We start from the raw sequence: 89,997 nt of genomic DNA, 5'->3' as shown, positions 1-89,997 counted from the left end.
GCCCGCTCGCTGCATATCTGGCGGATAAGCGGTAACAGTCGGGCGTCATCGTCTTTGCTGTAGCGGTCTGCCCGGTGCTGGCGTTTCTCCAGCAACCGGTCATACAGATTCGAACGCGATACACAGAGCACTTCTGCTATTCGGATGAGGGGATATCGTCCGGTGGCAGCAATGGCATGCGCGATATCAACTTTTTTGCCTGGGCTATCTCAAGCGCGTCGCGAAGGATTTCGGCTTCCATCGTTTTGCGTCCCAGCATCTGTTCAGGCTGTTTGACTTTTTTCTCCAGCGCTTTGAGCGTCGGAGACGCTGACAACCTCATCGCCTGCGGCGATCGCAGACTTACCACCTTCGTTCATGAGCCGTTTCCACTTAAAAAGAAGACTGGGAGTGATGCCATATTGCCGGGCAACGAGTGAGACGGTCTATCCGGGTTGCATGGCGGGCGCAACAAAGCGGGCTTTCTCTTCGGGAGTATAACGACGGCGCTTTTGCTCGCCAGTGATCACTTCGATTCTTTACACAGGACACTCCTTAAACATAGCTCAATGCCTATGTCTTACTGGTGAAGTGTCCGGTTTAAACGGGGGCTATAACAATTATATGGACGATTTTTTAACTTCTAAGCGCAAAGCACTCACAATTGCGAGTTTTTTTAAAAATAAACTTCCGTCCCAGCCTAAAAGGCAGTATCTCAAAATGCTGCTCAATAAACCGTATTTATGGAATACATGTTTATCCCACTGTAAGAATAATTTTCTGGCTTCTTGCAGCATACCAACACACCAATGAGCCAGCACAGACCATTAATGCACCTGTCCAGAAGGGGAGCCCTAGCGACTCATCTAAAAGCAGAGAGGCAAAAAGCGAAGATAATACGGGAGTGAAATAGGACGCGGTAGCAAGGAAAGTGACGTTACCGTGAAGTATCCCCGTATTCCAGGCAGCATAACCCAATCCCATAGCGGCAGAAACCAGAACCAGGTCTGTCACCACACCTGCAGTGAAGTGAAAGGGAGGTGTCGATGTCAGCGAAAACTGGATCCACAGTGTTACGGCTGTCAGCATGAAAAAAAGCGTTATGCCGTTGCTTCCGTTTGCGACCTTCTTTGTCATAACGCAGTAGATACTCCATATGAGGGCGCCGCTTAGTGCCATTCCATAACTCAGGGGATTGGACGCAACGTTAGCAGCCATAACGTGAAATGTCAGGCCATGTTCTCCTCCCAGAACTTTTCCTACGCCAGCCAAGCAGATGAACATGCCTGGGAGCATTAAAATATTCGGTTTTTTGCCGCTGGTCAGCACGGCCAGAAGCAGAGTAAAGCTTGGCCACAAATAATTCACCATGCTGACCTCAATGGCCTGAGATCCTGAGTTAGCAAAGCCTACAGAAAGGGAAAGACATATTTCGTAGCTCACGAAAAGGATACAGCCCCAGAACAAGTACCGTCGAGGAAAAGAAAATATGTGAGGAAATCCGACCGTAAATAACAGTAAAACGGAGCTGAGACTGTAAATCATCGCGGATCCCCCAATAGCTCCAAGTCCCTCTGTCACATTTCGCAGAAAACCAACGATGGTGCTCCAGAGAATAATTGCTAATAAACCTATTGCTGTAGCTTTTTTTACTTGCATCGGGATAAAAAATCCTTATAAGAATGATTTCTGAAGGCATGATCGTATCATATGCAGCGGTTAGAATCAGGCAGGACAAACTCGCTATAATTAATGATCTTTGCCATTAGAATACTCCACCAACATGATGAATACGGTTCATTCCGGCCTTTAACCGGTCGTCACGAGGGCTGCTCTAATCAGGAGATTGTCTATCAAAAATTCAAAGAAATTATGGCTGCAGGAAGATGATATCAGGCACCGATACAACTTCTCACTTTCTCGTAACTGGATGCAGTTTTAAAGGGTCTATCCACTTACTTAAAATGTTCTCTGAAGATGTCAGGTCGGTAACGACCATGTCCATATCTGTCAGTGAGAACATTTTGTACAGGGCACTGCTACCGTATTTTTGGCTTTCTGCCAGCATGATGCATTTGCGAGATGCGCTAATGATTGCATCATAATAAGACGTTCTGAATTCATCATGATGAAACACGCCTTTATCACCCCATGATTCCGGCGCAATAAATGCCTTTTCAAAATTGAGGCTTTTTAAGGTTTCAAGTGCAACTCGTTGATGAAAGGTATTGTCATGGCGACTTAACTTTCCACCAATAAAGAATAGCGCAGCGCTGCTGTGGGCCATCACATGCTGTGCAATAGAAAAGTCATTTGTGACAATCGTCATTTCATCGCTGTAGGGGAAAAATGTGGCCAGCTCTAAGGTCAGTTTCCCGCCATCGATATAAACCACCTTACTGTCGCCAAGGTAGCTGAGCGCAGCACGAACAAGAGCGTTGGATCCAACGGCTTCGGGCAGTTTACGCACAGGCGCTTCATCGCGTGACCTGACCCCACCGCGGGTGGACATGATAATGCCACGTGCGCTAAGTTGCTCAATATCCCGCCGAATGGTCATCACCGTGACATTCAGCATATCCGACAGCTCACGGAGACTGACAAAATGTTTGGTGGATACCATTTCAAGTATCCGTTGATGACGTTCAGCGGGAATCATAACGCTCCTCATTAGACAGGAATAATGCCAAGAACAACTGCAGCGAACAGCGCACAGACACTCATGATCCAAATTTTCACCATGGAGTGGCGAATATGTTCACCGACATGAAGATTTAGCAGACCTAACCCCAGATGGGTTGCCGGTATAACAGGGCTTAACAGCAAACCAATTTGTTCAGTTATCAACATGGCGATAGTGACGTGTAGTGGAGAGACGTCAAAACTTTGCCCAAGGCCTACGGCGAGAGGAAGAAGAGCAAAATAAAATGCATCTGAACCAATCAGAACAACAATCGGCACGCTAAACGCCGCCAGAATAATATAAAGATAAGGCCCTAAGCTTGAGGGGAGCACCGCAGCAAGTTCATTTACCAGAACCTTAATAATTCCCGTATTCTGTAAGATGCCAACGAATACACCAATGGTTAAGAAAATTACAATTACCGGGAAAATGGTCAGCGCATAATCTTTTATTTTCTGCTGTGCTTTTTTGGCGTCAGGATAATTAATCATTACCGCCAATGAGAAAGCGATCATGAATAGGAAATTACCGGCAACTAAGCCTGAGACCAGAATAACAATGGTGGCGATGACCAGTACAAAGTTCGCTCGTAACAACCACGGATTATGGTCTCCTTTGCTGGTCAGCATCTCCTGACGCATCACCAGAAAGGCTTCCTTGCTGATCCCTGAGCCGCTTCTATTCTCAACTCTGGCCATATACCAGCAGAGAACAACACCCAGCACGAACAGCACTACCTGCAATGGAATCAGTTTGTAATAGACTTCTAGGATATCAAGATGGGTTACGGCAATTGCACGATTAAGCGAGCCACCCCATGGAGTTATTCCCGTTACGCCAACACCGACAGTTACCAGCATCAATAAGGTTTTACGGCTGATATTCATCTTTTCATAGATAGGCAGTAAGGCAGGTACGGTAACCAGCAGCGTTGCGTAGGCATTGCCGTCAAGGCTACAAACTGAGGCAATCACCAAAGTCGCCAGCAATACTGAGAAAGTAGATTGCGTTACGAAGCGCAGGATGAAACGCACAATAACGTCAAAGACACCCGCCTCTTTCATTAGGGTAAAGAACATGGCACTGAAGGCAACGAGCGTGGCGGTTCCCACCACTGACTTTAATCCGGATGCGACATACTCACCCAATTCTTTGAATCCAAATCCACAGACCAAAGCAGCAACAGTGGGTAATACAATAAACAATACACTGGGTGGAAACTTATTCTTCAATAAGCACCATGTCAGTATAATGAACATGACGATCCCGGTGATAAGCATTAAAGACATGACTTGTCCTTTACATTTTCAGGGTATTAGATGTAAGAAAACGCTGCGCAGGAAATCTGCACAGCTTTTAAAATAATTGTTTATTTCATATTAAAAAGCGTATTCAACTCATCAATATTTTCGGCGGTTAATGTTTTCATACCATAGGGCTTAAGAACGAAGTACAGTTTTGCTGTTTCTTCTAACTCTTCTGCATTGAATACCGCTTCGCGAATATTTTTTCCTGAAATAATTGGACCATGATTAGCAAGAAGGATCGAATTATGCTCCTTAGCTAATTTTTCCACATGGACTGCAATATCCGGTGAGCCTGGACGAATGTAGGGAACGACGGGTAACTTGCCTACTCGCATCACGTAATAAGGTGTGATGGCGGGCAATGCATTGTCGTAATCCAGGTCAGGCAGGCAGGATAACGCTGTTAACCAGGGAGAATGCAGATGCACAATACCGCCACATGCAGGACGCTGGCGATACATGGCCAGATGCATCAGTACCTCTTTTGAAGCCTTTTGACCAGAAACTAACTCACCGGTCATGGTCACTTTGCTGAGTTCATCAGCATCCAGATCGCCAAAACTGGAATTAGTCGGCGTCGCGAGTATATGGTCATCAGGTAATTTAAGGCTGATATTTCCGGCACCACCGCTACTGTAACCGCGTTCAAACAGGGAGCGTGCGTAGCGAACTAAATCCTGACGTAATTGCACTTCGCTCATTTCACACTCTCCTGCGCTTTTAAGAAGAAATCACTGTTGCCAAAATTGCCTGACTTAAGAATGACCCACTTTTCTTCGTCCAGAACCTGCGTCCACGGCACACCCGGTGCAACGGCATCACCAATTACCATGCCTTTAATGTTCAGCCCTTGCGATACCGCGCCCGAGGTTTCACCACCGGCTACGATGAATTTATTGAAACCTTTATTGCTTAACGTGTTGGCAAGCGCAGAGAAGAATCCTTCGATCTTTTCACTGACAAATTCCGCGCCGTAATTCTTTTGGATAATCTCGATTATCTGCGGCGGTTGGGTGGCATAAACCATTGGAGCCAATGAATCATTGGTATGGGTTAATACCCAGCCAGTTACCGTCTGCAGATAGGTGGGTTCATTGAGAATTTTTTCCACATCCAGCGCCAGAGATGAAGCGCGCTGTTGATAAAAGTTAACTTGCTGGTTAGTCATTGAAGAGCAACTGCCCGACAGAACAACGCTCGCGCCTTCTTTACTGATTGAGAAAGAATGGTTTTCCGCGCCCTTATTCATCGTATCCAGTGCGGCAATCGCATAACCAATGCCTGCAGCTCCGGTGATCAATTTAAAATCTGCTGTCACACTCGCCACGGTTAACAGGTCGTTGTTATCGAGCACATCGCAGATAACATATTTAAATTTTTCTTCCGCCAATTTGGCCAACGTATCAGGAATGTCTTCAACATGATTTTTGATCGTGTCAAGACTGATGGTTTCGCAACGCCCCGTAGATTGCGCTTCCATCAATTTTTTCAGTGACGACTCTTTCATCGGCGTTACTGGATGATGTTCCATTCCGCTTTGATTGAGTAGCTGACCTTTGACGAATAAATGCCCCTGTAAAATCGTGCGGCCGTTGTCTGGCACTGCTGGGCAAATCAGCGTCATGGTTGCACCAAGATTCTCCATCAGCGCATCAGTAACCGGACCGATATTGCCTTCACTGGTTGAATCGAAAGTTGAACAGTATTTGAAAAGCTGCCGCTTACAGTCCTGAGCTTTTAGCCAATTGGATGCAGATAATGACTGCTCTACCGCTGTTCTTGTCGGAATCGAACGACTTTTCAGTGCGATAACAACCGCGTCGATTCCTTCCTGATCAAAAGCCTCAGCAGGAACGCCATTGAACAGCACCACTTTCCAGCCAGCATTCACCATAAAGCTGGCAATGTCGGTGGCACCCGTAAAGTCATCCGCGATGACGCCCAACTTAATCATATGTGTTCCTCAGAAGCGGTAACAAATTGAGCACATATTGCTTTTATGCAAATACAAGTGCAATTAGGCTTGGTGTTAATTTGTGCTTCAGATCACAAAACAGAGCGGTTTGCATAACATTCCACAAATCACTAAGGGGTATTAAACCTTGTCATATCGGGTATTAATCCTAAAGCTATAAAGCTTTCCATATAACTCACTGATTCAGCGCACAAATGTTCTAATGTGTTTTTTTTGTATTAGAAATGTGATCTCAATCACCTTGCCTTCAGTGCATTTATTGGTATAAAAATGCAATCGAAAACTGACCAACCATCTGGAGTATTTATGCGTATTTTGGTTCTGCCTTGTGACGGTATCGGCCCTGAGATCACTTCTGCTGCGGTAACTGTGCTGGAGTCACTGGATAAAGCGTATGGCCTGAACTTTGAGTTCGACTACGAAGACGTGGGTTTTAAAAGCCTGGAGTTACACGGTACTACGCTGCGTCAGGAATCACTCGACCGTGCCAAAACTTATGATGGTATTATCCTGGGTACACAGTCACATGCTGACTATCCAGCACCGGAAAAAGGCGGTCGTAACGTTTCTGCAGGTTTCCGTATCGGTCTGGATCTTTACGCTAACGTGCGTCCGGCGCGTACCCGTCCATTCCTGACTTCAAATATGAAGGAAGGTAAATCGATGGATCTGGTGATCATGCGTGAGGCGACTGAAGGTTTCTATCCTGACCGCAATATGACTCGCGGCTGGGGTGAAGTGATGCCAAGCCCGGATATGGCACTGTCTACCCGTAAAATCACCCGTCATTGCTCTGAACGTATTGCACGCAAGGCATTTGAGCTGGCGATGCAGCGTCGTAAGAAAGTGACGGCTATTCATAAAGCGAACAGCTTCCACATGACTGACGGCCTGTTCCTTGAAGCCGTTCGTGATGTCGCGAAAGAGTTCCCTGAAGTTGAGCTGGATGATCTGTTGGTTGATGCATCAACTGCGCACTTGGTGCGTAATCCAGAGCGATTCGACGTGCTGGTTGCTACCAACTTCTATGGCGACATCATCAGTGACCTGGCAAGTGAATTGTCCGGTAGCCTTGGTCTGGCAGGTTCAATCATGGCCAGCGATACCCATTGCTGCGCTCAGGCTCAACATGGTTCAGCACCGGACATTCAGAATCAGGACAAGGCTAACCCTGTGTCAATGATCCTTTCTGTTGCGATGATGCTGCAGTGGTACGCAGAGAAACACAATCAACCAAAATTCCTCAAAGCTGCTGAAGAGATCAGCCGTGCAGTTGATGAAGTGTTGGAAAATCCAGAAACCCGCACGCCGGATCTGGGTGGAAAGTGTGGCACCAAAGCCTTTGCTGACAAAGTGGCTGCATCTATCCGCGCCTGATTTAACGTCATGAGGTTGCCGCAATTCAGCGGCAACCTGCTTTCATGGAGCCGAAAATGAATCAACGTATCGTTTTAATCCATGCGACGCCTTTAGCGGTTGAGCCTATTAATCAGGCTTTTGCAGCCCAGTGGCCAGAAGCTGAGATCAGTAATTTATTGGATGATTCGCTGAGCATAGATCGTCGTAAGGTTACTTTGCTTAATGACCGTCTCTACAAACGGATTGATTCACTGGTCAACTACGCTGAAAGCATTGATGCTGGCGCAGTTCTATTCACCTGTTCTGCCTTTGGTGAGGCGATTGATGCCAGTGCGGCGTCACACGAGTTGCCTGTTCTGAAGCCAAATGCCGCAATGTTTGAGGCTGCATTAGCTCAAGGTAAAAATATTGTTATGTTGGCAACCTTTGCTCCGGCTGTTGCAGGAATGGAAGCTGAATTTAAAGAACTGGTCCGTCAGGGTTATCGCGAAGCCACGCTGAAAAGTATTGTCGTTGAAGGCGCACGTGATGCACTTGAGCAGGGTGATGCAGAGCGTCATAACCAGCTACTTGTTCAGGCTGCCCGTGAACATCAAGAGGCTGACGCCATTTTGCTTGCACACTTCTCAATGGCGATTGCCTGGGAACAGGTTCAGGCCGCTGTAACGTGCCCGGTGCTTAGCAGTCCTCATGCTGCGGTCTCAAAACTGAAGATATTAATGACGAATTAATTCATTCAGTCGAAACTAATTTTTAAAAAAGGCATCATCGTGGAAAGCCGAGATATATTGGTGGATGTGAAATATAGCCATATTTCCCAATCGCCTGAAATCGTATTGCCAAATAACAGCTGTGACTGTCACCATCATATTTATGACAGGCGATTTCCCTATGCTGCGGATGACACGCGAAATTTACCCGACGCAACCGTCGATGATTACAACCAGTTTAAAGAGTGGTTGGGGCATTCTCGTCATGTGTTAGTGCAACCCTCTTCTTATGGAACAGATAATCGTTGTCTCACGGATGCGCTGGCTGCTTTCGGTTCCAATGCGCGTGGCGAAGCTGTGGTGGATGACACCGTTAGTGATGCTGAGCTTGATGAATTGCAATTAGCGGGTGTTACTGGCGTTCGCTTCAATCTCGGCGCGGGCAATGCAACCACACCCGACATGATTTTGCCCATAGCCCATCGTGTGGCGGAACGTGGCTGGCATGTACAAGTTCATGCAACCGCAGATCAACTTTGGGAGCTGAGGCCGCTTCTGATTCAGATACCAGGCAATCTGGTCATAGATCATTACTTCCGCTTGCCGCCAAGTGCAATTTCGCATGCTTCCTGGAGGTTAGCATGGGAGTTGATTCAGAAGGGGAGATGCTGGGTAAAACTCTCAGCGCTTTACCATCAATCACAACGTGATGATGTTTCAGATATGGCTGCATTAGTGAGTTGCTTCCTGCGCGAAGCTACCGAGCGTGTTTTATGGGGAAGTGACTGGCCACATCCCAATTTAATTAGTGCCAATAAAAATATGCCAGATGATGCTTTGATACTATCGAAAATATACCACTGGGCGCATAACGATCAGGTTCGCCACAAATTATTTGTGGAAAACCCGGCTGAACTTTACCGATTTAATTAATCGTATGCCAGACAAGGCCGAATATTATGATTACTCTGAACTCCACTGCTAAAAAGAACAGACCAACGCATTATCGTTATATGATTTTGCTGATGGTATTCCTCAGTATTGCGTTAAACCACGGCGACAGAGCAACCTTTTCTATTGCCGGAACGGACATGGTGAAATCTGCTGGTCTGGATATTGTTGCGCTTGGTTATCTGATCTCTACGTTCACCTGGGCATATGTTCTCGGGCAATATCCAGGCGGATGGTTACTCGACCGATACGGCTCCAAAAAAGTGCTGGTTACAGGCGTTTTCACCTGGTCATTTTTCGTTTTCCTCGTCGGTTTTAGTACCGCTTTCGACAATGTTTGGGTCACGCGTATCTTAATGTTTGGCTTCATCTTTATGATGGGATTGATAGAAGCGCCTACGTTACCTGCTAACTCACGTTTCCTGGCAGCATGGTTCCCGGCAAAAGAGCGCGGTAAAGCGTCTGGATTTACCACAGCTGCGCAATATTTTGCGCTCGTGGTCTTCCTGCCTCTGATGGGCTGGTTCTCATATTCATACGGCTGGGAATCTGTGTTCTGGTTCATGGGGGCTGTTGGTATTCTGGTTTCGCTGTTGATGACCCGCGTGCTTACCGATACGCCTAAAGTTCACCCACTGGTGAATCACGCTGAACTGGAATATATCCAGTCTGGTGGCGGTTTGACGAACATGAAGGCCAGCAAAAAAGGCGATAATGTAGGTAAAGGCTATACCCGAAAATTACTGACCAGCCGACTTGCGCTGGGCGTCTATATGGGCCAGTTCTTTTTCACTGTTCTCTCTTATTTCTTCCTGACCTGGTTCCCTGTCTACCTGGTTCATGATCGAGGTATGACCATTCTCAAAGCTGGCTTCATCGCTTCTTTGCCTGCGCTGTGCGGTTGTGCGGGAGCTCTGCTCGGTGGTGTGTTGTCTGATTATATGTTGGCGCGTGGCTTCAGCTTGTCAGCTGCACGTAAAACACCCATTGTTATCGGTATGCTGTTGGCCGTCAGCATGGTGATTTGTAACTATGTTGACTCGGCGTGGATTGTGGTGGCGATTATGTCGCTGGCTTTCTTCGGCAAAGGTTTCGGCGCTATGGGCTGGTGCGTAGTCTCTGATTTTTCGCCAAAAGAGGCAGTGGGCTTGAGCGGCGGGTTATTCAATATGATTGGTAATATCTCCGGGATATTCACACCCATCATTATTGCTTACATCATTAAAGATACTGGCTCGTTTAATGGCGCTTTGATTTTTGTCGGCGTCTGCGCTTTCCTCAATCTGTGCTGCTATCTGTTTGTGGCAGGAAAAATTCAGCGCCTGAATTTTGAAACGCCTAAGCAGGATCATGATGATGACTTCTCAGGAGAACCCCATGTCAGCCACCGATGAAGGAACCACACTACGTTTCGCTATTAATTTAGGTAATGCTGTATTAGCCAAAACGCTGCCCGACGGGCAGCCTGGCGGTATAACGGTAGAAATTGCCAATAAAATTGCCGCGCAGCAGGGAAAAGTGGCGCAGTTCGTCACTTATCCTACGGCGGGTAAGGTGGTTGAGGATGCTACCAGCGATCGCTGGGATGTGGCTTTTTTGGCAATCGACCCAAAGCGCGAAGAAGTGCTGCGATTCACTCAGTCCTACATCACTATTGAAGGCACTGTTTTAGTCAAGGAAGGCAGTCACTGGCAAAGCGTTAGTGAGATGGACCAGGCAAACGTGGTGATTAATGTCGGTAAAGGTGCGGCTTACGACCTGTTCCTGACACGAGAATTAAAGCAGGCAGCATTGAACCGGCTGGCTTCATCGCAAGCGGCTATTGATGTCTTTCTCAATGGAGAAGGCGATATGGCTGCGGGTATTAGACAGCCATTAGAGCGGGCGGCTAAGGAAAATAGTGGCTTTCGCGTGTTACCCGACAACTTTGGGCAAATTTTTCAGGCGATCTGTTTGCCGCATAAAAATGAAAAACTCTTCAGCGAAATCAGCCATTATTTGAATAAGTGGCAGGAAAACGGGACGATTGAGGAAATTATAAGTCGAAACCTGGCTGAAGCTTAAAGAGAGATTAGCGTTCTCCTATGGAGAACGCTGTATTGGTTAAAGTTCAATTTTCATTCAAATCTGAGCATGAGACGTTATCCAGCAACGAACATAATTAGATTGCTGTAACGGAAGGTTTCTTATGACATCGCCCTCAACTCCGCAACGCTCACCGCTGGTCATTAACGACCGCCTTTATAACGTCATCGATCTGACTCACATAGTGCCGTTGGCCCAATTACAAACGTTGCCCTATAGCATTCGTATTTTGCTGGAAAACGTAGCTCGATGTTCTCCGCACAGGCTGCCGGAATTTCTAAATTATCTATCTGCGAAGACTGCTCCAGGTGAAGTCGCGTTTTACCCGGATCGGTTGATGTTTCATGACACCACATGCCTACCGGCTCTGGCTGATTTTGCCGCTATGCGTGATCTCACCGCCGAGTTGGGTGGTGATCCGCGAGCGATAAATCCGCATATTCCCGCCGTACTGACAATAGACCACTCCGTAATCGTGGAGAGCTATGCCAGCGCTAATGCACTGGAAGATAACCTCACCTTTGATTTCCGCCGAAATGCAGAACGTTACCGTTTTATTCGCTGGGCAGAGAAAAGCCTGGATAATTTTCGGGTGATCCCGCCGGGCACCGGCATCATTCATTTAATGAATCTTGAGGCCATAGCGGAAGTCGTTACGATTGATGAGCGTGAAGCCATCCCTTTGCTGCATGCCGATTGCATGATTGCGACCGACAGCCATACCCCCATGATCAATGCCCTTGGTGTTTTGGGCTGGGGCGTCGGTGGGCTGGAAGGACAGGCGGCTTTGGTGGGTGAACCCGTAACGCTGCGTTTTCCGGATGTGGTCGGTATTTCCGTGTCAGGTCAGCTGCCACCGGATGTCAGCGACAGCGATTTGGCACTGCATATTACGCGCCTGTTACGTGAAAGCGGCGTGGTGGGCAAATTTGTAGAGTTCACCGGGCCATCGCTGCACACCATGCCAATGGAATCACGCGCGACCATTGCGAATATGGCACCCGAGTATGGCGCTACAGTGGTGTTCTTCCCGTTTGATGAGCGCAGTGCAGAGTACATCAACATGACGGGGCGCAGTGAAGAACAACAGGCAATTATCCATAGTTACATGCAGCATCAGCATCTGTGGCGCTCACCCGGCGATATCCAGCCAACCTTTACCCAACTGATTGAGCTGGATCTGTGCACGATTCAACCCTGCGTTGCGGGGCCCTATAACCCGCATCAACAAATACCGCTTAGCGAATCACCTAACAGTTTTCTGCAAACGCTGACACCCGCACAACGTGATTTGAAATGGCACCATGACGATTACCCGCAATCCGTTCAACAGGGTGCGGTCGCCATAGCAGCCATCACCAGCTGTACCACAACGGCCAATCCGTGGCTGGTGATTCAGGCCGCCTTATTTGCGCGCAATGCCGCACGTTTGGGTTTAAAGCCCAAGCCCTGGGTTAAGACCTCATTTTCACCCGGCTCTCGGGCGGTTACCGATTACCTTGGAGAATCCGGCTTACTAAGCGAGCTGGAAAAAGTGGGATTTGATGTCGCTGGTTATGGATGCATGACCTGCATTGGCAGTTCAGGGGCTTTGCAACCGGCTATGGAAATGCTGGTGAGTGATGGCCTTCAGGCAGTGTGTGTGCTTTCAGGCAACCGAAACTTTCCACGTCGCGTAAATCCCAGCCTCGGGCATGGTTACCTCACTTCACCGGCACTGGTGATTGCATGGGCTATCGCCGGGAATATGCAGCACGATATGTTGAGCGATCCGTTGGGTTACGATGCAGATGACAGGCCCATTTTAATGCGCGATTTAATGCCGGGTCGCGAAGAAGTTGAGCAATGGGTGAAAGCCGCGATGAAGCGTGAACATTACATTCAGCGCCGAGACATCATCTGGCAGGGAACACCACACTGGCAGCAGATTGAAGCGCCGGGTAGCGTGCATTATCCATGGGAATCCACCTCAACTTATTTACGGCGTCCGGGCTATCTCGAACGTTTACCGCGCGATCCGGCTGAACTGCTTTCGCTGACGAATGCCCGACCCTTTCTCTGGTTTGGCGATGACGTCACCACCGATCACATTTCGCCTGCGGGCGCGATTTCGGGCGCCAGTCTGGCCGGTCAGTGGTTACTGGAGCATCACGAAGATCCACAGGATCTCAACCTTTACTCCACCCGGCGCAGTAACCATGAAGTCATGGTTCGCGGCGCCTTTACCAATAAAGCGCTATCCAATCGTTTGTTACCGGCAGACCAGCGCGGCGGCGGAGGTTTTGCCTGGGATGCGAGTCATCAGCACATCCTTCCGGCTTTTGAAGCCGCCCAAACCTGGCTGGCCACAGGCACGCCGCTGGTTGTGTTAGCGGGTGAGCGCTATGGCGCTGGGTCGAGCCGCGACTGGGCAGCAAAAGCGCAGGCGTTAATGGGGGTAAAAGCGGTGATTGCCAACAGTTTTGAACGCATACATCGCACCAATCTTATTGGAATGGGGATTTTCCCCCTGCAATTCATCGCAGGCGAGGCAGAAAAACTGCCGGAGATGGAAGGCAGCGAAGTGCTGGACATCATTGGACTGGAGGCGATCGAACCGGGTAGAACGTTGCTAGTGCTGAACATCAGCCGCGACGGCAGGCAGATTGCTGCGATCGGCCTTGAGGCAGTGATAGACTCCCAGCAAGAGCTGCGCTATCTGCGCTATGGCGGAATTCTGCCTTTCGTCATCCAGCAAACCCTCACAGATTAAAGGATGCCTATGCGTTACGATCTGGTCTCACTCTCGTTGTTTGTCGCGGTGGCGGAGGAGCAGAATCTCACCCGTGCAGCGCGACGCAAGCATTTGGCTGTTTCGGCAGTGAGCAAGCGCATTGCTGAGCTTGAGCAGCAAATCGGTACACCCTTAATGTTGCGCTTACCGCGCGGCATTGAACTTACGCCAGCCGGTCACTCATTGTTGTTCCATGCACGCCAGGTGTTTCGTAATCTTGACCAGATGGAAGAGGAGCTGAGTGATTACGTGGCTGGCGTACGCGGTCACATCCGTATCTTCACTATCTCAGCAGCACTTATGCATTACCTGCCGCGCGCCATAAGCCAGTTTCTGACGCACTACCCACATACTGACATTGATATTGAAGAGCACACAGGGATTGGCGTGGTTCAGGGACTGTTACAGGGCGATGCAGATGTGGGTTTCTTTTCCAGCTGGACGCCCGCTTCAGGTATCGAAGTCTGGCCATGGCAGCATGACCAACTATCGGTTCTGGTGTGGCAGGGACATCCGTTAGCTGAATGCAGCTCTCTGCAGTTGGCCGACTGTATAGATGAAAAAATAATCGGCCCCCACAGAGAAAGCGCCGTGAGCCACATTCTGGATCGTGAAGCCAGAAAGCTTGGCAAAGCTCTCAACATCGGCCTGAGAGTGAGTAGTTTTGTCTCGATGGCTGAACTGGTTGCGCAGCGGCTGGGCATCGCCATCTTACCCGTCAATGAAATCGCGCAAACGCGTAACAACGACGCGGTAAAGTGTATTCCGCTTATCGAGCCATGGGCTAAACGTGAACTCTATGTGGGTGTGAAGAGTTATGCGTTAGCTTCCCCTTCAGTCAAAGCATTTATAGAAAATGTCACACCGTCAAAACGGCCAAACGTTGAAGAAGAGGACCAAACATTTGAGGCTAGCTTGAATGATTCTAGCCTCAAACGCTGAACTAGCTGGAGAACACAATACAGGTTGGGCTGGCAGTAAATATTTCTTTGCCGGTATCAATGAGCATGCCGGTTTCTTCATTAATGCTGAAAATACGGATGGTATCCGAGTCTTCATTGGCGCTGTAAAAATGCTTGCCATCAGCTGAGATGGTGGTAAAGCGCGGGGTTTTGCCACCGCAGTATACCCAACCTGCAGGCATTAGGCTTCCATCAAGCTGGTTGATATTGAATACAGCGATACTGTTATGACCACGGTTGGCGGCATACAAAAATCGCCCAGATGGATGCACTTCAATTTCGCTTGCGTCATTCCGTTCTTCAAACCCTTCCGGCAAGCTGCTATGCGTTTCCTTAAGAGAAAGATTGCCAGTTTCCCGATCGAAATCGAACACAGTGATGGTATTGCCAAGTTCGCTCAAGCTGTAAAGCCAGTTGCCACTTGGGTGAAAGTCGACATGTCGCGGCCAGGTTCCCGCAGGCAAAAGCACTTCGTCATTCAAAAGTGATTGCTCATCTCGCCATTGGTAAATACGCACCATATCGATGCCATTCCCTGCTTTACGCCCCTGAATTGGCAATGCATAGAAGTCACTGTTGGGAGCAAAAATAATTTCATGAGGGCGTGACATGCTGGGTGCTTCATCCGAGTGCGCGTGTCCTTCAACCATTGCCAAATGACCGGGAGCAAGTAGCGTGTCGTCATCCGCAAACGCCAGTGCCGCAACGTTTCCACCTTCATGGTTAGCAATTAACAGATGATGGCCATCAGGTGTAAGTGCTGCATGAACCGGATTATTGCGTCGTAGTGGATCAAGATCTGGATGTGCATTTTGCGGCCCAGTGGTTTGCTCCGATAATAATGTCAGGGTTCCCGCCAAAGGATTGCGTGCAAAAATCGCAATCTGATTGCCATCACCATGCAGCACATACAAGCGATTACGTTTTTCATCTATCGTTAGCCAGGACGGGTTTTCCTGAACAGATATGACACGCTGGATGTGATGCCAGTTGCCTGATTCATCTATACGGTAAACCTCGATTCCTTTTCCGCGCGCACCGCGCCATTCGGATGTACGGCAGCCAACATAGGCGAACTTATCCATTTACAACTCCAGTAGTGCAATATGCATTTATTTAACCATAAGTGCAAAATTCAACTTGTGATGAATGTCACGATTTCATTTTGAGCCTTGCCAAAACCCAAACAATACGCCCGTATTGAGCTTTCCTGGCTTAAAATACCAGCCAGAACAGGATTGCACAGGAAAATCATCATTGCATTTAAAGTTACTTAAATGCAGAAATTTAACGATCATGGTCACAATTTCAACGGTCCGATATTGCTAAAAAAAAGCGCAAGTCGCTTACTGTTAACAAGACGTAAAAACTGTTACATAAATGCATCTGGGAGAGGGGTTATGACCCAACGTATTGCGTATGTCACATCCGGGATGGGAAGCCTCGGAACCGCTATTTGTCGCCGCCTGGCGAAGGATGGTTTTAAAGTAATTGCAGGATGCGGCCCCAATTCTCAACGTAAAGCAGCTTGGCTAGACGATAATAAAAAGCTTGGCTTTGATTTTATTGCTTCAGAAGGCAACGTTGCCGACTGGGAATCAACAGTAAAAGCCTTTGAGAAAATAAAAAATGAAATTGGTGAGATCGACGTATTAGTTAATAATGCAGGCACAGCACGCAACGTGTTATTTAGAGATATGCAACCGCAGGAATGGCAAACGGTTATCAATACTAACATGAACTCATTATTCAACGTCACTAAGCAAGTCGTTGATGGCATGATGTCGCGAGGCTGGGGGCGCATTATCAATATTTCTTCCGTAAATGCGCAAATCGGTCAAACCGGCCAGGTTAACTACTCCACAGCTAAATCTGCAGTCCGTGGTTTTACTCGTGCGCTGGCACGTGAAGTCTCTGCACGCGGCGTGACAGTGAACACCGTCTCACCGGGTTATCTGGCCACATCTAAACTGAAGACGGTCACACCTGTTCAGGTTATTGATAAAATCGTCCAGGAAATTCCAGTCCGTCGTTTAGGTTCTCCACAGGAGATCGCGTCCATTTGTTCCTGGCTGGCATCAGATGAGTCAGGGTTCGCTACAGGCGCTGATTTCTCTGTTAATGGCGGCCTGCATATGGGCTAATTAATTAACAGTAAGTCCGGGTAAAAATCTTCGTAAATTAATTATCACGCATATTAGCAATAATATGCGTTGGAGGCTCTTATGCTCTCGCTTCTGGGATATGGCATGATTGTGGTCTTTATGATCCTCATCATGACAAAAAAACTTTCTGCACTCGTCGCTCTGATTATTATTCCAATAATATTTGCTCTGCTTGCAGGATTCGGTGGAGAGATGGGCGAAATGATGATTGAGGGACTTAAAAAAGTCGCTCCAACGGCCATCATGGTTATTTTTGCCATTCTCTACTTCAGCACCATGTTTGATACCGGATTATTTGATCCCATTATTCGTTTCTTCCTGCGAATAATTAATGGTGACCCGGTTAAAGCAGTTATGTGTAGCGCGGTTCTGGCGGCGATGGTGTCACTTGATGGTGATGGTTCAACCACCTATATGATCTGTGTGACTGCCATGCTGCCGCTGTTCAAGCGCATCCGTCTGGACCCATTAGCATTGACCTGTGTGGTGTTCCTTTCAGGTAGTATCACCAACCTTCTGCCATGGGGTGGTCCATTAGCCCGCGTTGCAGCTTCACTTAAGGTTGAGTCAAGCGATCTGTTTATTCCATTGATCCCAACAATGGTGTGTGGCTTTGTCGGCGTACTGGCTCTTTCGTGGTATATCGGCATTCGTGAACGCCGTCGTTTAGGTAAGCTGAGTATTAATACCAACGGATATGGTTCAGTAACAGAAGATGATGCAGAAAGCTTTCTTCCAGCGATCAATGAGGTTAATGAAGAGCTGCGCCGTCCTAAGTTGTTCTGGCTCAATGCCGGGTTGACCTTACTTCTGATGGGCTCGTTGGTGATGGAACTGTTGCCTCTGTCAGTGTTGTTTATGGTGGCGTTTGCACTCGCACTGCTGATTAACTATCCCCACATTGATGCACAGCGTCAGCGTATTGCAGCGCATGCACCGGCCGCACTTAACCAAACGTCTATCTTCCTGGCGGCAGGGATCTTTGCTGGAATTCTTTCGGGAACCGGCATGGTCACAGCAATGTCAGCTTCTCTGCTGGACGTGTTGCCTGATTCCTGGGGGCCATATCTGGCACCGATTACTGCACTGATTAGTCTTCCGGGCACGTTCTTTATGTCTAATGATGCCTTCTACTATGGTGTACTGCCGGTGCTGGCCGAGGCTGCGAAAGTATACGGTATCGACCCGGTAGAAATTGGCCGTGCATCGTTAGTTGGTCAGCCAATTCACTTACTCAGTCCTTTAGTGGCATCCACTTATCTCTTAGTTGGCTTGGCCGGAGTGGAATTCAGTGACCACCAGAAGTACACCTTCAAGTGGGCATTCCTGCTCTGCATGATCTTCCTGGCATCGGGTCTTTTGTTGGGGCTGTATCCGCTGTATTCACCCGCAGGTTAATATTGATAGAGAAAGAAAATGGCCCGAATGGGCCATTTTTTTATACACTGATGCTGCGTTGTTTCTTGTTTTCCAGCGCCACCGCAAGATGCTGTTTCATCATGTAGGACGCCTCAATTAGCTGTCCAGATTCAATTAGTGACAGCAGGTGCATATGATCTTTAACTTCAGCATAGTAACGGCTACGGTCATCCATGATGCGATAATCCATCAGACGTCGCATGCGGTTAACGTTGCGCAGTGAAATCTCAAAAAATGGGTTGTTTGAGAAGCTAATTACGGTTTCATGAAAACGATAACCGGCAAGCTGCAGCTGGGTTGGAGACAGGCGCTCGATACCACTTTCCAGAAGCATATCCAGTTCACGCTTTATCTCATCAATCTTGTTCTGAGGCGCTTTAAATGTTGATTCGAGAATAGCCATCGGTTCAATTACCATACGAAAGCTGAAAATATGCTCAAGTGCTGCTTTCGTCTTGGCGACTGGTAAAAAACGCCAGCCGTATCCCTGTTTACGCTCAACCCATCCTTCACTGATACCGCGCGCCAAAATGGTGGTGAGCTGAGTTTTAGAAAGGTTATAACGCTTTAACAGGTAAAGTTCATTCACTTCTGATTCAATCTTATCCTGTAACCAATCTTCAGCTAACTGATAGTATTCAGGTAAATCATTGTCGGCTTCGTTTTCATTGGTGCTCTTGAGGGGTGGCGCATAATCCTGCTTAACAAAAAATCCCCTGTTACGCTGCTGCTCAAGTACGCCTTTATGTTCAAGATAGACTAAAGCCTCACGCACCGGTGAGCGTGACACGTCAAAGGATTCTGCCAGCTTTGGCACACTAATGTGCCCACCTGCCACCAATCCGCCACTTTCGATCATCGTTATGATTTTCTGAGATAGTCTTTCTGTAAGAGCACTTATTTTCATGTTGATAGCCCTATGATGTTCAGTCAGAAGGATAAAATTTAACAATATTATTGCATTTAATTCGGACTAAATGCAATTAATGAGTGCAGTTTTGTAAGCACCTAAAGCTATGATTCATTAGGAATTATTTGTCATTTTAATTGTTGTAAACTTACGCGTTTTTCAGGTATTGAGTAACCGCTGCATCCAGTGCCGATGCTGATCTTAACTTCTCTGATCCTGATAACCAAAATTATCTCTTTTAGAGATGGTTTTGAATTTTTGATTTTTGTTTAATCCCCCCTAATCAGCTTTACAATTGCATACACAAAAAAGCTATGTATATGCTTTTATATAAACAAAAAATGCAAAAAAGAATGCCTTTTATTTGTGTTTTAATTTCAATGTCGGGATGTGCGACAAATTCAATGTCAAATCAAAAAACTGGACTGAGCAGGAGAAGTTTCCTGGGCGCAGGAACGCTCATCGCGTTAAGCTCACCTATTGCAAGTGCCGCAACAATTAAAGGGGGAGAAGGTACCCCATGGACAGCAAATGAAGCCTCACCACCACCTAAAATCGATCCTGAACAATGGGAGTTTTTCACGCTAAAAGAAAGGGTTATCGTTGATGCTATAGTTGAGACGTTAATCCCTGCTGATGAACTTAGCCCTAGTGGTAAAGACGCAGGTTGTACCCTCTTTATTGACCGTCAAATGGCGGGCAGATTTGGTCAGGGATCTCGCCTCTATATGAATGGGCCATTTGGTGCGTCACCACCCCCTTCACAGGGAAGACAGTCCTCTCTTACGCCAGCTGAAGAATTCCGGCGAGGGCTTACCGCCTTTAGTAATTATTGCACTAAAGAGTACAAAAAGGCATTTAGCGAACTCAGCGCTGATGAGCGTGAAGCTGCTCTTCACTTGCTTGAATCCGGGAAAATTGTTCTCTAGGGCGAAGTCAGTGGCAAAGATTTCTTCAAAACAATACTCGCGCGCACCATGGAAGGCTTTTTTGCCGATCCCGTATACAGCGGTAACCGCGATATGGTGGGTTGGAAGATGATTGGCCACCCAGGCGCTAAATACGATTATCTTGACTGGATTGAACGCCATAACGAAACCTATCCGCACCCTCCTGTAAGCATTTACGGTTTTACCCACGAGTCCTAAATGAACACTGAAATCAAAAAATTACCTAAAAAAGATATAGTTATTGTTGGCCTTGGATGGGCAGGGTCGATCATGACGATTGAACTCGCCAAAACCGGATTGGATGTCATTGCTTTTGAGCGCGGCCCTTGGAGAGATACAGCTGATGATTTTAACGTTGGCTATGTTCAGGATGAATTACGTTATGTGGTGCAACAAGAGCTGATGATTATGGAGTGACCCCGTTCCCGTAGACATTCACTGTCATCACGACGAGGCCTTTTCGAAGGCCTCTGGACTGACGCCTCCCAGGTGGCTGTGGCGTCGGGTCCGGTTGTAGAACACTTCGATATATTCAAAGATATCAGCCCGGGCCATGTCCCGGGTTCTATAGATCCGCTTTCTGCTGCGCTCTTTTTCTAGCGAACTGAAGAAGGATTCTGCCACTGCATTATCCCAGCAGTTGCCGCGCCGGCTCATGCTGGGTGACAGGTTACTAGCTTGGCAGAACCGTCGGCAGTCATCGCTGCCATACTGGCTTCCCTGGTCGCTGTGTACGATAACGGTTTCCTCAGGCCTTCATCGCCAGAAGGCCATCAGAAGAGCATCCAGCGCCAGTTCGCGCGACACAGTGAGGGTTTCATTGACCAGCCCGCCACATTGCGGGCAAACAGGTCTATGACCACGGCCAGATACAGCCAACCCTACCAGGTCCGTATGTAGGTAATATCCGTTACCCAGACCTGGTTCGGTTTAACGACTGTGAACTCCCGCTGTACCCGGTTAGGCGCAATGACTGACAGACGTCCCCGTGCTCCTCGCGGGATTTTATAGCCATGTACGCCCTTGATTCTGTTCTGCCGCATAATTTTCGCTACCCTGTTTTTACTGCATACCTCTCCGATTTCTCGCAGGTCACTGTGGACCCGCTGGTATCCATAAACGCCGCCACTCAGGGTATAAGAGTCGCGGATAAGCGTCAGCAGCCGCTGATTATCCTGCTTTCCAGTTGATACCGGGCAGTGGAGCAAGACGTAAAAACCGGTACGGGCAACCTTCAGAACCCGACACATCAGTGTGATCGACCAGACCTGACGGTGATCGTTGATGAAGCGGTACTTTAGTCGGGCTCCCTTGCAAAGTACCGCGCCGCCTTTTTCAGGATATCCCGCTCCTCCTCAGTTCGCTGGAGTTGCGCTTTCAACCGGAGGGTCTCCGTCCGGGCATCCAGCAGATCCTGCGCCTTGCGCCCGCTGGCATCAGGTTTTATAGAGCGGATCCATTTATAAAGGCTGTGTTGCGAGACGCCCAGGCGTTCAAAACGTCGGCGACGGAATAGCCCCGCTCGGTGATCTGGCGGACTGCTTCTTCTTTAAACTCAGGGGTAAATCGAGGTGTGCCCATAGAGTCCTCCTATGCTCAAAATATAGGGCAGATTTGTCTATGGGCTCGGGGTCACTCCACTATATAAAAGATTGAACGCACTTTCGACATTAAAGGTTTTTTCACCTATAAGGTGTGTAACGTTAATCTCAGACGATATAAACAGTCATGTTCCACAAGGGGAGGGCACGAAGATGGTAATAGATAGCAAGATAACGTTTGGCTAAAGAATATATAACTTAATATATATAGATTGATTTAAAGTGGCTGATTTGGTGAAGGAAGTCGTTGCAGAATGTCACCCTTTTGTATCCATTCTGGATATCGTAGACCTGTGTCACTAATACGATTAAGTTCAAGAATTTCCTCTTCACTAAGGATAACTTTGAGAGCATTTACATTATCTTTTAATTGATGAATATTACGAGCTCCCACAATGATAGATGTGACTTCTGCTTTAGCAATGAGCCACGCTAAAGCGACTTGTGCCGCACTGACATTATGCTTTTTTCCTATAGTAACAAGCGTATCAATGATATCGTAAGTTTTTTCATGATTAATTGGTGGGAAGTCAATTTTATCGCGACGCGAAATGCCTTGTTCAGAGTGACGATTATATTTACCTGATAAAAAACCTCCTGATAGAGGTGACCACACCAAAAGGCCAAGATTTTGATTTTTTATCATTGGGATTAGTTCATGTTCTATATCGCGCCCAGCAAGAGAATAATAAGCTTGCACTGAAACAAAGGATGATAGATTACGTTTGTCCGAGATTCCCAATGCTTTCATAATCTGCCAAGCTGCTAGATTAGAACACCCAATGTATCTGATTTTACCTTGTCTGACAGCATCCTCAAGTGCTCTTAATACTTCATCAAATGAAGTTAGGGAATCGAAGCTGTGGATTTGATAAAGATCAATGTAATCAGTTTGTAAACGTCTCAAGCTTCCCTCAAGTGCTTCCATCATGTGTACTCTTGATTGTCCGACTTGATTAGGTCCCGGCCCAATGCGAGAGTGAAATTTTGTGGCTAAAATTAAATTATTACGCTTTGTTTTGATCGACTGACCGAGCAGTGTCTCTGATTGCCCACCAGCATACACATTAGCTGTATCTATAAAATTAATACCTGCATCTATGGCTCCATCGACAATGGTTTTCGTTTGGGGTAAATCAAGTCCACCAACACTGTCAAAGGGCGGAGTGTTACGGCCACCGAATGTCATAGCTCCAAGACAAAGTCGTGAAACAAATAATCCGGTATTTCCTAAAGTTCTGTAATCCATTATTACCTCTAAATGATTTTTGTGGTTGGTTCCCTGGTGGGCAGTAGAGTTAGATCAAATAGTAATTTTCAATATCATGATTAATTATAAATTCTATATTTCTTGTCAGCCGATAACTAAAAATCTAGTTATATCTATCTTAATGAGTTAAAAGGTGCATAAGAAACTTTTTATTTGTTTAGGGTAAGTAATGTTTTAAGTTATTCAAAGGTGACATAAGACTCTAATCATAATTGTATAGTTTATTAGAATAATCTATGCTTGATTATCTTCAAAATCATCGCGATCGTACAAGGTGTGGGATGGACCCATTATCAGAATTATTTTCACTTATAGATATGCGAAGTGCTGCTTCTTACAGACTTGAAGCTGGTGGGCAATGGTCATTGCGCTTTCCTCCTCAATCACACTTCAAATTTTGTACCATCCTTCAAGGACAATGTTGGATAACTCTTGACGGGACAAGTCCACAGCGCCTTGTAACGGGGGATACTTATCTTCTCTGTAATTCGCAAGAATATGTTCTCGCTAATGATCTCAATTGCCCTATTGAAGATGGAGCAATGTTGTATACCAAGGCGCAGACGAACACAGTGCATTATGGTGGAAACGAAACAGTCTTAGTAGGAGGTGAGTTCACTTTTGAGACTGGAAATGCCGACCTCTTTTTGGGGACCTTACCTCAGTTTATTCATATAACTACGCAAAACCCTGCTGCAAATCTCCTTTCTGAAACACTAACCGTACTCAATAACGAGTTGATGAACGAAAATCTAGGAAGGACCTTAATGACGAGACGATTGGCTGATATTCTGCTTATTCATACACTTCGTGCATACGTCTCTGGTATTGGAAATGACCGTATAGGGTGGCTGGCTGCACTAGCAGACGTAAAAATCGGAGCAGCTTTGAAGTTGATGCATAATGATGTAAGGCGTTCCTGGACACTTGGGCACCTAGCATCGGCAGTGGCAATGTCTCGGTCAAGCTTCTCATCCCGCTTTAGGGACTTAGTAGGCATACCTCCACTTGAGTATCTCACCCGTTGGCGAATGTATCTGGCACGAGATGCTCTTCGTAATGATAATGTTTCGATTGCAATGCTTGCATCGAATCTGGGTTATTCATCTGAGAGTGCTTTTCGTAATGCTTTTAAAAGAGTGCTCGGATATCCCCCACGTAGCTATTGGCTCGTATCTAAGTCGGAACATTCTTCACATGAAAGGCCATAACTATAATTAGCCGCTATTTACGTGATGAATAAATTGAAATAGGCAAGTTCTTTGCTGATATCAAAATTTCATTTAAAACAAAGAGATAATATAATTTTTGTCCAAAATAGGTAGGGGTTTGTTCCAAAAGCCTCTTAATTTATGGGCTCAATAGTGACTCAAATTTATACGTTCCTGTGATTTGGGATAGCGGCATTTCCATGATGAAAAATGCTGTTCGAGACAGGTGTTATGTTATAACATCACAGCCGAAGAATCCTCATTCATTTTTAACAGGGAGTTCATAATGCGTTCGTTTGCGCGGAAAATACCTCATATCAAACCACTAAGTTTCACGTTATTTGCAGCACTCTGGTCTAATCATGCTTTATCGGAAGATACAATGAACGTCACTGCATCTAACCCTGAAGCAGGCGAAGGATTAGTGGCTACATCAACTAAAAGCGCTACTAAAACACAGACTCCGCTATTAGAGACACCACAGTCCGTTTCGGTTATAACGCGCAAGCAGATGAATGATCAGAATGTAAGGTCTCTCAATGAAGCACTAAGATACACACCCGGCGTCGCAGCGGAACAATGGGGAGGAGTAACTGCTTTTGATCAGTTTTCAATCCGTGGATTCAACTATGGGTCAACGGGATTTAATGACCAGTTTCTAGACGGACTAAGGATGAACAATGGTCTTGTTTATGGCTTTCAGCAGGTTGATCCATTTCTTCTTGAAGATATAACCGTACTGCGCGGTCCGGCTTCAGTGCTCTATGGGCTTGCAAGCCCTGGCGGTGTCATTGCTATGAACAGTAAAATGCCGACTAAAGAGTCGATTCATCATATTGAACTTGAAGGCGGTAATCATCAATATCAGCGTGGATCGTTCGATTTCGGGGGAGAGGCAAATGATGATGGTACAATTTTATATCGAATTGTCGGTACCGCGACTACTCGGGAAGGGCAGGAACGCGGAACGGAATCGAGGAGATGGGCTCTTGCACCATCGGTAACCTTCCAACCCGATTATTATAATAAATTAACACTTTATGCTCGTGTGCAAAATGACCCTAAAATGGGTGCACAAACTTCCTTGCCTGTCGACGGCACAGCAAAGTCTAATCCGAATGGTAAGCTTCCAGTTGATGCATATCCTGGTGAGCCTGATCATAATACTTTCTCACGTAAACAGGCAGCAGTGGGGTATAGTGCCGAGCATTTCTTCAATGATGACTGGTCAACAACGCTTAATGGACGATACAGTGGAGAAACGTCTAAGTACAATGCTGTCATCTTTTCTGGTTTAGAGGCTGATCAGCGTACAATTGATCGTACAGTCGTAGGGTCCAATGAGCATTTCAATACGATTAACCTCGATAACCAATTGCATGGCCATTTTAATACTGGGGATGTTGACCATAAGATCTTACTTGGAATGAGTTGGGATCGTTTTACTGGTCATGCTAACTATGCTAGTGGTTACGTTAGCCCATTAGACATTTATGCTCCGACTTATGGTCAAGCAGTCTTTGGCAATCTAAATGAATGGCAGAACACGCGTGTAATGAATAACCAGACTGGTTTATATGCACAAGACCAGCTGAGTTATCAACAATGGCGTGCAACATTCGGGGTGCGACACGACTGGTCAAGTATTCGTACTAACGATCTGCTGAGTAGCAGCAATGATTTTAAGCAGCGTGATGAAGCGACAACTTGGCGTGCTGGGCTTAATTATTTATTTGAAAATGGTGTCGCACCTTACTTAACCTATGCACAATCTTTCCAGCCAACAAATTCAGTAGATAGTAATGGAAAACCTTTTGATCCATCACGTGGTGAACTTTACGAAGCAGGTATCAAATATCAGCCATCCTCATTGGCTGCACTATTCTCAATAGCTGCATTTAACCTGACTCAAGATAAGGTGCTTACCACTGACCCTGAAAACGTTCAATATTCCGTGCAGGGTGGAAAAATTAGGTCGAGAGGTGTTGAACTTGAAGCTAGGGGGAATTTATCCGACCAATTTAGTGTAATCGGCTCGATGACTTGGCAGGATGTGAAGTACGTTCAGGATAGTGATCGTAATGTTATTGGTAAAACACCTCTGCGTATCCCTACTCGCTTTGGTTCACTATGGTTAAACTGGGAAGCTCCAACTAAAAGTCTGGTTGCTGGACTAGGTGCTGGAGTAGGTGGACGGTTTAGCAATGGTACGAAGGGTGGGACAATGGACGAACAGTTTGATACTGCCGGCTATGGTGTTATGGATGCTGAAGTGCATTACGACCTAGGTTATTTGGCCAGTAGCTTGAAGGGTGGAAAGGTTCAAGTAACCGCACAAAATCTCACTGACCGTAGATATGTCACCAGTTGTTTTACCGAATCCCAAGGCTGCTTCTTCGGTTCTGAACGAGCAATTATAGCTAAGTTGAGCTGGGATTTCTAATTAACGTGATCCCCCTATAAGAACTAAAGGGGGATCTAATAAATGCTCAAGAGATAAATGCCATTAGTCTTAATTGTGATATTTAGATGTTTTAAAATTAACTACTTTCAATAATAAATACTGCAATCCTTTTCGTTGCCATTTAAAAAATGATAATGTTATTTACTTAAATTCCATTTTGTACTTAATTTAAATTATGTGTATTTTTAACGAATTCTATGAATGATCTCTTGTTAATAAAGTAATCATTAAATTATTGAGATGAAAAAATTAAATTACCGAAATATTTAATTTTTCTTCATTGATGGTAGAGAAAATTAATTATCACTCTTTGTTAATGGTGTTATGAACATTTCTTTAGTAGAGGGATTTGTTTCTTTATGACAGCAGCATTTACTTAGATTATTACTCTATTATCAAGATCAACAGCTTCATGAATCTCGATGGGGGCGTCATTTTTATTAGGTTTTAATAATGATGTTATGTTTTTCATTCAATTAGCTACCACTAGGTTTTGATCTTTAAGCTATAATTTTATTCCTGTAACTTGCTAATTATAACTAGTTACTTATATGTTTGATGAGTTATCCATAAAAACGTTACATCTACTGTGAGAATGATTCCAACACCTACGGAACTAATTTATACCAACAACTTTAGGCGCCAGTTACTAAACTTATGCACAGTTTTTTATAGGGTGGCGTTTCCAGCAAGTCTGCAAGGCGGTAACACGCCTCAAAGGCACACAGCGCATGGCAATAATGGCCTCTCCCTGATTCATTAACTTCATATTTGGAAGATCAACATCCATAGAGCTCTGATCATATGTTGGACCGTCAAGATCCCATTTCTATGCCCGGTATGAGGGCAGGAGAGTCATTGCTTTGTATAGCAGTATTAAAAATTGAGGCCACAAACAGCCTGGCCTCATGTTTAGCTGACGCGTATCTCAGTATCTGCACAAAAATTTCTGAATTCGCGGGTTGGATATTTCACTAAAAAAGACCTCAGGTTTCTCATTTGCTACCACAATGCCCCCTTCCATAAATATCACCCGGTCAGCGACCTCGCGAGCAAATCTCAACTCATGTGTCACCACAATCATCGTCATACCCGCACTGGCCAGATCCCGCATTACAATCAACACCTCATCTCTTAATTCTGGATCAAGCGCTGAAGTTGGCTCGTCAAAGAAAATAACTTCCGGATCCATCGCGAGACCGCGTGCGATGGCCACGCGTTGTTTCTGTCCGCCAGAAAGTTTTGCTGGGTAACTGTCAGCCTTTTCCAGCAGGCCCACCTGACTGAGCAAGGCTTTCCCACGCTCTGCTGCTTGCACTTTAGGTATCCTGCGCACGCTGACCAAACCCTCAATCACGTTTTCCAGCGCGGTCATGTGCGGAAAAAGATTGAAAGACTGAAAAACCATTGCGGTTTTCTGACGCAGCCGGGTAATCTCAAGCTTATCATCTCGGGATGGTGCTTTACCCCTGTTCACCTTTATTCGGTGACCGCATACCTGAATTTCGCCGCTGTCGGGTTGTTCGAGGAAATTCAGCGAGCGCAGCAACGTGGTTTTCCCCGAGCCTGAGGGGCCGAGTATCACAATCACTTCCCCTGTCTGCACCTGCAGGTTGACATCCCGCAGTACTTGTTGCTTATCGAAAGATTTCGCCAGCGAGGTGACGGATACTTTGCATGTTTCGCTGTTCATCGCATATGCCTCGTCAGGTGGCCTTCCAGCCAGGTTTGCAGGATTGTCAGGACCTGGTTAATAAGCCAGTAAATGCAGCCAACCATCAGGAACATTTCCATGTATCGGAAGGTGGTGGCACCGACCTGTTCTGCGACGCGTGTCAGTTCCATGACCGTCACTGTGGAGGCCAGTGAGGTGTCCTTCATCAGTGCAATCAGTCTGCTGCCCAGTGGTGGCAGCGCGATACGAAACGCCTGAGGCAGGATAATGCGTCTCAGGCTGGTCCAGTACCCCATACCCATTGAGTTACAGGCTTCCCACTGGCCCTTATCAACGCTATTGATACCCGAACGAAAATTTTCACTCAGGTAGGAGGCGGAAAACAGCGTTAGCGCGGTGAGTGCTGCGGGAATGGGGTTAAGCGTGATCCCAATCCGGGGCAGGCCAAAATAGATCAGCAGAATTTGTACCAGCAGAGGTGTACCACGAAAAATCGATACATATGCGAACGCTACGATACGCAATGCCCGTAACGCAGAGTTACGCATCAGCGCAATCGCCATTCCCAGCACGCTGCCAAGAATAAACGCGCTGAGGCCGAGCCCCAACGTGATAACGATTGCCTGCTTCAGCAGCGGCAATGCGCGCAGAAAAAGCTCATACATTACTTAACCTCTGCTTTGGCTTTGGCTATATCTGCCACCATCTGGTAGTCCGGGCCAATATACTTTTGCGACAGTTTTGCCACTGTGCCGTCGGCGATCATAGACTGGATCGCCTGATCGATAGCGGCTTTCAGGCTACTGTGACCTTTGGGTATGGCGGCAGCTGAGAGCTGATACGTCAGCGGCTGACCAACAGCTTTAATGGGCAGATTATTGGCTTTCCGGTAGCGTTCACCGCCAAAGTAAGAGGAGATCACCGCATCAATTCGGCCCGTAGAAAGATCGTTGAAGACCAGACCTCCATTGTCATAAGCCAGAATATCTGACTCTGTCAGATGCTCACGTGACCAGGACTCGTTAGTGGTTCCCGCCGTCGCTCCCACCTTTTTTCCAGCCAGGTCGGGTTGTTCATGAATGTCTTTATTACTGTCCAGTACATAGATACGAAACTCTTCAACGCCGTAAGGTTCGGAAAAATCGACTTGCTTTTCACGCTCTGGGGTCGGCGTCAGGTCGTTCATTACTAGGTCATACTTATCGGTTTTAAGGCCTTCCACAAAGTTCTTAAAGGTATCTGCTACGAAGGTGATGTGAGGAATACCAATACGTTTCGCAATCTCCGTTGCCATTGCCACATCATAGCCATCCGGCTTATTTTGATCGTTAATAAAACTCCATGGCGGGCTTGCCTGGGTGTTGGCAATGCGAATGTCGCCTTTTGCACGTAACTCAGCCAGCGTGTTATCAGCAGCGGCGGCGAAATTGCTCAGGGAAAGTACAGCACCCAGCGCGAGTGCCATCAAACGGAGTTGCGTTTTCATTGTTATACCCTTGTCTGTCGTCTTGCGTGAGAGAACTAACCGGCAGCCTTTTGCCAGGCACGCAGTGCCTGCTTCAGGTCCGCAATGAGTAGGTCCGGGTCTTCGAGCCCGATTGAGATACGAATAATGGCCTCTTGGGTTGGCGAGAAGGCTCGAGCCTGTTGCTGAATGGCAGGGTAGTAGGCAATCAGACTGTGCGTACCTCCCCAACTGGCTCCGATAGGGAAATGATTCAGTGCATTGAAAAATGCACTGATTGCTTCCTCTTTACCTGGACGGAAGATAAAGGAGAACAGGCAACCGCTGCCGCTGAACTGTTTTTTCCACACGTTATGGCCGGGATCGTTTTCCAGTACAGGAAAAAGAACGTCGTCAATTTGTGGTTGCTCAGCCAGCCAAGCGGCAATCTTGCGGGTTGATGCACTTTGATGCTGAAGGCGAAGCGCAAACGTTTCCAGCCCGCGCAGTACCAGGAAACAGTCTTCCGGACTGGTATTCAGCCCCATGATGCTCTGGGTTTCGCGCAACACCGCATAGTCGTCTGTGCTGTTCAGGCTTATGGTTCCCATCAGCAAGTCCGAATGTCCGCCAAACATTTTGGTAGCGGCTTCAATCGAGAGGTCAACGCCGTGGTCAAGGGGGCGGAAATAGAGCGGGCTGGCCCAGGTGTTATCCAGCATAGTCTTGACGCCATACTTTTTTGCAACCGCTACGACGGCCGCAACATCCTGCATCTCCATGGTGACCGTGCCAGGGGCTTCCATACAGATCATGCGGGTGTTGGGACGGATGAGCGCTTCGATACCGTCATCAATGGTGGGCGGATAAAACTCAACCTCAACGCCCATCTGGCTGAGCCAGTTACGGGCAAAGGTTTTCAATGCGCCGTAGCAGGAGTCAGAGATGAGAAGGTGGTCGCCACCGCGAACGAACGCCATCACGGATACCATCAGAGCAGCCTGACCGGAAGGAACCACCACACAATGCTGGGCGTTTTCCAGTGCGGCAACTCGGCGTTCCAGCTCACGTGCCGTTGGCGTGCCGGTAATACCGTAGCTGTAGCCGTCAGGCTGACGCCCCTTGCGAGCGGCGAACTCCTCAAAAGTGTCAAACACCACGGTTGAAGCGCGCCACACTGCGGGGGAAAGGCTGGCAAATTTCTGATTAGCTGGGTCAATAAATTGCATATTTTTAGGTTCCACTGGTATTGGTACTGACATTGATTCTCAGTGATGGTTATGATTGCAGCAATATGAGAAATTATTTACCTTATAAGCACAGGTTATAGGTTGCCATGTATCGTGAAATCGAAATCTTCCGGGCGGTGATGCTTTCAGGGAGTACCAGTCGTGCCGCTGAAAAGCTGGATATTTCACAGCCGGCGGTGAGCCAGGCTATCCGTAAGCTTGAAGAAAATGCCGGACTTAAACTTTTTGCCCGTATGCGCGGTCGACTGATGCCTACGCAAGAAGCTACGGCGTTAATGGTAGATGTTGATCAGCACTTCACCGGTATGGAAGCCATAGCTCACCGCCTACGATCCTTAAGTGAACTAGGGCTGGGGAGGCTAGCGGTAGCAGCTTATCCGGCAGTGGGTAACTTGTTCATGCCGCGTGCCATTGCCAGTTTTGATGTGGAAAAACGCAATATCCAGATTTCGCTTAAGGTTCTAAGCTCGCGTGATGTGTATCAGCAGGTGATGGCTGGACAAGTCGATTTTGGCCTAATGGCTGATGAGATTCCACCTGGTGGCCTAGAGAACTCTCCCTTTCTCCAGGCTGAGGGTGTTGTGGTAATGGCAAAAAACCATCCGCTTGCGCGGCGTCAAATTATTCATCCCGCTGATCTAGCACAGACCGATTTTCTGGCGCTAAGTCCGGAAGACAGCAGTCAGCAGCAACTTAACCGGCTGATGGAACATCATGGGCTTTCACTTCAAGTGCGAATTGAAACACCTTATTCGCTGACCATATGCGAAATGGCGCGCCTCGGGCTCGGTGTTGGGCTGGTGAATCCTATTGTAGCCTATGACTTTATGGATACTGACCTTGTTATTCGCCCCTTCAGCAGTGCAATTAATTTTGCCGGGCTGATGATATTCCGCCTAGGAAAGCCTTTGTCTGAAAACGCTCGTGAGTTCATGCGTGCGCTGCGTATTCAGCTGGATAAAGACATGCGAACCATCCGCACACACATGCAGAAAACCAGCCGGAATAATAACTGATGTAGTGTACGAATTATTAATATCGTTAACTGCAGCGAGCAACAGTGGTGGATCAGAAGTAGAATCAAGGTGCGCATTTCAACTGGGCGCTGACCGACTTTATACTAAACGTTCCGCTTAGATCCGTTCCACAATACCGCTTGGGGATAAGTGTTCCTGTGTTTTCTTTTGACTGGTCACTACTTTCCGTCGGTGTCGTGAATCTTGTGCTTCGTCTGGGTGATATCGGGCAGTGTATCAATCAGTATTGCATCTCCTGGAATTTTCAGGCTGTAGAGATTTTCACGCCGCCCCGTCTCAATGGCAACCGAAGAGCCGAAGTTAGAGAGAGCTACTGTCATATGCTCAAATCGCGTAAACTCCCCGGAAAATGCAGAAGTCGAGCCTTCTATATCGTGCTGTTTAAGTATATCGCTCCACGGTTTTCTGACATATAGCGTCACATTTTCCTTTCGGATGCCGAGCGCGTTCATGGTCATTTTGGCACTAATTTCAAAAAGACCAACCAGAACGGTGGACACAAACAAAGCCGCCACGATGAAGATCGTCGTGACATTCCTGACATTCTTTCTGATTTGGTCTTTGTCCTCGCACTCAATCAATTCCAGCTGAGCGAATTGCTGCCGCTTGCTGATAATCATGATGTACACGAGGCCGAACAATATTGAAACGAGGCTGATCTTGAACAGCCAAAGATACTGGCCCTTAACCAAAGTAGCCATGATGATGATAATGCCACCAAAACCCGCGAGATAATGAAGAACGTTCTCGACCCTCGGAAATACCAGGTTAAATTTAGGTTTTTCCTGCCGTTTGATAGGCCGTTTCAAAGTGACATTCGTCTTTCTTGGCCATGAGCACACTGCGCGCATGTGCCGGTAAGTATTAGTAAGACGGCTAATGGGACGGGATCTGAAGATGAATCGCCCCAGTATGATTATAGAAAGGCCCTGGATCATCAGATAAGCGTAAAACAGCGTCGTCCACATGGCATAAATCGCTGAAATAAAGAGAAGCCAGATGCCATCGCCGACCGTCAAATTGTCCGGAAAGGCTTTTATCTGAATACAGTAGAAGAGAAACACGGCGCCGCCGGACACAAGAGAGAGTTTACTGAATATGTTGAAATATTTTTCGATGAACTTTAAAAGTTTGCGGGTTTCCAAAATTGCGTCCTTCTCGACAGCGAATCAGGTTCGTTGAGCAGCCTGTGCTTAATGTCTTGCTACCCTGTGTGAGAGCATTTTACACACGTTTTCCGGACCAAAAGAATTGAAGTGGCATTCGCGTAATGTGTTGCTGTCTCTCAAGACGTATCAACAACGTAAGCATCGTACACACTCTGTACATGAGTAAAGGTTATTACAATTTACTGGGCTTCATTCGTAATAATTTGGAGTGACCCCAAGAAGCTGGGCAAGGGAGATATGCGTTTCTGTCGCAGGATGTATTTAATTGAGCTAAGCATTACTGATGTGCATATTGATTCTGTTCAACCTTTCAAGAGGGAGTGATGCTTGGACTGAGAATAGAGAGGTCTCAGCGTTGCCAAGGCATTTCATGAGCAGGGCTTAAGATGCATGATCCAGCATTACTTCAGAAAGTTGATGTCGCATTGTCGTCCAGCGCTGCCCAAATGGATCTCCTCATCAGTCGGAACAGCTTGATGACCGTGCGCTTATAATAATCTAACCTATTTTCAGATAAGATTGTGCATAACCTTCTTTTACGCATCATTTTTTTCGTATCTTTTAAAGTAAAAACCATAAGGATGCACTTTCTCTCCTCATAATCGAGCAGCACATTACTGATCCTCTAAGATATGCTATTGATTGTGAAACATTCGTCATTTCGCAGAGGTTCAAAGGGTGCAAGATTTGCTCTGTAATTAAGCAAAAAACGCTGAAAGCTGATTGAATGATCTAAGTTCAATAGATATACATCAGTCCGGCAAGTAAAAAATAAAGTCATCTCTCATCCTTGTGGATATCTTTATTGCATTGATTATATTGGCAAATATTCAAATTTCAAAATATCTCCTGACCTCGTGCGCTATAACTCTATTAGCGCCTCCAGTAAATCATCATCTTTAACCGCACTTTGCTGATTTTTAGCAGGATCTTTCTTCGGATTGGTCCGTAATCAGATGGAAGTGCCTGCGAGCGCGTATTACACGCTTGTCCTACATTAACTTCGCAACTGCCAGCGCGTGACCAAGCCGTTTATTGTCAACGATCACACCCTGGTCAACTTCTGACAGCCGGTCATAGGCAGAGTAGGGAAGCACGACCCCGTGACTTCTGAGCTCAACGCGTCCGTCAAGATATTGCTAGGCATGCAGATACTTGCCCATCGCGCGGCGGCTGCCATCGTTATCTTCAAGCTGCAACTGCATTTTATCGTAGCGAACCGCCAGCGATTTTAAGACGTTACGAGGAACATCTGGTTCAGGTCGTCGTCAGCATCGAGCGGACGATGCACGTCAAAGTCTTGCCTCGGTGCCTTCGCGAAACGACGGTTGTAGTCCGCCATAAACTCAGCAGCAAAGGCGTTGGAAGCGTCAGGCGTACTAATGCCAGGCAGCCTGAGCTCCTTGATCAGCCGGTTCTGAAACGTGAGATGCGCATGTTCCACGCGCCCCTTGGCAAAAAAATAGGTGAAAGTAGACTCGTGGCGGACGAAATGAAGCTGCATCAGGCGGCTAGTCGCATCATCCACGTAAACCAGCAGCGTGCAGGCCTGGCCGCGTTCCTCAAACCAGGCATTGTGTGAGCCGTCCAGCTGAATAAGTTCGCCGAGGGGAGTGCGGATGTAGGGGCTGATAGATGTGAACTTGACGCCATGAATACGGCCGCCAGAGTTCTTCAGATATTATCCATTTAGGCGTTCATTTAACATAACCAGGCCCAAAATTTAGCGCGCATAATCATAATTATGTTAAATATGATGTCACATTTGCCTCAAGCAGCTTTAATCTTCCGGCTTTTACCTCTCCCAATCTTCATGATAACCATTAGCTTGTGGTTTTGTTCTTTTAAGCTCTTAAAGATTAGTGATAAACGCATAGCGCCATATGTTTTGCCAGCATGGCAACACTATATCAATTAGTGATGTGGTGTTGCCGCAACTGGCTGCGAGCAGCCCTAGCCCCGGTTGAAAGACAATTGGAGCGGCGATAACTGCCGTGCTGTGGTTTCCCGGCCATAATCGGTGCTGGCGGTCCGGTCATGTGCATTCACAGTAATTCTCAATTTGCCTTAAAGAATACGCAGCAGTTTGCCGATATTCATTATTGATCTCTAATTCTTGCTAAATGGTCATTTGGCACTGACACAACCTGTCAGTGCCAATCGCTAAGATGGAGATATCATTAGCAATCAAAGGTTTATCCAGTGACTAACGCAACGGGTTCGCATGAAAAACTGGCCAGCAGGCTTTCCGATATGCTGGTCACGCTACATCAACATTATGAAGTGTGCCGCCGCACGCTGGCAGAAAAATATGGTGTCTCAGAGCGCACCATATTTCGCGATCTCAACCGTCTGCAGCCGCTTGTCGAACATATCGAAGGTGACAGGTATCGTTTATCTTCAGCATTTACCGCTTCCCTTCACACTGGCGATTTGACCAAATTTATGCAGCTTACTGGCGCAGCACCGCTGTTTGCCGGGCAGAAAGTACAGCAACTGATGGATTTGGCAAAACAAGAAACGCCCCCACCTTTTCTGGTTAAAAGCAGCGATATTGAACAAGATTTAAGTAAATCTCTCCAGCGCGTGTTTGCACCGCTTCAAAAAGCCATAAGCGCCCGACGCATCTGCCATTTCAATTACAAAGACAAGCCCCGGCGGGTGTCGCCTTATCGTCTGGTCAATATCAAACATGTCTGGTATTTGGCTGCAGTGGAAGCTGGGTCACTCAAAGCTTTTCGCCTTAACAGTATCCAATGGCTAACTCTGCAAAACGAAACGTTTGTTGCAGACGAAGCGGTGATTGAAGCGGTGGATCAAGAGGATGATGCCTGGTTCAGCCTGGAGAAATTTGAGGTTCAACTCCGTGTTGCTGGAGCCGGATCACGCTGGTTCTTAGACCGCCAACTGTTACCGAATCAGCAACTGCTGTGTGAAGAAGCAGACGGCAGCATCGATCTCAGCTGTAAAGTAGCAGATACCCGTCAAATTCTGGCCATCGTGCGCTATTGGCTACCGCACGTCACCATCTTATCGCCTGACTGGCTGCATCAACGTTTGATTGATGAGTTGGAACAGTCACTTATTTCAATGAAGACCGCACAACAACACAACAGGGAAAACGTATGACTGACACTACAGCAAGCAACCATGAACTGATTCCCGCTGAAGACGCAGCACTGGTCGCCAGTGAAGAATGGCAAGAGCAGTATGCCGATGAGGTTGCTGCCGAATTAGCGGCAGAACAGGGAGATAGCAGCTCCGCTGGCGAATTGATCGTCTCTTTTACTCAAGCTGCCGCCAATCAGCCTCTCGCCGAGCCAGCCGACTGGCTGACCAACCAGTTACAGCCGCACGCCGAGCTGTGGCCCGATCGTGCCAGCATGGAGCGTGATATTACAGAGATCGTCGCCACTGCGCTGCGTCAAGCTGAATTAAAACAGGAGCTGGCTGCGGCACGCGATCAAGGTAAATCGCGTGAAAGCTGGCTGGCCACTTCCCTCGCGAATGCAGCAAAACAGCATGGCATCCTGAGTGTCGGCGATTATGGCGCAGTGATTGATGAAGCGCTGAAACGCTCAAATACTACTATGCGGACTATTGTCACCTGCAAAAACATGCAATTGAGCCAGGCGCGCAATCTTGATGGCTTTATCGCCGAAGTGCATCACGTAAATACCTTCAACGTGAACGCTGCGGCAGCAGGCTCCGATGCACGAGCATCTGTTGTCATCAATCCTGGCAAAGCCTTTGCCAAAAACTCGGTCGATATCCATATTCACGATTGCCAAGGCAAAGTCGTGCGTAGATACCAGGCCAAATATGGTGCTGATGCGGGCGCCACAGAAGAGCTGTTTGAACGCGGAGATTATCGCGGTCAGCGCAAGCTGGTACCGCAGGGCCAAGCGGCTGACATGAGGAAAAGCGCCAGCGAGGTGATTGAGTTCGAAGGGATTGAATCGACTCCTTTAAGCAAAAAGGAAGCTAAGCGTCAGCAAGAGCAGGTACAAAATGAACAGCATGTACATGAACTTGACTGGAAAAGCGCCGATGCACTCACTGTAGGTAAACGCATTGGTAAAGAAGCCGCAATCGCTGTAGGCATGAGCTTGTGTTTACAGGCGGGTGCGGTGATAGCACGTCGATGCTGGAATCGCCTGCGTGGCAAAGAGAATATTTCACTGCAGCAGGAAGGCAAAGATTTTCTGGCGCAGTCGGTTAACAGTAGTGGAAAGGTGCTGCTCAATGTCGCTGCATCAGGTGCTCTGATGGTGGCCAGCAAGCGTGGATTACTCGGTGAGTCGTTGAAACACTCCCCTGCAGGACGCATTGCGACAATCGCCTCGGTGGCATTGGACAATGTTAAAACCATGGCGCAACTGGCACGCGGTGAGATAAGCAAAAGCGAAGCGCTCGATCAAATGGCGAATACCACAGCGTGTTCTATTGCCGGACTGGCTCTTGCGAGTGAAGGCGCAGCATTGGGCGCAGCGATTGGCACCGTTTTGGGCCCGATTGGCACCTTTGTTGGGGGGTTAACTGGCGGTATTGTCGGTGGAATGTTAGGCAGCACCGCTGCCAATTTGGCGTATAACGCCAGTAAATCGCTCATTGGTCAAGGCGTTGCGTTGGTCAACAGCGTCGCGCAAACCTTCAGCGTCGGAGTGAAGTCCATCGGTAACGCCTTTTCCCGCTTGTTCGCTTGAGAGGATTTATGCAACAGACAATGAGTGCTCGCCTGTACACATGGATCCGCGCAGGACACGGCGGCTTTTACCTGCAAAGTGGTGAAGAGGAGCGCGTTGATAGCGTGCTGCAAGATGTGTCTGAATTGGCGAAGATGCGAATTCGCGAATGGAACTTGGCTTGGGGCTGGGTCAATCCCGGCAATAAAGTGCCGATCAGCCTGACTCCACAGCAGCCACCGCAGTGCGCGCTTCAGCTAGCTGAATTACTAGATGATGAACTGGATGGCACACTGTTCGTTATCAAAAATGCCCACCAAGTCATTGACGGTGACCAACTTGTAGCCGCCCGGCTCCAGCAATTGCTGCTGCGCATTCAGCGCCATCATCAGGGCCGCTGCGCACTTTTTTGCGTAGATGACCGCCAAGCCCTGCCGACGCTGATTGAACCCTACATGACGGCAATCACACTGCCTTTACCCAGCGCGGCGGAGATCCAACAGCAGATTGCAGACTTTGTGGCGGCACGTGATATCACCTTAATCGCTGACGTGATTCCGCGCTTGATCACGCTGCTTTCGGGTTTAAGTTTACGTGAGATCAGGCAATCGCTGGCGGTGGCCTTGGAGATGCACGGCGGATTCAATGAAGGCTCGCTCGACACTTTACTGGCAGAGAAAGAACAGATTATCGCCAAGAGCGGCGTGCTGGAAATGGTTAAAGTGCGCGAAAGCCTGCAAGACATTGGAGGCTTGGAAAATCTCAAGAGTTGGCTGCAGCGTAAAGCCACGATTTTGCATCAGCTCGATGAAGCGAAGCAATGGGGATTACCCTCACCTAAAGGCGTATTAGTGGCGGGTATGCCGGGTTGTGGTAAATCGTTAACCGCGAAAGCTGTGGCAAGTCTGTTCCATCTACCGTTATTGCGTCTTGATATCGGCTCACTTTTAGGCAAGTACGTTGGTGAAAGCGAGCATAACATGCGACGGGCGCTGGCGATGGCGGAGAGTATCAGCCCTTGTGTGTTGTGGATCGATGAACTGGAGAAAGCTTTTGCTGGGATTGGCGGACAAGGCACTTCAGAGGTGACATCGCGCTTGCTCGGCTACTTTCTTACCTGGATGCAGGAGAAACAGGGGGCGGTTTTTGTAGTGGCAACAGCCAACGACGTCTCGGTTATCCCGCCAGAGCTACTGCGTAAAGGCCGGTTTGATGAGGTGTTCTATGTCGGGTTCCCGCACATCAGCGAACGTAAGTCGATTTTGCAGATCCAACTGCAAGTATCGTGGGACAAATTCAGTGAGGAACAACAGCAGCAGTTAGCCCTAAAATGTCGTGATTTTGCAGGTGCAGATATTCAAAATGCAGCGAATGAAGCGCGCGAACAAGCCTTCCTCGATTCCACGCCGCTGGCTTTCGAGCATATTTTAGCTGCGATTGAGAACACTGTGCCGTTACGTGAGACGTTGCGCAAAAAAGTGATGGAGTATGAGCAAAAGTTTGAAGAGATGAAGCTCAAACCCGCCTCCAGACATGAAGGCTTGAGCCTGACGCAGATGATCGCGCTGGCAGAGCATAGCAATCCGCACGAACGGCTGCGCGTTGCCCAGCACGAAGAGTGCTCGGCGGACCTGCTAGCTAAACTGGCTGGCGACAGTGACAGCAATGTGCGCCACGCAGCGTTTGCGAATCATCATTGTGATGAGAAGATCCTGTCGAGTTATCTGGTTGAGGTCGCAGAAGGTAAAAATAGCGACATTGAGTTAATAAAAATTGCTGTTTGTCATCCGAATGCACCTGTTTCGCTGGTGGGGGATTTAGTCAGTAAAAAGATAATCACTGAGCAAACCAAAATAGAATTAACGGCCCAGAATAACTGTCCAGAAAAATTATTAGTCCTGTTTGTGAAAACAGACAACATAAGATTGTTGTCTAGCGTATTAACCCATCCTGCGTTGCCACACAGTTGTATGGATGAGCATGTTACCCATCCCAATTCGCTAATACGCGCGTCTCTGGCAGGAAATACTGCACTAAGTGAATCTGCGCAATTATTACTGGCCAAAGACACGGAGATAAATGTACGTGCTGCGTTGGCGGCAAATAATTGTTTAACTGCAACCGTAATACAAATACTAGCCAATGACAGTGACGTTTCGGTAATAATGGCATTAGATGAGTCGCAAAATAATGAGAAAACATTCGAGACTTCCGAAAAGGATGATGTTGCAGAGATTGCCAGAATAGTGATAAACGGGGACGTTAAACAACTCAGCATCTGGGCACAAAAGCGTAACTTATCTCTTGAAGCGCAACGCCGTTTTGCTTCACATGTCAGAGATAGCTCAGCACTAGAGTTGTTTGCGCAAAACACCACTCTGGTCGCATCCGTGCAGCAGTTACTGGCTAATGAAGGTTCAGAACATGTGCGCCTTGCACTTGCCAGCAATACTGCGCTGGTTGAGAGCGTACAGACTTATCTTCTCAAAACGGTTCAACCTGAAGCTAAGAAACGCTTAGCCATCAATCCGGCATTAACGGCGCGCTTGCAGTTAGATATGTTAAATGAAGCAAGTGAATTTCGCCAGATGCTTGCAGGTAACCCCGCATTAACTGAAGAAGTGCAGGTGAAATTCCTTAAATACCACCGAAGAGATGAATTGAGAATATTGGCGAAAAATCCTGCGTTGGTTCATCACTTACAACATCAACTGCTGGAAGCTCCTTTCCACCATAAGGATATTGATCAAGCGCTTGCACAGAATGACCATCTTGATCCCTCACTAATCCCCAAACTACGCACAAATGATTCTGTCTGGGTGGATATCCATCTGGCTCGTAACCCGGTAATCCCGTTGGGTCTATTACTAGAATATTGCAGTGCTGGCCGCGAAGAACGGATTCTAATCAGTGCGGCAACTAATCCGAATTTGACGGAAGAGGCGCAAGCTAAATTAATGCACGCTTCGCTAATGGTGTTATGTCGCTTGGCAGAACATCCTCAGCTGGCACCGGCACAGCAATTAGTATTAGCAGCAAAAGAAAGGTTAGAAATATTGCTAGCGTTGCTGCATAACCCAGCCATCAGCATGCGTTGCAAAATGACATGCTTGTCGATGATTGCTGAGCGAGAGGAATTGAGAACTAGATTGAAACTCAAAATCAACAAAATCGTAGCGGACATCGAGCCCATTAAAATGGTGGCCGCTATACCCTTAGGGATTATTGGCGGCACCATTCAGGAAACCATTAAGAAAGTTAAAGGTGATAAACAAGAGAATTTGAGATATGAGTTGGAGCGATTAAAAAACATAGAACAGCAGCTTTCTCTGATTTGATTATTTATTAGCGGAATGCCGACTGGCGTTCCGTTATCTTTTTTCTGTCACGTCACTGTTATATTCAGCCATCATCGATATTCAACCTTCACACAGTGTATTCATTAAACCATAAAGTCTCCTTTTGTGGAGATGAAGACTGGCCAGTGTTCATAACCAACCAACTGTTCCTACCAGCACGACTGAAGATCTAAGCCTAAAATTTGGATTAAACTAATTAATATCATTATGTTAAATATCTAAATTATGTACATCTCGTTAAGCTTATCGAACCGTTATGTGCGATACATCAGCCTCACTTAATTGAAGATTTATCGCATTTTTCAATATGGAGGCGTTATTAATTACTAAAGGCACATTGCTAAATGATTGTTTTAGAATACTATTGAGCTATAATCGCTATTCAAGTTGAATGTTGAAAAAATCAGATATTAAGCATCTTTAATTTATTAAATTGTTGTTATTTTAGGAATGATAGGGATGTAAGTTCATGGCAAAAATTGTAGAGTTTCTCTTACCCAGGGCACCTGTTTCCCATCAGTCTAAAAGTGCTAAGCATAAATCTGAATGGCAAGATTATGTTTACGGCCGCGCAAGGCAGGCTTGGAAAGGAATGCCAATTGTAAATTCCCCATTGAAATTCTTGATGATTTATATTTCAGAAGAATCAGCTCAGGGTGACATAAACAATTTTGTTAAACCAGTACAAGACGCTTTAAACTCATGCATTTATGCTGATGACTCTTTGGTAAAAGATGTATCCGCACACATGCGTATACTCAGCGAGCCAAACGCCATTACCGGTCTTCCGTATATTTTAAAAGAGGCTATTATTGAAGGTATTGCGTGTGTTTATGTTGCTATCTATGACTCAATTGAATTAAAAGAGGTTTTATGAGTATTAATTATGGTATTATTGCAGAAAAAGAAATTGCTAAGCAATTTGAAAATAAGGGATATGTGGTAATCTTACATCCTGATAAAACGCATATACCTTTTGATCTTGGGAAGTATTTGCCAGATCTTTTGGCTTATCGTGGCAATGAACATATTTTGATTGAAGTAAAAACCTCAAAATCGAAAGTAGACACCAAGAAATTCATTGAAGTTAGTGAACTGATTGAGTCTCATACTGACTGGAAGTTCATGATTGTTACTGTCGACGATAAACTGTTAAATAATGAAGGTGATGAAAAAAAATATAAAAACAATTACCTTGATTTAAAGAAAGAACTAGATTTAATTGGAGAGAATTTAAAAAACAAGAGCATCGTAATATTTTTAATTCCCCACTTATGGGTGGTGTATATATCTTTTATTAGAAACAAGATTGATGCTTTAGGTTTAAGTCATAATGGCTTGACAGATCTAAGTATATTAAATATGGCTTATTCAGAAGGTTTAGTTTCTCATTTAGAGTATGAAAAATCTAAATGTTTTCTGGAGCTACGCAATCATTCTGTTCATAACATAGGTCATAGTATTGACTTAGATTATGATTTTATTATCTCATTTTATGATTGTATTAAAAATGAATTAGACAAGGCTCTTGATAGCTACAATTAAAATGTCGAGAATGGTTCTATCTGACCTTTGTAATTATTTACGATTGGACCATTCGAAAATTGTTTTTTATTATCAAAGGGTATACTTTAATATTTAACTCTGTATCACTTACTTTTAACTGCCCGGTCTCTGCACATTATTGCTTGCCGCTACAGAATCAATTCATACGCACCAAGCCTCATATAATTAAGATTATCGCAGTCAAACTCCCGCTCATGTTAACCGCTGTCTAAGTGGGAAAACTCTATTCAATCCTAACTTCATATAATAAAGATTATATGAAGTTAGGATCCGCCAAAGGATCCGGGTATGATGGGGATCCTGCGGTCACGACCGCAGATGCGTGGACAAAATTACGGCGTTGCTGCGTGAAATCTGCAGGGTTGCTGCCCTAATCTTTCCTCAGAATGCGCACAGCGACGCTTGACGGCAAACCGACTGAAAAACGGACGATATGACAGAACTGACGCCCTTCTCCGGTCCGCTGATGCCCGGTGACGCCGACATGGCCGAACGCCTGCGCGAGTTCGTGCAGGATCGTGAGGCATTTTCCGACAACACCTGGCGCCAGCTGCTGAGCGTGATGCGCACCGGCAGCCGCTGGGCAGACGAGCACGGACGGCGCTTCCTGCCGATGACGTCCGCCGACCTGCGAGATTACCTACTGTGGCTGCAGGTGTCCGGCCGGGCGTCTTCCACCATCACGACCCACGCCGCGTTGATCTCGATGTTACACCGTAACGCCGGGATGATACCGCCGAACCGCTCTCCGGTAGTTTTTCGCGCGGTAAAGAGGATTAACCGCACCGCGGTCATCAGCGGCGAGCGCGCCGGTCAGGCCGTCCCGTTCCGCATCGGTGACCTGCTTACCCTCGACAAAAGATGGTGTGATTCCGACCGGCTGCAGCAGCTGCGCGACCTGGCGTTCCTGCACGTGGCCTACGCCACGCTGCTGCGCGTCAGCGAGCTGGGCCGCCTGCGCGTGCGTGACATTTCCCGCGCCCCGGACGGCAGGATCGTGCTGGACGTGGCCTGGACCAAAACCATTGTGATGACCGGCGGCCTGATTAAGGGGCTGGGAGACCTTTCCACGCAGCGACTCACGGCGTGGCTGAACGCCTCAGGCCTGATTGCCGAGCCGGATGCGTTTATCTTCGGCCCCGTGCACCGGACCAACCGCGCCCTGCCGGCAACAGAAAAGCCGCTGACTACGCGCGCGCTGGAAGATATTTTTGCCCGCGCCTGGCAGGAAGCCGGTCCCGGGCATGATGCAAAACCGAATAAAAACCGCTATCGAGGCTGGTCCGGGCACAGTACCCGCGTAGGCGCCGCCATCGACATGGCCACGAAGAAATACAGCACCGCGCAGATCATGCAGGAAGGCACGTGGAAAAAAGCGGAGACGGTGATGCGCTATATTCGCCACGTTGACGCGCATGCTGGCGCAATGGTAAATCTGATGGATAGCCGCATTAAGGAGTAAAACCATCCTAACTGCCAGCCCCGTTTACTTCTCAATGAATTGCTTAACCGAGTCGGTCTAATGGCATTCTTACCGCTTCGCTACCTAACAATAGATCATTATCAAGGTCAAAGGGCAGCGCATGTAGGCGTAGCTCATTAGGCAGAATATAAGGTCCCAATGGCATACTGAAACCAGAGCTTTTGGGGTAAATAAGTAATAAATCTTGTTGTGGTTGCAGGTAACGCATGCCATAGGCCAGCATTTGATAGACATCACTCTGGGAAAAACGGCAATTGTCATCATTACCCTGGTCCAGGCGTTTCCATTTGGTATCCAGTACCCATTTATTATCGCCGTGCATCAGCACTAAATCAGGCTTGAGTAAAAACATCTTCGTGTCATCATACCTGCACAGGTACTCGCTGGCGGTCTGCGAATGGAGTGTCGCTCCTGATAAAATCTGATATTTCAATACCCTGGCCACATGCTGTTCAAATAAACGTTCCATCGGAAATAACAGACTGATACCTCGTGCTGTTCCCTGTATCGCCAGAGGTAGTTGCTCCCCTAATATTAACTGACACCAGGGACGGACTGCACGATAGTGCATCATCAGGCGATCGTTTCCCCAACGTGCAAAATCTTTATTGACCTGTCGGCTCGGGGGGACTTCCTGCATCAGATTAATGAGCTCATGGGATAAGCGCCAGTTCTGCGACTCCCGGGTTTCCAGGCATATTTTATCCAGAGCAAGCCGCAGTAATCTGTTTTCTGGGCGGTCAGGCAGAAACAGATAGTGTCGCTGATGAAACCGGTGTTGGCTTCCGGGCAATTGTCTCAATTGGCGGCCCATATCGAGCTGACCGCGCAGGAAAGGTTGCTCATCCTCTACCTGCTGGTAATCAAATCTCAGCCCACGTTTAATGAGTTGACCGAGGGTAATCAAAAATTGTCGTATTACCCACTCGCTTAACGGGTAATGAAAAAGGTTCAGGTCGGCAACACCCGCTTCCCGCCAGGGTAAATTGAATGCGGAGGCAATCAAGCGACACATCAACTGTCGGCTCTTTTCTATGTCGTCAGTGGATGAGAAATGTTTAGGCAGTATTTCAATATCGGTTCCACATGGTGTGCTGATGGTACCGACATAACTGTCTAGCCTCAGGGTCCGTCGATTGTCCAACACGATTAGTCGTGCGCCTGAATCAGTGAACCCAGCCTGCAATTTACACAACCAGTCAAACGCGCTGGGACTGATTTGGGCGTGATCCAATGTCGGAACCATGCCCGGAGTGACCGGTGTGGTTAAATGTGCATACTCCCGCACGGTGATCCATTGCCTTTCCACTCAGGCTTCCCCAATAATGAACCGGTAGCTGTCAATACAAGAAAATGCCTGCGAATTTAATTGCCAGCGGCGGTCATTGAGTGACAGCGATTGGGCTCGCTGACGTCCGAATAATTTCTCCAGCGCGGCTTCTCCTCCTGACGGGCTAATAAAGCGCAGCAATTTATCCCGCTCGTTATCATCGTTGAGCACCCAGCTAATACGCTCCCAGTCCTCAAAGAAATACTCCTGCATTAATGGGATAATTTGCTGACTGAAAATCTGAGCCAAACGGTCCAGTGTGGGTTCTTCAAGCAGGGGCATCATCAGTGCGTGGCCAATGCAGTGGTCGCGGTCCAGTAGGATTTCAATACGCTGATTCATTGTCTCCAGCACCCTGCCGATGTTGATACTTTTTCCATCGTGGGTGACGTTGACGTTAGCCAGCAACTCGTATTTCGGCTGCATTTCGACAAAGCTAAAGCGGCGACGCAGTGCGATATCCAGTCCCGACAGAGAACGGTCTGCAGTATTCATCGTCCCGATTATCCATAGATTATCGGGCACGCTAAAACGCTTTTTCGAGTAAGGCAATATGACTTCAAGCGCTTCAGCTGCACCGTTACGTTTGCCGGACTCAATCAATGTGATCAGTTCGCCGAAAATACGCGAGACATTACCTCGGTTGATTTCATCAATGATTAATACATGAGGTAGCGGTTGGGGTTTGGATTGGTCTGTCAGGCTGTATCCTTCAGCGCGTAAGGCTGAAAACAGATCGCTGACATTGATACGCCACAAAGGATACATTGTCATCGGGCGCAGAGTGCATTGGTCATTTAGTGAGGTGATGTTAAAGCGAATATCGCTCAGCAACCATTTTACCGGCAGGCGCTGAACATAGTCCTCTCTGACCCCGGCAGGTGGAGTGGGCTGATATTCATACCGGCCAGTGACAACGCCGACGGCACAAATTTCAGTGATGCTTGCCAGGCAAAGGAGAATATCACCAAGTTTGGCCTCGCGGCTGAAGTAAGCTAGGGAATGGCGCGCATTACGCTTTAAATTATGTGCAGGATCATCCAGATCGGCGTCATTTAGGTTTCCCACGTCAGCCCACCCGATTCGTGCTTCGTCATGTTCAAAGCAATACTTTCGGGTATCTCCATTTGAATTCGCATCTTCAATAGATATTTTCCAGACCCTTGCCTGCGGATCGACCCCCAGCGCTTCCTCGGTTGCACGTTCGCGTCGTGCATTGGTGCAAATACGTTTGAAAATTCCATCTTCGATGCGATAACTGAGCTGAGTACCCTGCTCTTCGCTCTCCATTGTGTCGTCAACGCTGGCACGAATACCCTCAACAAAATCTTCGTAACTGAAGCTCTGGTGGAAGGTAACAAACGCAATACGCTCTTCCTCTATCAGCTGATCAAAGCGTGCTTTCAGTGATGCCCGGGCTACCCCGTCATCCGTGCAATTTTTCACCAGCAGTTGGGGATCAAGGATTTCTAAAGCTTTATTGATGGTATTGTAGGTTTTGCCCGTGCCAGGAGGGCCGTACAGAATCTGATTTAATGGCGGTGGCGGTGGCGCTGAGCTGAAAGAAGAATTCACCTCATTTTCAAGCTGCTCTTCATCGTCATCCGCCTCGTCCAGGCCCAGTTGTGCCCATAGCTCAAAACCATATGCAAGTGCGGGCGTTTGTCCGCGCTTTGCCATGAGAATCTGGTATGCCGAAGCGTGGTCTGCTTTGGCATCACCGCATAGCGTTCGCAGACGTTTCAATTTGTAGATGGGGAGCAGTACCGGTTGATTATGGTCCTGGTAGATAAACGCCAGTTTCCACTTCAACGAGGTTTCAAAATCCAGCTGTTGAATAGCCTGCAGATCCCCCGCTCTGGCTGCGTTAATCACCATAAGAATGTTTGCTTTGACCCTGGTAAAAGCCTCCTCAGCCGAATCTCCGTATTTTTTCTTCCAGGAATACGTGCTGTCCATTTGAATAAAGCTACGATCGCCTTTCGGTGGTGCGCCACGCATATAAATGCCGAATTTAGACGCATCGCCGCCGGCATTTGATCCCAGATGACTGCCTGCACCAAACTCCAGCCACCATGCGAGCGTATCCCGACTGCCAATATCGAAATAGCTTTTAAGCGTCATGCCCACAAGACGGCTTTGAGGCCACACGTTCAGAAATTCAGAAAGGTATTGTTCTCTTTCTTGTGGGGCAAGTCTCATTAAATTCCCTCTCGTTTTAATGCTCCTTCATCTCTGATGATGTGCGGAACAAACCAGTTAAAGCGGCGATAATGGATGTTATCGTCTCATAGCAGCAAAGCTTTATTTCATCCGCTTCAGTATGTCATTCTTGCACGGACTAATTGTAAATCGTTGTACAGTCGGCACTAACAGAAAGTTGAATATGAAAAAGGTAGGAACGCATGAGTGACGGGATAATAGAAAGATGAGTAAAAAAACGACGCCGGTACCGCACGATGCGGCATTTAAAGCGTTTCTGACCCACCCTGATACCGCGCGAGACTTTATCAAACTCCATGTGCCCGCAGAGTTTCGTGCGATTTGCGATCTCAGCACGCTTAAACTTGAGTCGGGCAGTTTTGTGGAAGAAGATCTCCGTGCCTACTACAGTGACGTACTTTACAGCGTCAAAACGACAGAGGGTGATGGTTACATCCACGTTCTTATTGAACATCAGTCTACCCCCGACAGACACATGGCTTTTCGCCTGATGCGTTACGCTATAGCAGCCATGCAGCGACATCTCGATGCGGGAAATATGAAACTGCCGCTTGTAGTTCCAGTGTTGTTCTATACCGGACGGCGCAGTCCTTACCCTTATTCGACAGACTGGCTGCAGGAGTTCTGTGACCCGGATATGGCAGCCAGGTTGTACGGTATGGCATTTCCCCTGGTCGATGTTACTGTCATCCCCGACGACGAGATAATGTCTCATCGTAGTATGGCTGCTCTGACCCTGCTGCAGAAACACATTCATCGCAGGGATTTGTCGGAGCTTCTGGATCGGCTTGCCACTACGCTCCTGACCGGACATCTGACGGGACAGCAACTTGTATCGCTGATAAACTATCTAATACAGGCAGGCGAAACCGATGACGCTGAAGCCTTTGTACGTAACCTGGCACAAAAGGTGCCGCAGCACGAGGACGCACTGATGACGATTGCACAGCAGCTGGAACAGAAAGGCATCGAAATTGGCCGCCAGCTCGGAGAAATGAAAGGGCGCGAGGAAGGTAAACTCGAAGAGAAGCTGGAACTCGCGGGTAAGATGCTTAAAAGCGGGTATCCCCTTCAGTCTGTTAAAGAGCTGACTGGCTTGTCAGACGAGATCCTTGCCGAAATTCGTCACTGATAACTGATTTATGTTTACTTTCAGCATGTGCGCAGCTGATGAAGATAGGGAACGGTGTTGTCGTGTGATTCGCGTTGCCATCCTGCCCGGGTAAGCAGCGCATCAACTGCCGAAATATCAGCGGTGATTCGAACGGCCAGTGTTTTAACCTGACGTCCATCCTCGCTAAATCCCGTATCCAGGTCGCTTTTTCTGATAAACAGCCCAGGTACATTTGGACTCAGTTTGACCGCATGACGCCCTTCCCACTCGGTTTCAGTTAGCACGCCATAATTAATACCTGTAAGGTTAATGGCGTGCATAACGTGCTGAAGCCTGAATAAGTCATTCTGTTCCAGCAGATCGCCACTGCTGGCGCGCCAGAGATACTCTAGTTTCCCGGGCAAGTCTGCACGCAATCCCTTCTCCCTACCTTCTTTCAGCAGCCACCGGATATCTTCAGCCAGTTCGCGGCGAAACAGCCGCTTCTTTTCAGCGGATGCCAGCCACCGGCACAGAAAGATGTTTTCCTGTGCAAGGGAATTTACGCTACCCGCTCTGCGGGCCATATTCAACGCAATGAGCCCACACCATGCAAGGTGCTCTACGTAAAGATTAGCTTTTTCCATTAATAGTTCGTTTAATCATAATTATTAGCTGAAGCCAATTCATGGCAGTCCAACCAAATGATAGTCAGTTCAGGAGCGAACGTAACTCGTTAGAAAAGTAATTTCATCTTCTCATGTAAAAATTGACTGAGGAGAGTGCTAAGTTGAGCTATTTGCTGTGAGGATAAATGTACTAACTTTAAGAACTCAGGGAGGTGTTGAATTCTACACCACCTCCCAACGCTACGTTAACCGGTAAAATCATCCATAATCCGACTCCGTGTAAGCACGACCTCCTGGCAACTCCTCTATGGTTCGGGCAAGCAGCATACGCACCTTCTTTGCCCTTGCCAGAGTTAAATAGCGAGCCGGTTCCCAGCCATGTTTAATAAACGCTTCCGCGACAATGAAGCGTAAACGCAGTGCCAGGTCCCAGTTACGAAACCATCCGATGTCCGGTAAAGACGGATAGAGCAACTCCGAGGCGCGCTCTGACAGCGCAGAATTAATAAGTTGAATATGAATAACGTTAAAAAAGAGTTCTACGCACTGGAGCCCATCCTCCCCTCCGGAATGACACGCTAGGATGAGCAGAAAACAGCCCAGTGTCTCCATATCCTCACCTTCAATATCATTCTTTGCGTGTAAAAGCCCTTTAAACCAAGGTGTGATTCCCGCCTTAAATACTTCCGGCGAGAACCATCCTGACTGCTCAGCCAGTTCTAAAAGTAGATGGGTATGAGACACATTCCCCAACACATCGTCCCGGAACAACAGCCCCGGGCGTGTTAGTAACGCCTGCTTCCACTGAGGTTGCATATCTGGCTTTCTGTCTGACATGCGTGCAATAACCACTGATGCCGCCATGACGGAGAAGCAGTCATACACGGCTTCCGTTAGTTTTTTGCTATTCCGACATAGCAGCGCATCAATAAATTCTCTCAGCCCCGGCAAACCGGCCGGAATAAATTCCAGCAGTGCTGCAAGGCGTTCATTGCCAACTAAAGATTCAGACGCTAATAGGAATGCAGGATCGACTCTTACAATCATTTCCTGCAGTGCGTGCCGATCTTCACTCACGCACCAAAACTTCTCAGATTTAACTAAATCCAGCAGCGCGGATTGGAGTAAGGAGGCTAGTTTACAACCTGCCACCTCCCTGGCCAGGGTCATATCAAGCAAGGAGATAATCTCGCTAGGTTGTGCCGGCCATAGTGAACCTAGTCTTGCCACCCCCTCTTTGGTTGGCAGGGGGAGTAGCTGCTCTCGTCCGGGCTCATCATTAAGCATGAATTCCATCAGCCCTACCTGTGCACCCGGCACCAGCAAACCATCAATCAAATCCTGTTTCAGGTAAAGGGCATCAATCGCTTCCGGAAATGCCCGGCTGATGATCCTTAAGACCTGCGCTGCGGCATCAACTGCATGATGGACATTCAGTAAAAACACTTCTGTGAGCGGCCGGAATGAACCACGCTGTCTGCGTACATCTCGTCCGTAACGCCACAGAAAGTCTCTCAGTCCTGCACCGCTCTCTCCACGTGCATCGTTCGCCGCAACGTCTAACCATTCCGGGCCGTCATTTTTCAGCCTTACAGGATAACGGTCAGCAGAAACCAGCAGCGCGAGTGCATCAAAGCGTGCCGCGCCTACCGTTTTTTCGGCACGAGAAGCCGCCGTTTGAAAGCGAAAGTTGCGGCGTAGGCGGGGCCACTGCTGAGACCAGACAGCAAATAGGGGAGAGTCCAGCTCACCCGGCTCGTGGATTTCAATGGTTGACGTAAGCGAGCTGTAAAGCGCAGATAATAATGTTTCTACAACATGTCCACCCGCTACGTTATCAGCACCATGAATGGCGGATAAGTCAATATTCAGTCTTTCTTGGTATTTCTTCCGATCGACAGGCTTCTTTGGCCGCCGAGCAGCAGATTGCAGGACGGATAAATCTCCCAAGAGTTCTAGATGAATGGGTTCTATCAGCAAGGCATGTGTCCATACACACCCCGGGCGTGGCATTTCAGGGGCCGGCCACGTCCGCATCAAAACATAACGCCCAAGTGATGCTACGGGCAACCCCGTCCAGTATCCTTCGGACTCACCAAAAATTGTGTTCGGCGCAATGTCGCTCAGTTCAGTCAGCAGCGACAGCGCTTCTCCCAAAGGAAGCGAGGAGGCCAGAAGTCGATGACCATCCTCATAGCCAAACAGACACTGATCAACGATCATGCATTCTCCGACATTAGCCAAACTAGCGGTTCCGTAAGATCATGTCCCTCTGACAAAGGTCCTACTATTTGTATACGCTGGCTGGGAGAACGTTGTGCAACGTCATTAACCGCAGTATGATCCTTAAGACTTACCCCCTGTGCTGATACTCCGTAAATTTGTGACTCAAAAAAGGACTTATTCGCCCTTAAAAATTGAGCCACCAGCGGCATATGCTTTGCCAGCCAGTCGGCTGGCGCCATCTGCATATCTCGTACCAGATCCCAGGCTGAAATCATGATGGCAATGCGACGTTTGAGAGGCACGAAAGGCGGGCGAATCATATCACTGAGCAATTGCACTATCTTTACCTGAGCAGGCAAATCCTGTGGAGCCCATTCGCGAGGACTGACAACAAGTTCAGCCTCCTCTGCTGAAGCCTCAGATGTCTGCGTTTTTTCCGGCGGAATACGTGCGTTAAGCTCTGTAATAGTTAAAGCGTCTTCCTTCACATCAGCGTTGATGAAAAATAAAATACCTCGTTTGTTCGTAAGTGCCTCAATAAACTCAGGCTTACACACCCGATCCTCAACTTGCCGGTCAAACGTCTCTCCCGCTAGGTCTGGAAAAAACGCCTGTCCACTTACTCCGGTTACATTATCTTTTAACGGAATAATGACATCTTCATCACCAATCTGCGACGTTCGAGGAACTGGTTTAAACGTCAGCCAGGCCTCCGCAATCAAATTAAGATACGTATAATCGCCGTCGCAGCCATCCAGTTTAAGGCGACACTCTTTTTCGTCCGCCTCTACCAAGTGCCAAAGCGCCGCCAGAAAGGTGGTTTTTCCAGACGCAGGAAGCCCCATTATGATAAAATTCGTGTTCACCTGCTCTCCCTGTAAAGCATCAGCCTGTCAAACTCATTTGTGAGCATTGGCAACGGAATTTCACGGAATGACATCTTAGCAGGCGGCCGAAGCCAACTACGAAGTAAGGGCGCCAGCCCCCGTGCAGGTTCCGCGCCTGGACGCGGATCACGTGCAGCAGTGTGGAAACTGGACACCTCATATCTACCTGCAACCAGCTTGCCGATGGAGCGCTCAAATTCAGTTAGGGATTCCCGAGCACCCGCAAATGCCTCGCCCTCCAGCAAATCATACTTAGTAGTCACAAGCTGCACCTGAGTTCGTGCGGGTAGGTTGCCTGAAGAAATCGTGGCGCGTATAAGGTGGCGTACAGATGAATAAGCTTCATGTCGCTTGAGGGGGCAGGAAACTCTTTCCCCGTCAATGATAAAGACAACAGATGACGCTTTGCGTAATTCAACCATTTTCGCCGCGCGCTCTGGACGATCGCGGATCTCCCGATAGACCTCCCCCGCACGCTCTGATATCAGCAGGTCATGACGTTTAAGATCCGATTCATTCGCCAGCCCAAGGTGAAAAAAACTGAGCCCTTCCTGCTTAGATGTGCGGGGCGTTTCCGGGTGAAGCCCCCCTGACTGCGCACGAGACTGAAAGCACCGCTGTTCAAATCCCATTAAGCTCACGCTATGGCAGAACAGCGTTTCGGCAAAGGTACCCCGCAAAAAACAGCTGTACAGTTCAGTGACCAGCGTGGTTTTCCCACCGTTCCGCTCCCCCACGATGGCAACTACCATTGCATCCCGCCAGCAAAGAAAATCATCCGCAGCCTCAACGGATAAAACTTCTGACTGAGGTAACACCGCCCATCGGGGATCACCGTCGGGCGCTCCCCCCCCATTAGGCATGTCAAAGACATCGACGTCAGCATCGTCATCGGGGCCGGTAACGGCATCCACTTTATTAGCGTCATCCATCAATCAGTTGCCCCAGCAAATGCTCACGATAAAGCTGTTCAGCCATGGTTACCGCAGACAGAGACAGCGTCGCCTCCATGCCTGTTTTCTGTTTAAAACGTTCATGCCACAAGCCTGAACCTGTTGCGTTTGCCAGCGCAATCGCAGTCGTAATGGGCGCAAGTTCAGGCGGCAATCCGTCAAAAATGTCAAATTTCTCCCGGTCCTCGGTCTTAAAACTATCAATAAGGGCATCAAGTGACGTCACAGGTTCCCCACGTGTCTTTTTCGCGAGCAACACGATCTTGTCCAACATTGCCGGGATAGCCACAGGCCCGAGTAGCGTAAATGTCGTCAGTTTGCCAAGATCCATTGCCCCAAGGAGTGCAGCCTGAGCAGGCGTAAACGTATTAAAGCTGCGTGAGAGCAAACTGCTGTGCCCGTTAGTCAGCCACCAGAGCATTTGAGTTTCTTCACGCATCAGCGAAAGTTGGCGTGAACAGACGTCCAGTGCAGCCGAAACTTGCTTTGAGGTCGTCATTGCTGAAGAGCGAGCCTCATCTCTGACCTGAGACACCAAAGATACCAGCGTGGCAATATCCGGTGCCTCTTCAGCGGCAGCCAATTCATCGGTGAGTTTTTGCACGCCCGTCGGTGAAATTTTAGAGAGTACAGATTCATCAGCACGCTCTTCGACCGCGCATGCTAAAAAGGCTTCTTCCGCCTCGTAAACAAGCCATTCTGACTGCGGAGGTGCCCTGAGCCCTCTCAGGCTACCCAGGCTGACGGCAAGAATCGCTTTACTTTCATTCTCATTGATTAATGCACTTAGCACCATGGCAGACAGTACCCTAGCTTCTCGGTCATTATTTACCATGCTGAAGCCAGCATCTGCCTCGGCAAATACATCCCTGAACCAGGTCATATCAATGTCCGAACAGCCATAATAAAATCGGGCAAGATCTAAAATCTGTTTTTTGTTGATCGTCTCAACTATCTGTTTTACCGACTTCTCTCTTAACAGAATTTTTTCCGCCCTAGGTTCCAAGCCAGCCTCAGAATAACGATCTGCAAAGGTAAAGTTTGTCATATCAGGTCTTTCATCCTTGTTCTGCTGCCGTTACCGCGTGGTCAAAGTCCCGCACAATGCCCCGTTCGCTCGCACGGATAAAAACACGCCGGAAGCGTTCAAAATCAGGTAAACGCATATCTTCTTCCTCCAGTAACTCCAGACGCCCTGCGATTTCAAGTTTTTTACTGAAGGAGAGCCGGTAAAACCGAAGCCCCAAATCTCTCAGACTGTCCATCGCCTCCCCCCTGCCGGACTCCATGGCGGTGACTTCAGGTTCAGCAACTAAAACATCATCGCAAGTCCGTACCTGCTCAACGGGGGGGTGCCAATTTTCAAGGTTAATCTCGTGATCGAATGAAAAGGATCGCCGGTCCATCTTTGCATTAAATTCTGCCGCAGAAGCTTGCCATATCCTTACGTGAGACCGCGTATGCAAGACTCGTGCTTCCGGCCCTCCTGTAACCGAAAGCTCAATAAGGTTATAACCAGGCTCCCAGCCCGACTCGGACCTGTCCGGGTTAGCAGCACTCGCCGTCAACCTTAAATAATCTCGGTTTCTTACAATCCTGTTGAGATGCACATGGCCAAAAATCTGCACTGGTGCAACGGAATTGAAGTGATCCTCAAACTCTTGAGCTTGTCTTAACCAGGATAGGTGATGGTGGGTTACAACCAGATTAACTACCCCTCTTTCTCGGGTAATTTGAAAACTCGCGGGGTCCACAAACATATCTCCAGGTTTATCCTGGCTGCTCGAAACAAAAGCACTATTAAGTCCCCAGAGTCGCAGAGTTGACCCGTCATTCAGTGTTACATCGCGCCGGGCACGTGTGCGATTCGGCGGCATAAGATCGCAGAAGAATTGAAAGGCAAACTGATTGTAATTTTCAAGGCTCTGATACAGTAATCGCTGTGCTTCCTGATCGCTCAGATGCATTGCGATTTCCTGACTGGTTCGGTCTCCTGCATTCTTGATTGCTTTGTGTAACAACTGAACCATCAGGCTGTCCGCCTGGCTACGGACAACGTCGTGATTACCAGGTACAACAAACACAGATTTCATTGAGCTGCCACTTCGCTGGCATAACTCGCTCAGCCATTGTGAGGCAAACTCAAACTCTTCAGGGGCACCGGCAAACGCTACATCGCCTGAAACGATAATGACATCCGGTGGGCCAAGCTGCTCACACTGTTCTTCAACATCACGAATCAGTTCGTTTCGAAGATGAATGTTCGGATCCTGGGCAGTAGCAATTTCTGATTTGCGGAAATGTATGTCTGACAAGTGAAGTATGAGCAAAATCACATCCTGTAGGTTAGATTAAATCAAATAAAGATAATCCTGATTGACTTCTGGCTCTTTTACATTTGGCATTAAATGTTTACTCGCGCAATCATACACCTGTATATGGGATAAAATATATAATGCCTTCATCTCCTGTGATCCACTCAAATAAGGCTGAACATTACGTATATCACTTTTAGTGATTCTGATGGCTTTAACATGAAGTTGAAGGGCGATCGTTAGAATCTTCCAAGATTTCAGGTTGTTTGATGCCCCCGAGTGTATGCTTGCTCGTTCCTTTGAGTCCCGGTTGGACACCATCCTGTCCGACCGCCGTTTAAGCAGCGGCCTTTCAGGCGCACTGAAGCCAGACGGTCGTAGACGAAAGAACAAACCCGCGGCATCACTTAAAGCAACGAAGAACTAATTAGTTACAACACCCATTAATCAGCCACTACTGATCCGGCCCTCCGGGCCGGGCGGCGGGGGCTGGTCAGTGGGGGCAACCCGGTTTCAGGTACGGCGCAGGTCTGGGCTGAGAGGGGCGCAGGATTTCAGGTTCGGCTCGGTACTGGTTGTTAACAGGAATATCATTGTGTGTTGTAACTAATGTTTTATTGCCCATCGTTTGCCGGTGGAAGCTACTTTCGGTTTTTGTTGGTGGTTGCGACGTCGTAAATAAAGGCTTCAGGCTTATCCACACCAGTGGCCTGCATGAAAACCTCCTTTATTACTTTGATTATTTCTTTCTGACGTAAGTCAGGACTGTCTTGCGCGTAATGGTGACTCTGTTTGCCCGTAAGCGCAGGATACTGATTGCGGATAACTGTGGTTAAAAAAGGCGGCGCACGGTCTGTGGCCACCTTTCATGTTTCAGAGGAAGGACATTACGGCGTTGCTGTGTGCAATCTGCATCCGCCACGATCGCCACCACCGCCAGCGAAGACGGTTAAAATAGCAGGGCGATGTCAGTGAAGGATGTCAGGTATGTCGGGCAATGCAGGCTCATAATCGAGGCCCAGCTCCAGCTGGCGCAGACATTTCCACACCAGGCGGTCAAAGTCCTGAGGTGAAAGGTCGCGCCATGCATGAGACGGGCGTGCGCGCAGCAGCTTGGCCATCGCGTTGCGCCGGTCATCGAGAGGTAACTTGCTCAGTCGCTTACGGCGCTTCTGCTTTGACGCTTTTTCCCTTCGGCTGATAAGTGTGGCCATACGCATGTGTTCATACCACCGCCGGCGCGCGGCGTGAACGGAGGCATGTGTACCCGGCTCGATGATGCCGTCGGCTTCGGCAGCCAGGCGTTCATTGCGTTCTGCCAGGAATTTATCCATGTCGATGCCGCACAGCTCCCAGAAACGATCGGTCAGGACGATATGCCGTGGCATGCAGTAGCCTGTAGCCGGGTCCATTTCCAGATCCGGCCGTTCTATCAGGCCGTAGCGCTCCCACTCTTCAAACAGGCGTGAAAGCCGGCAGGGCTCAACGCGGGTTTCGGGAATAACACTCCCCTTTTCATCTTTCGGGCTCAGTTCGTCGGCCAGTTTACTGCCGTTAAAGGTCACCACGGACGTGGCCATATCCGCGCGCTGGACACACAGCGGCCACATTGCGTCGTACAGCGCCTGTTTCTCGGGGCGAAAATCACGTTTACGCCCTGCTGCATCGCGCAGCTGAACAAAATAAGGATGGCGTGACATGCGCTGGCGCAGCGTCAATTTGCCTGTGAGTTTGTCTTTTACGACAAGACGGCTCATGGCATGCCCCATCTGCCCGGGGAGACGCTTATAGCCTTTTGGCGCGAACCACTCTGGATTAGAGCATTTGCAGGCGGTGGAGTGATCGCCACGATGGCGATTATCGGGTCGTGGAGATGTGTTGAGAACCGTGTGCTTATCCATGTCCCCCGGCGCTTATATTGCTCGGGAGGAGTAAGCACAGAACGGATTGTCTTTTTCCGGGCATAAAACTATACTCCCCGCACAGGGCAATAGTCCTGTGCAGTTGTATGGAAGCCCCGGTAATCTTGTCGCGTCGCCAAACAAGAAAGATTATCGGGGTTTTTCTTTTCTGATTTGGTCCTGCCGCCTCAGATTCCCTGCCATCTTGCGGCGTGGCCAGCCATCAACTCTCAACTTTCCGTAATCTATCACTCAGTTATGCTTTGAGCAATAACGTGAATGATTCACAAATTTCTCTTACGCACGAGTTCTTCACGGATGAGCCGCTCAAGGAGTTCAGACTGTGAAATGCCCTCATCCTGGCAAAGGCCAACGAGAGCATTCTTTACCTCGTTCTCAAGATAGACTCTGAGCACCTTATGCGTCTCACGCATTCTTGCCTGATAAGCCTGCGTGCGTTCTTTATCGGAAGCTGGATTCTTCCGATCGCGCGAGTTTTTCTTAGCGGGGGGTGATGTTACTGAATCGCGGGCTGCCATGCTCGTTTCCTGCAGCAAAATAAGACTTTCCGCAGAATACCATAAGCCAAATCAGTAATATGCCTAATTTACGCTAACAGAAAAGCCACTGGCGAAAGGCTCATCTGAAGCTATGGACGGTCGTTAAGGCGTATCAGTACGGGAGCCGGTACGAAGTACCTTCGTCCCATCGAGACTGCCAGTGTTGCAGATAGCGGCTGGCCAGTTCCGGCATGTTTTCAATGATCAGCGCATTTTCACTGTTTCGCCGGGCAGCTGCCCGGCTGTAGTTATAGCTGCCGGTTTCCACCGTGCGACTGTCTGCAACAATGAACTTGTCATGAAGGGCGCCGTACTTGCCGTTCAGGCGAACCGGAATTCCGCGTGCGGCAAGGAGATTGATAGCCGCCCGACTATTGCGGTTCTGGTTCGCCCTATTATCAAGCACAATGCGCACGTCCACTCTTCGCGTTCTGGCACGAATTAGCGCAGACGCAATTTCAGGAGAGGTGAAGCTGTAACCGGCGAGACGGATTTCGGTCTGCGCATGGTCTATGACGCCGAGTACCAGCGTTTCGGCGCTGCCTTCTGGGGAAAAACCTACATTTACGCCGGACGCAGCGTGCAAAAACGTAAGTGGCGCCAGCACGGCTACGCTGCTTAGCACCAGAGTAAAGATTTTAACATCGGGAAGTTTCTCTGAGGGTCGAGAGCGTGAGGGATTTTCAATCCAGGACGCGAGGGACCGGCCAACCGCAGGGCGGCAGGCCGTCAAATCTGTCAGTCAGGAAGCATTACAGCTCCTCCCACTCAGGCAGGCCTTTTGATTTACGACGATTCCGGAAGACTGCTGCCATGCAGACACCATAGAAAAGGCCGGCGAGGAGCGACGTGATGATGGCTTCAGAAGGACTCATTCCATCTGGATGCCAGGTGATAAACCACATAATCAGCCCATAAAAAACGCTGAAATACGTGCTGAGAAGCAGCAAGTTTGCACCGAAGCTGTTAAAGAGGGCCGGTGGTAATTTCAATTCCATTGACCACAGCACCCGATAGGTAAAGGGTACACGCTGGCTTTTACGTAAACCCGTTTCCACCATCAGCGCAAAGGCCTTGTCTGTTTTTCGCTTAAATTCTGCATCTGTCATTCAGTCAAACTCCTTTTAAACCGCACAGCTAAAGATCCTACCATACGGATTATCATCATAACGGCAACCTTGATTTTAATCAGGTTTTCCCGTTACCAGCACGTTAATCAGGCTCAGATCTGAGTAGGTCTGCCGAACCAGCTGCACGCCCGTGAAGAACACGACCATATTCAGGAGAGGCAGCAGGCTGAGGCTCACGTCATGCAGCGCCATACCCGCCAGCGGCGGCAGGATCAGCGCACTTATGCCCGTGGCCGCCATGACGGCCGTCAGGTTACGCCCCCGCACAAACCGCCCGTTTCCCCGCTTCACCAGCTGCGGATGCAGCAGGAGGGTGACCGGCATCATGGCCGGGCGCGACTTCATCTCCCGCAGGCGCGACGTGTCCACCTCAGGCAGCCTGTGTTCAGTCACAAAGCCGCTGATAACGTCATCCACTGCCTGACGAATTCCGGCGGAACAGTGCCCGTCACTGCCCCGGCTCCACCGGCGTAACAGCAAACCCGGCTCGCGGATTTCCGGCAGCCAGGCGAACAGCATCATCAGGGCAACGATCGCCGTCGCGGCGCCAAGCATTACAGTCATTGCGTTTACTCCATCGTTTTATGGGATTTCTGGCCAAATTCCGGCTCAGGGTCGCTACGCTCATGGCGCATTACGTTGACTTCATCGTTCATCATTGCGTGGTCGTCCCGCTCCGGCGACAGGTCGTAGTCGCGGTAATCGAATGCCTCCTCTTCCTGCAGTTCCGCCAGCGCCGCAGCCAGCGCGGCTTCGCGTTCGCTGTCTTTGTCCTCTGGCGCTCCCCGAGCGTCATCCTGCACCGCCGGCTCAGGCTCATTTTCCTCCTGAACCAGCGCGGCCTTAACGGCTTTCTCCAGCGCCTCGGCTTCACGTCGATCCAGCTCCTCTCCCCCGGATGCAACTGCTGCTGCCGCTGAAGCGGCGCGGCTGCTGTCCGGGAGTTCACTGTAGTCAGCAGCGAGCACGACCGGGCTCTCCGGGCTGTTCTTCATCAGCTGCATTGCCTCCGCGAGATCCGCAGCCTCCAGCACCTTTCCGTGCTTTTCGCCGCGCTGCAGCACGATGCGGCTTCCGTCCGCTGCCCCTTCATAGTGGGCGGCGGAGAAATTCATCTCTCCGCTTGTGGGCGTTACCGGAACGTGCAGGTTCCCGCGCTGGCGGCCATGCTCATTGATTACCGGCCAGAGCATTTCCGGCGTCTGACCAGACATAAAACGCGCATCGGCCGTCAGGTCCCGATCGACCCGGTCCGCGAGTCGCGTACCTGACACCGGCAGGCTTTTGTCCCACGCCTGGATCTCGCGGTCCGCGCGCACGTCCTCTGCGCGCATCAGCACGTCATGCACCGTCTGACGCCGTCCGCTTTTACTCTCCACCTTCGTTGCCCAGCCGGACAGGTTGTCAAAGTAGGTCTGAACGTGCTCTTTTGCCCTGGAAAGCTCTACGTAGGTGCTGTCCAGCGCCGCCATCCTCCCTCTGGCGCCCTCTTCGCCAAACAGGCCGATGAGGTATTTGACCGATGCGCCCTGTGAGCTGTAGGTGGTGACGGCGTAGCCGTAGTCCATGTGGCGGTCGGCGTAGCGCGCGGCGGGGTCAAATGAGAGTTGCCGGTCGCCGGTATCGAGCGTGATTTTTCCCTCCCGTGAAATATCTGTTACCACGGTCATGTCGCTGGCACGCACGTTGCGGTCCCGGTCCGTCGCCGTGAGGCGAATTTTCTCACCCGCGCTGATGTCCCGCGTGACCTCCTCAAACACCGCCACGTCCTCCTTGCGCAGCTCAGCGGGACGCAGCCAGCGGTCCCCTGCGCCGTCGAGCCCGTCGATGCGCACCACGCCGCTCTCCTTATCCGTTTCACCCACCCGGAAATACTGCTCGCCCCGGCGTACGACGTTGCCCACCTGCGCTTCCCAGAACGCCTGACGGCCCAGATCGGCGTTGCTGTTGTTCACGCGCACCAGCAGCGGCACCGAGACACCGTCACCCAGCGCGCCCTGCGTCTGCAGCCGGTTGTGTACCGCGCTGTTAATGGCCTCACGGTCGGCATTGAGCTCCGCCACGATTAGCGTATTGTCGCGCGCCTCAGGGGTGCGTCCGCTGTAGTCTTCCGCAATCAGATCGATCAGGTCAGGAGCCTCTTTCGCTGCAAGGTCCGCGCCTGGCCCATTCGCTTCACCGGCCATTTCCCTGCCGTCCATCGCGCTGCTCTCCGGTATGTACGCGCCAGGCTGGCGCGGAACGCTATGCGGGCTGGTGTCCGTCGTGATGCGCACCGCCTCGCGGACGTTACCGGCGATAACCGCCTCCACGGCGGGCTTCAGCGCCGGGATCTGACGCACGATTTCCTTCATCACTGCCACGTCGGCGGCGCTGCGTTCAAGAGCCAGCGCAAACGGCGCACCGGACTCCAGCGACTTCAGCTGATCACGGTCGCCGCTCAGCACCCCCCGGCCGCCACCTTCGGCGATCACGTTCAATAGTGAGGCCATCTGCGCGTTGCCGTTCATGGACGATTCGTCGATAACGAATACGGTGTTGCGAAAGTCACGCGCCTGACCGGCGGCCTGCCACTGGCTGCTTTCGCTGAGGAAGCTCGCGATGGTCTGAGCCGGAATACCCGCGCCGGACAACTCGCTGACGGCGCGGTGCGTGGGCGCCAGCCCGCGAATGTCCGGGCTGTTTTCTGCGGCGGAGAGCGCTGCCGCTACGGTGCGGAACTGCGTGGTTTTACCCACGCCGGCATACCCCTGAATGGTGGTAAAGCGATCGCGGGTGGTCAGGATGAGATTGCCCGCCCCACGCTGCCCGTCCGTGAGCCCGGCGGCTTTCTCGTCGTTCAGGCCGCCTTTCAACAGGGGTTCCACGCTGTTTTTGCCTTCCACAACGTGGCGCAGAATCGACACCTCGTTCTCAAAGTTCTCTCGCGAGATGTATTTCCCGGCAGCACCCTGTTCGGCGCTAAGCGCAAAAATCTCTCCACGCTGCACCAGGCGCGACAGCTCCTCACCCGCTCGTGCCGGTGTGATACTGCGGTCTGCGTTAATCACCCCAGCCAGCGCCCGGACGCCCGTGAACGTCACGTCGGTGCCTGTGGCTTTCTCGATGGCCAGCCGCATCGCGCGCTCCGGGTGCGACATCTTCCGTGACGCCAGCTCCCGCAGCGCGTCCGTGAGGTCATTTTCCTCAGCGAGCGATTTGATGCCCTGCGTCACGCTGACCACCGGGCGGTTTTCCTTCAGGCGACGGCTAATGGCCGACTCGTCGAGCGGGGTGAAGGCAATCACGTCAGAACCGCTGCGGCGCAGCATGTTCACTGTCGTGTCATTGACCTCCTTACCCGCGAGCACTGCTATCACGCTGCCTTCGGTACGCCGGATGGCGCCAAAAGAGTCCGCGTAGGCGTAGTCCGCGTACAGTGGCGCGTTGCGGTCGAGCTTCACGCGTTCACCTTTTGCGTTCTCCATTGTGATGACATCCTTAAACAGCCAGCGTCCCTCCTTCACGCCGGTAACGGTCAGACGCTCCCCGCTGCTGGCGCGGCTGCCGAGATCGGCCGTGGCGCGCAGCTGCTCGCCCTCGCGCAACTCCAGCTTTTTCTCCCGGAACAGCCGATAATGGCTGTCGATACTGCTGATGCTCACGCCCTGCGTCTGACCTTCTTCGTCTTTCAGGGTCAGCAGGTTGTGACGCTCGCTGACGCCGGCGATGGTGAACACCGTTTTCTGGCCCTGCCCCTCGTGAAGCTCCAGTACCATACCCGTGCGGTACACGCTGCGGTCGTTGCGGCTGGTCGCGTCCAGCCATACCGGTACCCGGACTGTGGCCTCGCCCAGCACTCGTCCGAGCAGCCCGTCATCGGTCAGGACCTCACGGGTACGGGCCGTCAGCTGGTCGCGCATGCGCGCATTCCCCGCCTGCAGCGACACCGGCCGCCCCTGCGCCCTTTCCTGGGCGTAGTAGCGCGCCGCCACGCTGAGCCGGTCTTCAACGGTGTCCTTCTGCACCATCGTCACGCGTACGTTTTCGGTCTTCGGTGAGGCTGTAAACTGCTTTACGCCCGCTGCGCTCAGCACCTCTGACGCAAAGCCCGCCGTGCGCCGTGCGTGAGTATCGGTCACCAGCGTCGTGCCATCGTTCTGCGCCACCGTCTTCAGCACGTCGTGCAGGCCGGAAGTGTTAAAGCGTTCGGCCTCAGCCACCAGCACCAGCGGGCGCACCGGCAGCTCAGCGGTCTGCATCTCCTCCGCCGTCATAATCCGTACGTCGGACTTATCCCCAAAGGTCGCCACCTGGCGCTTTCGCGCGGCCCCGTCGGCGGCAACCACTATCAGCGGACGTTTGCTCTCGCTGGCCATCGCCATGATGCTGCGGTGGAGCTCGCTGATGAACTGCGTGCCGCCGCGCACGTCAATCAGTGACACCGCGCGATCGGCGTCGGCCACCTGCGCCAGCACGCCCCGCTCGCCCGCCCGTGCCGTCAGTCTGCCCTGCTTTTCCGCCAGCCCACCGGCCAGTTGGGCCAGACGCGCCTCATCCCGGACGTGGGCGGCGGTGGTGAACAGCGTCTGGTTCTTGTCCACGGCGATCAGCTGGCCGCGTCCAATGGCGGTATCGATGGCGCTACGCGCCTGCCCGTAGACGCCCGGAGCGACGGGAACGTGATTGAGTACGCTGGTCATCACGTCGTCGTAGGTCACGCGCACGCTTTTTGACGACAGGCGTTCTATGGCCTCACGCACCGCGCCCTCCAGCACCGGCGGCGTGGCGGCCTTGTTTTCCTGCCCGGCGCTTTCGGCTTCACGCTGCTGGCGGCGCTCCGCCAGCTTCTCTCTGAACGCCTCAGTGTCAAAGCCGGTGTCCTTCAGCACCGACTGCCAGTGCTCACGCAGCATCTCCGGATCTTCGAAGTGCTTGGCCTGCCTGGAATCCAGCGCGGCCATGCTTTTTTGCTTCGCCGTAGCGTCTTCACCCACGAGATCGATGATGTCCTGACGGCGTGATGAAAAAGGCTTTACCGGCACGCCGGAGATATCCCACTCGCCGCGCGGACCGGTGTCTTCGGTCTGGTAGCCCGCTGGTTCGATGATGGAACGGAAATGCCCCCGATACAGCGCCCCGATGCTGACCTGCTCATTCCACATCACGTCCGTAAAACCCTGCTTTCCGTTGATGTCGGTGGACAGCGTTTTCCAGCCGTTCTGTGAGAGCGTGGTGTTTGCCACAACCGCGTGCGTGTGCATCTGAGGTTCCAGATTGCGGCTGGTGTCGTGCATGAAGGTCGCAATCACCAGGTTGCCGGTTTTCTCCATTTCAGTGATGCCGTCGGTCATGGTGCGCGTGGTGGCGAGCTTCTCCACCTCATCCAGCGTGCGACGCACGGCCTCCTTGTGCGCGTCCACGAGGAAGCTGTCGCCCGTCACCAGCGCCAGCACCGAGGCACTTTTAGGCGCTGAAAAGGTCAGGTCATAGCCGGGACGGTGTTTGTTCACGCCGCCTTCCATACGCCGCATGTCGGTGCCATCCGGCAGCTGGCCTTCGAGCACCGCCACGAAAGTATCGCGGTTAACCGGCCCCTCAAGGCCCAGATTTTCAGCACCCGTGCCGTACCACTCGGTGGACTGCTCGCCAAGGAAGTAATAGTTATCTTCGTTGGTATAGTAGGCACCGGCTTTACCGGCGCTTTTGATGGTTGAAACAGACAACATGGGTCACCTCAGTTACGGTCCAGGCCAAAATCTGCGGATTTATGTTTCACCACGTCCATAACCTGCAGTGGCCTTTCGCTTTCGGACTGAGCGACTGTTGCTGGCGCAGGGCTGTCCGGTGCGGCTGACTGCGTGGACTCAGATACAGGAGGTGGGAATGCGGTGACACGACCGCCGGCTTCTTCCTGAGCCGACTGAGCGTCTGTTTTCGCTGAGATGGGTGTTGCGGTTTCAGCTGTAGGTGCCGTTGCGGGTGGTTTCGCATCTGGCTTGCTCTCTGCTGCATCCGGGGCAACTCCACTTCCCTCTGCGTCAGAGCCTGAACCAGCGTCACCAAATAACCGCCCCACAATCTGGCCCGCCTCGTTATCGCTGGTCTCGCCTGCAAGCGTTGCCTCGATGTCCGGGTCAAACACGTCTTCAACGTTTCGGAGGATGCGCCCTTCCGCGATTTCCCGATAGGGTTTCCAGGGCAGCTTCATGCGGACCACCGGCCATTCGCCCGGCAGGGTGATGTAGCACTCAAGGTCGTTAAGGCTCTGCACGTCTGAATAGCTGGCCAGGAACTCGTTGACCTCGTCTTTGGAAAACTGCACACCGTCGCGGATGATGTCGATGCCGTAGCTGTACTGGTCTTTGAACTTCTTGTGGCGTTGCTCGCCGATTTCCTTCTGCACCCAGTCCGCAATCGATCCGCTGGGCGCGCGGTAGAATACACGCGTGTTAAGCAGGTCCCAGATGGATTTGGCGGCGTTGGTTCCGTAAATCTCTTCAAGCTGTGGGAAGTTCTGCAGCCCGACAACGGTTGCGCCGCCGAATTTACGGCCCTCAGCAAGAAACTCAGGCAGGATGGGCAATTTGTGCAGGGAGGGGATCTCATCGTAATACTGCCAGATTCGGCGCTCACGACTGGCTTTTAACCCAAGAATCCCGACCATCGTCATGTAGATCCATGCGCTCAGTAGCGGCTTGATTGCGTTATGGTTCTGGCCATCACTGGAGATAAATATCCACGGATTATCACCGCTGGGATCCTCGGTATGTAGCCAGTCGCGAATGTTGAACGGGCGGCGGCCCTGCTCGTCCAGCCCCTGCAGGTACCGGAGCGAGCGCACGTAGGTGGTGAGAATGGTGCGGATGGTCATCGCCGTTTTCTCGATGCTGCCATCCACGAGGTTCGCCGCGTCCGTACCGTCCAGGAACTTACGCAGATCGGCCAGACTGATGGACATCAGTTTTTTCAGCAGCTCGGCGATGCTACGGTGTTTTTCACGCGCCATGCGACGCGCGGTGGCCACAAACAGCGATCGGGCTGACAACACCCAGAACGGGTCACTGCTGCCACTGCTATCAGGCAACAGCGAGGTCGCGAAGTTTTCAAAGTCACCAATAGTCTGACATTCTTCCCACAGATCCCAGGGCGCACAGCGTGCATCAAACGGGTTCAGGATGATGTCCTTGTCCTGCCGATAGAAGGTCGGGATGAAGTTATTGCCTTTGTCATACACGATGACGCGATCGCCGCGCGCCCGAAGCTGGCGAAGCATGTCGTTCAGGGCCGTACTTTTTCCTGACCCGACGGTGCCATGAAAGCCGAAATTCTGCATCTCAGAGTCTTTGAGTATGTGCAGGCCACCAATACTGAGCGGCGACATCAGGCCGGCTTTTTTTAGCATGCGGTTCACATCTTTATAACTGGCCGCCAGAATGCGGCCGCCGGTAAGCTCGCTCTCGCGCTGTTTCGCCCCCTTGCTGCCCAGAAACCAGGTAATGGCCATGATCGCGGCCACAAAGCTGAACGCCGAAATACCCCAGCCGTAAAAGGCGATGTCCTTGACGTGCTGCCCCATCAGCACAAAGTACGGGTCGTTCATCACCTGCAGCGCGGTGTGCTTGAACGCCACCACCTCGCCGTTTGGTCGCTCAAAATGAAAGGTCCAGCCCGCCTGTGAGTGTTTGCCAGTAAGCTTTGCCAGCGGCATGATGAACCAGCGGATAAGCCAGTAGGCGCTGCCGTGAACGAACTCCTGCAGCGTGAGGCGCAGCAGCATCCAGCTGAAAAATACCAGAGCGGAAAACAGCACGACCCAGTAGGAGGCGATGTTCATGATCTGCACAAACATGCCGATCATGTATTTCATCACCTGACCGCCCTGGGTAAAGTCGCGGGCGTTGAGGCTCATTGAAAGTCCTTAATGTAGGGATGAGACGAGTACGCAGGGCTACGGGCAGGCGAAAGCCAGGCAGGTATCTGCGCGGGGTTTAATTACGGTGCGAACGTGCCCGGTTGGGCTGACGTGATGTTCCGCCTACTCCTTCGGACGCAGGGTGCGTCAGGAAGTGCGGCGGGCGGTCTCAGCTGACTGAAACCTGAAACAGCGGCTGGCTAATCTGATTGCGGACAAACTGACTGTCGGCGTCACTCAGCGACCGGTAATGCGCCGAGTGGAGCTGAATGCTGTTCATCAGGTCGTTGGTATTGGTGAAGAACACCGGGCAGATCGGCCTGACATCCTGCAGCACGGGCTCAATGATGTGGGTAAACGCGTCTGACAGTCCTTCTTCTTTCAGGTCATTTTCCACCATTTCCGCATACTCATTCAGCGGACAGACCGTTACGCCGGGAGCGTCATACAGCACGCGCAGCGTCCCTGCATAGTCCCGAACCTTGCAGTCAAATGCGTCTTCCAGCACCGGTAGCCGGTTATTGCTGCACTTGGGTGAAAGCAGCCGTTCAGGCTCCACCGTGGCGGCGGTGAAGTATTCGGTCTGCTGCCGGATAATGCCGGCCGAATCGGCGCGCCGCCAGATAGCCGGTTCGCGCGCGGATGGCCTGTCTCCGGCATTCACGCTCAGGCGTGGCTGGCAGGATGCGGGGATCCAGTTTCTGGCCACCGCCGGAGTTTTATCCCTGAACGGCGTATTAAACACGCCGCTCCACAGATGAATGGCGTCCGTAGCCGCATCATCGTCGCCAACAATATGCATATGAACCCGGTGCACCGATACATTCCCCTGCACCGCCCAACGGGTAATAACCGTCAGGTCAGTCACAGCCCTATCAGTATTAATCAGGATGCCATGAATAGCTTTACGTCCTTTTTTACGGCACACATAGTGCAGGCGTTTATTAGGTGAAGGGAACCTGACGGTAATATCTCTTTCTGCATGCAAATGCAGACCCAATTCAGGAACTTCGACATCAATTAAATCAACAGCGATATTTGAATAATTCAAAAAGAACGAAGGGGTTAAGTGCATTAACACATTTACCTCTGGATATTTAGATTGCGAGATGCGAAAACGCTCACCTGAAATAAATCAGGTAAGTATTTTCTATCTAGAGCAGGTTTATTTTTACTTGTTTCTTGCGGCCTTTGCAGCCTCAATCATGGCTGGAACCTGATATCTGGATATATCCATATTGAAGACAATAAAGATCAGGAATACAGCAATAAAGTTACCAATCACAAGAGGAAGGATGCTCCACTCAGTGAGGACGCTGGCCAGCCCAAAAACGATTATAGCAACGAACCAAACTAGGCCATAAGACCTGACTTTCCCTTTGATCACTTTTGCCAGTTCTAAACTCTTAAGCTTATCCGCCCCAATCATGTTGAACAGGCTTGCATAAGATGCCGTGAGCGAGAATATAACCAGCCAGTTAAATATACCGAAAGTCACAAAGAACAACCATAAAGCGATATTTTTTGGTTGAGGAAGTGAATAATAGCTCATCGCGCCAAATATGCAGTATGCAAAGAAGTGATATTTAACATTGCTAAACATGCCAAAAAAACTAGGCACTTCGCTTTCAGTCGAACCTATGGAGCTAATTATCTCTTTAGAATCCCTCTCAATTTTCGCATATGTCATCATACTAATTACTCCTTACCATTCCCTTTGTAATCTTTATGTGTGTGATTCTTGAACGGATTAACTAATAAGTCATCTTGTTGCTTATCAGCAGCCTGTTTTTCATCATTAAAGTGATTCGCGCTCGAAGTATACTCTCCCATACGTGAGGCTATACCACTATCAGTTTCGTCTCTGACACCTTCAACAGCCACTCTGGCATCATTGGATTTATTATTAACCACACCCTGCTGTGCCTCAACATCATTGGCGACATCATTACGTATGTTGTTACTGTCCACACCTGCCTCAATAACCTGATTCGCACTGTTAGTCGCTCCCCCAAACTGTTCACCTGCTGTATTTGCTGGCGCTACCATTCCTTCTCCGTTGCGGCCTGCGTTTTGCGCATAATTGCCTTCAATACGGCCCCGCAGTTTTTCAGCAAAGAACTCCTGAACAAGTCCGTCACGCTGTTTCTGAACGCCTTCATCAGATGTATTGGTGAGGATGGTTTCGGCATTACCCGGCGAGCGCTGCATTGCCCATTGCACAAACTGCTGCGTATAGTTATCACGTGCGCCTGCACTGAGCGTTTCTGTTTCAGAAGCCATTTTCTGCATTTCGTGCGTGTGCGCCTGGCTGGACGTGTACTGCGCATACTTACTGTCTGACGTGGTGATACCCGATGAGATCTGATTCATCAGGCCGGAGGCATTATTAACTACATGCTGGCCATTGTAGGTCGTACTGTAGTTACGTAGCACATCCATTCCTTGACTGAAGTCCTGCGACTCGCGAGCGGAGATGGTTTGCGAATTGTCATTTCCACTTTGTCCTCCCTCCGAGGTTTGAGATGTTGAACCAGTTCTTCCTGTTAATTCTGTACCTCCATGAACATCACCTTTGATCGAAGCACCTGTCACCCACTCACCTGCCTTACCCAAAAATGATTTACCTGAATCAATTCCCGCCTGAGTGCGTGCTCCGGTATTCACTGATGCGCTTCGGGTTTTATCTTCAAGCTCAGAATACGCCTCATTAAGGCTGATATGATTGCGGTTCGCATAATCCTGCGCCACGCTCTGCATTTTGTTCACGCGCTCAGCATCGGTCACAGTCATACCTGTCTGAGAAGACAGCGTGGTTGAGTCGCTGTTGCCGAACTGCTCGTGGAACTGTTTGAGCTGCGAGCCGGTTTCCTGCACCGAATGGTTGTACCCCTGCGCCGCCATTTCAGTCTGTGCCATGCTGTCGCGCACCGATCGCTGTGCAGCGCTTGCCAGGTTTCGGTCAAGGTGCAAATCGACCGGCAGACGGCTGGTTGCGCCGGATGAGTCGTACACTGTCTGCCCGTCATGCGTCATCGTACGCGTCGCGCCGTTGCCCAGCTGCATGGTGGTCATGCCCTCGCGATAGGCGCGGTTCAGATCCGTCTTATGCCCGTTGATGTTGTCCAGCTGCACGTTACCCACGCTAAGGTTTCCTGACGCCACCGCCGCCGAATCAGATGCTGAGGCGCTGCTGAGCGCGCTGCCGAGACTTGAACTGAGGCTGGCAAAGCCCTGACCCAGCCCGGTGAACAGGCGAAACGCCAGGAACGGGATAGAGAGCATCAACCAGCCCGCGATACCTGCCGTGGTGGTGCTGGTCTCCATCAGGCGGTTCATGTTGGAAAGCGTCGGACCCGTAGCGTGGAAGCTGTTCTGCGTGCTGTAGTTCACTGCAAAGTTAAAGATGGCGAACATCACCGGCCAAAGCATCAGGCTGCCCATAAAGTTCAGGTAGCTTTTGATAACGGACCAGGCGATTTCCCGCACGTAGAGCGCGAGGACCATCACCGGAAAGATGCAGATGCAAAAAAGCAGCAGCACCGTATGCAGCTGCGGCAGCACTTCGGTGGCGATGGTGTAGCTCACCGCATGCGACAGGCGCAGCTTCATCAGCGACTGCTCGGACGCGATATCCACCATTGAGGCGGTGTCATTCATGCCCTTCACGTAGCTGTTCAGCCCGCGACGCAGGCCAGCAACGGCGATGTTCTGCATCATGATGCTCTGGGCCGACTTGCTGCTGCCGAGGAAGTAGTCGTATGAGCCCGCCAGCTGCTCGGCGTAGACCGTCTGCGGCGCGTTGTTACCCGGCAGCATGCGGACCGCGTGGGCCATAAACGTCGTACCGGTGGTATTGCTCTCCGCCGTCAGCAGGGTTTTCAAGCGAGGCGCCGCGTCGCGGCAGACCATGAACGTGGTGCCCGTGGCGTCCCGCCAGTAAACCGCGCGCAGCGGACTCGGGTTGCTGAAAATCTGCGCCTGCACATCTTCTGACTCCATCACGTCCTGCATGCTGTACTTGTTGTTCAGCATGATGTCCGGCACCACGCAGTTTTTAGCGTACTCCCCCATGTTGTAGGTCAGCACCGGGTTGCGGCTGTCGATGGTAAAGCTGTCCTGCATCAGCTTGCTCGCGAACAGCATCCCGGTTTTGGTGTAGGACCGCTCGTCCGGAAAGTGAAAGATGTCTTCATAGGTGGTCGTGAGCGTATAGCCCACGCCGGTCGCCAGATACAGCGGCATGGCGAGCCCCACCGGCACGTTGTCCACGCGCCCAATGGTGTCCGGGGCGGTCAGGTCGTTAACCACCACCGTCACCTTTGGCGTCAGCAGCAGCGCCGTGACCAGCGTGAACGTTAACCCCCAGCCGAACATGGCGGTCAGATTGTGCGTGCGCAGGTAGGTCATGACACAGAAGGCAATACCGATCATCTCCGCCACCCAGATCGTGCTGCGCCAGCCGCCGTTTTCCATTACCGTGGCGACCGCGTTGAGGCCCATCGTGATCATCCCGCCGGAGCTGACCACCCAGATATCAAGCGCCATACGTTATCCTCCAAACTGGTAATTCGACAGCACGCTGTCGGAGACGGACGAGGAGAGCTGCTGGCGCGTTTCGGACAGGCTACGGTCATACTCGGCCAGCCCGTTCTGCTGCACCTGAATGCGCTGCACGCGCGCGCTCAGCTCGTTGCGCACCTGGCGCAGGTTCTCGCGGAAGTGTTTGTTCTCTTCTTCGGTATCCAGCGTCCCCGCCGCGCCGCTCGCGGCCACGTCAATCAGCCCGTTGATGTAGGACATCACCATGTCGGCCGCGATGTACTCCGCCAGGCTGCTGACCACGCTCTGATCCATGCCCACTGACGCCGAGTCGATGGTGTAGCGCAGGATGCGCACGCGGGTGCTGTTGATGAGCGCCTTCTCGTTCTCCGTCATCGCCGTGTCGCTGCGGGCCTTGTCAAAGATGTCGTTGAGCATGTCCCGCACCCGGCCGGTCATCCCCTCGTCCTCGCTGAGCGTCAGGTCCGCAATGGTCGGGGACAGGCAGGTGGTGTTGTCGTTGCAGCGGTAAATCTTCTCGGTACCGCCGTTCAGCAGCGTGTTGAACATCGACTCGCTGCCGCCGCGCGGCTGCAGAAACGTCGGGTTGCCGTTGGCGTCATAAATCACCGTGCCCACCATCGACATGATGAACTCCTTGAGCGCCCGATCGTTGCTGAAGAACTGGTTGAGCTTCGTGAAGGTGTCCCATGTCAGGTTGCGGTTGCGCGGAATGCGCTTTTTCTCGTCGTCGGTCGCCTTGTTAAACACGCTGTTGGTTTCGCCACCGACGCCGCAGCCCTGACGCGACGCCGCCCAGTCAGAGAACACGTCGTGCTTGGTACCGAGGTCCTGACAAATCTGCGAGCTGGCCGCCTGCGTTTTGGGCCACAAACCGCCGACGATGGACTGCGCCGCCTGGCAGGTCGAGATGTTCATGTTGTTGGTGTCGGCCGCGAGCTTCTGCAGGTAGTCCTTCACCGCCTTACACTGCGGGCAGATGGTTTCCAGCCCGAGGTCGAAGGCGTAGCCCGCCGCGTTGCTCAGTATCTGCTTGCCCATGATTTTAATGCTGTCGCTGTTGATGAAGCTGAACGAGCCGAGGTAGGCATCGATGCCGCCGCAGCCTGACTTGATATCGGGGAGCGTCACCGATATCAGCTGGATATTGCGCACCGGCGCGCGGATAAACAGGTTTCCCCCAGTCAGATAGCCCGCCGACTGCCCTTTCCAGGCGGCCCCCTGCGTGTAGTTGCCTCCGCCGCCGCCCATGTCGTTAAAGAACTTGTTGATGTCGTTCTGAACGTCAGCATTTGTGGCAGTGGAGAACAGCAGGCCGGCTACAAGGCCCGTACTTAGCAAGAACTTACTCATCACAGCACCCCCAGACGCACGGCCAGCGCAAACGACTCATCCAGGCGCTGCTTCAGCGCCTCCTCGCTCATTTCCCCCTGCGACAGCGGAATGGTCACCAGCGACTGCGTGTTGATGATGAAGTCGGTGGGCGTTGCCTGCGGCAGCTCCGCAAAGAAGTCCTTCAGGATGCCGTCATTGACCGGCATCACCTTCGGGAAGACCGCATCGCCCTTGCCATCAAAGCTGTAAACGAAAATACCGATGCCGGTCTGTTCAGAGACCGACTTCAGGGTCGGGTTGAAGCGGTGGCAGTACGGGCAGTCGGAGCGGACGAAGTGCACGATTTGCCAGTGCCCCACGTCCAGGCGGCGGCCGTCGCTCAGGTGGTACCACACCGGTCTGTCGGATGCGGGCTGCTCAGATGGTGCGGGCGTTTCTTTATGTGGCGGGACTTCCGCTGGCGCATCCGTCCCCCCTTTCGCCTGCTCCAGGCGGGCAATGTCGTCAATCGTGCTGGCACTGGCCATAACCGGTGCGAGCATCAGCAGCAAGGCAAAGAGTTTCGCAATCATGTTTAATCCTCGGGCTGGAAGTCGGTAACGATGTTGAGCATGCGGCGCGCCAGGTCGTCCTGGGTGATGAAGCCGTACGCCAGCGGCTGGTACTGCTTCGTGCGCGGCTCCACCAGGTAGATGGCCGGGAAGTGGTTAATTTTCATTTTCTCGGCCTGACCGGCGTTCTGCCGGGTGTCCGGCAGGTCCGGGCTTGCGCGCCCGTCCACGGTCACGGGGATGACGGTCAGGCCGTACTGCTCGCTGAACTCCTTCACCACGCCGCCAAGCCGGTTATCCAGCGGCTCGTTGCCGCGATAAAAGAAGAACACACCGTAGCGCTGATTTACGTAGCGAATGGCCGCCTGCTGCTTCTGTCGCTGCTCCGTGTACTGGATGTTGGCGGTACCGTTGTAAAACGGGTGCTTCAGGCTGTAGTCGAGCTCCGGGTTGTCCAGCAGCACCTTCTCCCAGCGCGAGGCGAAGAGGCTGGCCTGATTTACCATCCAGTCCTGAACGACCTTATAGCGCCGGATGTTCTCTGAAGAGGGGTGCAGCATCGCTTCGTTCATCAGGTTGTCGCGGAAAGCCTGCAGCCGCTTCATCTTCTGCGTAGGCGATTCCTGTGATGGCGCGGCAGGTTGCGCAGGCTGTTCCTCTTCTTCTTTTTTCACCGGCTCGTTGTACCAGTACCAGCCCACGGCAGGGTCGTAGTGGTAGCCGTCAGGCTGATTGTCTTCCGCTGCGTAAAGCGGCAGCGCCGCCAGCAGCAGCGACAGGCAGGTGATTTTTTTCACGGCTGGTCTCCTGACTTCAGGCTGTTCTGAATGTCTGACTGAATGAGCTCCGTGAGCGCCCCTTCATCGGGCAGCTTCACGTTGCTGTTGAGGTCGTCGTAGAAATCGCTGAAGTCGATGTGATCAAACTTAATGCCCTGCAGTTCGGCAATTTTGATACCCCGGCAGTCCGGGCTGCTGGCATCCCCGAAGCTGATGCCCAGCTGGTCGCGGCGGCCCTGCTCCTGCACGATGCGGGCAAGCTTGCTGTCGAACACGCAGTAGCCCTCTTTCTTCTGCAGGCAGACACCGAGCACCTTGCGGGAGCAGAAAGAGCCGACCTTCACAACAAGCTTCTTCTCCTTGCCGGTGCCGATTTCCTTTTCCTCGGTGTTGCACTGCGCAAGCCCCGCGTCCTGACCCCAGCCCCCACTCTTGCAGCAGTTGCTGAAGCCCGCCGCGCTCTGGCGGCAGGACATCCCCTTACCCGTAAACGCGGTGACCTGATTCGGATCGATGCCTTCGACGTTCTCGCCGTAGGCGGCGAGCGCGGCCAGCTGCGACACGGCCTGCTCGAAGTTCTGGTTTTCACCCGCCTGCATGGCCGAACAGCTGCCGTCTGAGCAGTAGAACTCGGAGCCGCAGAGGTAGCCGGTGCTCTTCACGGTGTGCGCACACTGATAGGTCAGCTTGTTGTAAACGCAGAAGTTGCCGATTTTCTGGGTGCAGGTGCGGGTGCCCTCGCTGCAGTTGGGGTCGTCGATATACGCCTGGCAGGTGTTGGTGTCGTCTTCATAGAGGTTCCACTGCGTGGTGTAGCCCCAGCAGTCGCTGTACAGGCTGTAGGCCTGACCGCCGACCGTCACCGAGCGGGTTTCACCGGGCTCGCTGCACGTCTCGCTCATCTTCACGGCGTCGCCCATGTCCGCCGGGCAGCTGCTGGTCCACTGCAGGTCGGCCTTCACCGTGTCGCGCACGCCCTGCATCGGAAACGTCATGCGGAAAACGTATTTCCCGCTCGCGATGTTTCTGAGAATGCCGTCACGAGTTGACTCGTAATAGCCGTCGGTGTCGTAGTGCAGCTGCAGGGTAATCACCTGTCCTTTGGTGACCTGCTGCGCAGAGATATTCATCGCACCGCTGTTGTTAATTTTCAGCTTAAACTGCTGACCGAAAGCCCGGATCGAGTAGCCCAGACGATCGCCGTGCCAGTCTGAAGCCGCCGGATAAAGCAGCTCCCAGGTGCCGCTGCTGATGGTGCCGTCTTCAGGTACCACGAAGTCGAACAGCATCCAGTAACCGTCCGCTTTTTGCCCAGCTACGTTGCGGGCATCCAGCACCAGCTGCGTGTTGTAGGCCTCGCGCGAACCGGTGGTCACGATGGTCGCCTTGCGGGTGCAGGACTGCGTCAGGCTGTTGGCCAGCTCGCAGGCATGCTTGGTGTACGTGGTTTTGTTCAGCTCCTGCGCCACGCACTGGCTGCCGTTCACGCCGGTAATGGCACTGGCGTTTTCACGGATTTCGTCGCTGTACTTCATCATGTCCGAGTCGTAGCTGAGCTTGTCCGCCGGGTTGTTCACGTACGATTCCCGCGCGGTCTGCCCGAGGTCGGACTCCGTGAGCCCTTTCTGGCCCTGTACGTCGATGTCGCTCGACGTCTGCGTCGGGTCGCTGTAGAGATTGCGCTGCGGCGCGTCCGCGCTGTAATTGTCAAAATAGCTGTCCGGATCGGCGCTGGTCGTCCCGCTTGCCGACTGACCAGCGCGGATGCCTTCCTGATTCGACGCATCCATGGTTGCCGCCTGAATGCTTGCGGACAGGCAGGCCAGCAGCAGCCCCTGCAGCAGGGAGCGTGTGGGTGTGTTCATCTGGGTTTTCCGTAAGCGTGAAAGGTTGCCCGCCGCAGCGGGCAGAGCGTCAGGGGTTGTCCCGGCAGTCGCCGCGCTGACCAATCATGTCCAGCGCCTGACTCAGCGCGACGTTGCCGTAAACGATGTCAAAGTGGTCGCCGCACTTCTTCACCAGCGCCGGAACCTGCTTCACGCCGTATCGCGCAAAGCGCACCGGGTCTATCTGTATTCCGCGCACTTTGTAGGTGGTGATGAGGTTCAGCATGTACTTCGCCGTATGATCCATGTTGTCGTTGATAAGCCCCCGGAAGTAGACGGGGATGTTTTTCGCCTCCGCCGCCTTCATCAGGATGGCCAGCTCTTTATCCGGCAGGGAAGACGACAGGAAGTACGCCGTCTCGTTTTCGGTGCTGGTCACCTGCGTGCCGTCTTCCGCCAGCACCGGCAGGCTGCCGGTCAGGCAGGCGCTGAAGAGCAGCGCCGCGTTCAGTCGTTTCATGTGTGCCTCGCTTACATCACGCAGTTGCGTTTTTTCCAGATGAGGTAGCCGTAGTTCTTCTTGCTTGTCGGCATCTCCTTGCCCGTCTGCCACAGCATCACGTTGCGCCCCAGCGGGTGGCAGGACGCCACGTCCGGGATGGTGTTCACCATCTGGTAGCGGTAGCGGCTTTTCGGCAGGATGACTGAGGGGTACTCGTAGCAGACCGCAACGTCATACGGCACGGTGTCGAGGATGAGCCCCTCGCGATGCAGCTTGAAATCCATGCGCTCGGAGAGCAGCACCGAGCTGTTGAGCCCGCTCGACTCGTTGACGATGTTGCCGGTAAACGGGTACATCGAGCCGTGGGAGCCGGCACACCAGAACAGCGCGTCTATCGGGCGGCTCACGCCGGAGGCCACCGCGTCAGCCGCGCAGGCCATCTGCGCAATCGGGTTGGCAAACAGCATCACCTCGGGGTTCAGGAACAGCGCCAGGTTGTCGTTCTGCCAGGTCGGGTCCAGCTCCGACAGGTAGCCGATGTCGTACTCGCCGCCCTGCAGGCACATCTCGGAGGTGATAATGCTGAGCCACGAAATCAGCGGGTACTTGTACCAGTGGACGTGGTAGAAGGTGCCGGGGTGCTCGTTCGCTGTTTTGGTGCCGACACCCGTGCCGGTGTTCGGAATGTTGATGTTGAAGCCGCCCATGTTCACCATGCAGCCCGGCGAGCGGGTTACGTCCGTCATCGCAAACGGCTCCCAGTACCCCACCGCGACACCGGTACGCTCAAAAATCGGCGGCGGTATCGGGCAAATCTGAATGGGCGAGGCCGGGTTGTCGGTGTCGGGAAGCGTACCGGCAGAGACCTGCACGCTGCCCACGCTCATCGGGAAAATGCACTCCCAGCAGACGTCGGTGATGGAATTCACCCAGCGTCCCTCACAGGTCAGGGACGAGTTGCCGTTGCTGCCCTCCGAGTCAGCGGCCCAGGCGGGCTGACAGATCCACATCGCCAGCGCCAGTAAAGCCGTGCGCCAGACCATGTCAGCCCCCTTTCTTCAGGCCGCCGCGCGCTTTTGCCACCGCGGCCTGCAGCGCCTCTAGGCTGGTTGCGCCCGGGATCACGCTGACGTTGTCAGCGGTCGCGCCCTTCACCGGCATAACGAAAAAGGCGGGCGTACCCTGAATGCCCAGGCGCTTCGCCAGCGCGTTGTTGGCTTCCAGCACCGCCCCCATCGCTTCCACTTCGGCTTTTGGCGTCGACGTTACCCCCGCTTTCACCGCCGCCTCGCGAATGTCCGCGTCCAGCAGTTTGCCCTCGTTATGGCCGGTGGCGTACAGCGCAGCGTGGTAGAGGTGATACACCTCTGCACCGCCCGTTTTGTAAAGGGACAGCCCGACTTTCGCCGCCTGAATGGAGGCAGGCCAGCGGCTGCCGAAGATCGGCCACTCCTTATAGATGAAACGCACGTCCGGGTTGTGGCTGATGAACTGCTCCACGGTCGGGGCGACCTTCGCGCAGTAGATGCACTGATAGTCGAAGAACTGAATGACCGCGACGTCGCCTTCCGGATGCAGCACCGGCGAAGTCGGATCGTTCAGCAGCGCGGCCTGATCCTGCAGGGCTGCCGTCACGGCGGACCCAAGCTGCTTGCTCTGTGCCTGCGCCTGCAGCTTCTGGCTCATCTCGATCAGAATTTCCGGGTGCGCGCGAAGATAGTCTGCCGCCACTTCCCCGATCTGCGCTTTCTGCGCGGCGCTGAACGGCGCTTCAGTGGCGAAGGAGTGACCTGTCAGGCTCAGCGTCAGGATGGTGGTGAGGATGTGCTTTTTCATGTCGGGCTCCGTTAGCGGTCGGGAAGACCAAATTCAGTAATAAGGAAGCGTTTTTGTCCGGGCGCCTGCTTCACTTCCGCAGGCACCTGCGTGATGCCGAACTTTTTCGTGATGCTGCCGGTCTGGTCAAAGTAGACGCGGCTGCTGAGCGCCTGCGCGCCGTCCCGCACGTTGCCGTTGACCAGGATGACCCGGGAGGACGTGGTGTGCGGCACCTGCTGCTTCATCCAGGCAATCTGCCGGTCGTCGTCGGCGTCGATGAAGTAGAGGGTCTCGTCGAACACCGGAATGACGTCGAACGGATTGACCTTTTCTCCCTTGTGCGCAAACACCACGCCGTTCTGGTCGGCGATATCGCGCTGCACGGTGAAAGACGGGTCAAACAGGCGGCTGCGGGTCTCGCGTCCGGTGGTGATGCCCTCCACCGGTGGCGGTCGCATCGCCCTCTCTTCCGCCTTTTTCTGCATCTCCTGCTCAATCTGCGCCTGCGATTTTCCGGCGAAGTGCTGTTCCAGGTTCTTCTTCAGCACGGTAATGAGGTCGTGTTCGCGGATGTCCCAGGTATCGCCAAAGGTACCGAGGTCAGAGGCCACTGCCTGCAGGCTCAGGGCGGCGAACAGCGCGCCGGCGGCAACGCGCGCCAGCGGGGTAACGTGTTTCATCGGGAAGCTCCCGGTTTAGGGTGATCGGGTGGGGTTATTTCGCTGCGCCGGCCTTCATCAGCTCGACGAGCCGGGCCTGAATCTCCGGCGTCGCGTCAGGCAGGCCGGTCACTACGGCGGGGCTCACCAGAATGGCCGCACCGTGCGAGGCCACGTATTCTGACGTGGCGGTGGTGACGCTCTGGTCGAAGCGCGTCAGCAGCGAACGACGCTGTTCGTCAGTCAGGTCCAGCTTTGCGCTCTGGCGGATCAGCGCGTTGGTCGTACCCTTCATGTCGAAGGTGACCAGGACGGGCGGCTTCAGCCAGAGGAACCACGCGGCGGCGCACGCGCCGACACTGAGCAATACGGACCCGACAACGCAGGTCGCACTCTGTTTGATATCCATTCCAGACTCCTTTGCAGGGAAAATGATGCGTATGGGTTCTGCGCGCGGTTAATACAGGTGGAACACCAGGAAGACGACGCCCACCATGACCAGATAAACAATCACGTATTTCATGAATTTAGGGTTCAAATCTCCATCTCCTTCAGCATGTGGATGATGTCGCGCTTATGTGCGTCGTTGTCGGCCATCTCAAACAAAATGTCCTTGATGTCGGCGCCTTCACGCAGGCGCTTTTCGCGGTAAGTAAAGTCCTCTCCTTTCGAGGAGAACAGGCCGTCGCTCAGCGGATCGAGAATGAGGCGGTGGAAGCTGGAGAACTCCCCGACGCTCAGCAGGAACGAGCTGTAGCGCGCCTTTTTCGCCGGCGGGAACTTGCGGATCATTTCCCACTCCAGCTCGTTGAACGCGTGCGGCTCCTCCTTCTGGAAGGTGGTGAACGACTTGGCATCCTGCATACAGGTGAACTTGAACGAGCTGTTGTCGTAGGCCGCGAGCGCCGCCGTGGACAGGTTTTTATCGCGTATCGCCTGCGTCACCGTGCCGTAAGAGCCGTTGTGGCGGCGGGCGGTACGGTAACCCTCTTCAATGAAGTCCTTTATCTTGGTGCTGGAGCCGCCGAGCAGCTTCCACCCTTCGTCGATGATGTTCATTTTCCGCATGCTGCGCGGCGTGGTGTACATCATGTTCTCGTTCCAGATCATGATGCTGAAGAGGACCGCCGACAGCAGATCCTGCTGCTTGCGCAGGTCACCCAGCTCGGTGACCACGAACTGCAGGTCCGGCCTGAGCGTCGGCTCGGACGAGTTGAAAAACCTGCCGTAGATGCCCCCGGTGCTGTACTTGCTGAGCAGCGTGGTGATTTCATCAATGCGTCCGCCAATCTGCGAGGAGTACTCGCGGCTGACGGCGGCCTGTCTTTTCTTCAGGTAAGCAATGACGTGATCGATGCGCATGTCCTGCTGATACTGCGGCCACGATTCGGTAATGGCCTCCAGGATCATGGATTCGTGCACCTCGTCCAGCAGGCCGTTGGGGCTCGCCAGGATGCACAGCTGATCGCGGATGCGTTCGGCGGCGAGCGTGATGTCGGTGACGTTGGCAAACGGGTTGAAGCGAAGCGAGTCGCCGTTGATGTAGGTGCCGCCCAGGCTGCTGCAGGCCGCCTTGTAGGAGTCGCCGATGTCCTGCACCGCCACCGTTCCACCCTTGTCGAGCACCGAGCGGGCGATGGAGTTGGCCAGCACCGACTTGCCCGCGCCCGAGGTGCCCGACATAAACCAGTTGAAGTTGGTGTTCGGCAGGCTTTCGTCAAACACGTCGATAAACGCCACCTGGTTGCGGTAGCTCGGAATGAGAATGCCCGAGGCGCACAGCTTGTTATCGCCAATCACCGGCATCAGGTTCACCGCGTGAAAGGACTCCGAGCGCTGAATGCCGCCGGTCTTGCGACAGTCGTCGCGCAGCTTCTTGTTCACCATCGCAAAAGGCAGCGTGGCCATCAGGTTGCGCAGCTGCATAAAGTCGGCGCGCACGAAGCGCAGGCCCTGCGCGGCAAAGGCGTTGCGCGCCTTCTCGGTGTAGCGGGACGTCAGGTCGTCGTCGTCCGGGCAGAACAGCGTGATGCCGTAGAAGTAGCTGGTGAGCGAAGTCTGGTTCGACAGCAGCCGCGCGCGGGCATCTTTCCACTCGGCGTGCTGGCGCGTGGTGGATGGGATGTACTTGGCGTAGCTGGTGTTCACGCGCGAGTCCAGCGACAGAAAGCGGCTGTTGGCCTCCCCCTGACTCTTCATCTGCTCCTCGGTGGTCAGTACCATCGTGCAGATAAACGGGCAGGGTATACCGTTGGTCGGCGACATCAGGTCCTGAATAATGTTGCCGTTCTGCCAGAGATAGTGTTCCTGCGGGTTGCGGTCGAGGTTCAGGTTTACCATGCGCGCCGCAAACGGCTTGTTTTTCGCGTCGCTTCCCTCAATGCGGATATGTGAGGGTTTTACCCGCCAGGACGTAGTGCGATCTACAAACTGCGTGCCGAGATCGGCCGCCGGATCGTATTCGCTGTCGTAGCGCTCAAGCCGTGCTGGGTCGTGGTTGAAGAACTCGCGCAGCACGCTGCTGAACTCCGAAACCCCGATGGCAGATGACCAGAGGTCGGCGGCATTGAGGGCGTTGAGCAAATTTCGGCGCACGTCGCGCACGCGGATCATGTCGGTTTCGCTGAGGTTTCTGACCGGTGTTGCCCAGATAAAGAACAGGCGGTAGTCACGCAGGGTCAGCGGATGGTCGAGGCCGTTGTTGTAGGTGTAGCGCGCGCCGTTGAGGAAAAAACGCGCGGTCACGTCGTTACATTCGTCTGCCCGGTGCCCCTTCCAGGCGAAGTTTTTCAGCCCCTGCTCCACCTGCTCTTTCACGGCGCGGGTGGAAACCAGCATTACCTGCAGCGGGATATCGCGGGGGGCCACGTCGCGCAGCAGGTACTCCAGGCTTTCGGCAAGCTTTTCATTGGCGCCAATCAGCGGCTGACACTCCACCACAAAGCCCACCGACTCCTTGTTCACCCAAATCTGGCTTTCGGTGTCGTAGTCTTTATAGGGCAGCAGGTCGCGGATGTGGGGATAGTCCATATCCTGCAGCTTCTGACGCGTCTCGTTCGTGGTGTCGCGCTCACCCAGAATGCCCGCCACCGTGTCCACCACGTTCAGCGGATCAAAGCGGAAGCCTTTCAGAAATTTCATGCGGACCTCACATCAGGATGCCGTTCCAGTCACCGTGACTGGAAACGCTGTAAATAACTTCGCCCATGTGGACGCTGTTGTCGGGGGAGACGAAAGGGGCGATCCAGATGCGTGCCACCCCGTCCGGGCGGCGAAACGCAGCGGCGGGCTCCGGAGAGCAGTGCGCGGCGCTGCAGTACGCGGTCTGATTAGTGGTGGTGTGCAGCACGCCGTTTTCCCGCGTGAACGGCCGGACCTTACCCGAGGCACCCAGACGCAGCGGTATGCTCTCGCGGTCGCCACTACGACCGCCGGGGACTTCAGCCTGCGGGTCAAGGCGGATGGTGCCGGTATCAATCAGGCGATAGTCATCGAGGCGGATGCCTACGCCGGTAAATCCGGCGGTACCTGACGCCGCTGCAGGCGCGTTGCCACTGCTGCCTGAGGACATGTCGTCGGCCTGAGACATCCAGACGCCGGTATCATTTGCCGGCTTATCGAACTCAAAGTCGCTGTTCATGCCTGCGCAGCCGCCGAGCATCATGGCCAGCGCGCAGACGGTCAGAGCGTGTTTCTTAGTCATGGGGCTCTCCGTTGAAGTCTGAAATTTCGGTAAAGTCGATCCAGAGATCGCCGTTCCTGCCGTGGGTGCCGAGACGGGACAGCATGCTCATGGCGAAGGCGTCGCCGGGTGCCACCTCCAGCAGACGACGCAGCGTCTCCCCGAACAGTGCGACGTAACCGTCGTCAGGGATGAGGCCCGGCTTGCAGTAGAGCTTTTTGACGCTGTAGCCCACCGCCTGCAGTCCCGGGATGCGCGCGTCAGCGTCGCGCCCGAAGCAGCTCACCGTCCGCTCGGTAAACACCATCCAGCCGCAGTGCTCGGCGTGACGAAGCCGGATTTTTGCCTCCGTCATTGCGTGACGCCTTGCGGGGTCATGTTCTTCACCTGCCCGCCCGATGGGGTGACGAAGTCATTCATGTTGAGCTTTGTCGCGTCGCCGAGTTTGCCCACCAGGTCCGGCGGCAGGTCGCTGTTGCTTCTGGCCTGCGTCTGGGTGTCCTGCTGCTGCGTACCGTTGCGCTTCTCTTCTTTCGCGAGCTTCGCCGCTTCTTCATCCTCAATAAACTTCACCCGGAACCCCTCAATGAAGACCACCTCCACGCGGTTCGCCGCGCCAATCGGAATGATCGGGTGATACTGTTCGGCGCGTTCGATGTAGTAGTCGGCAAGCTTGTCCGCCGCTTTGCCCACGCCGCCGCCTACGGCGCTGCGCGCCACGTCACCGCCGCTGACGGAACTGGTGGCGCCAATGCCGGTGACCGTCTGACCCACCTGTGAGGCGCTCTGTCCGAGCCCGCCCAGCGCGCCTGCGGTGAACGCCAGCCCGAGAATTTTGCCGTTGCGCATCACCGGCACGCCCTTGATGCCGTTCTTGCCGTAGAAGGCCACGTGCCCCTTCACGGCCTGGTCGATATGCTTGCCGTCGATGATGCAGGACAGCCGCTGGAGCTGAACGATCGCGCGCTCGCTGGAGATGTCGCCGTAGGCCGCCGCCGTAACGAAGCAGTTGTCGAGGTGCACAAACTTGTTATTACCCGGCAGATGCGCCCTGCCCTTGAGCTTGAACTGCATGGGGACCAGGTTGTTCTCGCCGCGCACCGAGGCGTTGGCGTCAGCCCCCTCAATGATGATGGCGTCAGAGAAGGTGCCGGTCGGTACCCAGAAAGAGGCGTCCTTCGTTTTCGGCTCAAACTGCGAGTAGTCGAAGGTCTGGTTATCAATCTGCCCGGTCTGCACCGGCGCGGGCGCAAAGGTGTACTCCGTTCGTGGCTGCGTATTGACCGCCCCCTGCTGCGCTGCCTGTCCGGCCGGAGCGGCCTTTTGCTGATTCTTAAGCTGGTCCATAAGGTCGCTCACGTTCTGCTGCAGCGACTTGTTGTTGTTCATCACGTCCGACATCTGGTCTTTCAGTGACTTGAAGTCCTTCTGCATTGAAGAGAGCTGCTCCCGCGCTTCCTTTTCGCGATTCTGCGCGCTCACCAGCAGCGAACCCTGCCCGGAGCCGTCAAAGGCGTTGACCACACCCCCGCCGGTCAGGTCTGGCTCGGCGGAGGCCTTATCCGGCTTGCTTTCATGACTCCCGGTTTTGCCGCTGGCGCCCCGGTTGGCCAGATACAGTCCGCCGATAATCACGGCGGCAGCGGCGAGAATGATGCCAAACAGGCGGCGCTGCTTGCTGCGGACCAGGCTGTTAAGGTTCATCCGGGCCTCCCTTCGTGCGGAACACGGTGATGACAGACACCTTCGCGCCCGGCTCCAGCACGTCGAGCTGCGGATGAAACGCCACCGCCATCACGCCCGGGCTCCAGAAGTAGCGCTCGCTCAGGCGGATACGCTGCGTGGAAAGGCTGGTGACGTCGGTGCGCACGATGCGCACGCGGTCGCCCTGCCAGGCGGTCACCGGGCGCAGCGCAAACGCGCTTTTCGCGGCGTCACTGACCGGCACGTCGGTGTTTTGACTGAACACGTAGCCATCAGGTTTGCGGTTGGTGAGGAAGCGGCCGACCAGCGTGCTGATGAGCGCGCTGTAAGTGTCCTGCTTCTGCTCAAAGGTTCTGGCCTCTTCCGTGCCCTGCACCTCGCGGTTATCAACGGTGAGGCTCAGGCCCGCGCGTTTGCCGGGCGTGGCCTGCACCGAGAAGGCAAAGCCCGACGCGGTCTGCACAAACATCGTGAACGGCTTGTCGGTGACGGTGGAAAACACAATCGCGCCTTCCGGCGTGGGCGATTTGGCGCTCAGCACGCCCTGCGCTGCCTGCACGCTGAGGATGCGGTCATCAGATACGCGCAGGTAATTCGGGTTGGTGTTGCTCACCGCCGCGTTCACGCGCGCGCCGGGGTTGAGGGTCAGTTGTTCCGCACGGGCGTTGAGCGCCGTCAGCAGCGCCACGGCGCTGATAAGCAGATGTTTACGCATCGGGAACCTCCAGGAATGCGTTCCAGCAGAGACGGTTGTTGCGGGTATCAGTGCGCAGGCGGTAGTGCTTCTTCACCGGCCTGCCGTCGTGCAGCCCGTAAGTCAGCTGTAGATCGCCGGTAACGTCGACGATGCCCCTGTCCGGCCAGACGCTGACGTCTTTCGGGTAGAACACCGAGCCGCCGCTGTTGCCTTTCACGCGTGAAGCCTCATCCGCGAGCACGCCCTTAATGGATTTCTCAGCGCCGTCGCAGGCGCCTGCCAGCAGCATTTCGTGGCTGGCCTCGGCGTTTTTGTCGGAGATGTTCAGGCGCAGATTGAGCCATGCCAGCGCCATCAGGCGCAGATAGCGGGCATCGCCGCGCTCGCCGGTAAAGCTGAACGGCGTATCCGCGCCGAAGGGAACAATGATGGTCTGACGGTTATTGAGGAGCTGATTCATCAGCGCGCGGTTATCACCGTAAAGGCGCCAGCACAAAGCCAGCGCGAGGATCGCGATAACGAGCAGCACCAGAATCGCCACGGCCATGTTGCGGTTGCCCGCCGAACGCAGCTTTAATTCCATTATGTCTCCGGAGAGGGTCAGGCGACCCAGTGCCGTTTGTAGCTGTCGGGCAGGATGCTGATAAAGAAGCGCATCACTGAGGTGGGCAGGCACCAGTACGCAAGGTTGAGAAGATACTGAGATCCACGGCCTTTCTTGAGGTGACGTATTCCAACCACGGCGGCCAAGAGCGTGGGGCCAAAAATCCACATGTTGAGAAAGATGGCCAGCAGTGCCAGCGGCACGTACAGGCAGAACTCATCAGGTGGCAGCCCCACGAACCGCTTTTGCTCGGAAAACGTAGCCGCACAGGTATACCGGTCACGTTTATCCATAAGCAGCCTTTAAGCAGGAATAACGTTGAAGGCAACGTTCACAAACACCAGCAGCGCCGCGATGCTACCGAACAGCGCCAGGTTCTTGGTTTTGATGTAGGTGAAAGCGATGAATGCAATCTCAATCACATAAAGGATATACACGACAGCGGAGTTTCCGCCGAACGTATCCGTAACATCAGTTTTGGCCCCGGCGAAGTAGTCCTGAGCGTGGGCGGGCATCACAGAAACAGCCAGGATCGCCAGTGCAGAAAGCAGCGCGGTAGTACTCAGTTTTTTCCACGCTACCGCCCCTGCCTTGCGGCAGTAAGTTACAGACGAAGAGAGAGAGCCCTTCATAGGTTTTTTCCTCAGTTAGAGATATAATGATCAGTCGGTTGAACTATCGTTTGTCGTTGTCCTGATGGACTTAAGTCAAATTTTGTTCTTTCTGATTACGCCTCCTTTACATATCTATGGGATTGAAACAGAAACTTACGATTTCTTAACTGGCTGACGTTTTTTTACGCTCCACGATCACACACTTCAATATAAGTTATTGATCTTACTGATCAATTTCATTTATCGTTAAGGTGAGCGATTTCACTTAAGTCACTAACCGATTGAATGGAAATGAAAAATCATGGCTGAGACTGCCGATTTGGTTGTTCATATCGCCGATCCGGCGGGCGTCACGGCTGAGATTTTTAGGACAAATGATGAGGCCGACTTAAGTAACCTTCTGAACGAAGCGTTGCTGCATTACATACGCGATCCCGGCTGGTTTGAGGTCAACACACCGAAAGGCCACTTCTACGCCTGCCAGCTCGTCACCTACCCTTTCCTGTCCGTGCTGAGTAAATATGCCTATTCCTCTCAGGTGAAAATCCTTGCTGAACGCGTAAGGAAGATTATCTATCCCTATTATTCAGACACTGTTGTGCCGGACGCCTGGATACTGATAAACCGGGATTTAGTCACCCCGTTACGCCGCCCCACGGTGAACCTCTGGCTGGCGCGTAAATTAAATAACAGCCTGAATAAATCCGTGTTCATCGAACCGGATGCAGAGGCTGAAAATAAACATGACGCCCCTCCGGTAATATCCGCGCTGCCTGCACCGGCAGTAAAAGACACACCGCCTTCCAGGCCGAAAAAAAGAAAAGGCGGACCCGATCCCGAAAAAGTCATGGCGCGTGTCACGCTGGGCTGGCGCGTCAGGGATATCTGCGAAGAACAAAAATGTTCTGAAGGCTACGTCTATAACCTGATTAAATCCCGCAAGGGAATGTCGGCGATGGCGTTGCGCTGGAAGCAGTGGGAGTTAATATCGGCCATGTATCACGCGGACCCGAAAATAACCGTTGATGAAATCGAGAAGACTTTCGGTATCACCCGCGCCGCCGTGTATTACGCTGTCCGAAAAATAGCGGAACGCGACGGTAAAGCTTTAACGCCCCGGGAACGCGAAAAGAAGCTGACGCCCGGTGATGCTCAAAACATTCAGAAAAAATTAGAGGACGGAGCGCTAAGAAAAGATATTCTCGCCGAGTACGGCATTACCGCAGAGACGCTGATTAAACACATCGGCACGCGCGAGGATTACCGACCCGTTCCGGAAGAATTAAAAGAACAAGTCATTCGGCTGCGCGTGCAGGGAAAAACCTTGCAGCAGACGGCGGATATTCTTGGTGTTACGGTTTCCACAGTGAAGGACGCCTGGAAGGAAAAGAAGCATTCGCCTGACATTCAGGAAAAGCGGGTTAAATACGATAACCGGAACCCTCTTTCTAAACGCGACCGCGATCAGGCCGTCAATGCTGTTTTAATCGACGGGCACACCCGTAAACAGATTTATACCCAATACGGTATCAATGCGCTGACCCTGCGACGCTATATTCGGGAAGCGCAGAAGAGAGAACTCAAAGCGCTACAGGAAAAGGATGACAATTCGAAAGACAGTGATAATAACTGAGTAATCAAGTCTGGTGCCGGAGAGAAAGAACCAGACACAATAAAGGTTTATTTAAAATACTCCTGCAACTTTCCGGCAACGCGTTCGTTCACAGCCTTAACCCACTCAGGATCAAGAACCATTTCATTCTTAATAACCTTGCTGGGATCAACAGTTTCCTTCTGGACGCCGAAGATAGCGTCAGTGATAAAACCGCTGACGAGAACGTTTTTAGCAATGAATTCCAGCTTCTGGTCAAGCGTTTTCTCAGAGGCATCTTTGTTGATTTTATTTTCATAAACCCGAAGTCCGAGCTTGAACATTTCCATTACGAATGCCGAGCGATTGGCCGTATCGCGCGACTCACCGTCTTCCAGTTTTTTTTCTAAGTGCCCGTCGATCTTTTCCAGCAGGGAAAAAGGGATCGTAAGATTTACCCGATTACGCTTACCTGAATTATCGTCATTCATATTTGTTTCTCACTCTCATTTTTATTTACGCATCAGAAGAACACATCTGACCAGTTCATCTGGAAGGATTTATGTCGGCTTCCTTGAACAACCATCAGGTAACAGGCCCCTTTAAATTGGGTAACCATATGGAAACCATCTAACCTAAAAATATTCTAACCTACTGATATAGTTATAACAAACCCTCTGGTAACCTTAAAAAAACCTTCTGGATTCCAAAAGGTTACCATCTGGTAACTAAACATCAGCCTAAATTCTCTACGATTTCACGTTAACTCACTGATCTGGAATGCATAATTAGACAAATATTAATTTGCGAGTGGTGTGTAAAAATCACTTTCTTATGATATTATTGAGAGCAACAACCTTTGGCCTTTTCAAAACCGGAGCCGCAATGCGACTATTTTGGTACGCTGCTGCCCTGCTGGTTACAGGCATTATCCCGACCAGCGTAAAAGCGGACTGTTTTTTTAAAGCAGGTGAATGGTACTCCATTGATCCGGATTACCTTCGGGCTATCGCCTGGCAGGAATCGCGCTATAACCCGGCGGCCGTAAATACCAATTTCTCCAAGGACGGGAAACCGGGAAGCAGCGATTACGGCATCATGCAGATTAATACGGTCACCATGCGCGGATTACAAAAGGAATACCCGGGGCTGAGCAAAGAAAAGCTGCTGTCCGATCCGTGCCTCAATATTTACATCGGGGCGATGCTGCTGCGACGAAATTTCAATCAGTACGGAACCACGTGGCTGGCGGTGGGAATGTACAACGCCGGAATGAAGAATATCCCAGTGACGATCAAGAATCGCTATAACTACGCAATGATCATCGACGGGCATTATAAAGGGATCAAGGCCGGAAAGATCCCCCGCGTGCCCGTGGGCTGATGCCCGTTATCTATTTCTCCTGTAGGCGAGAGAACAGTTATCCACTTCTGCGCGCCGGTTAATCCTCAGACAACATTGAACGTCACCGCGCAGAATTGCCCGTGAC

The 89,997-nt window shown here is 51.5% G+C and carries 71 protein-coding genes and 4 pseudogenes; 23 read left to right on the top strand and 52 right to left on the bottom strand.

Annotation, left to right across the window (positions count from 1 at the left end; translation table 11 throughout):
- The 6 genes and pseudogenes from KVT28_RS27865 to otnK all read right to left on the bottom strand — a co-directional run.
- A pseudogene (locus tag KVT28_RS27865) lies at positions 1-515 on the bottom strand (transposase); the annotation flags it as partial.
- 220 nt (positions 516-735) lie between these two features.
- Positions 736-1,638 carry an aromatic amino acid DMT transporter YddG gene (gene yddG, locus KVT28_RS22940; RefSeq protein WP_217550354.1) on the bottom strand — a complete coding sequence of 301 codons (903 nt, stop codon included), beginning with the start codon at positions 1,636-1,638 and terminating at the stop codon, positions 736-738.
- A 253-nt stretch (positions 1,639-1,891) separates the two neighbouring features.
- The gene (locus KVT28_RS22935) at positions 1,892-2,638 is read right to left on the bottom strand and encodes a DeoR/GlpR family DNA-binding transcription regulator (RefSeq protein ID WP_217550352.1); all 747 of its coding nucleotides are present in this window, start codon (positions 2,636-2,638) and stop codon (positions 1,892-1,894) included.
- An 11-nt stretch (positions 2,639-2,649) separates the two neighbouring features.
- A complete protein-coding gene (locus tag KVT28_RS22930) occupies positions 2,650-3,951 on the bottom strand; it encodes an SLC13 family permease (protein ID WP_217550350.1) in 1,302 nt (433 codons plus the stop codon).
- An 80-nt stretch (positions 3,952-4,031) separates the two neighbouring features.
- Positions 4,032-4,670 (bottom strand): aldolase, encoded by a 639-nt coding sequence (locus KVT28_RS22925; protein WP_217550348.1) that lies wholly within the window; start codon positions 4,668-4,670, stop codon positions 4,032-4,034.
- On the bottom strand, positions 4,667-5,923 hold the full coding sequence (gene otnK / locus KVT28_RS22920) for a 3-oxo-tetronate kinase (RefSeq protein WP_217550346.1): 1,257 nt from the start codon (positions 5,921-5,923) through the stop codon (positions 4,667-4,669). The genes KVT28_RS22925 and otnK overlap by 4 nt, the downstream gene beginning before the upstream one ends.
- Positions 5,924-6,250: 327 nt before the next feature.
- Here otnK and KVT28_RS22915 point away from each other — a divergent pair, with 327 nt between their 5' ends.
- The 7 genes from KVT28_RS22915 to KVT28_RS22885 all read left to right on the top strand — a co-directional run bounded on the left by KVT28_RS22915 (position 6,251) and on the right by KVT28_RS22885 (position 14,764).
- Complete coding sequence (locus KVT28_RS22915; RefSeq protein WP_217550344.1) at positions 6,251-7,321, top strand: isocitrate/isopropylmalate dehydrogenase family protein; 1,071 nt, start codon at positions 6,251-6,253, stop codon at positions 7,319-7,321.
- 56 nt (positions 7,322-7,377) lie between these two features.
- Positions 7,378-8,034 carry an aspartate/glutamate racemase family protein gene (locus KVT28_RS22910; protein WP_217550342.1) on the top strand — a complete coding sequence of 219 codons (657 nt, stop codon included), beginning with the start codon at positions 7,378-7,380 and terminating at the stop codon, positions 8,032-8,034.
- A gap of 39 nt (positions 8,035-8,073) precedes the next feature.
- A complete protein-coding gene (locus KVT28_RS22905; RefSeq protein ID WP_217550340.1) occupies positions 8,074-8,946 on the top strand; it encodes an amidohydrolase family protein in 873 nt (290 codons plus the stop codon).
- Between the two features lie 26 nt (positions 8,947-8,972).
- A complete protein-coding gene (locus KVT28_RS22900; RefSeq protein WP_217550338.1) occupies positions 8,973-10,358 on the top strand; it encodes an MFS transporter in 1,386 nt (461 codons plus the stop codon).
- Positions 10,342-11,028 (top strand): transporter substrate-binding domain-containing protein, encoded by a 687-nt coding sequence (locus KVT28_RS22895; RefSeq protein ID WP_254633620.1) that lies wholly within the window; start codon positions 10,342-10,344, stop codon positions 11,026-11,028. The genes KVT28_RS22900 and KVT28_RS22895 overlap by 17 nt, the downstream gene beginning before the upstream one ends.
- 124 nt (positions 11,029-11,152) lie before the next feature.
- Positions 11,153-13,801: an aconitate hydratase gene (locus KVT28_RS22890; protein WP_217550336.1), complete on the top strand. Its 2,649-nt coding sequence runs from the start codon at positions 11,153-11,155 to the stop codon at positions 13,799-13,801.
- A 9-nt stretch (positions 13,802-13,810) separates the two neighbouring features.
- Positions 13,811-14,764: a LysR family transcriptional regulator gene (locus tag KVT28_RS22885; RefSeq protein ID WP_217550334.1), complete on the top strand. Its 954-nt coding sequence runs from the start codon at positions 13,811-13,813 to the stop codon at positions 14,762-14,764.
- Position 14,765: 1 nt separating this feature from the next.
- Here the strand turns inward: KVT28_RS22885 and KVT28_RS22880 are convergent, their stop codons facing one another.
- Entirely contained in the window at positions 14,766-15,869 is a 1,104-nt protein-coding gene (locus KVT28_RS22880; RefSeq protein WP_217550332.1) for a lactonase family protein, read from the bottom strand.
- A 315-nt stretch (positions 15,870-16,184) separates the two neighbouring features.
- Here KVT28_RS22880 and phbB point away from each other — a divergent pair, with 315 nt between their 5' ends.
- Positions 16,185-16,928, top strand: coding sequence for an acetoacetyl-CoA reductase (gene phbB, locus KVT28_RS22875; RefSeq protein ID WP_217550330.1), 744 nt, complete (start codon positions 16,185-16,187; stop codon positions 16,926-16,928).
- 81 nt (positions 16,929-17,009) lie between these two features.
- On the top strand, positions 17,010-18,347 hold the full coding sequence (locus tag KVT28_RS22870; RefSeq protein WP_217550328.1) for a CitMHS family transporter: 1,338 nt from the start codon (positions 17,010-17,012) through the stop codon (positions 18,345-18,347).
- Between the two features lie 40 nt (positions 18,348-18,387).
- On the opposite strand, the gene KVT28_RS22865 is transcribed toward KVT28_RS22870, so the two are convergent.
- Positions 18,388-19,275 (bottom strand): GntR family transcriptional regulator, encoded by an 888-nt coding sequence (locus tag KVT28_RS22865; protein ID WP_217550326.1) that lies wholly within the window; start codon positions 19,273-19,275, stop codon positions 18,388-18,390.
- A gap of 317 nt (positions 19,276-19,592) precedes the next feature.
- Here KVT28_RS22865 and KVT28_RS22860 point away from each other — a divergent pair.
- Together KVT28_RS22860 and KVT28_RS22855 are read left to right on the top strand one after the other, a co-directional pair.
- A pseudogene (locus KVT28_RS22860) lies at positions 19,593-20,426 on the top strand (gluconate 2-dehydrogenase subunit 3 family protein).
- On the top strand, positions 20,427-20,645 hold the full coding sequence (locus KVT28_RS22855) for a hypothetical protein (RefSeq protein WP_254633619.1): 219 nt from the start codon (positions 20,427-20,429) through the stop codon (positions 20,643-20,645). It begins immediately after the preceding pseudogene.
- Between the two features lie 27 nt (positions 20,646-20,672).
- Here the strand turns inward: KVT28_RS22855 and KVT28_RS22850 are convergent.
- Both KVT28_RS22850 and KVT28_RS22845 read right to left on the bottom strand, forming a co-directional pair.
- A pseudogene (locus tag KVT28_RS22850) lies at positions 20,673-21,809 on the bottom strand (IS3 family transposase).
- Positions 21,810-22,046: 237 nt separating this feature from the next.
- Positions 22,047-23,078: an aldo/keto reductase gene (locus tag KVT28_RS22845; RefSeq protein ID WP_217550324.1), complete on the bottom strand. Its 1,032-nt coding sequence runs from the start codon at positions 23,076-23,078 to the stop codon at positions 22,047-22,049.
- A 302-nt stretch (positions 23,079-23,380) separates the two neighbouring features.
- On the opposite strand from KVT28_RS22845, the gene KVT28_RS22840 reads away from it, so the two are divergent.
- Entirely contained in the window at positions 23,381-24,310 is a 930-nt protein-coding gene (locus KVT28_RS22840; protein WP_217550322.1) for an AraC family transcriptional regulator, read from the top strand.
- Between the two features lie 286 nt (positions 24,311-24,596).
- Positions 24,597-26,753 (top strand): TonB-dependent siderophore receptor, encoded by a 2,157-nt coding sequence (locus KVT28_RS22835; RefSeq protein ID WP_217550320.1) that lies wholly within the window; start codon positions 24,597-24,599, stop codon positions 26,751-26,753.
- A gap of 949 nt (positions 26,754-27,702) precedes the next feature.
- Here the strand turns inward: KVT28_RS22835 and KVT28_RS22830 are convergent.
- The 4 genes from KVT28_RS22830 to metC are packed head-to-tail and all read right to left on the bottom strand — an operon-like array spanning position 27,703 to position 31,122.
- Positions 27,703-28,467, bottom strand: a complete 765-nt coding sequence (locus tag KVT28_RS22830; protein WP_217550318.1) for an amino acid ABC transporter ATP-binding protein — start codon at positions 28,465-28,467, stop codon at positions 27,703-27,705.
- Complete coding sequence (locus tag KVT28_RS22825; RefSeq protein WP_217550316.1) at positions 28,464-29,114, bottom strand: amino acid ABC transporter permease; 651 nt, start codon at positions 29,112-29,114, stop codon at positions 28,464-28,466. Before KVT28_RS22825 ends, KVT28_RS22830 begins: the two co-directional genes overlap by 4 nt.
- On the bottom strand, positions 29,114-29,935 hold the full coding sequence (locus KVT28_RS22820) for a transporter substrate-binding domain-containing protein (protein ID WP_217550314.1): 822 nt from the start codon (positions 29,933-29,935) through the stop codon (positions 29,114-29,116). The genes KVT28_RS22825 and KVT28_RS22820 overlap by 1 nt, the downstream gene beginning before the upstream one ends.
- A gap of 35 nt (positions 29,936-29,970) precedes the next feature.
- Positions 29,971-31,122, bottom strand: a complete 1,152-nt coding sequence (gene metC, locus KVT28_RS22815; protein WP_217550312.1) for a cystathionine beta-lyase — start codon at positions 31,120-31,122, stop codon at positions 29,971-29,973.
- A gap of 107 nt (positions 31,123-31,229) precedes the next feature.
- Here metC and KVT28_RS22810 point away from each other — a divergent pair, with 107 nt between their 5' ends.
- Positions 31,230-32,159, top strand: a complete 930-nt coding sequence (locus KVT28_RS22810) for a LysR substrate-binding domain-containing protein (RefSeq protein ID WP_217550310.1) — start codon at positions 31,230-31,232, stop codon at positions 32,157-32,159.
- 179 nt (positions 32,160-32,338) lie between these two features.
- Here the strand turns inward: KVT28_RS22810 and KVT28_RS22805 are convergent, their stop codons facing one another.
- A complete protein-coding gene (locus tag KVT28_RS22805) occupies positions 32,339-33,325 on the bottom strand; it encodes a hypothetical protein (protein ID WP_217550308.1) in 987 nt (328 codons plus the stop codon).
- 886 nt (positions 33,326-34,211) lie between these two features.
- Positions 34,212-34,955 (bottom strand): annotated as a pseudogene (locus KVT28_RS27860) (ISNCY family transposase); the annotation flags it as partial.
- A 596-nt stretch (positions 34,956-35,551) separates the two neighbouring features.
- Here KVT28_RS27860 and KVT28_RS22795 point away from each other — a divergent pair.
- The 6 genes from KVT28_RS22795 to KVT28_RS22770 all read left to right on the top strand — a co-directional run bounded on the left by KVT28_RS22795 (position 35,552) and on the right by KVT28_RS22770 (position 44,421).
- Positions 35,552-36,478, top strand: a complete 927-nt coding sequence (locus KVT28_RS22795) for a WYL domain-containing protein (RefSeq protein ID WP_217550304.1) — start codon at positions 35,552-35,554, stop codon at positions 36,476-36,478.
- On the top strand, positions 36,475-38,055 hold the full coding sequence (locus KVT28_RS22790; protein WP_217550302.1) for a hypothetical protein: 1,581 nt from the start codon (positions 36,475-36,477) through the stop codon (positions 38,053-38,055). Before KVT28_RS22795 ends, KVT28_RS22790 begins: the two co-directional genes overlap by 4 nt.
- Before the next feature lie 8 nt (positions 38,056-38,063).
- Positions 38,064-41,372 carry an AAA family ATPase gene (locus tag KVT28_RS22785; RefSeq protein ID WP_217550300.1) on the top strand — a complete coding sequence of 1,103 codons (3,309 nt, stop codon included), beginning with the start codon at positions 38,064-38,066 and terminating at the stop codon, positions 41,370-41,372.
- 490 nt (positions 41,373-41,862) lie between these two features.
- Positions 41,863-42,270: a RusA family crossover junction endodeoxyribonuclease gene (locus KVT28_RS22780; RefSeq protein ID WP_217550298.1), complete on the top strand. Its 408-nt coding sequence runs from the start codon at positions 41,863-41,865 to the stop codon at positions 42,268-42,270.
- On the top strand, positions 42,267-42,938 hold the full coding sequence (locus KVT28_RS22775) for a hypothetical protein (RefSeq protein ID WP_217550296.1): 672 nt from the start codon (positions 42,267-42,269) through the stop codon (positions 42,936-42,938). The genes KVT28_RS22780 and KVT28_RS22775 overlap by 4 nt, the downstream gene beginning before the upstream one ends.
- Positions 42,939-43,392: 454 nt before the next feature.
- Complete coding sequence (locus KVT28_RS22770; protein WP_217550294.1) at positions 43,393-44,421, top strand: tyrosine-type recombinase/integrase; 1,029 nt, start codon at positions 43,393-43,395, stop codon at positions 44,419-44,421.
- A gap of 43 nt (positions 44,422-44,464) precedes the next feature.
- On the opposite strand, the gene KVT28_RS22765 is transcribed toward KVT28_RS22770, so the two are convergent.
- Together KVT28_RS22765 and KVT28_RS27855 are read right to left on the bottom strand one after the other, a co-directional pair.
- Entirely contained in the window at positions 44,465-45,751 is a 1,287-nt protein-coding gene (locus KVT28_RS22765; RefSeq protein ID WP_217550292.1) for an McrC family protein, read from the bottom strand.
- Positions 45,752-47,974: an AAA family ATPase gene (locus KVT28_RS27855; RefSeq protein WP_254633618.1), complete on the bottom strand. Its 2,223-nt coding sequence runs from the start codon at positions 47,972-47,974 to the stop codon at positions 45,752-45,754. It abuts the gene before it with no gap.
- 226 nt (positions 47,975-48,200) lie between these two features.
- Between KVT28_RS27855 and KVT28_RS22755 the strand changes: the two genes are divergently transcribed.
- Positions 48,201-49,127, top strand: a complete 927-nt coding sequence (locus tag KVT28_RS22755; RefSeq protein ID WP_217550290.1) for an Rpn family recombination-promoting nuclease/putative transposase — start codon at positions 48,201-48,203, stop codon at positions 49,125-49,127.
- A 20-nt stretch (positions 49,128-49,147) separates the two neighbouring features.
- Here KVT28_RS22755 and KVT28_RS22750 read toward each other — a convergent pair whose 3' ends face one another.
- From KVT28_RS22750 to KVT28_RS22590, 33 genes are all read right to left on the bottom strand, one after another.
- Positions 49,148-49,735, bottom strand: a complete 588-nt coding sequence (locus KVT28_RS22750) for a DUF2913 family protein (protein WP_217550288.1) — start codon at positions 49,733-49,735, stop codon at positions 49,148-49,150.
- Positions 49,736-49,975: 240 nt separating this feature from the next.
- Positions 49,976-51,940: a hypothetical protein gene (locus tag KVT28_RS22745; RefSeq protein ID WP_217550285.1), complete on the bottom strand. Its 1,965-nt coding sequence runs from the start codon at positions 51,938-51,940 to the stop codon at positions 49,976-49,978.
- A complete protein-coding gene (locus tag KVT28_RS22740) occupies positions 51,937-52,809 on the bottom strand; it encodes a hypothetical protein (protein WP_368734935.1) in 873 nt (290 codons plus the stop codon). The genes KVT28_RS22745 and KVT28_RS22740 overlap by 4 nt, the downstream gene beginning before the upstream one ends.
- Positions 52,806-53,762 carry a hypothetical protein gene (locus tag KVT28_RS22735; protein ID WP_217550283.1) on the bottom strand — a complete coding sequence of 319 codons (957 nt, stop codon included), beginning with the start codon at positions 53,760-53,762 and terminating at the stop codon, positions 52,806-52,808. Before KVT28_RS22735 ends, KVT28_RS22740 begins: the two co-directional genes overlap by 4 nt.
- On the bottom strand, positions 53,755-54,831 hold the full coding sequence (locus KVT28_RS22730) for a GTPase-associated system all-helical protein GASH (RefSeq protein WP_217550281.1): 1,077 nt from the start codon (positions 54,829-54,831) through the stop codon (positions 53,755-53,757). Before KVT28_RS22730 ends, KVT28_RS22735 begins: the two co-directional genes overlap by 8 nt.
- Positions 54,832-54,841: 10 nt before the next feature.
- Entirely contained in the window at positions 54,842-56,113 is a 1,272-nt protein-coding gene (locus tag KVT28_RS22725) for a metallophosphoesterase (RefSeq protein ID WP_217550278.1), read from the bottom strand.
- A 953-nt stretch (positions 56,114-57,066) separates the two neighbouring features.
- Positions 57,067-57,999, bottom strand: coding sequence for a plasmid replication initiator RepA (gene repA, locus KVT28_RS22720; RefSeq protein ID WP_217550276.1), 933 nt, complete (start codon positions 57,997-57,999; stop codon positions 57,067-57,069).
- Between the two features lie 284 nt (positions 58,000-58,283).
- The gene (locus KVT28_RS22715; RefSeq protein WP_192415236.1) at positions 58,284-58,538 is read right to left on the bottom strand and encodes a RepB family protein; all 255 of its coding nucleotides are present in this window, start codon (positions 58,536-58,538) and stop codon (positions 58,284-58,286) included.
- A 133-nt stretch (positions 58,539-58,671) separates the two neighbouring features.
- Complete coding sequence (locus KVT28_RS22710) at positions 58,672-59,166, bottom strand: phospholipase D family protein (protein ID WP_368734934.1); 495 nt, start codon at positions 59,164-59,166, stop codon at positions 58,672-58,674.
- 145 nt (positions 59,167-59,311) lie between these two features.
- Positions 59,312-59,668: a DUF6404 family protein gene (locus tag KVT28_RS22705; protein WP_217550274.1), complete on the bottom strand. Its 357-nt coding sequence runs from the start codon at positions 59,666-59,668 to the stop codon at positions 59,312-59,314.
- Positions 59,669-59,743: 75 nt separating this feature from the next.
- Positions 59,744-60,253, bottom strand: a complete 510-nt coding sequence (locus KVT28_RS22700; protein WP_217550272.1) for a hypothetical protein — start codon at positions 60,251-60,253, stop codon at positions 59,744-59,746.
- 5 nt (positions 60,254-60,258) lie between these two features.
- The gene (gene traI / locus KVT28_RS22695; RefSeq protein ID WP_217550270.1) at positions 60,259-65,397 is read right to left on the bottom strand and encodes a conjugative transfer relaxase/helicase TraI; all 5,139 of its coding nucleotides are present in this window, start codon (positions 65,395-65,397) and stop codon (positions 60,259-60,261) included.
- Between the two features lie 8 nt (positions 65,398-65,405).
- Positions 65,406-67,580, bottom strand: coding sequence for a type IV conjugative transfer system coupling protein TraD (traD, locus tag KVT28_RS22690; protein ID WP_217550268.1), 2,175 nt, complete (start codon positions 67,578-67,580; stop codon positions 65,406-65,408).
- Between the two features lie 172 nt (positions 67,581-67,752).
- A complete protein-coding gene (locus KVT28_RS22685; RefSeq protein WP_217550265.1) occupies positions 67,753-68,658 on the bottom strand; it encodes a DUF6012 family protein in 906 nt (301 codons plus the stop codon).
- A gap of 96 nt (positions 68,659-68,754) precedes the next feature.
- A complete protein-coding gene (locus tag KVT28_RS22680; protein WP_217550263.1) occupies positions 68,755-69,276 on the bottom strand; it encodes a hypothetical protein in 522 nt (173 codons plus the stop codon).
- 5 nt (positions 69,277-69,281) lie between these two features.
- Positions 69,282-72,131: a conjugal transfer mating-pair stabilization protein TraG gene (traG, locus tag KVT28_RS22675; RefSeq protein WP_217550261.1), complete on the bottom strand. Its 2,850-nt coding sequence runs from the start codon at positions 72,129-72,131 to the stop codon at positions 69,282-69,284.
- A 3-nt stretch (positions 72,132-72,134) separates the two neighbouring features.
- Positions 72,135-73,499: a conjugal transfer protein TraH gene (locus KVT28_RS22670; protein ID WP_217550259.1), complete on the bottom strand. Its 1,365-nt coding sequence runs from the start codon at positions 73,497-73,499 to the stop codon at positions 72,135-72,137.
- On the bottom strand, positions 73,499-74,053 hold the full coding sequence (gene trbB, locus KVT28_RS22665; RefSeq protein ID WP_217550257.1) for a type-F conjugative transfer system pilin assembly thiol-disulfide isomerase TrbB: 555 nt from the start codon (positions 74,051-74,053) through the stop codon (positions 73,499-73,501). Before trbB ends, KVT28_RS22670 begins: the two co-directional genes overlap by 1 nt.
- A 2-nt stretch (positions 74,054-74,055) precedes the next feature.
- Entirely contained in the window at positions 74,056-74,829 is a 774-nt protein-coding gene (traF, locus tag KVT28_RS22660; protein WP_368734933.1) for a type-F conjugative transfer system pilin assembly protein TraF, read from the bottom strand.
- Positions 74,826-76,676, bottom strand: a complete 1,851-nt coding sequence (locus tag KVT28_RS22655) for a conjugal transfer protein TraN (protein WP_217550255.1) — start codon at positions 76,674-76,676, stop codon at positions 74,826-74,828. Before KVT28_RS22655 ends, traF begins: the two co-directional genes overlap by 4 nt.
- Before the next feature lie 49 nt (positions 76,677-76,725).
- The gene (gene trbC / locus KVT28_RS22650) at positions 76,726-77,157 is read right to left on the bottom strand and encodes a type-F conjugative transfer system pilin assembly protein TrbC (protein ID WP_217550253.1); all 432 of its coding nucleotides are present in this window, start codon (positions 77,155-77,157) and stop codon (positions 76,726-76,728) included.
- An 11-nt stretch (positions 77,158-77,168) separates the two neighbouring features.
- On the bottom strand, positions 77,169-78,182 hold the full coding sequence (gene traU, locus KVT28_RS22645) for a conjugal transfer pilus assembly protein TraU (protein WP_217550251.1): 1,014 nt from the start codon (positions 78,180-78,182) through the stop codon (positions 77,169-77,171).
- A 1-nt stretch (position 78,183) separates the two neighbouring features.
- Positions 78,184-78,975: a DsbA family protein gene (locus tag KVT28_RS22640; protein WP_217550249.1), complete on the bottom strand. Its 792-nt coding sequence runs from the start codon at positions 78,973-78,975 to the stop codon at positions 78,184-78,186.
- 11 nt (positions 78,976-78,986) lie between these two features.
- Positions 78,987-79,637, bottom strand: a complete 651-nt coding sequence (gene traW / locus KVT28_RS22635; protein WP_217550247.1) for a type-F conjugative transfer system protein TraW — start codon at positions 79,635-79,637, stop codon at positions 78,987-78,989.
- Positions 79,638-79,671: 34 nt separating this feature from the next.
- Positions 79,672-80,025, bottom strand: a complete 354-nt coding sequence (locus tag KVT28_RS22630; RefSeq protein ID WP_217550245.1) for a TrbI F-type domain-containing protein — start codon at positions 80,023-80,025, stop codon at positions 79,672-79,674.
- Positions 80,026-80,150: 125 nt separating this feature from the next.
- A complete protein-coding gene (gene traC / locus KVT28_RS22625; protein WP_217550243.1) occupies positions 80,151-82,757 on the bottom strand; it encodes a type IV secretion system protein TraC in 2,607 nt (868 codons plus the stop codon).
- Between the two features lie 7 nt (positions 82,758-82,764).
- Positions 82,765-83,319, bottom strand: a complete 555-nt coding sequence (locus KVT28_RS22620; protein WP_217550241.1) for a TraV family lipoprotein — start codon at positions 83,317-83,319, stop codon at positions 82,765-82,767.
- The gene (locus KVT28_RS22615; RefSeq protein ID WP_217550239.1) at positions 83,312-83,653 is read right to left on the bottom strand and encodes a hypothetical protein; all 342 of its coding nucleotides are present in this window, start codon (positions 83,651-83,653) and stop codon (positions 83,312-83,314) included. The genes KVT28_RS22620 and KVT28_RS22615 overlap by 8 nt, the downstream gene beginning before the upstream one ends.
- Complete coding sequence (locus KVT28_RS22610) at positions 83,650-85,002, bottom strand: TrbI/VirB10 family protein (protein ID WP_217550237.1); 1,353 nt, start codon at positions 85,000-85,002, stop codon at positions 83,650-83,652. Before KVT28_RS22610 ends, KVT28_RS22615 begins: the two co-directional genes overlap by 4 nt.
- Complete coding sequence (locus tag KVT28_RS22605; protein ID WP_217550235.1) at positions 84,992-85,717, bottom strand: type-F conjugative transfer system secretin TraK; 726 nt, start codon at positions 85,715-85,717, stop codon at positions 84,992-84,994. The genes KVT28_RS22610 and KVT28_RS22605 overlap by 11 nt, the downstream gene beginning before the upstream one ends.
- Positions 85,710-86,282, bottom strand: a complete 573-nt coding sequence (locus KVT28_RS22600) for a TraE/TraK family type IV conjugative transfer system protein (RefSeq protein WP_217550233.1) — start codon at positions 86,280-86,282, stop codon at positions 85,710-85,712. Before KVT28_RS22600 ends, KVT28_RS22605 begins: the two co-directional genes overlap by 8 nt.
- Before the next feature lie 17 nt (positions 86,283-86,299).
- Positions 86,300-86,596, bottom strand: a complete 297-nt coding sequence (gene traL, locus KVT28_RS22595; RefSeq protein ID WP_217550230.1) for a type IV conjugative transfer system protein TraL — start codon at positions 86,594-86,596, stop codon at positions 86,300-86,302.
- Positions 86,597-86,605: 9 nt separating this feature from the next.
- Positions 86,606-86,935, bottom strand: coding sequence for a type IV conjugative transfer system pilin TraA (locus tag KVT28_RS22590; protein WP_182058953.1), 330 nt, complete (start codon positions 86,933-86,935; stop codon positions 86,606-86,608).
- A 283-nt stretch (positions 86,936-87,218) separates the two neighbouring features.
- On the opposite strand from KVT28_RS22590, the gene KVT28_RS22585 reads away from it, so the two are divergent.
- Positions 87,219-88,550, top strand: coding sequence for a hypothetical protein (locus KVT28_RS22585; protein WP_217550228.1), 1,332 nt, complete (start codon positions 87,219-87,221; stop codon positions 88,548-88,550).
- A 47-nt stretch (positions 88,551-88,597) separates the two neighbouring features.
- Here the strand turns inward: KVT28_RS22585 and KVT28_RS22580 are convergent, their stop codons facing one another.
- A complete protein-coding gene (locus KVT28_RS22580; RefSeq protein WP_217550226.1) occupies positions 88,598-88,999 on the bottom strand; it encodes a hypothetical protein in 402 nt (133 codons plus the stop codon).
- Positions 89,000-89,393: 394 nt separating this feature from the next.
- Between KVT28_RS22580 and KVT28_RS22575 the strand changes: the two genes are divergently transcribed.
- Entirely contained in the window at positions 89,394-89,891 is a 498-nt protein-coding gene (locus KVT28_RS22575; protein WP_217550224.1) for a lytic transglycosylase domain-containing protein, read from the top strand.
- Positions 89,892-89,997: the final 106 nt, after the last annotated feature.

This window comes from Pantoea sp. GbtcB22 (genome assembly GCF_019091025.1).
GTDB lineage: Bacteria > Pseudomonadota > Gammaproteobacteria > Enterobacterales > Enterobacteriaceae > Pantoea > Pantoea leporis.
Note: the sequence above shows the minus strand (reverse complement) of the source record. Positions and strands in the feature narration are given on the sequence as shown.

Coding starts and splice junctions, on each gene's coding strand:
- KVT28_RS22925 (WP_217550348.1), bottom strand. CDS start 4,670: ATGAGCGAAGTGCAATTACGTCAGGATTTAGTTCGCTACGCACGCTCC.
- KVT28_RS22890 (WP_217550336.1), top strand. CDS start 11,153: ATGACATCGCCCTCAACTCCGCAACGCTCACCGCTGGTCATTAACGAC.
- KVT28_RS22620 (WP_217550241.1), bottom strand. CDS start 83,319: ATGACTAAGAAACACGCTCTGACCGTCTGCGCGCTGGCCATGATGCTC.
- KVT28_RS22900 (WP_217550338.1), top strand. CDS start 8,973: ATGATTACTCTGAACTCCACTGCTAAAAAGAACAGACCAACGCATTAT.
- KVT28_RS22745 (WP_217550285.1), bottom strand. CDS start 51,940: ATGATCGTTGATCAGTGTCTGTTTGGCTATGAGGATGGTCATCGACTT.
- KVT28_RS22825 (WP_217550316.1), bottom strand. CDS start 29,114: ATGTATGAGCTTTTTCTGCGCGCATTGCCGCTGCTGAAGCAGGCAATC.
- KVT28_RS22775 (WP_217550296.1), top strand. CDS start 42,267: ATGAGTATTAATTATGGTATTATTGCAGAAAAAGAAATTGCTAAGCAA.
- KVT28_RS22865 (WP_217550326.1), bottom strand. CDS start 19,275: ATGAAAATAAGTGCTCTTACAGAAAGACTATCTCAGAAAATCATAACG.
- traC (WP_217550243.1), bottom strand. CDS start 82,757: ATGAAATTTCTGAAAGGCTTCCGCTTTGATCCGCTGAACGTGGTGGAC.
- KVT28_RS22610 (WP_217550237.1), bottom strand. CDS start 85,002: ATGAACCTTAACAGCCTGGTCCGCAGCAAGCAGCGCCGCCTGTTTGGC.
- KVT28_RS22835 (WP_217550320.1), top strand. CDS start 24,597: ATGCGTTCGTTTGCGCGGAAAATACCTCATATCAAACCACTAAGTTTC.
- KVT28_RS22585 (WP_217550228.1), top strand. CDS start 87,219: ATGGCTGAGACTGCCGATTTGGTTGTTCATATCGCCGATCCGGCGGGC.
- KVT28_RS22790 (WP_217550302.1), top strand. CDS start 36,475: ATGACTGACACTACAGCAAGCAACCATGAACTGATTCCCGCTGAAGAC.
- KVT28_RS22600 (WP_217550233.1), bottom strand. CDS start 86,282: ATGGAATTAAAGCTGCGTTCGGCGGGCAACCGCAACATGGCCGTGGCG.
- traD (WP_217550268.1), bottom strand. CDS start 67,580: ATGAGCCTCAACGCCCGCGACTTTACCCAGGGCGGTCAGGTGATGAAA.
- KVT28_RS22830 (WP_217550318.1), bottom strand. CDS start 28,467: ATGAACAGCGAAACATGCAAAGTATCCGTCACCTCGCTGGCGAAATCT.
- traI (WP_217550270.1), bottom strand. CDS start 65,397: ATGTTGTCTGTTTCAACCATCAAAAGCGCCGGTAAAGCCGGTGCCTAC.
- KVT28_RS22685 (WP_217550265.1), bottom strand. CDS start 68,658: ATGCACTTAACCCCTTCGTTCTTTTTGAATTATTCAAATATCGCTGTT.
- KVT28_RS22895 (WP_254633620.1), top strand. CDS start 10,342: ATGTCAGCCACCGATGAAGGAACCACACTACGTTTCGCTATTAATTTA.
- KVT28_RS22785 (WP_217550300.1), top strand. CDS start 38,064: ATGCAACAGACAATGAGTGCTCGCCTGTACACATGGATCCGCGCAGGA.
- yddG (WP_217550354.1), bottom strand. CDS start 1,638: ATGCAAGTAAAAAAAGCTACAGCAATAGGTTTATTAGCAATTATTCTC.
- KVT28_RS22730 (WP_217550281.1), bottom strand. CDS start 54,831: ATGACAAACTTTACCTTTGCAGATCGTTATTCTGAGGCTGGCTTGGAA.
- KVT28_RS22715 (WP_192415236.1), bottom strand. CDS start 58,538: ATGGCAGCCCGCGATTCAGTAACATCACCCCCCGCTAAGAAAAACTCG.
- KVT28_RS22705 (WP_217550274.1), bottom strand. CDS start 59,668: ATGACAGATGCAGAATTTAAGCGAAAAACAGACAAGGCCTTTGCGCTG.
- traU (WP_217550251.1), bottom strand. CDS start 78,182: ATGGTCTGGCGCACGGCTTTACTGGCGCTGGCGATGTGGATCTGTCAG.
- KVT28_RS22655 (WP_217550255.1), bottom strand. CDS start 76,676: ATGAACACACCCACACGCTCCCTGCTGCAGGGGCTGCTGCTGGCCTGC.
- KVT28_RS22780 (WP_217550298.1), top strand. CDS start 41,863: ATGGCAAAAATTGTAGAGTTTCTCTTACCCAGGGCACCTGTTTCCCAT.
- traW (WP_217550247.1), bottom strand. CDS start 79,637: ATGAAACACGTTACCCCGCTGGCGCGCGTTGCCGCCGGCGCGCTGTTC.
- KVT28_RS22770 (WP_217550294.1), top strand. CDS start 43,393: ATGACAGAACTGACGCCCTTCTCCGGTCCGCTGATGCCCGGTGACGCC.
- KVT28_RS27855 (WP_254633618.1), bottom strand. CDS start 47,974: ATGAGACTTGCCCCACAAGAAAGAGAACAATACCTTTCTGAATTTCTG.
- trbC (WP_217550253.1), bottom strand. CDS start 77,157: ATGAAACGACTGAACGCGGCGCTGCTCTTCAGCGCCTGCCTGACCGGC.
- KVT28_RS22630 (WP_217550245.1), bottom strand. CDS start 80,025: ATGGATATCAAACAGAGTGCGACCTGCGTTGTCGGGTCCGTATTGCTC.
- otnK (WP_217550346.1), bottom strand. CDS start 5,923: ATGATTAAGTTGGGCGTCATCGCGGATGACTTTACGGGTGCCACCGAC.
- KVT28_RS22820 (WP_217550314.1), bottom strand. CDS start 29,935: ATGAAAACGCAACTCCGTTTGATGGCACTCGCGCTGGGTGCTGTACTT.
- KVT28_RS22810 (WP_217550310.1), top strand. CDS start 31,230: ATGTATCGTGAAATCGAAATCTTCCGGGCGGTGATGCTTTCAGGGAGT.
- KVT28_RS22840 (WP_217550322.1), top strand. CDS start 23,381: ATGGACCCATTATCAGAATTATTTTCACTTATAGATATGCGAAGTGCT.
- KVT28_RS22590 (WP_182058953.1), bottom strand. CDS start 86,935: ATGAAGGGCTCTCTCTCTTCGTCTGTAACTTACTGCCGCAAGGCAGGG.
- traL (WP_217550230.1), bottom strand. CDS start 86,596: ATGGATAAACGTGACCGGTATACCTGTGCGGCTACGTTTTCCGAGCAA.
- KVT28_RS22670 (WP_217550259.1), bottom strand. CDS start 73,499: ATGAGTAAGTTCTTGCTAAGTACGGGCCTTGTAGCCGGCCTGCTGTTC.
- KVT28_RS22910 (WP_217550342.1), top strand. CDS start 7,378: ATGAATCAACGTATCGTTTTAATCCATGCGACGCCTTTAGCGGTTGAG.
- KVT28_RS22855 (WP_254633619.1), top strand. CDS start 20,427: ATGAACACTGAAATCAAAAAATTACCTAAAAAAGATATAGTTATTGTT.
- KVT28_RS22880 (WP_217550332.1), bottom strand. CDS start 15,869: ATGGATAAGTTCGCCTATGTTGGCTGCCGTACATCCGAATGGCGCGGT.
- KVT28_RS22845 (WP_217550324.1), bottom strand. CDS start 23,078: ATGGATTACAGAACTTTAGGAAATACCGGATTATTTGTTTCACGACTT.
- KVT28_RS22615 (WP_217550239.1), bottom strand. CDS start 83,653: ATGACGGAGGCAAAAATCCGGCTTCGTCACGCCGAGCACTGCGGCTGG.
- KVT28_RS22885 (WP_217550334.1), top strand. CDS start 13,811: ATGCGTTACGATCTGGTCTCACTCTCGTTGTTTGTCGCGGTGGCGGAG.
- KVT28_RS22930 (WP_217550350.1), bottom strand. CDS start 3,951: ATGTCTTTAATGCTTATCACCGGGATCGTCATGTTCATTATACTGACA.
- trbB (WP_217550257.1), bottom strand. CDS start 74,053: ATGATTGCGAAACTCTTTGCCTTGCTGCTGATGCTCGCACCGGTTATG.
- KVT28_RS22640 (WP_217550249.1), bottom strand. CDS start 78,975: ATGAAAAAGCACATCCTCACCACCATCCTGACGCTGAGCCTGACAGGT.
- KVT28_RS22750 (WP_217550288.1), bottom strand. CDS start 49,735: ATGGAAAAAGCTAATCTTTACGTAGAGCACCTTGCATGGTGTGGGCTC.
- KVT28_RS22735 (WP_217550283.1), bottom strand. CDS start 53,762: ATGGATGACGCTAATAAAGTGGATGCCGTTACCGGCCCCGATGACGAT.
- KVT28_RS22680 (WP_217550263.1), bottom strand. CDS start 69,276: ATGATGACATATGCGAAAATTGAGAGGGATTCTAAAGAGATAATTAGC.
- KVT28_RS22915 (WP_217550344.1), top strand. CDS start 6,251: ATGCGTATTTTGGTTCTGCCTTGTGACGGTATCGGCCCTGAGATCACT.
- repA (WP_217550276.1), bottom strand. CDS start 57,999: ATGGATAAGCACACGGTTCTCAACACATCTCCACGACCCGATAATCGC.
- metC (WP_217550312.1), bottom strand. CDS start 31,122: ATGCAATTTATTGACCCAGCTAATCAGAAATTTGCCAGCCTTTCCCCC.
- KVT28_RS22870 (WP_217550328.1), top strand. CDS start 17,010: ATGCTCTCGCTTCTGGGATATGGCATGATTGTGGTCTTTATGATCCTC.
- KVT28_RS22935 (WP_217550352.1), bottom strand. CDS start 2,638: ATGATTCCCGCTGAACGTCATCAACGGATACTTGAAATGGTATCCACC.
- KVT28_RS22700 (WP_217550272.1), bottom strand. CDS start 60,253: ATGACTGTAATGCTTGGCGCCGCGACGGCGATCGTTGCCCTGATGATG.
- traG (WP_217550261.1), bottom strand. CDS start 72,131: ATGGCGCTTGATATCTGGGTGGTCAGCTCCGGCGGGATGATCACGATG.
- KVT28_RS22575 (WP_217550224.1), top strand. CDS start 89,394: ATGCGACTATTTTGGTACGCTGCTGCCCTGCTGGTTACAGGCATTATC.
- KVT28_RS22755 (WP_217550290.1), top strand. CDS start 48,201: ATGAGTAAAAAAACGACGCCGGTACCGCACGATGCGGCATTTAAAGCG.
- KVT28_RS22580 (WP_217550226.1), bottom strand. CDS start 88,999: ATGAATGACGATAATTCAGGTAAGCGTAATCGGGTAAATCTTACGATC.
- phbB (WP_217550330.1), top strand. CDS start 16,185: ATGACCCAACGTATTGCGTATGTCACATCCGGGATGGGAAGCCTCGGA.
- KVT28_RS22605 (WP_217550235.1), bottom strand. CDS start 85,717: ATGCGTAAACATCTGCTTATCAGCGCCGTGGCGCTGCTGACGGCGCTC.